Here is a 115343-nt window from a genome sequence, read left to right as displayed (position 1 = left end):
TCCCCGGGCCCGACCCGCCGCGTGCGCGACCTGCCCGCCGACGGCGAACGCCTCGTCGCCGACGCGCCCACGGGCATCGACCACATCCTCGTGGCCGGCGTCCCCATCCGGGAGCACGGCGCCCAGATCACCGACCGCCTGGACCGCCTGCCCGGCACCGTCCTCACCCCGTCCGGAACCCCGGAGGCCTCCCATGGCTGACCTGCTCGAACGCATCCTCGCCTACGCCGGCCCGAAGGGCGAGCTGGTGCTGCGCGGCGACGTCCTCACCGGCGCCAACCGGTTCCGCATCATCTCCGTCGACGACCACCTGATGGAGACCCCGCAGCTCTTCCGCGACCGCGTTCCCGCCCGCATGCGGGACGCCGCGCCGCACCTCGAACGCGACGAACTCGGCAACGACTGGTGGGTGTTCGGCGACGAACGTGTTCCCCTGCTGGGCTCCGACGCCATCCGCGGCTGGGAAGCCGGCAAGGGCTACCTCGGCCCCGTCAACTTCGACGAACTGCACCCCGCCACGTACGACGCGGGCGAACGCGTCCGCGTCATGGACGCCGCCGGCATCGCCGCCCAACTCAACTTCCCCTCCGCGCCGTTCGGCTTCGCGGGCCGTCGCTTCCTCGGCATGAAGGACCGCGATCTCGGCCTCGCCTCCGTGCGCGCCTACAACGACTGGCTGCTCGACGCCTGGATCACCCCCCACCCCGGCCGGTTCATCGCCTGCCAGATCCCCTGGCTCGGCGACCCCGAAGTCGCCGCCGCGGAGATCCGGCGCAACGCCGAACGCGGCTTCGTCGCCGTCTCGTTCAGCGAGAACCCCGAGCGCCTCGGGCTGCCGTCCCTGTACAGCGACGCATGGGACCCGTTCTTCCGCGCATGCGAGGAAACCGGCACGGTCGTGAACCTGCACGTCGGTTCGTCGTCCGAGACGATCGTCCCGTCCCGCGACTCCACGGCCGCGGTGCTCGGGGTCCTCTTCCCGATCAACTCGATGGCGGCGGCCGCCGACTGGCTCTTCGCCCGCATCCCACTGCGATTCCCGGACATCCGCATCGCGTTGTCCGAAGGCGGCATCGGATGGGTGCCGATGTTCATCGACCGGATCGAGTTCATGGGCCGCGACCTCGACTACAGCGCCGACTTCGGCCCGCATTCGCCCGTCGACTTCCTGCGCCGCAACTTCTACTTCACGGTGCTCTCCGACCCGGCGACGATGCGACTGCGGCACCTCATCGGCGTCGACCACATCATGGTCGAAACCGACTACCCGCACCCCGACTCCACCTGGCCGCACAGCCAGGAAGTCCTCGCGGAGCAGTTCGCCGGCGTCCCGGACGACGAGATCGAGCTGATGACGTCCGGCAACGCGGCGGCCCTGTACCGGCACCCCGTCGTCGCGCACTGAGCCCGGAACTCCTCGCCCCGGTCCCGCCCCGACCCCGTTGCCCGAACATTCCCCCGATCTCTCCGCGGAGGCCACGTTGTTCGCACAGTCCGCAGCACATCCCCGCCGAAGACTCGCCGCCCTCGCCGCCGGGCTGTCCGCGCTTGCCTTGGTCGCGACCGCCTGCGGCTCGGGCGGTTCGCGTTCCTCGTCCGACGGCGGCAGCCTCACGATGCTCGCGATCCAGGACTCGGCCTCGCTGGACCCCTTCCGCCGGGCCTACGTCGCCGTCACCGACGAGCCGCGCCTGGCCGCCCTGTACGACCCGATGCTCACCATCGACCCCAAGACCGGCAACGTCGTGCCGCACCTCGCGGAAAGCCTGCGGACCGCGGACGGCGGCGCGACGTGGCAGCTCAAACTGCGCCCCGGCGTGCTGTTCTCCGACGGCACCGCGTTCGACGCGGAGGCCGTCAAACGCAACTGGGAGACGCACGCCAAGCCGGAGACCAAGTCCGTGCACGCGGCCTATGCCGCGGGGTTCAAACTCACGGTCGCCGACGCGACGACGCTCGACATCGTCCCGTCCGCACCGAACCCCAACCTCGACCGGACGATCGCGACGCACCTCACGTACATCGAGGCGCCCTCCGCGTTGGACAAGGGCATCGACGCGGCCGGGTCCCAACCCGTCGGCGCAGGCCCGTTCATGCTCAAGTCCTGGACACGCGGCGCCGAGCAGGTGTTCGTCCGGAACCCGCACTACTGGCAGAAGGACAAGGGGCTGCCCAAGCTGGCTCAACTCACCGTCAAGACGTCCCCGGACGGCAAGCAGAACCTCAACGCCGTGCGGTCCGGCCGCGCCGACCTGTTCATGACCGCCGTCCGGAGATCCTGACGGACGCGGAGAAGGACCTCCAGACCTTCCACCAGAAGGATTTGGGCGGGCAGATGTTCCTGTTCAACACGACCCGGGCGCCGTTCGACGACCCGCGCGCCCGGCGGGCGATCGCCCTCGCGCTCGATCCGGCGGACATCCCGGCGACGCTGCACAACGGCTATGTGCCGGCGACCGGCTACTTCAACCCGGCCTCGCCGTTCTTCGACCCGGCGGCGCCCCAGCCGGCCCAGGACAAGGGCGAAGCGCAACGGCTCTTCGACGAACTCGCGGCCGAGGGCAGGCCGGTGAACTTCACCCACCTCATCCCGCAGAACGTCGACTCGCAGAAGGTCGCCGAGTACGTCCAGTCGCGGTTGCAGGAGTTCCGCAACGTCTCGATGAAGATCGAGTCCCTGGAGATCGGCGCGTACATCGTGAAGTACGCGATCAACAAGGACTTCCAGTCGCTGCTCTTCCAGCAGTGGCTCGTCGACCCGGAGCCCGAAGTGTTCAACATGCTCCAGTCGCAGAGCCCCATGAACTACGGAGGCTGGCGCAACCCCGAAGCCGACGCCGCCCTCCAGGCGGGACGCGCCGGCGTCGACCCCGGGGTCCGGAAGAAGGCCTACGCGGACCTTCAGCGGGTCCTGGCGGCGGAACTTCCGGTGTGGGTGTACTCCCAGTCGATGGCCGGACCGGTGGCTGCCAAGAAGGTGACGGGACTCGAGCAGTACACGACCGGCTGCTTGTTCATGGATCGTCTTGACGTGAGCTGAGGTCCCGACGGGGCAATCCGCGGGAACGCACGGGCGGCCATCCGAGCATGCAGGGTGGCCGCCCGGAGCGCTACAACTCCTTGGCGGCCTGACGGATCGTCTCGGCGGCGGGCTTCACGCCCGGGTCGGGGGCCGGCGCCGATCCCAGGGCCGGTCCGGACCGCGGGCCGCCACGCTCCTCGGGGGATCCGACGACGAGGGTCCGCACGTCATTCGCGGTCCGCAACCCCCGGCCGGCGGCAGCTGTCCGACCTGTGTGCGCGGACGGGACCGCGGCGGTTGTCGCCGGCTTCGACACCGTCGGTGCCTCACTCGCCCGGGCGGCCGCGGCGGCCGCGTCGAGTGCCGTGCCCAGCGCCACGGACGCTTCGTCCGGCAGGGCAGCCGGCAGCGCTTCCAGGGTGCGCTGCGCGGCGGCGCGTTCCGCCGACAGCAACGCGGTCAGGCTTTGGTCGCGGTTGCCCGCCGCGACGCCGGTGACGACCTGGTGCGCCGTGGTCATGTAGGCCGTCGCGGCGCGGCGGCGCTCGTCCGGCCGCAGGCGCGCCTCGATGTCCTCCCGCGCCGTTCGCCCCTTGGTCTGCTCGGCCTCGTACGCGGACACCATCGTGGCCCAGGTGGCGTCCACGACGTCCTGTGCCGCGGGGCCGCCGCGCCGTTCCGCGCGTTGCGCCTCCTGCAGCCACCCGCGTTCCCGGCCGGGGGCGAGATCGGTCGACGATGCAGCCAAGCGCGCGTACACGTTCTCGTGGGCCTCGGCCGCGGCCCAGTGCACTTTGGCCGCGGCGCTCGCGTGGAGTTCCCCATGGGCGGTGTCCACGAGACCGCGCGCGTACTCCAGCATGTCCAGGCCCGGGGCGTTGCGGTCGCGGGCGCCGTACCGGTCGATCATGGCGTCGAGGTAGTCCCGGACGATCGCCGCCTCGTCGGACGCGTAGAAGCCGCTCTGCGCCTGCGCCGCGGCTCGGCCGGCCGTCTCCCGCGCGGTGCTCGCCTCGGTCTGACGACGCAGGGAGCTCGTCGCCGCCGGCTTCCGGTGGCGCTTGTCGAAGGCGGCGGACAAGTCCTTGCCGGCGCGCCGCGCCAGCTTTCGCTGGAACGCCCGGTCCTCTTTCGTGGCCGCGAAGCGCTCGCCGAGCGCCTCCGCCCTTCCGGAGCCGAGGAATGATGCGGCCAGCGCCTCCGGCTTCTGGAACCGCTCCCACCGCCCCCACGATGCCCAACGGTTGTGGGTGTCGAGGGAAGACTGCCCGGGGGAGTCGGCAGAACTCCAGGTCATGTGGCCAGTCTTTGAATCCCGTGTCCAGCTTTCGCGGGTACCGGCATGCTGCTGTTCGCGTACCGGAGCTTCCGCACGGAACGGCGGGGCGTGCTCGTCGGGCGCCCGCGATTCCTCCCGCTTTCCCCACCGCGTCCACCATCCGCCCACGCATGCTCCACGTGCCTCGCCCGCCCGGTCGGTCCGTCGGCCCGCCGCGAACCTGGCAAGCCGAAACGAACATCCGGCGGGCGGCAGAACGCTACCCGCACCGTTGGTGTGTTGCCGCGAGGCCGCGGACAAGACGGGCGATGTCCGTCCGCGTGGCCGAAATCGTCCCTTCGGCCGCGCGGACTGGACACCCGCCGCGGTCGGTCGCAGCGGTGCCGCCCGGGGCTTTCCACCGGCTGGTCCGATTCCGTGGACATCGGCGGCCCTCGCCAAGTACCTTTGAGAACAAAGGCTTTGTTGTCAAAGGGAACGGGGTTCACCCATGCCTCATCTGACCGTCCACCTCACGGAGAACAGGCTGACCGGCAAGGAGTCCGGGCTCGTCGCCGCGCTGACCGACGCGGTCGTCGATGTCTACGGCGAATGGGCCCGCGACCTCGTGAGCGTCCGCCTTGCCGGCGTCCCCGCGGGCCGGTTCGCGCAGGGCGGCAAGACCGCGGACACCAACGCCTCGGTGACCATGGGCGTACGTGCCGGCGTCTTCGACCGGCCCGACGCGGCCGAGATCACCGCGCGCCTCGGTGCCGCGCTCACCGATGCGCTCACGCGTGTCGTCGGCGAGGACCTCCGCGCCGGCACGATGGTCGAACTCGTGGCGTCACCGCCGGAACGCACCTTCGTCGGCGGTGCACTCGCCGTGTGACCTCCCTCGGGGCCACGGACGCGGCCGGGCCCGGCATGGGCTGTCCGTCCGCCTGTGCCGGTTTGCCGTAGGTAGGGGCTCTGCCGCGCCGGTAACCGCCTTTTGGGGACGGGAAGTCGTGATCAGGCGGTGTGTGCGGCTTCGCCGCGGAGCCGATTGTGCCCTGCGAAACCCGCGCTCGGCGTCGTGCAGCGTTGCTCACCCGGTCCGGTTGCAGTGTGGTCTCGGGCATTCACAGTCGGAACTTCGGACTGCCAGGGTCGGTCCCTGTCCGGCGCGGTCCGCGGCGGGCGTCGTCGGCGGAGAGGGACGTTTGTGGACCTGAGGAAGCGTGTCGGGAGACTGGTGGCCGCCGGTGCTCTGCTGGCGGGGTCGCTCGTGGGCGTGAGCGCGACGAGCGCGAGTGCCGGCGAGTCCGGTGCGGAGGCGTTCTGCAACACCGTCGACCAGGTGCGGAACAGTTCGAGCGGGTTCGGCTTCTTCCTGGGCACGGTCCCGGTGCACACGCACCCGTACGGGGCTTGTGCCGCGACCAACTACCGTTCGGGAACCAAGTTCTACTACTGGTGCTACCGCTACAACGACTACGGGAACTTCTGGATCTTCGGGCGCGTCGCGGGCAGCGACTTCATCGGCTGGGTGTACTCGCCGAATGTCACATGGGAGACGGGTTCGCTGAACTCGTGCGACCCGAGTTGACCGATCCGGGCCGCAGGTGATCGTGGGGGGCGTCGGCGTTCCGCCGGCGCCCCCCGGGCGTGCGGCACCTCCTCAGGTGAATCACCCGCGGACCGGCGGCCGGTAGGCCGGGCCGGCGGCGGCTGCGAGGGTGGCGTGAAGGCGGGCGGCACGGGACGTGACGGCCTGGTCGTTCCAGGAGATGAGCAGGAACTCCGCCTCGCGGTCGTCGTCGGCGCCGGGACGGCGCAGCGGGGCGGGCACGGGCCGCTTGGCGTCGGAGTGCAGGACCACGACGAGGCGCAGCGTGTTGCCGGTGCGGCTGACGGACACGAGCGCGACGTCCTGCCAGGTGACGGTGAACGCCGTTCCGCCGAGCCGCATTTGCAGCACGCGGGCGTCGATGCGGAGCGAGCTGCGGACGAGGAGGGGGAGTGCGCCGACCAGGCGGGGCAGGAACCCCACCAGGATGGCGATGACGGACAGGAATACCCCGGCGAGGAGTTGCCCGATCAGCGCGGTCGACGTGCACAGGACTGCGGTGATCAGGGCGGTCCACAAGGCCGACTTCCGGATGCGTCGGCGGAACACGGCCGGGCCGCCGTCCTGTACGGCGAACTCGTGGACGGCGGACGGTGTGACGGGTATGCGTGGCGCGACCGCAGGCGGGGGCGGCGGCACGCGACGAGCGGGCGCGATGTACGTGCCTTGTGCGGGAGCCCCTGCGGCGCGAGGGTTGGGCGCAGTCGGCGCCGACTCGGGCGCCGGGGACGGTGCCCGTACATCAAACGGTATGCCGCCCGCGTCGACTTCCGCTGCCGGTCGTCCGGCCGCGGGCGCCGCCGTTTCGGTCAGCATGGCCCCGACCTCGTGCGCCGACGGGCGTCCCTCCGAGGCCTTCGACAGGCACTTGTCGAGCGTCGTGACAAGCCCCGGCGGAACCCCGTCGAGCCGTGGCGGCGCATGCACGACGCGGAACAGCAGTGCATGCGAGGCGCCGTGCCCGAACGGCGGTTCCCCCGTCGCGGCGAAGACCAGCACGGACGCCAGCGAGAAGATGTCCGATGCGGGGCCGACCGCCGCCCCGAGGGCTTGTTCGGGCGACATGAAGCCGGGTGTGCCGACCACCATGCCCGTCGAGGTCAGCGCCGAACCACCGCCGTCCTCCATGGCTTTGGAGATGCCGAAGTCGATGACGCGGGGCCCGTCGTCCAGTAGCAGGATGTTGGACGGCTTGAGGTCACGGTGCACCAGGCCGATGCGGTGGAAGGAGTCCAGCGCCTCGGCCAGGCCGGCGCCGAGCCGGCGTACCGCGGCTTCGTCCATCGGCCCCTGCGCGGCGATGTGTTCGTCGAGGGCGGGGCCAGGGACGTATTGGCTTGCCACCCAAGGGGATTCGGCGTCCGGGTCGGCGGCGACGACGGGTGCGGTCCAGAAGCCGCCGGCTTTCATCGCCAGGTCGACCTCGCGCCGGAACCGCTTGCGGAATCCCGGGTCCCGGGCGATCTCCGGCCGCACTTGCTTGACTGCCACCCGGCGGCCGGACGCGGACTCGCCGAGGAAGACCTGCCCCATGCCGCCCGCCCCGAGCCGCGCCGTCAGCCGGAACGGACCGATGGCCGCCGGATCCCCCGGCTGCAACGCCTCCGCCACACCCAACCCCCGTCCGCGGTGTCTTGATCTCGCCACCCTATGGGGCGGAGCCCGCTCGTCGGGTTCGGGCGGGTGCCGTCGTGGTGCCGCTGCGGTACCGCGGGGGCGTGTGCGGTGGACAACCGCGACGAAGTCCGCGAGTTCCCGACCCGCGGCGGGCCAAGATCACCCCGGCGCGGGCGGGCCTGCCCGCCGGCGGGTCGCCGGTCCGCGGAAGCCCCGAGGGCACCGAGCCGACGACGGGGATCACGGTTCGAAGGTGCAGGCGCCGGTCACGGGGGTGCCGGCAAGGCGGGCCTGGATCCAGGCGACGTCGTCGGCGACGGCCGACGCGCCCAGGGTGTGGGCCCCGTCCGGATAGGGCTTGAACTCGATCGCGGCCGCGCCTCGCGCGCACAGGTCCTGGGCGAGGGCGTTGTTCATGGCGCTGAGGATGTCCCGGCCGCCTTGGGTGAGCAGCACCGGGACGCGGAGCTTGACCTGCGAGGTGGCGTTGGCCGTGAGGTAGGCCTTGATCGGCCCCAGGTCGGCGTTCGGAAGGAGGACGTCGTCCGGGGCGGGCATCGGCCCGGTGTCGCCGAAGCATTCCTGCGGGTCGAACCGGACCTGGGCGAGCGCCGCAGGCGTGAGGAAGGCTTCGGGCTTGAAGTTCGGGTCGGTCAGGGAAGCGGCGCGGACGAGCGTGAGGAAGATGCCGATGTACGGTGCGGAGGTTTCGGACTGCTGGGCGACCAGCTCCGGCATCGCGTCGAAGCCGACGGCCGGAGCCTCGGCGATGATGCCCTTGACGTCCAACTCCGGCGCGTACTCGGGCGCATAGTGCCCGGACCACAGCGCGGCATGTCCGCCTTGCGAATTGCCCGTGAGAATCGTGGACTTGCCGATGTCGGGCGTCAGGTTCCGGGCGGCGCGGATCAGGTCGAGCGTGCTGTACGCGGCCGACTTGGCGTGCAGGTAGGCGTGCGGGGTGCCGGTCGCGCCGAGGCCGAGGTAGTCGGGTTGGACGACGGCGAAGCCCTGGGCGAGGAGGGTGTCCACCAGTCCGGGGCCGGCGTCGGGGTCGTTGTTGAGGAACGCCCACGTACCGCGTGAAGGACCGCACTTCGGAGCCGATCCGAGGGTGCCGTGATCCGTGGCGGCCACCGGCCATCCGCCGGCGGGGGCGGGGCCCGGCGGCAGGAAGACGAGCCCGGTCGTGGCCACGGGTTTGCCGTCGTAGCCGGTGGTCGCGTACATGACCAAGATCTGCTTGGCGGCGCCGGCGAAGCCCGCTTGGGGGACGTCGAAGGGGCGCTGGCGGATGACATCACCGGGCTTGACCGGCGGAAGCGGCAGCGGCGGGTCGAAGAAGGCGTCCCCGTCGGGCACCGGCGCCGAGGACGGCGGCGGGGTGGAGGCGGACGCCGAGGGGTTGTCCGGGACGTCGGCGTGCGGTGATGGTGCGCCGACCGCGGAGGGCCGCGCGCCGTCTTCCGCGGAACGGTGCGATCCCTCCCTGCTGCACCCGGCTGCGGCGAGGGCCGCGAGGCACGCGAGGACCGCGGCTCCTCGCCCGAACCGGCCCAATGCCGCGGTCGGCCTGTCGTGTACGGAACGCATATGCTCCACTCCCGAGACGATCCGTGGCGAAGAATCCGGTCATTGCCCGCAGGGTTGTGCGCGAACACGGAAACGGTGCGCGCGCACGGCGGAGTCGCCCGGCCGTTCGCCGTTCCGTGCCGTACGCGCCATGGAGCCGTTCCGACTGCGAGGGAAGCGTAGACGCAGAAAGTGAACTCGGCTAGCTTTTGGGCATGGATGCGGAGAGGGCGGCGCGGCTCGACAACATCCGTACGCCACGCGGCCGTTACGCGAAGGGGGTCCGCCGCCGCAACGAAATACTGGCGGTGGCACTGGAGGTCTTCGCGACCCTCGGTGACAAGGGCGCGCTCGTCAAGGAGATCGCGGACCGCATGGGCATGTCACAGGCCGGCGTCCTGCGCTACTTCGGTTCCCGCGAAGGCCTGTTGATCTGGACGCTCGCCGAACGGGACCGCCTCGCCAAGGAACAGGCCGCTGGGGAGTCCTACGGCGACCCTCTCGCGCCGATGGCCGCGACACTGCGCCGCAGCGCCGAAGTGGCAGGCCTGGTACGCCTCTACGTCAACATGGCCGCGGCATCCGGATTCCCCACGCACCCCGCGCGTGACTTCTTCGAGGTCCGCAACGGCGACATCATCGACGCCTTGCGCGACGGCCTCGCCGAGTTGCAGCGCGACGGCCGCATCCGCCCCGACGTCGACCCCGACGCCGTCGCCCGCCTCGCCCTCGCCGCATCGGACGGCATTCAGCACCAGTGGCTGCTCGACCCCACCGTGGACATGGGCACCGTCATCGACACCATCGTCGCGCTGGTCGTCGATGTGCCCCCGCCGCCCGTGCCGCGCTGACGTCGACCGTCGCGTGCACCCTGCCGACTCGTGGGCGCACCGAGGCTGGTCGCCCTGCGCCTACGGCCGTTCGAACAGTTGCAGGACGCCGCCGGCGGAGAAGCAGAGCGCGCCGACGAGGGTGCCCCAGTTGGCGATGTCGGCGTTGACCAGGCTGTCGGTGGCGGGGCGGGTGTACGCGGCGAGGGCCGAGACCATGAAGAGGGCGGAGCCGAACTGGTTCACGGCGACGATCCACCAGCCGAGGCTGCGCTGCCGGAGGCAGGGGCGCGACCGGTGGCAGATCTCCACGAAGGCGAGGTGGCCGGAGATCAGGAAGAGCAGGCAGCCGATCACGTCCGGCGTCCAGATCAGCCGGTTGACCTGCTGGACGCTCAGCCCCTGGAGGAAGGAGTCCAGCAGGTTGACGGCGAACACCAGCGTGCCGGTGAACAGGACGAACGTGCTGAGCCAGTCGACTCGCGTCGGCTCGTAGCTCCACCAGCGCCACGGGCGGGTAACCAGTCGGCCCTCGCCGCCGGGGAGATGGCGGGGGGCGTTGACGACCTGGAGCAGGGAGACATAGCCGCCGGTGTTGAAGAAGAGGCCCCCGGCGAAGTAGATCGAAGCGCAGGTGGTGGCATCGCCTGACCCGAACTGGGCAACGGCGGCCCCCGCCGCGAACAGCGCCCCGCCGACGACGAAGGCGGTGGCCGCGATCGCGTTGAGCCTCCGCAGACGGGCGCGGGCCTTGTCGTCGGCGACGGTGCGCCGCGCGGCGACCGCGCCGGGCGCGTGCACGGCCAGCACACCACGCCGCCGCGCCGGCCGCGACTCCCACACGGCTGTGCCGCCGCCGGGCGGATGCCAGGTGAGACGGGTCGTGAACGGTCCGGCGCCTTCGGCACGCTGGTCGGGGTGAGCGGGGTGAGCCACAGGGCCGAGACTAAACGCGCGGCGAAACACCGCCGGTGCGCAACGCCGACGGTGGGCTGGATGCCGCACGACTGCCGCGCCCAACACGGCGGTGAACTTCGCGTCCTGGGCAGACCGCATCACATCCGCCGCGGTCAGTACCCCTCCCGCCAAGGTCGCGCGGCCTTCGAGGAGATCGGACGCTTCCTCACCGCGTGAACCGCATGGTGCCGATCGAGGTACGGAGACGATCGCACGCACGTGAGGGCCGGACGACCGTTGCCGGGAATCGGCAACGGTGTCGGGGCGCATTCCCGGACGCTGTTGCGGGCGGGGGCGTGCGCCTGCCTTCACAGCTCCTTCGCCGGCCAGTCGAGGAGTTTGGCGCCGATGACCGCGGTGTGGAGGACGTAGCGGTGGAGGGGGTCCGCGGGGTCGGAGCCGGTGAGGGTCTTGATGCGGTCGAGGCGGTAGGTGACGGTGCGGACGCCCAGGCGCAGGCGGCGGGCGGTCTCGGCGGCGACGCAGCCGGAGTCGAAGTACGCCCACAGGGTGTCCAGGAGCGGCTGGGCGCCGCCGCGGGCGTCGCGCAGCGGGCCGAGGGCGGTGCGGACCAGGTCGGCCATGGCGTGGCGGTCGCGGGTGAGGACGGGGAAGACCAGCAGGTCCGCCGCGTACAGGACCGGCGTGGTGAGGGGCATGCGTTCGGCGAGGTCGAGGGCGTTGAGGGCCTCTTCGTACGAGTGGACGACGCCGCCGGGGCCCGGGTGGGCCCGGCCGATGGCCACCCGTCCGCCGTCGGTGGCGGCGCGTGCCTGCTCGGCGAAGTAGACGAGCATGTCGTCCTGGGAGCCGGGCGCCACGCAGATCAGCCGGCCTTCCTTGGTGGCCAGCAGGATGCGCCGGGCGCCGAAGCGGGTGACCAGGGCCTGTTCGACGCGGCGGGTGACCGGGTGGGTGTCGTCATATGGCTCCGGGCCGGTGGCGACGGCGGCGGCGTGTTCGTGGGCGAGGCGCAGTCCGAAGCGTTCGGCGCGTTCGGCGAGCCGGTTCAAGTCGCTGCGCCCGTAGAGCAGGTCGTCGACGAACTCGCGGCGTGCGGCCTCTTCCTGACGGACCGCCAGGCGCTGGGCGTGGTCGTATCCCTCGCCCGCGGCGTCGACGGCTTGGCGGACGGCCTCCAGCAAGCCCGCGGTGACGGCGCTCATCTCGCGGGCGGTCGCGGCGCTCGCGGCGCCGGGCAAGGTGGGCCAAGCGGCACACGCGGCGGACAGGTGCGCGGCGACCACCCGGCGGAGGCTGTACCCGTGTTCGGCGGCGCGTTCGCCGAGGGCGCGGCGGGCGTCGAGTTCGTCGCGGGTGAGGCGCCGTCCGGTCTGCGAGACCTCGGCGAGGGCTTCCGTGAAGCCGTCCACGTATTCCTCGGGTATCTCCACGGCTGCTCGTGCTCTCCTTCTCCCGCCTCGGGGGCCTGCGGGCCGAGTCTGGCATAAAGAAAGCGTAAAGATTGCCGGGGGTCGGCAATGTGCGCGGAGCCGTTGTGCACGCAGGATGTGGGGCACGGGGGGATCGCGGCCCCGCCGCCGCCTCCGGCAGGTACCCGAGGCGGCGGCGGGGCGCGCACCGGTCGCTGTCGGGCGTATGCGGACGAGGGGGTGGCGTCGATGGACGAATTTGCCGCCGTGGTGCTGGCGTTCCCGGCCGTGGTCTTCACGTTCGCCCTGGTCGTCGTCGTGGCGTTCTGGCTGTGCGTCCTCGTCGGCGCGGTCGAGCACGACTCCTTCGAAGACGGGTCCGCCGGGGACGTGTTGGGGCTCGGCGGGGTGCCGCCGACGGTGTCGGTGTCGCTGTGGGTCGCCATGGCGTGGGTGCTGAGCCTGGTCGGCGGAGTCCTGTTCGGGAGCGCCGCCCCTTCCGCCGGGATGCGCGCGGTCGTGGACGTGGGGGTGCTCGCCGCGGCCGTCTTCGCCGCTTGGCTCGCGACCCGCGTGGTGCTGCATCCGCTGCGGCACTTGTTCCCCGACGAACCCGGGCCGTCCCGCCACGACTTCATCGGTCTGACGTGCGTCATCCGGACCGGACGGGTCGACGGGCGCTTCGGTCAAGCCGAGGTGACCGCGCGGGACGGCGCCACGGCCGTCGTCCAGGTCCGTCAGACCGGCACCGACGTGTTCGCGGCCGGGGGAACCGGGCTGCTGTACGCCTACGACGAGCCGGGGGAGTTCTTCTGGGTCGCGCCCTTCGACGCGGCGCTGGACCCGGGGGCCCCGCTCGCCTGAGCTTCGTCGGCCGCTCTCGTGCGGGCCGACCGCTTCGCTAAGGATGTCTCATGAATGCCATTGGTGTGGGCCTGGCCGTGTTCGTCGCCGTGGTCCTGCTCATCGGTCTCGCCATGCTGCTGGTGGTCAGCCGCCTGTACCGCAAGGTCGAACAGGGCAAGGCGCTGATCGTCTCCAAGACCCGCCGGGTGGACGTCACCTTCACCGGCCAGGTGGTGCTGCCGATCCTGCACAAGGCCGAGGTCATGGACATCTCGGTCAAGACGATCGAGGTGCACCGCTCGGGCCGGGACGGCCTGATCTGCCGCGACAACATCCGCGCCGACATTCGCATCTCGTTCTTCCTGCGGGTGAACAAGACCGTCGAGGACGTCGTCAAGGTCGCCCAGGCCATCGGCAGCGCCCGGGCCAGCGACGCCAAGATCCTCCAGGAGTTCTTCAGCGCCAAGTTCTCCGAGGCGCTCAAGACCGTCGGCAAACAGCTCGACTTCACCGACCTCTATACGCACCGCGAGGAGTTCCGCGACCGGATCATCCAGGTCATCGGCACCGACCTCAACGGCTACAGCCTCGAGGACGCGGCGATCGACTACCTCGAGCAGACCCCGGTGACGAGCCTGGACTCCGCCAACATCCTCGACGCGCAAGGCATCCGCAAGATCACCGAGCTGACCGCGGTGGAGCACGTCCGCACCAACGAGTTCCGCCGGACCGAGGAGAAGGAGATCACCCGGCAGAACGTCGACGCGCGCGAAGCGATCCTGGAACTGGAACGCCGGCAGGCCGACGCGGAGATCAAGCAGGCCCGCGAGATCGCCACGGTGCGCGCCCGCGAGGAAGCCGAGACCGCCCGGGTCCAGGAAGAGGAGCGGCTGCGCGCGCAGACCGCGTACTACAAGACCGAGGAGCACCTCGGCGTGCAGCGCGAGAACGTGGCGCGCGAGGTCGTGGTCGCGGAGAAGAACCGCGAGCGGGTCATCGCGGTGGAGAACGAGCGCATCGAGAAGGACCGGCAGCTGGAGGTCATCGCCCGCGAACGCGAGACCGAGCTGACCCGGATCGCGGCGAACCGCGAAGTGGAGACCGAGCGGCGCGACATCGCCGAGGTGATCCGGGAACGCGTCGCGGTGGACCGGACCGTCGCCGAGCAGGAGGAGAGCATCAAGCGCCTGCGGGCCGTCGAGGAGGCCGAGCGGGAGCGCGCGGCCATCGTGATCCGGGCCGAGGCGGAAGCGCAGGAGAACCTGGTCAAGGGCATAAAGGCGGCCGAGGCCGCCGAGCAGGCCGCGGCGCACAAGGCGCGCGAGCAGCTGACGCTGGCCAAGGCTCGCCAGGACGCCGCGGAGCTGGAGGCCCGGGCGAAGGTGCGGCTGGCCGAGGGGACGCAAGCCGAGGCCGCCGCGGAGGGCTTGGCGGAGGTGCTGGTGCAGGAGCGGAGCGCCGCGGCACTGGAGAAGGTCGGGCAGGCCGAGGCGCTGGTCGCCGAGCGCAAGGCGGCCGTCGAGGCCGAGGCGATCGGGCTGAAGCTCAAGTCCGAGGCCGCGGGCCTGACCGAGAAGGCCGCCGCGATGGCCGCGTTGGACGAAGCGTCGCGCGGACACGAGGAGTACCGCCTGCGGCTCGCCGCGGAGAAGGAAGTCCGGCTCGCCGGGCTCGACGTGCAGCGGCAGGTCGCCGAAGCCCAGGCCACCGTTCTGGCGACCGGGCTGGAGAACGCCGACATCAGCATCGTCGGCGGCGAGAGCGTCTTCTTCGACCGCCTCGTCGGGGCGATCTCGCTCGGCAAGGGCGTCGACGGTTTCGTGCAGAACTCGGACACCGTCAAGGCCCTGGCCGGACCGTGGATGGACGGCAGCGCGGACTTCACCGCGGACCTGAAGCAGATCCTCGGCTCCCTCGGCACCGCGGACGTGCAGAACATGACCGTCTCGGCGGCGCTCATGCAGCTCATGCGGGACGGCCGCCTCGGCCCCGACACCGCGGGCGGGGCAGCCGGACTGCCCGGTGCCAACGGCGTCAAGAACTGAAAGGCGCGGCGCAGCGGTGACGGACGCATCGACGGACCCGACCACCTACCCCGGGGCCCCGGCCGGACCGGTCCGGGACGCCGGCGACGGCGGCGACTTCGAGGTGCTGCGCGCCCGGCTCGCCGAGCAGGCCGCGGAGCTGGCGCGCCGCGCCGACGAACTCAACGGCCGCCGGCTGGCGGCGTTCGGTTCGACGGGGCTCCGGCTCCTCGGCGGCGCCAGTCTGGGCACCGTGGGCGACGGCGTCCTGCGCGACCTGGCCTGGGTCGGCGGGACGCTGGTCGCCGGCGGCAATCCCGCCCCGGGGGCGCCCGAAGAACATGCGGTGGGCGGGACGTTCAGCCTGCATCGCGGCAATGCCGCGGACGACGCGCCCGGTTTCGCGCACGCCGACGACGACCCGGGCCTCTTCACGGCCGCGGAGACCCGCCGGGACGTCGCGGAGCTGTTCCGCTACTACCGCGAGACCCGGCTGACCCGGCTGAACCAGGCCGGCGGCCTGCTGCTGGCGGTCTTCCGCGCCGGGCCGCGGGCGACCGATGTACGGGTGCTGCGCTGGCGGTTGGCGTCCGACGGGTCCGCGACGTACGTCGACGCGCGCGGGGAGCGCGACCACGTGCTCCCCGCACCGCACGACTTCGCGTGGACCGCCGCGACCCGCGACGACCACCGGCCCGGCCGCCACCCGCACATCGCCGTCGGCGGCGGGCTGTTCGTCTCCACCGTCGGCGGGACGCTGAGCGTCCGCACGGTCGACGACACCGAGACGGTGCGGGGCGAGATCCACCGCGAACCGGTCGACGAGCCGCTCCAGGCCCTCGCCGACGCCGACATCGCGCACGCCCGCGTCGGCACCCTGGTCCTGCTTCGCGTCCGCCCCTACAAAGAGGACACGTGGCGGTACCTGGTCCACGCGACGACCACCGGCAGGGTGGTCCGCCTCGACGGCATCGGGCAGGCCGCGCGGCGCCTGCCCGGGGACGACGGCATCGTCTTCCCCGGCGGCTACCACCTCGGAACCGGCGTCCACAAGGAGTTCGACACCGGCACCGGCGGCCTGGCCTTCGAGCACCAGGTCCGGTCGCCCAACGGCGAGGACACGCTGTACGTGTTCCGCGATCCCGAGCAGGGCCGCAGCCTGCTCCTGTCCTACAACTCGATCCGCAAGGAGATCGCCACCCCGCTGACGGGCCGCGGATCCGCGCTGCGGGACGACGGCATGCTGGTTCTCCTGCGCGGCGACGGCGAGCCCAAGCGCGTCCACCCGGTGCAGGTGTGGGCGACGCCGTACCGCTCCGAGGCGTTCGCCGCCGCCCAGCCTCCGGTCGCCGGGCCGCTCGGCCGCGTCGGCAACGCCGACCTGGTGCACGGCATCGCCGACAGCCACGCCGTCGCGCGGCTGGTGGAGGAATCCGGCACCACCACCGCCGCCTTCGAAGCCGTGCTGGCCGCGTGCGCCCGCGTCGCCGACCGCTACCACTGGCTCGACGACACCGGCCTCGGCGGCTTGGCCGAGCCGCTGGGCCGGCTCCGCGCGACCGCCGAACAGGTGCTGGCGGAGTTCCGGACGGTCCGGGAACTGACCCGGGCCGCCGAGGAGACGCTCGACCGGGAAGCCGCCCGGATCGCCGCCCTGGTGCGGCGCGTTCGCACCGACAACCCGCGCGGCGCCGAGGCCTGGATCGGCCGGCTCACCGAACTGCGCCGGGCCCTGGGCGGCCTGGCCTCCCTGGACGAGCTGCGCTACGGCGATCCCGACCGTGTCGCGGCACTGCGGACGGACCTGGCACACGAGCTGGCCACGGCCGGCCGACGCGCGGTGGCCTTCCTCGGCGAGCCCGACGCGCTGGCGGACCAACGCGAGGCCGTCGCCGAACTCGTCGCACAGGCGCAGGAGATCGCCACCGCGGCGGAAGGCGCGCCGATCGCCGGCGTCCTGGCCGACCTCGCCGACGGGCTCGACGTCGTCGCGGAAACCGTCGTCGACCTGGACTTCGCGGACGCCGCGGTGCGCACCGCGATCCTGGCCGACGTCGCCGACCTCCAAGGCAGCCTCGCCCGCGCCCGCGCGCTGCTGGACGCACGCCGCCGCGCCCTGGCGGAGGACGAGGGCCGGGCCGAATCCGCCGCCCAGTTCGCCCTGCTCGTGCAGACCGTCGCCACCGCCGTGGCCGCCGCCGACACACCGGAAGCGTGCGACGAGAGCCTGGCCCGGATCCTCCTGCGCATCGAGGACCTGGAAGGACGGTTCCCCGAACTCGACGAATTCGGCGACCGGCTCGCCGCCAAGCGCGACGAAGTCGCCGACGTCTTCGCCGCCCGCCGCCAGCACCTCCTCGACGAACGCGCCCGGCACACCGCTCGCTTGACCGAGGCGGCCGGCCGGATGCTGGACGGCGTCCGACGCCGCGCCGACGGCTGCCGGACGCTCGACGAGGTCGACGCCTACTTCGCCGCCGACCCGACGGTCGCGCGCCTCCACCGCACCATCGCCGAACTGCAGGACCTGGGCGAACGGATCGCCGCGGAGGAACTCGAAGGCCGCCTCAAGGCCGCCCGGCAGCAGGCCGCCCGCGCGTTGCGCGACCGGACCGACCTCGCCGACGCCGACGGCGGCACCGTCCGCCTGGGCCGGCACCGCTTCGCCGTGGCCCGGCAGAGCGTCAACCTCACCCTCGTCCCGCACGACGGACACCTCGCCTTCGCGCTGACCGGCACCGACTACCGGCGCCCGGTCACCGATCCGCGTATCGACGCCGTCCGGGAACTCTGGGACCAGACCCTTCCCTCCGAGTCCCCGGACGTGTACCGCGGCGAGTACCTCGCCGCGCGCCTGCTCGCCGACCACGGTCCGGCCGCGCTGACCGCACCCGGCCTCGACGTGCTGGTCCGGGACGCCGCGCAAGCGGCACACGACGAAGGCTACGAACGCGGCGTCCACGACCACGACGCCACCGCGATCCTCGCCGCGCTGCTGCGCCTGCACACCGCGGCCGGCCTGCTCCGCTACCCGCCCGGCGACCGCGCCGTCGCCCAACTGCTGTGGGCGCACGGCACCGACGACGACCTCCGGGACGAATGGACGTGGCGCGCCCGCTCCCTGGGCCAAGCCCGGGACGCCTTCGGGCCGTCCGTCGGCATCGCCGCGCTGCGACGGGAAATCGCCTCGGCCGTCGAGGCGTTCGCCGCCGACGCCGGCTTGCCTTCCGTCGCGGTCCCGACCCGCACCGCCGAGTACCTGGTCGAGGAACTGGCGGCCGACACCGCAGGATTCGTCACCGCCACCGCGGCCACGGCCCTGATCGACAAGTTCCGGCACACCGCGGGGAACGCGTACGACGAAGCCCTCGTCAACGTCCGGCGCCTCCCGGCCCGATGGCAGCTCGTCGAGGCATGGCTGGGCTCCTACGCCACGGCTTCCGGGCAGCCGGCCGCAGCCGGAGACCTCGCCGAGGCGGTGGCCGTCGAACTGTCCCCGCGGCTGCCGCGGTACGAACGCCCCGGCCCGGCACACGAGACCGTCGGCGGCCTGCTCGGCACCCATCCGCGCGTCCGACGTGGCGCGATCACCTTGCGCTTCGACGAAATCCTGGCACGCGTAGGCGACTTCCACGATCACCGGCGGCCCGCGTTCCGGGCCTACCAGACCCTGCGCGGCGAACTCGTCGCGGCGGAACGCGCCCGGCTACGGGTCGACGAGCACCGGCCGGCCGTCGTCACGACGTTCGTCCGCAACCGCCTCGTCGACGAGGTCTACCTGCCCCTGGTCGGCGACAACCTGGCCAAACAGCTCGGCTCCGTCGGCAGCGGCAAACGCACCGACTCGCACGGCTTGCTTCTGCTGATCTCCCCGCCTGGCTACGGCAAGACCACCCTGGTCGAGTACGTGGCCGAACGCCTCGGCATGCTGCTGGTCAAGATCGACGGACCGGCGCTCGGCCGGACGGTCACCTCGCTCGACCCGGCCGAAGCCCCCAACGCCACCGCGCGCCGGGAGATCGAGAAGATCAACTTCGCGGTGGAGGCAGGCAACAACGTCCTGCTCTACCTCGACGACATCCAGCACACCTCGCCCGAACTGCTCCAGAAGTTCATCCCGCTGTGCGACGCGACCCGGCGCATCGCGGGCGTCCGCGACGGCCGGGCGCACACGCACGACCTGCGCGGCAAGCGCTTCGCCGTGGTGATGTCCGGTAACCCGTACACCGAGGAAGGCAGGCGGTTCCGGGTCCCCGACATGCTCGCGAACCGGGCCGACGTGTGGAACCTCGGCGACGTCGTCACCGGGCGCCGCGACGTCTTCGAGCTGAGCTTCGTCGAGAACGCGCTGACCGCCAACCCCGTCCTCGCTCCGCTCGCCGAACGCGGCCGCGCCGACCTCGACCTGCTGCTGCGCTGGGCCGCCCGGCCGGACGAGCCGATCCGGCCCGACCTCCTCGACCACGCCACGGCACCGGCCGAACTCGACCGCATGCTCGCCGTCCTGCGGCTCCTCCGCGCGGCCCGCGACACGGTCCTCACGGTCAACGCCGCCTACATGGCCTCCGCCGCCCAGTCCGACAGCGCGCGTACGGAGCCGCCGTTCCTGCTGCAGGGCTCCTACCGCAACATGAACCGCATCGCCGAACGCCTCGTCCCGGCCATGGACACCACCGAACTGGCGGCCCTGATCACCGGCCACTACACCGCCGAGGCCCAAACCCTGGCCGGGGACGCCGAAGCCAACCTCCTCAAACTCGCCGAACTCCGCGGCGTACTCACCGCGGAACAGCAGATCCGCTGGGAGCGGGTCAAGGAGGCGTACGGGGCGTCGGGGCCCGCATGACATTTCAAAAATTACGCAACTATGCAATAGTTTCGTCCTGATCTCTTGCCGCCGTGATCCGTCGGTCCAAGGCCGGGCCGCTCGTGCTGAAGGTCGACGCCCGCAACGAGGCGTTCGTCGACGCCGACGCGGTCGTCGCGTGGACGGTCGGCCTCAGCACCCGCATGGAGGCGCAGACCGTCGGCTCGCGGGTCTGGCGGCGCCGCGGCGGCACCGGCGAGGGCTGGAACATGTGCTTCATCGGCGAGGGCTACGTCGTGGTCCAGCCCCACGAGCCGGCCGACCCCGCGGAATACGCGGCCCGCGGGCTGCCGTACGGCATGGGGTCGAGCGGGTACCGCGGCAACCGGTGGGGAAGCTGACCGGGCCACCGCACGGCCCCCGCCCCGACGCGGAGCGCGCGTCGGACGCGACACACCGGCCCGGGTACTGTGCAGGGCCGTAACCGAAGCCGAAGAAGCCGCGGAGGCGCCATGACGGACAGCCGGCAGCAAGGGCCGCGCCGCGGCAAAGGCATGCTCGAGGCCGAGGTCCTGGCGCTGCTCTGGACGTCGACGACGCCGCGCACCGCGCACTGGGTTCAGGTCGAACTCGGCGGTCAGCTGGCGTACAGCACGGTGGTGACGATTCTGTCGCGGCTGTACGAGAAGGGTTCGCTGAGCCGGGTGCGGGAGGGGCGGGCGTACGCGTACCTTCCGGTGGCCGACGAGGCGGGTCTCGCGGCCCGCCGGATGTGCAAGGTGCTGGACCAGGAGAGCGACCGTACGGCCGTGCTGGCCAGCTTCGTCTCCGAGCTGTCCGCCGAAGACGAAGAGACGCTGCGGCTCCTGCTGGAGCGCATCGACGGCCCCGCCGAAGCGGGCCACCACGAGGGCTGAAACGTGCGCTTCGCGGTCTACCTGCCGATGATCCTGCCCCTGTCGGCGCTCCCCGTCGCCCGGCTGGCGGTCGATCACCTCCACCCGCGCACCGCCACGCGCCTGCTGACCGGCGTCGCGGCGGTGCTGGCGCTGTGCAGTACGTGGTGCGTCGCGCTGCTGGTGATCGTCGGCTCCGCCCAGGTGCCGGGGAACCCGCTGCCGGACGGCTGGGGGGATCCCGGCGTACGCGACGCCGTGCCGCACGTCCGGCTCTTCGGCAGCCTCGCGATGGTGGTGCTCAGCGTGGTGGTGACGGCGTCCGCGGCCATGCTGCTGCGCGACCGGCGGGTACGCCGCCGGGCCCGCGCCGCCATAGCCGCGCTGCCGGACGCGGGGGGCCTGGTCGTCATCCCGGACGAACGCCCGTATGCCTACGCCCTGCCCGGGCGCGAACCCCGCGTCGTGGCCACCACGGCGATGCTGGCCTGCCTCACGCGCGACGAACGACGTGCGCTGATCGCCCACGAGCACGCGCACCTCGCCGGACGCCATCACGTCTTCCTGACCGTGTCCCGCCTCGCCGCCGTGAGTCACCCGCTGCTGCGGCCGCTGCGCACCGCCATCGCGTACACCGTCGAACGCTGGGCCGACGAGGACGCGGCGGCTGCGGTCGGGGACCGCACGGTCACCGCGCGGGCGGTGGGCAAAGCCGCGCTGTCGGCGGCGAAGTCCGGGGCTCCCGCGGCGTCCGCGCTTCCGGCGTTCGCCGCCCGGGGCCCGGTCCCGCGCCGGGTCGCCGCACTGCTCGGCCCACCTCCGACGTCGGCATGGCCGGCCCCGGCGTCCCCGACGGGCTTCGCGGCCATCGTGGCCGCGGCAGGCACGACCGTGTCGGTGTGCGCGACGGCGAACGCGGCATTCGCGTTGTTCGTGATCCTCAAGGCGTCCACAGCGTTGTAGCCGTCTGCGGAACAGCCATGTGCCGCACCGCATGCGGGTTCCGAGCCCCGGGGACCGCTGACACCTTCGCCACGGGTCGACGCGCCCGCCCGGTCCCGCGTGTCCGGGGCGCGTTCGGGTCGTTAGCCCGACTGTCCGGGTCGGTTATCGAGGAGGGCGGGGGCCTGTGGTTTCCGAGACCGTGCGGACCGCGCGGCATTGGGGGTTCACGTACCGGGTGCGGGTGCGGGCGGGTGACGAGTCGGCGTTGGCGCCGATCCTCCTGCTGGGCGGGGCGTTTCAGGACATGTACTCGTGGCGGCGCCATGAGGAGCTGCTGGTCCGTCACGCGGATGTCGTCACCGTGGATCTGCCCGGCTGGGGTGCGGCGGATCACCTGCCGGCCGACGTCGGGATGGACTTCCTTGCCGAGACCGCGGCGCATGCGTTGGACCAAGTCGGGTTGCGGCGTGTCAACTTGGTCGGCTGTTCGTACGGGTCGCTGATCGCGCACCGGTTCGCCCAGCGGTACCCGGAGCGCGTGGTGCGCCTCGCTCTCAACGGAGTGGCGACCGGCCTGACATCGGAGGAGCAGCGCACCCTGGAGGGACTGGTGCGGCGCCTTCCGGACTGCGATGGACGGGAGTTCGCGGAAGCCGTCACGGAGCTCCTGTCGCCCGTGCTGCCCGGGCGTCCGGTCCGCCGGGGTGAGGTCATCCGGCAGGTGCTGACCGCCCGCCTGTCGGGGCTCACGGCGGATGCCCGGCGGAAGTTCGCCAGCAACACGATGCGGCTCTGCACCGACGTGCTGCTGGAGCCGCACCCGGCTCCGGCGGTTCCCACGGTCGTGGTCAGCGGGGCCCAGGACACCTTCACCACGCCGGAGCACGGGCACCGGCTCGCGCTCGTGTACCCGCATGCGGCGTGTCTCACCATCGGCGAAGCAGACCATCTGCTTCTGCTGCAACGCGACGTGGAGTTCTGCGAGTTGATCGTCGCGCATTTCCGCGGCGGACGAACGGACGAGCTGCCGTTCTGCGTTCCGTGCCCCCGAGGACACGAGGAAGACCGTTGAGCGGCGTACCCCGAGCGCCCCAGGCACACCGGTGGACCGCGGGAGCGGGCGCGTGTCTTCTCGCCGTGGTCGGACCCGCCGTACCCGAGGCGGCCGCCGAGACCGGGGTGCAAGGGGCGGTGTCCGCCGCGGTGTCCCCGGTGGCCGGGGCCGTGTCCGACACCGTGTTCCACGTGCCCGGCGCCCACCAGCGGATCGCGATGCCGGACGGCACGGTTCTCAGCGCCCGCGTCTACGCGCCGCACCGCGCCCCCGGGGAGACCGGCCGACCCCCGCTGCTGGTCATGCCGGCCGCGAGCTACCTCGGCGAGGACTGGTACACCTTCGAGGCACCGCGCTACGCGGCCGCCGGCTACCTGGTCGTCGCCTACGCCGAACGCGGCATCGGAGGATCGACGGGATACCTCGACTTCGCGGGCTCCCGCGACATCGACGACCTCAGCCGGATCGTCGACTGGGCGGTCGACTCCGCGCACGCCGACCCGGCGCGGGTCGGCGTCTACGGCTGCTCCTACGGGGCGTCCGTCGGCCTCCAAGCGGCAGCGGTCGACCCGCGGATCAAAGCGGTGGCCGCGTTCAACGGGTGGACCGACTTCTTCCGGGCCTTCTACACCCACGACACCGAGCACGAACTGAGCGCATGGTTCCACGTGCTGGCAGCGCGGGCCGTCGAGCGGCCCGCGCCCGACCTGGCCGCCGGATACCGGGAGTTCCTCCGCGGGAACAGCGCGGCGGCCCGCCAAACGCTGCAGACGGACGACCGCTCCGTGAACCGCCGGGTGGCCGGGCTCAACGCGAACGGCACCGCGGTGTTCATGGTGAACAACTGGTACGACACGGGCGTCGCCGCACCCGACCAGATCGCCGAGTTCTTCGACGCGCTGACGGTGCCCAAGTATCTGGAAATGCGGCCGGGCGAGCACGCCGAAGCCATGCCGTCCTGCCTGGCGGCGACGCTCGATGCCGTGTGCGACCGTGCCCGCGAATGGCTCGACCTCCACGTCCTCGGTCGGCCGACCGGCATGGCCGACGCGGCTCCGCTCGCCGTCCGGCCGCGCACGGCCGGGCCCGACGAGTCCTACCCGTCCTGGCAGGCGATGGCCGCCTCCACGGCAACTCCCGCTCCCACCCTGCCCGGTGGCAGCCGCACGATAGCGACCGGACGCGACTCGGGGGCCGACGCGGGCATCCCCGTGGTCTCGCCCGCGCTCGACAAACGCGGGCTGCCGCCGACCGTCGTCATGCCGCTGCTCTCGCCGACCGCCGCGGCGGTGTGGCAGTCCGAGCCCACGACCGTGCCGTGGCGGGTGCGCGGAACGCCCCGGGTCACGCTGAGCGTGACGCCGAGCGCCGCCACCGGCACGTTCTTCGCCTACCTCTACGACGTCGACGCGCTCGGTGTGGGGCGCTTGGTCACCCACACGCCCTACACCTTCCGGGACCGGACGCCCGGTGTGCCCTTCACCGTCGACACGGACTTCACCGCGACTGCCTACACCGTCCCCTCCGGCCACCGGGTCGCCTTGGTGATCGACAGCGCCGACCTCCTGTACCGGGCACACAACCCGTCCGGGGCGCGGATCGCCTTCGCCGATCCGCGCCTCGGCTGGTGACCGGCGGCTTCGCTCAGAGGGTGTGCTTCGTACGCACAACCACGGTGTCGTACGTGCGGGACACCGCGAGGTGGTGGCGGCGTCCGGTCCGGTCGAGGCCGGAGCGCAGGTCGTCGGCCACCGTGACCGTGGACGGGTGGGTGCCGGTCAGGCGGGCGATGTGCTCCTTGGCGGCGATGTGTTCGAGGTGGTCGGCGAGCCTGGATCCCGGCGGCAGACCCCACGCCGGTGCCAGCGCGCCGGGCAGCCAGTCGACCCGATCGGCGTCGGCGGCGGTCAGGTGTGTCGCGGTGCCTGCCGTCGTGGACAGGGACAGTTCAGGGACCGCGCACCGCCGGGTGAGGAAGTTCCGACGGTCGGTCGGGGAGACGCGGGAGAACGGCCCCGTCGGGAGCAGTACGCTGCCGAACCGCAGGGCCGCGAGCACCCGTTCGCCCACGCACAGCTGTACGTCGACGAGGAGCGGCGGTGCGCCGTCGGCGGCGTCGGGTGCGAAGGCGGCGAGGCGGGCTTCGACGTCGACGGGTCCGTGGTCCGGGAGTTCTCCGTGGACTTCGAGAGTGTGCAGGTGCAGCGGGTAGCCGACCGTGTCCGGCCCGATCTCGGGCACCCACCGCCACAGGCTCGCGTGCGGGACGGCCTGGACGGCGGCGTCCAGCAGCCCCTGGTGGAGGCGGCCTCGGGGGACGGTTCCGCGCCCGGCGTCGAGCACGGCCGACGATCCGGTGGAGCCGATGCGCAGGGAGGCCAGGTAGCGGAATGCGGGCCCGTGGAACAGCTCCCCGGACGCGTAGGGATCGGGCTGGGGTTCGGCGTCCGGCAGCGGGGCGAAGCGCTCCGGACCAGGACCGGTCCGCTCGCCGACGACCACGGTCGCGGTCGCCACGTCGTCGAAGCGGGAGAGGCCGGATGCGGCCGCCTTCCGCCAGACGGAGAGCGTCACGGCCGGGGTGTCCGCTCCCGAGGCGGTGCGGACGCGCAGGCGGACGGGACCGCCGGTCGGGATCCAGCGGCGCAGCCGGACGTCGCGCACGGCGACGACCTCCCGGCCGGTCCGGCGTGCGGCTCCCTCGGCGAGGAGGTCGACCACGGACATCAGGGGAAGCGCGGGCAGCGTGTACGTCGGGCAGTGGTCTGCCAGCCAGGTGTCGGCGGCCGGGTCCAACGTGATGTCGTCGGCTGCTTCGGGCACTTCGGCCGCCTCGCGTGCCTCGCGTGCCTCGCGTGCCTCGGACGCCCGAAGTGGCGCGGTGCCCGGCACGACCCGCATGCCGATGCCGTGTACTTCGTAGATGCAGGTGTCGTCGCCCCAGAGCCGGGCGTCGCCGACCGCGTACGGGCCGCGCTCGTCGGTGCCGACGTCCCGGATCTCCATCTCCACCCGGATGGTCCGGTTCTCCGGGGTGATCTGGCCGCGGTATTTCCAGGTCAGCTCGCGGCCGAGCATGACGGGCTCGAACCGGGGGTGGGGGATGCCCGCGGCGAGGCCCCGTTCGATCACGTAGAACTGGAGGAGCTGGCACATGGCTTCGACACCCAGCGAACCCGGTTGGACGGGGTCCTGGAAGAAGTGCGCCTTGAAGAACCACTCGGCGGGGTCGACGTCCTTCTCGGACCGGAGCCGCCCGAGTCCCGCTTCGCCCGCGTCCGGCCAGTAGCCGGTCACCCGGTCGAGCATGAGGAGCATCGGGTCCGGGAGCCGGGCGGGTCCGGCGAAGTAGCGGGCCGGGCGGGCGGTGAGGTCGACGGCGAAGTCGCAGGGCGCGTCCAGGTCCCCGCGCCGGGCGGCGGTGACCGGGAGCCCCGGCTGGCCGGCGAACGCGCTGGGCGGGAAGTACCCGAACCCGGTGGACATCGTGAAGACCTCGGTGTCGTCCGCGAAGCAGCGCACGGCGAACGCCACGATGGTCATTCCGCCGCTGCGGGAGATTCCGGTGAGTTCGGCTTCGGTGCGCACCGTGCGGGTGTCCGGGGTGATTTCCCCGGTGAGGGTGCCGGTGCCGTCGAGGTTGCGGAAGAGCAGTTCGGTGTCGGCGGTCAGCGGGCACCCGGCGTAGCAGGCCAGCCACCCGCACGGCTGGAGGGCGATTTCCATGAGCACCGCGAACGGCATCACCGCGGCACCGTTCTGCTCGAAGAACCACACCTCGTCCGGGACGTCGTACTCGGCGACGACACGGAGGCCCTCGCGCAGGGAGTTCTGCTCGCCGTGCGTCGCGAGGATGCGGGTCATGAAGTGGTAGGGCGGGCCGGGCAGCCGGGCGATGCGCTGCGTGCCGTCGTCGAAGCGGCGGAGACCCGGGCCGAAAGCGTCGCTCGGCTTGCCCCACGCGCACGCGAGGAGGGACGCGTAGTCGAAGGCGAACCCGTCGGACACGGCCACGGGCTTGGCCTCGCGGTGGGCGGCCAGTCCGCCGAGGGCGGTGAGCGGCACCGGGGTGCCACTGATCTGCTCCCGGCGCGCGCCGAGGCCGCGCCAGTGCTCCAGCGGCCAGTCGGGCACCAGGCGCAGGGCGATGTCCTCGCCGTGGAAGGCTTTGACGCCGTCGACGGTGCCGAGCACGTCGGCGTACAGCGTCGGGTACGGCCCCGCGGAGACGCCGCGGACGAAGACCTCGTAGGTGACGTTCCGGCTGTCCGGGGTGGCCTGGCCGCGGCAGCGGGCGGCGGAGGTGCGCCCGGGGACCACGTCGAAGCGCCAGCCGTCCTTGTCCGCGGTCAGCCCGAGTGCGGCCATGTGGAAGGCCATGGCCTGGATGCCGCCTTGCAGCATCAGGGTCCCGGGCATGCACGGGTCGTTCTTGAAGTGCCCGGCGAAGAACCAGTCGTCGGCGGAGACGGGGCTGGTGGCGCAGAGGTAGCCGCGTCCCCAGGGGCCGCCGGACGGGTCGAACTCCGCGATCTCGCGGAGGAAGAGCATGCGGCCGGCGTCGATGCGCGGTGAGCGGACGTGCGCGCGGGTGGCGTCCCAGGCGGGTCCGAAGCAGTCGGCGGGGCGGCCTTCGGCGAACGCGCGCACCTGGTCGGCCGTGAAACGCGATGAACCGGGCTTCAGTGCCGGCGGATCCAGCGGAAGGTCGAACACCGGGCGGGAGGCCCGCGGATCCCAGCGCACGCCGTCGGCGTCGGCGAGTTCGGCCTTCGTGAAGAAGCCGGCCTGGCCGTTCCGGACGCTCAGCCGCAGTTCGCCGTCGACGTGGCAGTCGTAGTGGAAGAAGAACAGCCGCACGTCGCCGTGCTGGGCGTGGCCGTCGATGTGGATGTCGTAGCGGAGGGTTTCCCCCGCCCGCGGGCGCTCACCGTGGTAGGTCAGGTCGCAGCCCAGGAGCCGGTAGGCGCGTTCGCCGCGGTTGAGCAGGTCGACGCCGAGCCAGCTGATCAGCAGGAGGTCGGCCTGCCCGGCCTCGATCATCAGGCCGGCGGGGATGCGGCCGGTGGCGTCGAGGTACCAGCTGTCGGGCCGGACGTCCGTCTCGGTCCGGATGGTGCCGGTGGCGTGCTCGGGGCCGAGTTCCGCGAGCGCGGCCGGTACGGCGTCGATGCCCGTGACGCGGTCGGCGAGGAGCATCGGCGGCTCCGGCATGCGGGTCTGCACGGCGTACCCGTCCTGCGGGGCGAACGCCGGTCCGAACAGGTCCGAGACGCGCCCCGACGCGAGGTGTTCCAGCTGCGCGCGGTCGAAGGCCGGTCCGGATCGGGCTTCCGGGTGTTGGTCCGCAACCAGGTCCCGGGGCGGGGAGGGCAGCGCCGTCTTCGGCGCGACGGCGGGCGGCGTCTGATGCGGCACGAGGGCCGCGGACGGCCCGCTCCGGCGGGCCAGCGCGGCGGCCATCCGCTGCCGGGATTCCAGGAACGCCGTGTGCACGGCGACTTGTTCGGCGAGTGCGGTGCGGTGCAGGGCGGTCACCTGGTGGCTGAGCCGCGCCACCAGGGTGCGCATGTCGGCGCCGACGGGCGGCATGTCGGGACGCGGAGTGCCGGTGGCCGCAGCGGTGGTGGCTGCGGTGGCGGGCGCCGCCGCTTGCACGGTGACCGGTGCGAGGACGGGTGCCCGCGGCAGCGTCACCGGGGGATGGTCGAGTGCGGGCAAGGTGACCTTCCAATGCGCGGGTACGTCGACGGTGGGGATCGCGGGGCCTGGTTCGGATGCGGATGCGGCAAGTGCGCCGAGGAGCGGGCTCGTTCGGACCGGCACACCGGCCACGGCCAACTCCGCCGCGGCGAAACGCAGTTGCCGCATCCCCGAGCCGTGCGGATTGTCGAGGGCGACCGCGACGTGCTCGCGGTCGCCGAGGATCCGTTTGATCCAGCCGGTGCACAGGCCGCGCGGTCCGTGTTCGACGAAGACGCGGACGCCGTCCCGCCAGGCCCGGTCGACGGTGGCCGCGAAGTCGATGGTGCCGAGCCCCTGTGCGGTGACCGCGTCGGCGGCGTGCTCGGCCGTGGCGTGGTACCAGGTCGCCGTCGCCGCGCTGTAGAACCGGACGTCGGGGACGGCGGCGGTCGGCCGGTGGTGCAGCGTCCACCACGCGTCGCGGACTTCGGCGAGTTCCGGTGCGTGCGCGGCCAAGTCGTAGTCGAGCGGTACCGCGCGGCCCGCGCCGAGGCGGTCGACGACGGCGGCGCACGCGCGTGCTTCGCCGCCGACGACGCACACGTCCGGTGCGTTGACGGCCATCAGGTGGACCGCGGGTTCGTGGGCGACGGCCGCGCGGACGTGGTCGGCGGGCAGGGCGACCAGGTAGCTTGCCCAGCGCTCGCCGGGGACGCCGAGCCGTTGCCAGGCGCGGCGGACCGCCCGGATTTCACCGGTGAGTTCGGTGGTGAACAGGCCGCCGCGGCAAGTGTCTTCGTACAGGGAAGCGGCGTCCGGCCATGCGCCGAGGGCGACGAGGGCCGCGGACTCGCCCGAGGAGTAGCCGATCGCGGCGTCCGGACGCAGGCCGAGGACGTTCCGGGAGATCGCGGTGTGGACGGCGGCGAGCCGCGCGGCGCCCCAGATCTGCCGCAGCACCCCTGTGGGGTCGTCGCCGGATGGTGGCGCAACTGCCGCGGCGTGCGCGGGGAAGGCCGCCGCCAGTTCGGTGCCCATGCCCGGGTAGGACGCCGAGCCGTTCGTGTAGACGAAAGCGGTCTCCCCGACCACGGGCTTGTCGCGGTACAGCACACCGGGCGGCGGGGGTCCGCCCTCGACGAGCCACCGTCGTGCCGCGGGCACGAGGACGGACGGATCTCCGTCGCCGACCAGGGCCAGCCGGGCGGGCCCGTCGTCCGATTCCCGGCCCGCGTCGAGTGCGGCGAGGACGTCCTGCCGGTCCCGGCCGGAGAACACGGCCGTCCGCGGGGTCGCCGCGACCGCGGGCGGCCGTGCGTCGGCGGCGCGCAGCCGCACCCGCACGGACGGTGCGCCGAGCGGGGACACCGTGACGTCGGCGGTGTCCAGCGCGGGGTCGGGCTCCGCGGGGCCGTCCGGGCGCGGCCGCGCCCGGTGCTCCAAGGCCGTCGCGGCGACGGCGACGCACAGCAGGCCGTGGCAGGCGTGGGCCCGGCCGAGGAGCTCGCCGGGGTCGAAGGCGGTGCCGTCGCCGATCCGGAGGTCCGCCTCGGCGGACGCGTCGGCATCGTCGAGGACGGCGATGACACGGTCGCCGTCCCGCCGCGCGTCGTCAAGGCGCTTGAGGACGGTCACGACGGCCGCGTCGCCGCAGGCGGCTTCCCGCCCCAACTCCCGCAGCGCGGCCTGGTGGACGGGTTCGCACGACAGGTCGACCGCGCCCACCACCGCGGCGTCCGCCTCGCCTGCCCGCAGCGCACGTGCGGCAAGCTCCAGCGCCACCAGACCGGACGCCTCCTCGGCCGAGACGGTGAAGCCGGGACCGGCCAGGTCCAGTTGGGTGTTGATGCGGTTCGCCACCAGGTTCGGCAGACTCCCGACGACCCGCTCCGCGACCATGGGCGGCGAGAAGGCGCCGCGTACCCGTTCGACGAGGTCCGGGTCCGTTCCGAGTCCGGCCTCCGCGAGCCAGGACGGCGAACGCCACCGGGCGGCGGCCCCGGCGATCTCCGGTTCGACGCCGCTTCCGATCACGACCACGGTGGTCTCCCGCGGCAGCGCGACGTCGCGGGCGGCCTCTCGCGCGGCTTCCAGGACGAGGAGCTGCCGGGGCATGGTCTGCGCGACGGCGACCGGCGGGAAGCACAGGCCGGGCAGGGCGACACCGACGGTGTCCGCGCCGCGGCGCCGGTCTCCGCCGAGGACGGCCCGGCGGAAGTCGTCGGTGTCGCGGCCGTCGCCGACCCGGGTGGCGACGGAGACGACGGCGATGGGGACGCGCGCGGGGAGATCCGCGGGAACGCGGGCGGGAACCGGCGCGAGGTCGGTCCGGTGTCCCGGAGCCGCCCGCCGGACCGGCGCGCCGGCGCGCCCGCCGTCCCAGGCGTCGACGATCAGGTGCGCGTTCGTGCCGCCGAAGCCGAAGGCGCTGACGGCCGCTCGGCGCGGCCCGTGCCACGGCTCCGTTTCCCGGACGAGCCGGAGCGGCGTCCCGTCCAGTGCGGCCGCCGGTTCGTCGGCGCCGAGTGTCGGCGGACGTACTCCGGCGTGCATCGCCCCCAGGACCTTGAGCAGTCCGCCCGCACCGGCCGGGGCCAGCAAGTGGCCGACGTTGGACTTGACCGAGCCGATCGGCACGTCGGCGCAGTCCGCGAAGACCCGTGCCATGCCGCGCGCTTCGACGGCGTCGCCGACGGGTGTCCCGGTCGCGTGGCACTCGACGAGCGACACCGTCGCGGGCGCGACCCCGGCCGCGGCGTACGCCAGGCGCATCGCCCGTTCCTGGCCTTCCTCGGCGGGGCTGAGGAGCCCGCCCGCGCGGCCGTCGTTGGACATGCCGATCCCGCGGATCACCCCGAGGACGGGCGCACCCGCCCCGACGGCGTCGCGCAGCCGCATGAGGGCCACGAATCCCGCGCCTTCGCCGGGCACCAGGCCGTCGGCGTCCCGGTGGAACGGCCGGCTGCGGCCGGTGCGGCTGACCGCGGACAACCCGCAGAAGCCGACGTGCAGGAACAGGTTGTCCACGCGGTTGACGGCGCCCGCCACCATGAGGTCCGCCGTGCCGTCGTGCAGCCGGTCGCAGGCCAGCTTGACCGCGTACAGCGACGACGCGCACGCGGCGTCGAGCGCGAACGCCCCGGCGCCCAGCCCGAGGGCCTCGGCCGCGAAGTGCGCAGGGAGCCCCGAGGAGAACCGGTTGCGCGCGTCCGGCCGGGCGCGCCGATCGGCCCGCAGCAGCGCCTCATGCGCCTCGGACAACCACACGTGCTCGGCGAAGGCCGACCCGGCGCCGGTGGGATACGACAGGTTCCCCAGCACGAGGCCGGCTCGCGGCATCGGCTCGTGGTATCCCGCCTCGCGCAGCGCCTGCCGTGCGCCGTGCAGCACCCAGAGGAAGGCGGGGTCGAGGCCGACGAAGCGTTCCGGGTCGACGAAGAAGCCGTCCGGGTCGAAGACTTCGTCGAATCCGGTGACGTAACCGCCGATGTCGTTCCAAGTGCGGTCGAGGTGGTCGTCGACCGTCCCCATGACCAGGTCGTGCGGCACCCGCCAACGCTCCCGCGGCACCGGGGCGAGACTGCACCGGCCCGCGGCGACGTTGTCCCAGAACGCGTCCGGGCCGAGGGCGCCGGGAAGGACGCACCCCCGCCCCACGACGGCGATCGGCTCGAATCCCACACCACTCTCTTTCCACGCGGGCACGGACGGGGCAGGACGGTCGCGCGCACCGCGCGAGCGGGTGACGACGACCGAACGCTCAGGAGGGCCGGATGACGAGTTCGACGCCGAGCAGTTCGACCCGGGCTGCGCCGTCCGCGTCGAGGAGCGCCACATCGCACCGGGCACCCGTGTCGTGCACCTTGCGTGCGCGCACCACACACCGCGCCGTGTCCCGCAGCGGACCCGGGCGGTGGACCCGGCATTCCGCGACACCCATCGGCAGCGTGGCCTTGCCCAGAGCCTCCTCGGCCCACAGCAAGGCGAGTTGCAGCGCGCCGTCGACCGCGGCGGGGTCGAGCCGCCAGGGGCCGTCCCCCCAGCCCAGGCGGGCGACACCGGCCACGGTGGCCTCGGCGCCGGTGTCGCCGAGGCCGTGGACGGCGTCGAGGGCGCGGAAGCGCGGGCCGTGGAACAGCACCCGGCCGTCGTACACGTCGTGTTCCACCGGAGCGAGGCCGCCCGGGACGTCCCACGCGGCCGGGGTCCCGGGGGCGAAGTCCACGACCGCGCCGTAGTGCGGGACGCCGTCGCCGCCGACCAGCTCGGCCTCCAGCGCGGCGGGGTCACCGGCCTCGGCGGGACGGCCGCGCACGCCGAACCGGTGGCCACTGCGGTCCAGATCGGGCAGCGTGACCTTGCCGAACACCCGCACGTCGCGGAGCGCCAGGCCGTCGGCCGCCGGCCGCCAGGCGGCCGCCGCACCGGCGAACACCTCCAGCGCCACGGCCACGGGGAGGACGGGGACGTCGGCGACGACATGGTCGGCCAGGTAGGGATGCGTGCGCGCGTGGACGCGCAACTCGCCGTCGCCCGGCTGTGAGACCGGCGCCATGGAGCCCAAGCCGGTGCCGGCGGCGAGGATCACCCGGGTGTCGGCGCCGTCCGCGTCGAGTTCCGCGGTGAACGCCGCCGCGCCCCGCGGCACGGGGATGAGCGGCACGCCGGCCTGCGCGAAGTGCTCCGCCAAGACGGGCGTCACCATGCCCCCTTGCCACGGGCCCCAGGCGATCGAGCGCACGACGCAGTCGGGCCGTGCGGCGCCTTGGGCGGACGCGAGGTGGTCGAGCACCGCGTTCGCCATCGCGTAGTCGCTCTGGCCCGGGTTGCCGAAGGCGGCAGCTACCGAGGAGAACAGCACGATCGTGTCGAGCGGATCGTTCGCGGTCGCGGCCAGCAGGCTCAGGAACCCGTCGACCTTGGTGGCGACGACGTGGTCGAACTGCGCGTCGGTCTTGTCTCCGATCAGCTTGTCGGCCAGGACACCGGCGCCGTGCACGATCCCGGTGACCGGGCCCCAGTCGCGCCGCACGTCCGCGAGCACGTCCGACACGGCGCGGCCGTCCCGCACGTCGACAGGCCGGTAGCGGGCCGGGGAGCCGGCTTCCTCCAGCGCGGCGAGGGTCGCCCGGACCTCCCGCGCGGCGAGAATGGCGCGGGCCTGCGCGGTGAGCGCGGCAGGGCCGGCGGACCGGTTCAGGTCGGCAAGCGCCCGCGTGAGCGCGGCCTCGTCCCCGGTGTGCGGCAGGTCCGCGGGCTCCTCGACGAGTTCCGTGCGGCCGAGGAGCACGATGCGGGGCCGGTGCGCCCGGGCGAGGTCCACCAGGCTTGCCGCGGTCACGCCGCGAGCGCCTCCGGTGGCCACGATCACCGAGTCCGGTCCGAGCGTCGCGCGGCGTCGGCGGCCTTCGCGGCCGGTCGACGACGGCTCCGCCGTGAGGGTGAGGCGCGTGCCGTCGGCTCGCAGCCCGACCTCAGGGGCCGGGCCTCCGTACAGCAGTTCGTGGGCGATGGCGTGTGCGACGGCGGCAGCGTCCCGTCCACCGCGCTCGCAGTCGATGGCCTTCACCCGGGCGTCCGGCCACTCCTTGGCGGCCGTCCTGGCCAGTGCGGCGATCCCGCCGAGCAACGCACGGTCGGCGGCGCGGCCGTCGAGCCCGAAGTCCCCTCCGGTGTCCTGCACCACGACGAACACGCCGCCGTCCGCGGTGAACCGCGGGGCGATCGACCGTGCCGTGCGGAACGCGTCGCGTTGGATTGCGTGCGCGCCGATGGCGGAGTCGAGGTCGGCGAGCGCCCCGAGGTGCACGACCGCCGCGGCGTGCGCGGGGACTTCGTCGACCACCGACGCCGTCAGTCCGTGGGTGCCCAGGAGGTCGGCCAGGAGCTCGGCGACGCCGTGTCCGTCGCGGGTGACCGCGATCGGCCCCGCCGCCAGGCCGGCCATGGCGAAGCCGGGCGCGGGGGTGATCCGGGTGCGGACCGCCAGCCTGGTGAGGACCACGTCGGCGGGCGGTGCGCCGCGCGTGGGCGGGATGGCGGGCACGTCGGGTGCGTGGCTTGTGCGGGTTCCGTGGTTGGGTGCCTCCGCTTCGCGGACGGGCATTTCGGGTGCGTCGGCGAGCACTTCGGGTGCCCCGGCGGATGCCTCCGGGGTGCGGGCGGGTGCCGGGCCCGGGGTGAGCGCGTCGACGATCTCGCGCAGCGTGCGAAGTTTGAGCAGGTCGGCGACATCGCCCTCGGCGAGGTGGTTCCCGGCGCGTTCGCGGACCGCGGAGAGGATCTCCACCCGCTTGATCGAGTCGACGCCCAGATCCGACTCCAACGCCATGTCGACGTTCAGCATCGCCACCGGGTAGCCGGTCCGCTCGGCGACCACGCCCAGCAGCAACTCCTCGACCTCCGCCGGCCCGGGGCCGGCGTCGGGCACCGCAACGGGCGGCGGCGGGACGACCGGGGCGGGGACCGTCGCCGGGCGGGAGGCGGGCACGGGCATCGGGGCGGGGGCCGGTGCTGCCACCGGTTGAGGCGCCGATGCCGGTACCGAAACCCGCGCGGGCATCGGCGCGGGTGCCGACACGGGCACCGGAACGTGCACCGGCACCGGCATCGGCTGCGGCACCGGTACAGATGCGACCGTCAACGGCGCCGGGATCACGGGCGCTTCCGGCAGGGACGAAGGAACGGCGCCGCTCTCCCACGGTGTTCCGAGCATCGCCGCGAACGTCGTCTCGGTCATCCGCAGGAAGGCCAGGTGGCTGTCGACGAGCATGCGGTGGCAGGCGGTGTGCGCCTCGGCCGTGGCGCGCTGGGCGCTTTCCAGCAGGGCGAGCAGGTCGCCCGCGACCGGTTGCGGGGGTGCCTGCTCCGGCGCCGCCGCCATGGGGATCCCGGGTACGGGAGTCCCCGGCACGTGAAGCTCCGGCACCGGAATCCCCGGCAGCGGAGTCCCCGGCACATGAAGCTCCGGCACCGGAATTCCCTGGACGGGAAGCGCCGGTACAGGAGTCTCCGGCTCCGGGATCCCCGGCAGGGGAGCCTCCGAGGTCACGGCCGCCGACATGGGCGCCGCCACCGCCGGACGCGGCACGTTCGGCTGCGGCAGCGCCGCCACTCCGCCCTCCGGCGGGTACGGCTTGCCGTAGTTGCCGCCGTTGATCTGCACGGTCATTCTGGGCCTCTTCTCGTTCTCCGCGACGGCGGGCTCGGGTGCTGCGTACGGCGTCCACTGCGCCTCGTGGCGGAGCCGCACTCCGCGCACGGCGAGCCGGCCGAGCGCGTCCTGGAGCGCGGTGACCCCGTCGCCGCCTTTGCGGTCGAGGCTCACCGCGAGGTGCTCGCGGTCGCCGAGGGTCTGCGCCACCAGACCGGTGAGCGTGCTGCCGGCCCCGACCTCGACGAAGGTGCGCACCCCGGCGCCGTACATCGCCTCGATCTCGTCGCCGAACAGCACGGGCGAGGCCACGTGCGCGGCGATCCGGTGCCGGATCTCGTCGGCCGCCTCCGGGTACACGGCGGCGTCGGCGTTCCCGAAGACCGCCACCTGCGGGGGGCCGACCGGGACCTCCCGGAGGAAGTCCCGGAGGGGAGCGGTCGCTGGCGCCACGATGGGGGTGTGGAAGGCGGTGGCCGCGTTCAGCCGCCGGGTCGTGACGCCGTCCGCGGCGAGCTTCCGCACGACGTCGTCCACCGCCTCGGCGGTGCCGGACAGCACCACCTGCCGCGGGGCGTTGTGGTTGGCCACCCACACGTCCGCGCCGCCGCAGGACGCGATGGCGTCCTCCGCCTGCGCCCGGCTCGTCGCCGCCGCGACCATCACGCCCGGAACCGCCGCGGCGTCGCGCATCAGCTCGCCGCGCCTGCGGGCGAGGGCCACGAGCGTGTCGGCGTCCAGCACTCCGGCGGCGTGTAGGCCCACGAGTTCCCCGAAGCTGTGCCCGGCCACGCAGTCCGGCCGGAGGCCCAGGCCGTGCAGCACGTCGAGGAGGGCAAGACTGTGCACCGCGAGTGCGGGCTGCGCCCACGCGGTGGAGGTCAGTTGCGCCTCCTGCGCGGCCCGCTCTCCGTCGTCGACGGCCGGGGGTGGAAACACGACCCGGTGCAGCGGGATGCCGTCGAAGGCCGCGGCACCCAGCCGGTCCCAGACCGCCAGCGCGGCGGGTGAGGCCATGGCGACGTCCGCGCCCATGCCCACGTACTGGGCGCCTTGGCCGGGGAACAGGAAGGCGATCCGGCCGACCGCGCACGGGCCGCAGGCGTAGTGGATCCCGTTCGGTGCGGAGAACGCCTCGTCGGGTGCGTGGGCGATCAGGTCGTGGGCCTGCCGCAGCTTGGCGATCAGGTCCGCGGTGTCGGACGCCACGACCGCGAGCCGCTTGGGTGCGCCCTCCCGGAACGCGGTCTGGCTCTCCCTCGCGAGGGACGCGAGCGGGCGGCCGGCGTCGATCGGCTGCCCGGTCAGCGCGTCGGGAGTGTTTCCGCTGAACAGCACCAGCTCGGTGGGGGCGGTGCGCATACGTGCCGTCGCAGGGACCTGGCCGTCCTGCGGCGGCACGTATTCCTCCAGCGCGACATGGAAGTTGCTGCCGCCGAAGCCGAAGCTGGACACCGAGGCCCGGCGCGGGTGATCGGCCGAACGCACCCAAGGGCGCGGGCGGGTGCTGAGGTAGAACGGGCTGTCCCCGATCCCCAGGGCCGGATTCGGGCGGTCCGCTTTGATCGTCGGGGGCAGCACCTTGTGGTGGAGGGCGAGGACGGCTTTGAGCAGCCCCGCCGCACCGGCCGCGCCCTTGGTGTGCCCGATCTGCGACTTCACCGATCCGAGCGCCGCCCACTGCCGGTCCGGGCGGCCGGACTCGTCGAACACCTCCCGCAGCGCCGCGAATTCCGCCGCGTCCCCGGCCTTGGTGCCGGTGCCGTGCGCCTCGACCAGCTCGACGGTGGCGGGGCCGTAGCCCGCCTCGTCGTACGCTCGGCGCAGGGCGCGGGACTGCCCGTCGGGCAGCGGTGCATAAATGGCCGTGTCCTTGCCGTCCGACGCGGTGCCGATCCCGCGGATGACCGCATAGACCCGGTCGCCGTCGCGTTCCGCGTCGGCCAGCCGCTTGAGGGCGTACATCACCAGGCCCTCGCCCAGCATGGTGCCGTCGGCGGCGTCCGAGAACGGGCGGCAGTCGCCGGTCGGCGACAGTGCGGGGGTCTTCGAGAAGCACATGAACGTGCCGATGTCGTTCAGCGTGTCCACGCCGCCGCTGATCATCAGGTCGCTGCGCCCCATCGCAAGCTCGGCGACCGCGTTGGTGAGCGCGGCGAGCGAGCCCGCGCAGGCGGCGTCGGTGGTGTGGTTGGTGCCGTGCAGGTCGAAGCGGTTGGCGATCCGGCCGGCCACGACGTTCGGGAGCAGGCCGGGGAACGTCGCTTCCTGCCACGGCACGTAGTGCCCGGCGATGCTGTCGCAGACGGCCTGCGCCTCGGCTTCGAGGATCCCGTTCTCGCGCAGGGCCTTGAGCCACACCGGCCGTTGCAGACGGGCGTTCATCTGGGCCAGGAGCTTGAGCGGACCCACGCCCAGGATGACGCCCGTACGCTCCCGGTCGGCCTCGCTCAGGCCGCCGACGTCCGCGACGACCTGCTCGGCCACCATGAGGGCGAGCATCTGCGCGGTGTCCGTCGCGGTCATCGTGGCGGGCGGGATGCCGAACGCCAGCGGGTCGAAGGGCACGTCGGGCAGGAAGGCGCCGCGACGGGCGTACGTCTTGTCGGGGGCCGCCGGGTCGGGATCGTAGTGGTCCTCGACGAGCCAGCGCGTCGCCGGGACGTCGGAGATCAGGTCGCGTCCCGCGACCACGGTGCGCCAGAAGTCGCCGGCGTTCCGCGAATCCGGGAGCAGCGCACCGATTCCGACCACGGCGACGGGAACCTGGGTGCGCTGTTCCTGGGGCATGCTTCCTCTTTCGTGCCGTGTGGTGTGCATGTGCGACGGTGCCAACGGTGCCGACGGCGGTGCGGGGGGTCAGGCGAGCCGGCGCGGCGTGAACGCGAACGCGGCGGCGGGCACCGCGACGCCGTACGTCCGGAGCTGGTGGGCACGGGTGTGCACGGCCGCGCCTTCGAGAAGGTTGAGGGCGATCTGCACCGCCGTGCGGTTCGCCGGGGCGGCCAGGAAGCCGCCCGCGGTCCAGCGGTTGAACGCCCCCATCGCCGGGCCGCACCAGATCTGGTAGTCGGTGCGCCGGGCGGAGTCCCCGGAGATCGCCCAGCGGCTGGAGTTCCCCAGGTACCAGCGGAAGACCAGCGCCATGCGGTGCTTGGGATCACGCTCGGCGCGGGTGATCTCCGCGGGGTCGCGGGCGGCCCAGAATCGGCGGGTCTCCGCCCAGACGTCGTCGATCGACGCGTGCAGCACGCCCTGTTCGAGCTTGGTGCGCACGGCCGGCGGGAGGGCTTCCAGCGAGGGATGGTCCCGGTAGGCGTCGTACAGCTGTCCGGCGCGGGACGCGAACATCGTTCCGCGGCGGAGCACTTGCAGGCGGACACCCATCTCGAACATGTCGGCCGCGGGCGCCATCGCGACGTCGGCGACATCGGCCTCGGACAGCATGGCTTTGGCGTCGTCGGAGATCCCCGCCTCGACGGCGACCTGGTTCACCGACCCGGTCACCACGTACTCGGCCCCCAGGGCGAACGCCGCGGCGACCGCACCCGGGGTCCCCAGTCCGCCGGCCGCCCCGACGCGGACGGGACGGGCGTACCCGAACCGCCGGACGACCTCGTCGCGCAGCATCAGCATGCGGGGGAGCAGCGCGCTCAGCGGCCGGTTGTCGGTGTGGCCGCCGCTGTCGGCTTCGACGGTGACGTCCTCGGCCACCGGAACCTCGGCGGCCAAGTCTGCTTCCCGCTGCGTCAGTTCGCCGCGATCCACGAGGGCGCGCAGCAGTTCCGCCGGGGCGGGCGACAGGAACTTCTCCGCGACCTCGGGGCGGGAGACCTTCGCGAACAGGCGGGTCGCGCGGACGATGCGCCCGTCCGCCGCCCGCGCCAGGCCGGAGGCCGAGCACAGCACCACCGCGGGCGTCAGGCCCAGGTATGCCGATGCCGAGACGCACGGCACCCGGTGGCGCGTCAGCAACGCGGCGACCCGGTACTCCAGTTCCGGCTCGTTCGGCGAATGGATGAGGTTCACACCCCAGTTCGCGACCCCGTCGAGCTGCGCCGCCAGCTCGTCGACCGCCCGCTCGACCGCGTCGAACGCAAGGCCACCCGCCCCGAAGAACCCCAGCATCTCCGCCCGGGCCATTGCGACGACCATGCGCGTCGTCGCAATGCCGTTGGCCATCTCGCCCGCGACGTACGGGAAACGCACCCCGTGGGCCTCGCAGAAGGTGCGCCCGCCGAGCCATTCCGGGTAGAGCGGCGGCAGCGTGCCGACGGAATGCTCGGCCGGCCGGGTCCCCATCACCAGGCCGAGCCTCCGGCCGGTGGGATCGGACACCACCTGCGCGTGCTCGCGGACCCGCGCCGCGCAGGCGGCGATCCCCTCGGGGGAGAACACCGGCTCCGCGGCGGCAACCGGGCCGGGGACGGCCAACAGGGACATCAACGTCTCCATCCGGCAGAGTCACGGTAACGACGCGCTACCGCCGGACAGCAGCGACGCCGGCTCCGGTTGTGGCGGCAGCACGCCGGAGAGCAGGTAAGGGAGATCGACGCGGTGCCGCGACGGCGACGCGCCCAGGGCGCAGCGCACGCGGGTGTCGTCGTAGCGCCGCCGGTGGTGCAAGTACGGCGTGAACCCCGGATACAGGTCGGTGGCCGCCTCCAGCGGAGACGCGTCGACGGGACGCTGCGCCACCACTTCGACGCGCACGGGCGCCAGACGTTCCATGACGGCGGTCAAGGTGCCGATCGGGACGTCGTGGCCGTGCACGACGTGGTAGGTCTCGACGCCGCCCGAGCGTTCCCGCGCACCCAACGCGACCATGACCCGCGCGGTGTCCTCGACCGGCATCAGGTTGAGGTGCGCGCGCGGATGCCCGGCGAGCCGCACCAGCAGCGGTGCGCCGTCCGCCTGGGGACGGCCGACGCCACGCAGCACCGTCTGCAGCATGTCGTCGATGAACTGGAGCGGATGCTCCGGGAGTTCCGGATGCGGCGGTACGTCCGAGACCAGGATGCTCGGCCGCAGGACCAGCGCGGGGCGCCGGTGTTCGCGGGCCCACGCGCGGACCAGCAGCTCGGCCTCGTACTTGGACCGCTCGTAGGTGTTCTCGAATCCGTGGCCGTCGTCCAACTCGTCTTCGTAGACGACGCCTTCGTGCCTCGCCCCGGCGACGAAGGCCGTGCTGACGTGGTGGACGACAGGCTCGCGGCACCCGGCCGCGGCCAGCGCCAAAACGTTTCGGGTGCCTTCGACGTTCACCCGTCGCAGCCGCGCGGGATCGTCGTCCAAGCGGATGTTGCCCGCGCTGTGCCAGACGACATCGACGCCGTCCGCCAGCTCCCGGTAGGCGGCCGCGGACAACCCGAGCTGCGGCTGCGTCAGATCGGTGTCCACGATCCGCAGGCGGTCGGCCAGCTCGGCAGTCAACTCCTGTGGTGCATCGGTAAGCTCGTAGAAGCGCATGATCCGGTGCAATGCCCCGCCCGACTCGGCGTGCGCGAGAACCGTCACCTTCCGATGCCGCGCCAGCAACTCCCGCACCAGCCTCAGCCCCAGGAACCCGGTGGCGCCGGTGAGAGCAACATGCACGAGCTGACGGCCCCAGACAGTCTGCGGAAGATGACGACGGGCGCCCGGCCGCGACCGACCGGGGCACGGCGAGCTTAGGCAGTCCGGGCGATCCGCCCGCGGCCGGATTCCCTCGAAAGGGTTGGGTGGGGCGGGGGTTTCACTCGTAGGGGGGAGGGCTGTAGTGGACTCGTAGCGAACGCGGCTGGGACTGCGGACGGGAGTCTGGGCTGGGGCACCCGGGTGAGCGGTCCGTGACTCGCGGCTCGCATGGCTGGCGCGTCGTGGTGCCCGTCGGGATACGGGAAGCGGAACTGTCGGAAGACACCGGCGCGTTCGGCGCTCCGGAACGGTATCCGGGGCAGACCAGGTCCGGGCGGCACCTCTCCTGACCTCTCCTGTCACACACCGATGCCAAGGGGTCACCGGTACAAGCCCGTTCCACTTGTGAATCTTGTGATCCGGCACGTGTCGGCAGTGGCCGACCGGTTGGAAACCCGTGGGCGGCGTGCCAAGCTCCCCGGCGGTACACGATCGGCACGCCACCGCTTCGCAACCGGAGGGATCAGCGATCATGGGCAAGCGCGTCATGACCAAGGCCTTGGCCGCGGCGGGAATCGCCGTCGGACTTGTGGCCGTCGGCCAGAACCCGGCAGGTGCGTCCCCGCAGACATGGAGCAGCACCGCGGCCAACCTGGGATCCGCCGTGTGCTCGGGTTCGTTCAATCCGACGCCGGACAGCGCGATCCTGGCTTGCCTGACCTACTCGGGCTCCTACGTCGTGCCGTACACCATCTTCGTCAACGCGTCGAACGAACTGCGCTTGAATCCGGAGACCTTGACGGCGATCCCCTTCGGCTCGGACAACAGCACGTGCCCGGCCGAAGCGCCGGGCACGGGGTGGCGCTACTGCAACGGGCCGGTCCAGAAGATCGGCGGAGGCTGCTACGACATCGTCGGCGTCGCCCAGTTCACGTGGTACACGGACCGGCAACTGGTGACGCCGCCGGTGCGCATCTGCGGCTGACGGCGACGTTCGCCCGGCGTTCGGACGACGACGGCGACGACGAAGCGGCGACGCCGAGTTCGGCCGCTCGTGATCCGTGCGGGAGAGCCCCGTCGATGCCCGGTGAAGCTCGCCACGGCACACGCCCGTCCGACCGGGCCTGTGCCGTGGTGCGTCGGCGCGGCAGCCCTGGGCGGTTCGCGTCGCCGACGACGCAGTCAGATGCCCGCACTCAGGCCTTGCGCGCCGACTCCCACGGCCACCCGGCGTCGCGCCCGCGCCCGAGCAGGTCCATCATCGTGAACAGCTTGTCGCTGAAGCCGCCGATCTCGTACCGGTTCGGCCGGCTGCTGTCGATACCGGTGGCCGCGTAGCCGCTCGTATTGATCCCGAACATCGGCACGCCCGCCGGGATCGCCTCGGAGACGCTCACGCCGCGCCCGCCATCCCCGCTGCCGGCCGCGCCGGGGTAGTGGAACGCCTGCATGTCGCTGATGAGCACGACGCGGTCGTGGCCCTCGTACGTGGCCTTGAGTGCGGCGACGGTTTCCGTGCCGTGCCCCACCTCGCCGATGCGCCGGTCGAACGCGTCGATGGCGCGGAGCACCGATCCGCCCGGGGTGAGCGGGTGGTGGAAGTACCCGTTGGCGTAGCCGACGAGGTCGACGGCGGCGCCGCGGTGCGCGAGGACGATGGCGAAGAGCGCGGCTATGTCGACGTGCCGGACCACCGACTTGGCGGAGATGCACGACTGCATGCTGCCCGACGTGTCGACGAGGACGAGCGTGCGCCCGGGCAGTGCCGGCACATTGGCGCACGACGCCGCGAGGGCCTTGTCGAGCGCGTGGCCCCAGCGCAGGCTGGGCGCGGCTCGGTACGCGGACAGGAACCGGTAGGGAAACAGCCGGGACTCGGCAATCGTCGCCGGTTCGCCGATGCGCCGCGCGATGGCCTCGGCCGCTTCGTCGGACACGCCGGCCTCGTCGAAGTTCCGCAGGTTGCGGATGAGCGCCATAACACCCATGGACGGTGCGACGGACTCCCACAGCCGGGCCTTGGGCAGCGCCGATCCGGCGAGGGACAGCACGTCCTCCCACGTCATGCCCGCCGCGCGGAGCCGGTCCGCGTCGAGGAGCACGCTGGGGTCCGCCGCCGCGTCGGCGCGCAGGGCGGTGTTCGCGGCGATGGTGCGCAGGCCGGCGGGGAGTTCGGTGTCGCGGTTGTGGCGCCGGTCGAGCGCGTGCCGGAACAGGTCGCCCTGCCACGGCTTGCCGTCCGCGGGGGAGGGGTGCACGAGGTCGATGACGTCGGCGAACCGGTACCCCTTGCTGCCGGTGTCGTACTTGAGCAGAGCGCGCTCGCTGTAGAGCCGCTGCACGGCGTCGGCGAGGCCGCGCTTGACCGGCTTGGGAATGCGGCGGCCGTGGCGCGCCGTCCAGTAGGCGAGGAACTCGCCCGGCTCGTCCGGGCGGTGGAGTGCGGCGTCGACGATCTGCCGGTTGTCGCCGTGGAGTCCGGCGGTCAACCGGGCGTCGACGGCCTCGGCGGCGGCCACGAGCGACGCGGAGCGCATGCCGGCGCCGGTACGGAGCCAGGCGACGAACCCGGCCGTCCAGGCGGGGTCGTCGACGGCAACGGCGCGCACCAACGTGGCGAAGCGGTCGTCGCGGTCCCCCGCGGACTCGTAGAAGGTGTCCTCGCCGACCATGTTGGTGACGGCGAGCAGCACCAGGTCGCTCTTGGTCTCGCGGGCGTATGCGGCGCCGCCCTCGTACGTCGTGGTGGTGCCGGTCGTGGTCACCGGCCCGCGGGCCGTCGGCCGGGCGGCACGGGTGTTGAACTTGGCCATGAAAAAGCCCCCGAGGGTTCCGGGGGAAGATCAGCGAAGGGGCGCCCGAGGTCAAGACGGCTGGGCGATCAGTGGTGCTCTGCCGATTGAGCTACCGGATCCCTGGGACCCGGACGGGACTCGAACCCGCAACCTCCCCATTAACAGTGGAAGAACTCCCGGCCTGCGCACCGGGCGCCCCCGACGCTGTTCCTCCCGAGATCAAGGTCGGCTGCGGTGTTCGTGACCAATGCTCTACCGATTGAGCTACAGCCCCAGCGTCGCTGGTGCCGAAGGGACTCGAACCCTCAACCCTTGGTTCCGTAGGAAGGAACCGCGGCCTTCGCACCGGGAGGTGCGTATCCAGTTGTGAGGTCCGCAGCCGACTGCGGCCGTTGGACCGGGCTCGACTGTAACCCGCGAAGCATTCGGGATCACAACGAATTTGCGTGCGTGCTGTGGGTGGGGGGAACCGATGACGCCGCAGCCCGGCGGGTCCCGAAGGACCGTCGCCGGGCTGCGGATGCCCAGGGTTGCGGGGTGACCGGGGTCAGACCCCCGCGGGTTCGCGGTAGCGGTCGTCGTCGCCGGACGGCGGGTTCGGTGCCGCGGCGGCGTTGCGGGCGTCGATGTGCTTGCGCAGGCTGTCGCCCTCGACGTCGACGTTCGGCAGGATGCGGTCCAGCCACTTGGGCAGCCACCACGCGGACTTGCCCAGGAGTGCGAGCACGGCCGGGACGAGTGCCATGCGGACGACGAACGCGTCGAGGAAGACCGCTGCGGCGAGGCCGAATCCGATCATCTTGATCATCGAATCGGTCGCCCCGATGAAGCCGGAGAAGACCGCGATCATGATGATCGCCGCGGCGGTGACGACGCGGGCGCCGTGCCGGAAGCCGTCGACCACGGCCTCGCGCGGTTTCGCCCCGTGGACGAACGCCTCGCGCATGCCGGTGACCAGGAACACCTCGTAGTCCATCGCCAGGCCGAACACCACGCCGACCAGGAAGATCGGCATCATGCTCATGATCGGGCCGGTCTGTTCGACGCCGAAGAGTCCGTTCAGCCAGCCCCACTGGAAGACCATGACCACCGCGCCGAGTGCCGCGGTGACCGACAGCAGGAAGCCGAGGGCCGCCTTGAGCGGTACCAGGATCGACCGGAACACCGCGATCAGCAGCAGGAACGCGAGCCCGACCACCAAGGCCAGGTAGGGCAGCAGCGCGTCGTTGAGTTTCTGCGAGAAGTCGATGTTCAGCGCAGGGGTGCCGCCGACGAGAGTGCGTGCACCGGTGTCCGAATCGGCCCGCTCGACCACGCTGCGGATGTCGTGGACCAGCGTCTCGGTCTTGGTGTCGCTCGGTCCGGTGGAGGGGGTCACCTGGAAGGTGGCGAGGTGGCCCGCACGGTTCTGCGCGGCCTCGCCGACGGACGCGACGCCGCGGCCCTTCAGGGTCTCGACCTCGTGGCGGACCGCCTGCACCGCGGCGTCCGGGTCACTGCTCTTGGCGGTGTCGACGACCAGCAGCAGCGGCCCGTTGAAGCCGGGGCCGAAGTTCTCCGCGAGGATGTCGTACGCCTGCCGCTGCGTCGTACTCGCCGGCTTCGCGCCGTCGTCCGGCAGGCCCAGGTTCATGCTCGCCGCGGGCACCGCGATCGCGCCGAGGCCGACGACGGTCGTCAGGAGCACCGCCACCGGGTGGCGGAGCACGAAGCGCGCCCAGCGCGAGCCCATGTTCGGCTTGTCGGCGGCCGGCCGCGTTCCGGCCTCGGCGTGCCGGGCGGCACGCTTGCGGTCCTTGCGTCCGAAGATCCGCTTGCCCGCGAAGCCGAGCAGCGCCGGGACGAACGTCAGCGCGACCAGGACCGCGATCACGACGGTCGACGCGGCGGCCAGGCCCATCTCGGTGAGCATGGGGATGTTCACGACGGCCAGGCCGGACAGCGCGATGACCACCGTCAGCCCGGCGAAGACCACCGCGGACCCGGCGGTGCCGACCGCCCGCCCGGCGGCTTCCTCCGGTTCCCGGCCCAGCCGCAGCTCGCTGCGGTACCGGGAGACGATGAACAGCGCGTAGTCGATGCCGACCGCGAGGCCGATCATCATCGCCAGCGTCGAGGTGCTCTCCGACAGGTCGAACACGCCGGCCAGCGCCGTGATCCCCGCGATGCCGACGCCGACGCCGAGGATGGCGGTCAGCAGCGGGAGGCCCGCGGCGATCATCGCGCCGAACGTGATCGCGAGGACGACGGCGGCAATCGCCACACCGATGATCTCGCCGTTGCCGACGCTCGACTCGGCGTGCAGCGCGTCTCCGCCGACCTCGACGGTCAGACCGGCGGCCTTGCCCTGCTGCACGGCGCCTTCGAGCACGTCGCGCGTCGAGTCCTTGAGCAGGTCCGAGCCGACCGTGTAGTCCACGGTGGCGTAGGCGGTGGAGCCGTTCTGGCTCACCGTCGCCGCGGAGAACGGGTCGGACATCCCGGCGACCTCAGGGGTGCCGCGCAGGGCGCCCATCGTCTTGTCCACACCGGCCCGGTTCTGCGGCGCGTCGATGCGCTGCCCGTCGGGGGCGCGGAACACGATCCGGGCGGTGGCACCGCCGCCGGCCGCGTCGGGGCTGCGCTCGTCCAGCAGGTCGATCGCCTTCTGCGCTTCGATCCCGGGTATCGAGAACGGTTTCGCGGCGGGCTTGGACGCGGACGCGGCACCTACGCCGACGGCGACCAGCACGGCCACCCAGAGCAGGAGGACCAGCCGCCTTCGGCGGAACGCCGCGCGTCCGATGCGGTACAGGAAAGTGGCCATGGAACGTGTCTCCGGGTGGTCGAAGGCGAAAGCCCTGGGCGAAGGCAGGCAAGGGGGAGCGCTCCGTGGCACGGCAGTGCCGCGCACCGGACGGACCGCGGGAATGCCGACGGGTACCGCGGCGGAGGCACGCGGTACGTCGGTGTCGACGGAGCGGAAGTGAAGGAAGGAAAGAGAAGAAGGAAGGGAGTCGAGGGGCGCGGGAACGGCAGCGCGTTCGGCGGACGCGGCCTACGGCCCGGGTCGGGCCGTCATCGACGGGTCAGGCGTTGCCGCGTCTGCCGCGGGTCCGGACGCGCGCGGTGGCCCGGCGGAAGGGCTGCGCGGTGTCGTCGTCGGACCGGCGGTGCGGGTCGTGCATGCGGGAAATCTCCAGGGTGGGCGAATCCGCGGTCGGCCGAGCGGCGACCCGCGGGATTCGTCGGGTGTCGAACTCTGACAAGTATTCCGGCGGATTCCCGCCCGCGGCTCGTCCCGAGGTTCCGAAAGGCACTACTCCCACGGGCGTAGGCCCTTCGGGCCGTACCCTGCCCGCGGTGCCGGGCGTGTACGCCGCGAGCCGACCGGGCAGTCGCGACTTCCACGCCACGGGCATCCGGGCCCGCGAACTGCTCATCACCGGCACGTTTCGTCGCGGAAGGGCGCCCGCGTCAGGGCGCCTGATCGGCGAGCGGTGTGTGCTCCCCGGAAGGCGCGCCATCGGGACGGGGTTCGGCCTTGGCCGGGGTGCGGTGGCGGTCGTTCCGCGGGATCACCAGGGCCAGGACCAGGCCCGCGACGCAGCCCGCCAGGCCGATGGACAGCACGGTGACGAACGCGGATTGCGTCGGCGCGCTGGGACCGCCCGGGAAGTCGCGGGTGCCGTTCGCCAGGACCGCGCCGGTGATGGCGGCGCCGATGGCGGTGCCGGTGGAGCGCATGAGGCTGTTGAGGCCGGTCGCGGCGGCGGTGTCCTCGGCCGGTACCGCGCCGATGACGAGCGCGGGCATGGCGGCGACGGCCAGGCCGATGGCGAAGGAGATCACGCAGGTGGCCGTCAGGACGTGCCACGGTCGGCCGAGCAGCCAGGGGGCGGCGGCGTAGGCGACGCAGAGCAGGCCCGCGCCCGCGACGAGCGAAGTCCGGGGGCCGTGCGCGCGGGACAGGCTGCTCGACAAGGACGCGGCGGTCATCGTGGCCACTCCGGCCGGCATGAGGACGAGGCCGGAGACGGCCAGGGAAAGGCCCATCCCGTAGCCGGTGGCCTCCGGCATCTGCAGGATCTGCGGCCACACCAGGCTCTGGACGTACATGCCGAAGCCGACCACCAGCGTGGCCGCGTTGATCGTCAGGAGGCGCCGTCCGGACGCCCGCCGCAGGTCCACCAAGGGTTCGTGGGTCCGCAGCTCCCAGGCCGCCCACAGCCCCAGCACCAGCACGCCCCCGGTGCCCAGGCCCGCCACCGTGGGGCTGGTCCATCCCCAGTCGCGGCCTTTGCTCACCACCAGCAGGAGCGACCCGAGTCCCGCGCACAGTCCCGCCGCGCCCAGTCCGTCGAAGCTGCCGTTGCGGCGGCCCGGCCGGGCCGGGACGACGCGGGTGACGGCCGCGGCGCACAGGAGCCCGAGTCCGGCGGTGACCCAGAACATCACGTGGTGGTTCGCGGTCTGGACGACGAATGCCGCGACCGGAAGCCCGAAGGCATAGCCCGCGCCGCTGGCCGCGCTGATCATGCCGACCGCGGAACCGAGCGCCGCGGCGGGAAGCTCCTCACGGGCGATGCCGATGGACAGCGACACCACGCCGAAGGCCGCGCCTTGCAGGGCGCGTCCGGCGATCATCGGCGCGAGCGAGTCGGCGAGGGCGCAGACGACCGATCCGCAGGAGAGCAGGAGGAGGGACGCCAGCAGGAGTCGGCGGTGGCCGTACATGTCGCCCAGACGTCCGGCGATGGGATTGGCCAGTGCGCCCGTCAGGAGGGTGACCGTGATCACCCAGGACGTGTCCGCGGGGGCTGCGTGGAGCAAGTGGGGGAGGTCGTGGAGCAACGGGACGACGAGGGTCTGCATGACCGAGACGACGACGGCGCACGCCACCAGAACGGGGACGAGGGCCCGGGGCCGGCCGACGGGTTCGTGCATCAGTCGCCTCCGGGCGCCGCCTGACGGTGCGTCAGGATTCGGTGGTGTCCCGGCAGTCCTACCGGCCCAGGGGCGCCGCATCAACCGCGCCATGTCCTGTCGCGCGGGCTCTGACCTGCGCATATATCGGCCGCGCCGATGAGTCGGGCTGTCTTGCCGCGGCTTCCGGCACGACCGGTCGGTGTGATCGATCGGCGTGATCGATCGGTGGGGACGATCAATCGGGGGGCGGGCGTGGTGAAGGTCACGCACCAACGGGCCGGAGGCCGTCCGTCTCCGCGAACAGCGCGGTGACCACGCGGACGAAGCCCGGCAGCGCCGGATGGCGTTCGTCCACGCGCCACACCAGGTGCCGGTCCAGGCCCGGTACGGCCTCGGCGATCGGCACGTACCGGACGCCGGGAACCGGCTCCCGGCGCGCCTGGTGCTCGAACACGATGCCGACGCCGAAGCCGGCCAGGACCCGCGCGGCGACGTTGTCCCCGCCGACCACGGTGCCGGCCGGGGCCAAGGGCCTGCCGGTCCGGCGCAGCGCCTCGGCGAAGCGGTCGTACAGCTTGGGGTTGATCTCCCGAGGCCAGCCGATCAGGGGTTCGTCGGCGATCGCGCCGAGCGGGACCTCGGCTTCCCGGCCGAGCGGGTGCCGGTCCGGCAGGACCGCCACCAGCCGTCCGTGCTGGACGACGGTGGACGCGAACGTGTCGTCGAGTTCCGGGGTCCAGCACAGCGCCGCGTGCAGGCGGCGGTCCCGCAGAAGCTCCATCTGGCGCAGTGTGGGCAGTTGTCGGAACGTCGGAACCGCGGTCGGCGAAAGCCGGCGCAGCGCGGGGACGGCGCGGGAGACCAGCATCTGCCCGAGCTCGGGGGGACAGCCGACGACGAGTTCCTCGGTCTGTTCGCGCGCGAGGGCCTGGGCCCGCTCGTAGGCCGCGGCCAGGGCGTCGTACGCCGCACGGGCCTCGGGCAGGAACGCCTGCCCGACCACGGTGAGCCGGACGCGCCGGGTGTGGCGCTCGAACAACGGCGCCCCCAGGTCGCGCTCCAGCCCGCGCACGGCCTGGCTGACCGTGGACTGGGCGAGCGACAGCGCGTCCGCCGCCCGGCCGAAGTGCAGGTGGTCGGCGACGGCGAGGAAACACTCCAGCCTGCGGATGTCCATGGGGTCCTCTCCGCTCTGTCCGGCGCAATCTACCCGGGGCGGAAAGGAAGGCCGCTGCGCCGGTGCCGGGTCACCGTGGCGACGCATCGAGACCGGCAGGCGGCGCGGATCGTCGGCGGGTGCCCGGTGAAGCGGTAGCAGGTGCGCCAGGGTGGGAAGTCTTGGGGGCAGGGCCCTCCATTTGCATCCCGTGTCGATGACGAACCGAATCGCGTTCACGATCTCGCGCCGCGGGTGCTTCTCCGGGCAAATCCAACCTCTTTTCGTGTCGCTACGGCTCAGGTGCGTTCGGGGACTATCCGAACTTGTCTCGCGGTCTTGCTTCGTCGTGCCAAGTGCGAGTGGATGAGATCCTCACGTGTTGCTGTGAACTCCCAGATCGCGAAGTGTCGGCCCCGTGTGTGCGGGGATTGCTCGCACAATCGCGAGCTGGTCGGCTGCTTGGGTGCGTCGGCCCCGCACGGGGATTGCTCGACTTTCGGGCGTGCCGTAACCATCAGCCCTGGGAATGCGGGAATGGCCGGAACCACGATTGGCCCAAACTCCTTGAAGAGGCTCGATGAACGATCGCAACCCCCGGGTCACCGCCGCCAGGGTGGTCGTGCAGGAGAAGGCCCTGCGTGAAGGTTTCCGATCGATCCTGGGACGCGAGGTCGCCGTGGACTTCGCGGGTGAGCGTCTGGGCGCAGAGTCCGCGCAAGACATCACCTCGGGCATGCTCCGCGTCGCGCAGTACTTTCGGCGCTCCAACATCCAGTCCGTGACCGCATGCGACTTCAGCGAGCACCCCCGGTTGTCGCGCAATCCGAACCGGACCGCCACCACCACACCTGACGGACACGTCTTCTTCAACCTGAGCCGGATGGGGGCACAGGTCCGCGAACAGCAGTTGGGAGCGCGGCACCGCATGGTGAGTGAGGGAACCGCACCCTTCCGGCTCCCCCATCTGGTGGGGTTCGACGTGGCGGCCGGCCACGAGTACGTGCACACCGCCCAACGGGCGTCGGTCTTCGCCGACGACCCGCTGATCTACAACGACATCCTCATCGGAGTCATTCGCGCACGGGCCGGACACTCCTCCGACGAACATGTCCGGCAGGAGATCTCCGACCACTACGGCAGCTATCCGCTGAGCGGAAAGCGGGAGCTGGGAGCAGTGCTCGTCACCGACACGATCTGGAACCCCGCCGAACCGCACCGGTTCAGCGGCATCGTCACCGGCGAACAGCTCTTCGCCAACGGATCACAACTCACTCCCGACGCGCTACGGCCCACCCCCCTGGCAGCACCCCGACCGACCCTCGCCGTCCGGACACTCCGACACGAGCCCGCCATGCCGTCCGCGTTCGCCCCGCCCCAAGGCCTGGCGCCCGTCCGGAAGCTGGAGATCAAAGCGGCCCTTCCCCGTGCCGCGGCCGACACCAATCACCGCCCGCTCGGTCCCTCTGCCGGCCCATCTATCCGGCAGGTCAAGGGGATTGCGCGCAAAATGTCCCATGGCCTCGGCGAACGCTGAAGGTACGGCAGCTCCCCATAAACGCACGACCGACGTTCGGGGGAACATCACCAGCCGCCGGGCCCGGTCCACCATCGCCGGCCGGCTCTGCAACGCGAAGGAGCCGATGACGCTCTTCGGACCGGTCGGGCTGAGCGGTCAGCGCCGGACAGGCAGCAACGCCGCGCCGATCAACCCCGCGTCCGGCCCGAGTTCGGCGCGGCGGAGCGGCGGCGGCCCCGGGCGGGCGGCGGTGAGCGCCGTGTAGGTGCGGGTGAGGGCCGTGGAGACCGGGCCGTCGGTGGTGCCGAGGCCGCCGCCGAGGACGACCGCACTGGGGTCGAGGAGGCGGACCGCGGCGGCGAGGACGGTGCCGAGGGCGCGGCCCGCGGTGTCGAGGACGGCCGCGGCGTCGGGGTCGCCGTCGGCGGCGAGGGCGGTGACTTCGCGGGCGCCGGGGGTGGGAGTGCGGCCCAGGGCGGTGTAGCGGTCGCCGATGCCGCGGCCGGAGGCGAACTGTTCGAGGTTGCCGGCGAAGTCGGGGGCGACCGAGGCGGGGACTTCGAACTCGCCGAGGGCGATGGCTTCGCCGCGGGCGCCGGGCCAGACCGTGCGGTCGACGACGAAGGCCGACGACAGGCCGGTGCCGAGGGAGACGTACAGGAAGTCGCCGAGGTCGCGGCCGGCGCCGTGCGCGGCTTCGCCGAGTGCGCCGCAGCGGACGTCCGAGCCGACGGCGCGGGGGATGTCCTCGAGGCCGGCGGCCTTGAGCGCGGTGTCCAGGGTGTCGAGGGGCTGGTCGTCCCAGGCGAGGACTTCGCGGCTGGTCACCAGGCCGTCGGCGGCGACGTACTCGGGCAGGCCGACGCCGAGGCCGGCGACGTCGAGGCCGCGGGCGGCGGCCTCGGCGAGCAGGTAGGCGATCGCGGCGGTGGTGCCGGCGAGGCCGGGGTCGCGGAGGCGGCCCGCGGTCGCGGTGGGGCTTTCGCGGCGCAGGACGATCGTGCCGTCGGCGGCGACCAGCCCGGCGGCGATCTTGGTGCCGCCGACGTCTATGCCCGCGGTGACGGTCGTGCTGTGCATGGTGGCTCTCCGGGCGGGTGGGTCCGGACCCCGCGGTCCGGCAGGCAGGCGGATCGGGCGGGGGTCAGGCGCCGCGCAGCAGCGTCGCCTCGAAGCGGTACGCGTCGCCGCGGTAGACCGCGCGGCCGAGGAGTACCGGGGTGTCGGTCTGGTCGTGCGTGATCTCGTCGCAGACCAGGACCGGGCTGCCGAGGGGGATGCCCAGCAGGTCGGCTATGCGGTGGTCGGCGGCCTCGGCGTGGGCGGTGTAGGCGCTGCGCATGACGTGTACGCCGCTGTCCTCAAGAAGGGAGAAAAGGGATATATCGGTCAAATCAGATGAGGCGACGGTGTCTTGTGCGCGCGCCAGCACCGTGGTGTCGACGCACACCGGCACGTTTTCGAGCCCGCGAACGCGCACGATCTCCACGACCGGGGAGGCGGGTGCCGCGCGCAGCCGCTGGGCTTCCTCGTAGGTCGCCGACCGCAGTTCGCAGGACAGTACCTGCGCGCTGGCGGTCAGGCCGCGGGCCCGGGCGACCTCGCTGAAGCTCTTGAGCACGCTGGGAGGTTCGCTGACCATGTCGGCGCGGACGAACCAGCCGCGCTGGGCCGACGCGTGGACGCGGCCCTCGGTCTCCAGGATCGCGAGGGCGAGGCGCAGGCTGCTGCGGCTGACCCCGACCCGCTTGGCCAGCGCCCGCTCGCCGGGCAGCTGGCTGCCGGGCATCCAGACGCGCTGGTCCAGCAGTCGGGAAAGCTGCTGGTGGGCGAGCTGCACAGCCGGGCCGGCCGAAGCCAGGGGCGGTGGTCCGGTCTGCGGCCCGGCGGCCTCGGCCGCCGGGCCGCCCGGAACGGGTCCGCCCGACGCCGCGTCGGCGGGTATCGCGGGTGCCGGCACCGCTGCCCCGGGCGCGCGGCTATCGCCGTGCCCCGGCGGGGAGTTCCGGTCGCCTTCCGAGTCCCCCATGCGCCGGCCGAGCGCCTCGTTGGTGGTCATGAGCGGGGACTGTACCAGGCTGACCAATCGTCAGACCAGATGCGAATGTGGTCCAATCTCTGGACTAACTGGTCTGAGGTGGTGCAGGATCACCGAGGCGCCAGGAAGCGGAACATCTGATTCCGGAAATCCCCCCGCCGCCCGCACCCGCGGCGCGGCCCCGGTGGACCGTCCTCCGGAAGAGGCCCGCTTCCCGGCGTCCGCGGCATCCCGCGCGGTGCCGCCACAGCAACGACACCCGCCGCGGCCGGACCGCCCGGGTCGTCCCGTAACGCAGGAGCCGAGGAAGCCTCTATGCCGGTACGTCAGCCCGTCCGTCTCGCCGTCGTCGGCGCCGGGACGATCTCGCAGTCGGTCCACCTGCCGGCCGTGCACCGTCTCGCGGCGCTGTTCGAGCTCGCCGCCGTCTGCGACCTGTCCCCGTCGCGCGCCGCCGCCGTCGCCGCGCGCAACGGCGTGGGGGTCCGCGGCACCAGCGACTACGCCGAGATCCTCGCCGCGCCCGACGTCGACGCCGTCCTGCTGGCCACCCCCGGCACGCACGCCCGCGACGCCCGCGCCGCCCTGGAGGCCGGCAAGCACGTCCTGGCCGAGAAGCCGCTGTGCCTGACCACCGCCGAGGCCGCCGAGCTGGGCGCGCTCGCCGAGTCCAAGGGCCTCGTGCTGCAGGTCGGCTACATGAAGATGTACGACCCGCTCACCGAGGTGGCCGCCGCCGAGCTGGCCGCGCTGGACACCCCGCGTACCGTCCGCGTCACCGTGCTGCACCCGGCGGACGAGCCGCAGGTCGAGCACCTGCGCATGGCGCCGCCCGCCGACGACGCCGACATGTCCGTCGTCGAGGCGGCCATGGCCTACGAAGCGGAGCGCACCGCCGAAGCCCTCGGCGACGTCCCCGCCGAGCTGGCCCGCTACTACCGCGACGTGCTCAACGGCTCGGTCATCCACGAGCTGTCCGTGCTCCGCGCCCTCGGCTTCACGCTTCCGGACACCTTCGAGACCGCCGAGCTATGGCCGTGGCCGGTCGACGGCGAGCCGCCGTGCCTGCTGGCGACGGCCCCGCTCGGCGCGGACGGCGGGGCGCGCCTGGTGCTGAACTGGAACTGGCTGCCCGACCACCCGGACTACGGCGAGGAGATCGCCGTCCTCGCCCGCGACGGGCGGCTGCACCTGGACATGGCCGCGCCGTACCTGACCGACGTGCGCAGCTCGCTGCGCGTCGAGCGGGCCGCGGACGGCGTGCGCCGCGACAGCGTGGTGCGCACCGGCTACGACACCGGTTTCGTCCGCCAGCTCGAGGAATTCGCGTACGCGGTACGCGACGGCGCCCCGGTGCGTTCCGGCGCGGCCGGCGCCGCCGAGGACATCCGCTGCCTGCAGGCCCTGCTCGCCGCCGTCGCGGCCCGCGCGGGCGTGACCGTCGGCGGCGAAGCCGGAGGTGCCGCATGAGCCCCGACCCGAAGCCCGTGGTCGACGCGCGCGCCAACCGGCCCGCGAACCTCCCCGAGGGCATCCGCCTCGGCAACGCCCCCGTCAGCTACGGCGTCTACGGCGAAGCCGCGGGCGGCGACGGCACCTCGCCCGAGGCGCTCCTGAAGTCGATGGCCGAAGCCGGCTACGAAGGCAGCGAACTGGGCCCGCCCGGATTCTTCGGCACCCCCGACGAGACCGCCGCGCTGTTCGCCACGTACGGCCTGGCCCCGGTCGGCGCCTACATCCCCGTGCATTACGCCCTCGGCGACGACGTCGTGGCGTACGACATGGCGCGCATGGAGCAGACCTGCCGCGAACTCGCCGCGTGCGCCGAGAAGTCCGGCGAGGAGCCGCTGGCCATCCTCGCCGACGAGGGCAGCGAGGCACTGCTGCACAACCCGGCCCGGCCGTGGGACGACCGCTCCCTCGCGCTCGACCCGGCCGGGTGGGACCGGCTCGCCGAACTCTCGGCCAAGGCCGTGGAGTTGGCGCGCCGCTACGGGCTGCGCCCGTCGTTCCACCCGCACATCAGCACCTTCATCGAGTCCCCGTGGGAGGTCGACCGCCTCCTCGAACTCACCGAAGTCGGGATCACCCTCGACATCGCCCACCTCCAGCTCGCCGGCGGCGACCCCGTCGCGTGCCTGGACAAGTGGCGCGACCGCATCAACCACGTGCACGTCAAGGACGTCGACACCGGCGTCCTGACCCGCGCGAAGGCCGCCGGACGCACCGACTTCGACGAGTGGTGGGCGGACGTGTGCGTGCCGTTCGGCCGCGGCGACGTCGACATCGACGCGTTCCTCGCCGACCTTCTGCGCGGCGGGTACCGGGGCTGGCTGCTGGTCGAACAGGACCGCGCCCCGACACCCGCCGACGAATACCCCGCGGTCGCCGCCGAGCAGGCCGCGAACCTCGCCTGGCTGGCGGACAAGGTCGCCGCCCACGCCTGACCCTCCCTCCCGGAGCCCGCCTCCGGAACAGTCTCCGAACGGAGCAACGACCATGAAGAAGCTGCGCTTGACCGGGGCCGCGGGGGTCGCCCTGGCCGGCCTGCTGGTGGCCGGCTGCGGCGTCCCCGGCGCCGGGACCACCGCGTCCTCCGGGTTCGACGGCCCGCGCATCACCGAGCGGGTCACCCCCGAGGACGTCGCCAAGCTCGGCGACACCACCCTCCGCGTGCTGGCCGACGCCGGCGAGGAGGACACCCTCAACGCCCTCGTGCCGCTGTACGAGAAGAAGTACCCGAACGTGAAGGTCAAGGTCACCACCAAGGGCTTCGACGACCTGATGAAGACGGTCGTCAACACCCTGTCCGGCGACGACGCCCCCGACCTCGCGCAGGGCAACCAGGGCTACGGCACCGACGGCCCGCTCGTCAAAGCCGGGCTGATCCGGCCGCTCGACGACGTGCTGCGCACGTACGGGTGGGAGAACTTCCTGACCGACGGCACGCTCAAGCAGTGGCGCTGGTCGGCCGGCGGCACGATCTTCGGCGCGGGCAGCCTGTACGGCATATCCCCGGTCACCGAGTACGTCGGCGTCTTCTACAACACCGACAAGCTCGCCAAGCTCGGCATCGAGCCGCCCAAGACCTACGCGGAGTTCACCGCCGCGCTGGACAAGGCCAAGGCGGCCGGCGAACAGCCCCTCATGCTCGGCAACGCCGAGAAGTACCCGGCGAGCCAGGTCATCGGCCTCGTCCAGGCGCAGAACACCCCCAGCCGCGACATCCGCAGCTGGCTGGCCGGGGTGCCCGGCTCGGCGATCACCGACGCCGGCACCGTCGACGCCGCCCGGACCGTGCAGGACTGGGCGGGGCGCGGTTACTTCGGACCCGGCTACAACGGCATCAGCGCCGACGACGCGGCCGCCAAGTTCGCCCAGGGCCAAGGCGTCTTCTACGTCGCCGGGTCCTGGAACGCGCCGAGCCTGCAGGAGAGCATGAACGGCCGCGTCGGCTTCACCCTGCCCACCCGCCCGGACGGCACCCGCGCCACGGTCGGCTCGATGGGCCTGGGCTGGCACATCGGCACCAAGACGAAGAACCTGACCGCCTCGGTCGCGTTCCTCGACATGCTGATGAGCGACGAGTTCGCGCAGAACCTCACCGACGTCGGCCGCACCCCGGTCACCGGACACGGCACCGTCAAGGCGGCCAGCCCGGTCGTCGAGCAGGTCAACGGCATCGGCACCAAACTGCTCGCGGACGACGGCCAGAACTTCTACCTGGACTGGGCGTCGACCACGATGTACGACACGGTCGGCGCGAAGACCCAGGACCTGCTGGACCGGCGCACCAGCCCGGAAGGCTTCGCCAACGGGCTCCAGGACGACTGGAAGGCGTTCCAGCAGAAGCAGCGCGAGGACGCCGCCGCCGGGGCCGGATCATGACCGCGGTCACCGAGGCCCGCACCGGCGCCTCCAGCCCGGAGGCGGAGGTGCCGGCCCGGCCCCGCAAGGGCGCGGTCGCCGCGTGGGCCTCGCGGCAGTACTGGCCCGCCTACCTCTACCTGCTGCCCGGCGCCGTGTTCTACGTGCTGTTCGTGCTGGGGCCGCTCGGCCAGACCGCGTGGATCTCGCTGTTCCGCTGGGACGGCCTCACCGAGGGCCGCTGGGCGGGGCTCGACAACTACCGCGACCTGTTCCACGACGGACGTATCCCGTCCGCGCTGGCGCACTCGCTCGTGTTCGTCGTCGCGTACGCGTTCCTGCCCGTCGCGCTCGGACTGGTGCTCGCGGGGCTGATGTCCCGCATCAAGGTGCGCGGCCTGACGTTCTTCCGCGCGGTGCTGTTCCTGCCGCAGATCCTCGCCACCGTCGTCGTCGCCGTGTCGTGGCGCTGGATCTACGACATCGACGGCCCGCTCAACGCGGCGCTGCGCGCGGTCGGCCTCGGCGGCCTCACCCGGGCCTGGCTCGGCGACTACGACACGGCGCTGCCCGCCGTGGCCGTGGTCGGCACGTGGGTCATGTACGGCCTGTGCATGGTCCTGTTCCTGGCCGGCGTGCAGAAGATCCCCACCGAGCGGTACGAGGCGGCCCGCCTCGACGGCGCCGGCCCGATCCGCGAGTTCTTCGCGGTGACGCTGCCCGCCCTGCGCGGCGAGATCGCCATCGCGCTGGTGCTCACCATCACGTACGCGCTGCGCAACTTCGACCTCGTCTGGAACACCACCGCGGGCGGCCCCGGCACGTCGACGACGGTGCCCAGCGTGTTCATCTACCAGGGCGCGTTCATCACGCGCGAGGTCGGCGGCGCCGCCGCGATCAGCGTGTGCCTGACCGCCGTCGTCCTCGTGGTGACCGGCGTCGTCATGCGCCTCGTCCGCGGAAAGGAGGACTGAGCCGTGCCCACCAACCGCCGTCACACCGTCATCGGTCACGCGATCCTCGTCATCGCGGCGATCGTCGCGCTCTACCCCTTCGTGTCCGTGCTGCTGCTGGCGTTCAGCGAACCGGGCACCAAGCGCAGCGGGTTCACCATCCCCAAGTCGCTCAGCTTCGACAACTTCAGCGAGGCGTGGCACCGCGGGCTGTTCTCGCACGCGCTCACGTCCAGCCTGATCGTCGCGGTCGCCGTCGTGGTGGGCACGATCGTGCTGGCCACGCTCGCCGGATACGCCTTCGCGTTCTTCCCGTTCCCGTTCAAGGGGCTGTTCCTGCTGCTGCTGTTGGTGGGGCTGGTCATGCCGTACGAGGCGACCGTCATCCCGCTGTACTACCAGCTCAAGGACTGGCACCTGACCAACACGTACTGGGCGCTGATCCTGCCGCAGATCGGGCTGTCGCTGCCGTTCGCGGTGTTCTGGATGCGCACCTTCTTCGTGTCGACGCCGACCGCGCTGCGCGAAGCCGCCTCGGTGGACGGCGCCTCGAAGTTCCGCGTGCTGCGCTCGATCCTGCTGCCGATGGCGGTCCCGGCGATCGGAACCCTGGCCACGCTGCTGTTCCTGTTCGCGTGGAACGAGTTCCTGCTCGCACTCGTCCTGGTGCCGGACAACCCCGACGTGCAGACCGCCCCGCTGTCCCTGTCCTTCTTCGCGGGCAACCGCCGGAACAGCGACCCGGGTGTCACCGCGGCCGCCGCGGTCCTGGTCGCCCTGCCGATCCTCATCAGCTACATCGCTCTCCAGCGCCGCATGATCAGCGGCATGCTCGCGGGCGCCGTCAAGGAGTAAGCACCATGCCAGCCTCCCTTCGCCCGCGCGTCTTCGCCGGCCCCGCCGACCTCGGCCGGGCGCTCGCCGAGGAGATCGCGGACGGAATCGCCAAGGCCGCGGCCGCCGGACACCGCTACGTGCTCGGCTGCCCGGGCGGCCGCAGCCCCAAGCCGGTCTACGACGCGCTCGCCGCGCTGACCGCCGAACGCCGCCTCGACCTGCGGCACGTGGTGATCGCCATGATGGACGAGTACGTGCTGCCGGTCGGCGACGGCTCGTCCGGCGTGTTCGTCGACGTCGACCACACCGCGCACAACTCGTGCCACCGCTTCGCCGCCGACGAGATCGTCGGCCCGCTGAACGCGGCCGTCGGCGAAGGCCGCGGCATCCCCGCGGCCTCGGTGTGGTTCCCCGACCCGGCCGACCCGGCGGCGTACGAGGCGCGGCTCGCGGAGAGCGGCATCGACCTGTTCATCCTCGCCTCCGGCGCGTCCGACGGGCACATCGCCTTCAACCCGCCCGGAGCGGCCGCCGACAGCATCAGCCGCGTGGTCGCACTCGCGGACACCACGCGCGAGGACAACCTGGGGACTTTCCCGGACTTCGCCTCGATCGACGAGGTGCCCCGGCACGGTGTGACGGTCGGCGTGGCCACGATCGTCCGGCACTCGCGGCGCGCGGTCATGGTCGTGCACGGCGCGCACAAGCGCGAGGCCGTGCGGCGCCTGGCGGCCGCGGGCGGCTACGACCCGGCATGGCCGGCGACGCTCGTCGCCGAATGCCGCGAGCCGGACCTGTACGTGGACGCGGCCGCGGCCGACGGGGAAACGGCGTGACCGCGCCCCGGTTCGACCTGGTCACGCTCGGCCGGGTCGGTGTCGACCTCTACCCCGAGCAGGTGGGCGTCGGGCTCGCCGAGGTGCGGACGTTCGCCAAGTACCTGGGCGGCAGCGCCACGAACGTCGCGGTGGCGGCGGCCCGGCACGGGCTGCGTTCCGCGGTGACCACCGGCGTCGGCGACGACCCGCTCGGCGGGTTCGTCCGCGCGGCGCTGCGCGGCTTCGGCGTCGACGACCGCTTCGTCGTGACGGTGCCGGGCGCGCAGACGCCGGTGGTGCTGTGCGAGATCTTCCCGCCGGACGACTTCCCGCTGTACTTCTACCGGCCCGACGCGCCGGACATGCGGATCCGGGCCGACGACCTGGACGCGGAAGCGCTGCGTGCCGCGCGCGTCGTGTGGGTGACCGGCAGCGGCCTGTCCGCCGAGCCGTCCCGGACCGCCACCCTCGCGGCGATCGCCGACCGGCCGCGCGACGAGGCCGGCAACGAGACCGTGTTCGACCTCGACTGGCGGCCGATGTTCTGGGCCCGCCCGGAGGACGCACCCGCCTGGTACGCCCGCGCCCTGACGCACGCGACCGTGGCCGTCGGCAACCGCGACGAGGTCGAGGTCGCCGTCGGCACCCGCGACCCGGACGAGGCCGCCGACCGGCTGCTCGCCCGTGGCCTGCGCCTGGCCGTGGTCAAGCAGGGCCCGCACGGTGTCCTCGCGCGCACCCCGTCCGAGGAAGTCCGGCTGCCGCCCATGCCCGTGGACGTCGTCAACGGCCTCGGCGCGGGCGACGCGTTCGGCGGCGCGCTGGTGTCCGGCCTGGTGGCCGGACTGCCGCTCGCCCGGACGCTGGAACTCGCCAACGCCGCGGGCGCCTTGGTCGCCTCCCGGCACTCCTGCGCGGACGCGATGCCGACGACCGGCGAACTCGACGAGTTCATCCGCACCGGCGCGGCCCCGCCCGAGGCACCTGCCGACCGGCCTGCTCAGGCGGCACCTGTTCCTGCGGCACCTGTTCTTACGGCACCTGTCCGTGCGGCGTCGGCCGGTATCCCGGCTGCCGCCGACTCCCGTACCGACAACGGAGGATCCCGTTGAGCACCGAGACCAGCAACGCCATCGCTTCCGTGGTCCGCACCCGGCTGACCGACCCGGCGGCGATCCGCCGGACGGCGGACGCCCGGCCCCGGTTCGCGCGCGAGGGCTTCGCCCGGCCGCTGTTCATCCTCGCCGCGGACCACCCGGCGCGCGGCGCTGTCGCCGCGGGCGGCAACCCGACCGCGATGGGCGACCGGCACGAACTCCTCGCCCGCTGCGCCGAGGCCCTCGCCCGGCCCGGCGTCGACGGCTTCCTCGGCACCCCGGACATCGTCGAAGACCTCATGCTGATGGGGGCGTTGGACGGCAAGCTGGTCCTCGGGTCGATGAACCGCGGCGGCATTCCGGGTGCGACGTTCGAACTCGACGACCGCTTCACCGGCTACGACGCGCGCGGCATCGCCGAGGGCGGCCTGGACGGCGGCAAGGTCCTGCTGCGCGTCGACCCCGCCGAACAGGGCACCGCCGAGACGCTCCTCGGCACCGCGAACGCGGTCAACGACCTCGCCGAGCGCGAACTCCTGGCACTGATCGAGCCGTTCAAGTCGGTGCGGGAGAACGGCAAGGTCCGCAACATCCTCACCGCGGACGCGCAGATCTGGGTCAACAACATCGCCGCGGGCCTCGGCCGCACCTCGGCGTACACCTGGCTCAAGGTGCCGGTCGTGGACGAGATGGAGCGCATGATGGCCTCCACCACCATGCCGACGCTGCTGCTCGGCGGCGAGGGCGGCGGCGACGTGGACGCGATGTACGCGTCGTGGCAGAAGGCGCTGGAGATCGAGCACGTGCGCGGCCTGATCATCGGCCGCACGATGCTGTTCCCGCACGACGGCGACGTCGCCAAGGCCGTCGACACCGCGGTGTCGCTGCTGGGGCGGGACGACGCATGAGCCTGCACCTGCGCTACGGCGCCACGGGGTCGGACGGCTTCACGGTGGAGGTGACGCCGGAGGCCGCGGGCTGGGCGTACAGCTCGCTGCGGGTGCTGGAGCTGGCCCCGGGCGGGTCGGCGACGTTCGGGACCGGGGACAGCGAGGCGATCGTGCTGCCGCTGTCCGGCGCGTGCTCGGTGGCGGTCGACGGCAAGGCCTTCGAACTGGCCGGTCGTGCCGACGTGTTCGCGCGGGTGACGGACTTCGCGTACGTGCCGCGCGATGCCGAGGTGACCGTCACGTCCGAGGCCGGCGGCCGGTTCGCGCTGCCCGCCGCCCGATGCGACCGGCGCCTGGAAGCCGCTTACGGGGCCGCGGAGGACGTATCCGTGGAGATCCGCGGCGCCGGCAGCGCGACCCGCCAGGTGAACAACTTCGCTTCGCCCGACGGCTTTCCCTGCGACCGGCTGGTCGCGGTGGAGGTCCTGACGCCGGACGGCAACTGGTCGTCCTACCCGCCGCACAAGCACGACGAGGCACGCGACGGCGAAGCCGTTCTCGAGGAGATCTACTACTTCGAGATCGGCGGCAGCCCCGCGGCCGCCCCCGGCTTCGGCTACCAGCGCGTCTACGGCTCCGGTACCGACGCGCTGGCGGAGGTCCGGCAGGGCGACGTCGTCCTGGTGCCGCGCGGCTACCACGGGCCGTCGATGGCCGCCCCCGGCTACCCGATGTACTACCTCAACGTGCTCGCCGGGCCGCACGCCGAGCGGACCATGGCCTGCTGCGACGACCCCGACCACCACTGGGTGCGGGAGTCGTGGGAGTCCCAGGAGACCGACGCGCGAGTGCCGATCTGCGACGCGTGGGGTGCGCGGTGAGCCGCGGCACGCGGCGGCTGACGACCGCCCAGGCGCTCGTGGCCTTCCTCGCCCGGCAGTACACCGAGCGCGACGGCGTCCGGCAGCGGCTGATCGAGGGCTGCTTCGGGATCTTCGGGCACGGCAACGTGGCCGGGATCGGGCAGGCACTGCTCCAGCAGCCGGGCGATCTGGCGTACCACCAGTCGCGCAACGAACAAGCGATGGTGCACGCCGCCGTCGCGTACGCCCGCACCAAGCGCCGGCTCTCGACGCTGGCGTGCACGACGTCGGTGGGCCCGGGCGCCACCAACATGGTCACCGGCGCGGCGCTGGCGACCGTCAACCGGCTGCCGGTCCTGCTGCTCCCGGGCGACACGTTCGCCACCCGGGCAGCCTCACCGGTCCTGCAGGAACTCGAACTCCCCTACGCCGCCGACATCTCCGTCAACGACGTCTTCCGCCCCGTATCGCGGTTCTTCGACCGCGTCTGGCGGCCGGAGCAGTTGCTGTCGTCGGCGACGCAGGCGATGCGCGCCCTCACCGACCAGGCCGAGACCGGCGCCGTCACGCTGGCGCTGCCGCAGGACGTCCAGGCCGAAGCATGGGACTTCCCCGAGGAGTTCTTCGCGGATCGGGTGTGGCATATCCGCCGTCCGGCACCGGACGACGCGTCCCTGGGCGCGGCGCTGCGGCTGCTGCGGGGCGCCGCGCGTCCGCTGATCGTGGCGGGCGGCGGGGTCGTGCACTCCGACGCGTCGGACGCGCTGGCCGTGTTCACGGCCCGCACCGGCATCCCGGTCGCGGTCACCCAGGCGGGCAAGGCGGCGCTCCCGCACGGCCACCCGGCCGCGGTCGGAGCGGTCGGCCACACCGGCACGACCGCCGCGAACGCGCTGGCCCGCGACGCGGACGTGGTCATCGGCATCGGCACGCGCTGGCAGGACTTCACCACCGCGTCGCGCACCCTGTTCGCCGACCCCGAGGTACGGTTCGTCAACATCAACATCGCCGCCTTCGACGCCGCCAAGCAAGCCGGCGTCTCGGTGGTCGCCGACGCGCGTGCCGCGATCGAGGCCTTCGACCGGGAACTCGCCGATTGGCAGGTCCCACACGTACACCGTTCGCGAGCCGCCGAACTCGCCGCGGGCTGGGACCGGGTCGCCCAGGCCGCCGTCGACCGCGCGCACACGCCCCTGCCCAGCCAGAGCGAAATCGTCGGCGCGGCCAACGCGCTGATGGGCCCGCGCGACGTGGTCGTGGGCGCGGCGGGATCGCTTCCCGGCGACCTGCACAAGCTGTGGCGCCCGGCCGACCCGCTGGGCTACCACGTCGAGTACGGATTCTCGTGCATGGGCTACGAGGTCGCGGGCGGCCTCGGCGTCAAGATGGCCGCACCGGACCGCGAGGTCGTGGTGATGGTCGGCGACGGCTCCTACCTGATGATGGCGCAGGAGATCGCGACCGCGGTCGCCGACGGCATCAAACTGGTGATCGTGCTCGTCGAGAACCACGGCTACGCCTCGATCGGCGCCCTGTCCGAATCCCTCGGCTCCGCGCGCTTCGGCACCAACTACCGCTATCGCGACGCCGAAACCGACCGCCACGAAGGCGGCATGCTTCCGGTCGACCTGGCGGCGAACGCCGCCAGCCTCGGCGCCCGCGTCCTGCGGGCGACGACCCTGCCCGAGTTCCGCTCGGCCTTCGCCGAGGCCCTGGCCTCGACGGAAACGACGGTGGTCCACGTCGAGACGGACCCGGGCGTGCCGTCGCCGTCGTCGGACGCATGGTGGGACGTCCCGGTGGCGGAGGTGTCGGAGCTGGAGTCGACGCGGGCGGCGCGGGTGACTTACGAGGAGGCCAAGCGGGGGCAGCGGCCGCTTTTGTGAGGGGGCTGGGCGGGGGTGTGGGGGCTCTGCGGGGGCTGTGAGGGGCGGTGCCCGGTCGGTTGTGAGGGTGATCGACCGGGCGCACGGCCCAGGGTGTTGCCGAGATCAGGGGGCGTGTGCCGGAAGCACGGTGAGCGTTCCGTCGCTGTGCTTTTCGATCTCGATGACGACGTCGGCGGTTGCGTTGCCCGCGGCGATTGCGTCCCCGAGGGCGCGGAGCCGGTAGGAGGCTTCGAGAAGGCCGTCGACCTGCTTTCGGGTCATGAGCTTGTCGATCATCCTTTTCGGAGACCGCAGTTCGAGGGCCGACAGCCGCAGCAGAACGTTGCCGATGCGCGCTTCCAGATCGTCGATCCGCTGCTGGTCGGTCTTTAGGCTCCGAACAAAATTCTCGAACGGGTTGTCCGGGTCGTTTTGCCCCGCCTCCACGCCCTGCAGGACGACGACTCGACGCTTCAGCGCGATGGCGAGAGCCGCCAGTTCGAGATGCGTACGGAACTCGCCGCCGTCTTCGGTGATGCCGGGGAACGCGGCCTCGAGGTCGGCGAGATCGACAGGGTCGTCGCCGATGGCGGCGAGGGCGTTCTCCCACTTCACCACTCGGCGGGCGGCATTCTCCGTGGCGATGCTGATCGCGTGCACGGCGGAGTCGAGACCGAGCGACGCACCGACCTTTCCGCGGTCCAGCAAAAGCCCGGTGGCCTTGTCGATGGCATCGCGGCAGCCGTCGAGATCGTTGCGCTCCTGCGCCAACTTCTCGTCGTGCAGCTTCTCCAGCAACTCGGCTATGTGCGCGATGGCCTTCTGCCGCTGCTGGTCGGCGTAGGCGCTTACGCCGACGGCCACGGCCATCAGGACCAGGGGCGCGGCAACGGTCATCGCCACGCCTGCGGCGGCCGTGCCGGCGGCGGCCCCGCCCGCGGCACCGGCGGCCGCCGTTTCGACGGGAACGAAGACGGCACCGGCGACGATCTTCTTGGTCGCTGCATCGATCACGGGGCTGCGCAGGGCGTTCGTTGTTCCTTGGGCCACCATCGGCTTCACGAGGCCCTTGCCGACCTGCGCGGCAACCTTCGCCGGCACCACCATGCGGTAGAGCACCTCACCGGACTTCGCGACGTTCGCGACCGCGGGCACGGCGTTCGCTTGGGCCGCCACCAGCCGCGAAAGCTCCTGCGCGAGCGGGCTCAACGCGTCCAGCGGCAGGCCCCCCGCCCGGTCGCGCTGCTTCGGCAGCGGATGAGCCTCCAGCGTCACCAGCGGGGCCGACGAGAACGCGGCCAGCGCGGTACGCAGTTCGGTCAAGCGGTCGGGTGTGAGCGCGCTTCCGTCGGCCACCGCCGGAAGGGTGGGGTCATCGGACGTGGCCAGCGTCCACACAGGCACAGCCGAAGGCTCTTCGACGCTCATGCATCTCCCTTGGTGATGAGCCAAACGATAGGCTGGCAGCAGTAGTTGCGTCGCGGCCCTCCGGAACCCACGCCGTGGCATGCATGCTCCGTCACCCGAGAGACGTCAACGTACGACTTCGGTCCCGCAGGCGGCCCAGATGTTGGTTGATGTCCTCGAAGAGGTGCGTGAGAGCGTCGACGGACGAGGTGGGAGCGGAGCCGTCGTCGGGGCCGTCGGGGAGTCGGTCCCAGGGCACCGGGGGAGCGGAGTCGGCGTCGTCGATCCAGGCCAACAGTTCCGCGTCGTCAGGGAGTTCGTCGGGCCCGATCATTTCGTACATCAGCGTGCTGCCGGCGATGCCGATGGCCTTGCAGAGCGCGTTCACCTGGTCGCCGAGTCGGGGAGCGCCGGCCGCGGCCAGGTTTTCCACGACCCGGAGCACGGCGAGCGTGGTCGGACGGTGGTCCATGATGTCCAGGCGCAGGGCGGTATTGAGGAAGTCCTGGTGGGCGCAGGCCGCCTCGACGGGCGCGTAGTCGGCGCCGTCTCGGCACATCTCGGCCGCCCACCAGAGCCTTGCGAACGCCTGCACCGAGGTGCCACCGACGAATCGGGAAGCCTGGACCGCGGGAGTCCGTCGGCTGTTCTCACCGCTCGTCGGGAGGTGTCGCCACAGGACGTAGTCGGGAGCGACGACCATGGCGAGGTACGCCCACAGATCCTTGTCGGCAGCTTCACTCCTGGTCAGCCGCAGGGTCGCGTGCAAGCGCGGCGCGAGCCAGGCATCGGCGGCGGCACGGTCGCCCGCGAAGCGGGTCGTGGCCTGCTCCGTAAGCTCCCGGATCGGAGTGGTGTTCCACCGCGCCGAGGGGTCGGCGATCACGGTCGCGGCGCGGAGCAGAGCGACTTGAGCAGGCGGTTCGGAGCCGGACAGCACGGCCTGGTCGAGGTGACGGGTGGCCACCCCAACCGGCAGTAGGGCGAGGCGATCCCGGGTGGCGTGTTCGAACTTCACCGGTGGTCTCCCTGGGGCGGGCGGGCGGTGAGACGCAGTGTCGCGGCGAGCTGTTTGGGCAGCTGGGCGCGCAGCGCGGCCGCGTACTGGATGCGGGACTGCAGCTCGGTCCAGCCGTAGCCCTCCTCGCGTCGCGCCCGCAATTCGACTATCGCGTCCGCGGGGGAGAGCCCGGGCAGGACGTCCGGCAGCATTGCTTCGAGGACGGACTCGCGCCAACCGCCGGGCATCCGCGGCCGACCTTCCTCGTCGGAGTCGATGTCGCTCACGGCTGAGTGGAACATCGTTTCCCACACGTCGCTGACGATCTGGGCGTTGAGGAGAGCGGCGGTGGCCCTCTCGACGGTGCCGCTACCCCGCAGGAGAGCGGTCAGCCCCTCGACTCCCCGGTTCAGGTAGACGGTGGGTAGGTCACCGGAGACATCGACCATCCAGGGTGCGTCCTTGAGCCGACGCAGCCAGACGTAAGGGCCATCGCGGAAATCGGTCTCGACGATGCGGATTTCCTTGTCGCGGACGGGGATTTCGGCGCGGAGATCGATCACCCAGTCGGTTTCGCTCCACCCGACGATGCGCCCTCGTACGCCGTCCACCGCCGCTACGACGCGAATGCCGAGGGTGGCACGGGATCGATGTCGCGATCGGCGCAGTCGTACGGCGCCTTGCCAGGTTCCGGAAGCGCGGTCTCGGGCCAGTCGTTGGACGGTTCTGGTGTTGGTCGACGGCTCTTCCAGGACGGCCACGCAGGCGAGTTCGGACCAGGGGCCGTAAGCGATCTCCTCTTCCGGAAGCACCGCCCGGACGTCGCACACCGCCTCTTGCCAGCCGTCACGGTCGGCGTCGAGGGCTACGGTGCGCAGCGAGGGCGAGATCTTGGCGTAATCGAGGGGACGACCGTCGACCCGGACACGAGTGATCTCGGCCTCGACCTGCCCACTCAATATGGCGTAGGGGTAGACCATTCGGCTCATCGACGTGCTGCTCCCTCGACCGCCTTGCGCAGGCTCACGGTGATGTTGGTGCGTTCGGCCGCCACCGGGTGGCTGTCGACGTCCGTGACGCCGCCGAACATGGCATACCGGACGCCCGGAGCCACGACCAGGACGTCGCCGGCGAAGGAACAGTTCTCCGTGGCGGTCAATTCCGCCCAGCGGACGGGGATTCCGGAGCCGAAACACGCGATCGGTGTCAGGTGCCAAGAGTCTTCCTGCTGCGGAACCGCGACGCGGACGCGCAGCGACCATGCCCCGGTGGTGTCGACCTCGCCGTCGATGTCGTCGACGGTGGGGTAGCCGCGGCTGCGACGGGCGCTCGTCCGCCCACCCCCGGTTGCCGGAACGAGTTTCAGCAGACTTCGCAGGAGTTCGGGGCCGCCGTCGTCGGCGGGCGCGGTGGCCCGCACGCCGACGACCGCCCGCACGGCGTCGTCGACCGCCACCCGGAACTCGTCGAGACGCTTCTTCGCGCCGCGCACGTACGTGTCGGACAGCTCGTCCGTCCATTCCCAGCGGTTGTGCTCAGGCGGTTCCGAGGTGCGAAGGAAGACCTCGGCGCGAACGACGTCGTCTCCGTCGCGGGCGGTGGCGAAGCCGGCGAGCAGAACCGCTTGGAAGGGCTCCACGCCGAGGCCGAGATCCCGCGGTTTGCGGCTGGTGACGGTCATGCGGTTACCTCGCATGGACACCACCCGACTGTGCGTCCGGTCGTTGTCGTCCGCGGGGGTGAGCAGGAGGACCGCGTCGTGGGTGACAGCCGTGGCTCCCTTGCCGTCGGCGCGCCGCGGTGGCACCGTCAGCCGCACCGCCCGCTCGACCACATCGGTTCGGCCGGAGAGCGTGGCGACGGTCTCACCGGTGAGGTAGGCACGCAGAGCGCGCGCCAACGCGGGGCGGCGTTGCTCCGGGCTGACGCGTGTCTCGGGAATCAACTCGGCCCCGTTGCGCAGAGTTCGCACCGACGCCTCGAGCAGCGGTGGCGCCGTGTCGGTTCCGGTCATCGCGGCCCAGAAGTTCTCGGCCAACGAGTCGCAAAGCTTGTCGTGCATCGCTTGGAGACCCTCGTCGCCTGCCGCGACGGCGGCGGCGTCGTGGGCACCGACCACCAGGAACGAGGTTCCGGGGTCTTCGCCCTCGCGCTCCAGATGGAGGCTTGTGGCCTCCTGTTCGGTGCCCCACCAGGAGCGGGACACGTTCTCGAAAGCCGGGTCGCTGTCCGGTTCGCCGAACCAGGCGGGTCCGGCGAACGCCTCGTCGTCGACCTCGCGCCAGGGCAGGTCCAGGCGACCTATCAACCGCCTTGCCGTACGGCCCTCGTGGGGGACCGAGAGGGTGCTGTTCATGAGGACGAGGCCGAGCCGACTGGCCGCCCACAGGGTGGCTTTGCCCAGGCCGTACGAGCCGCCGGCGCGGCGATTGTCGCCCTTGTGACTGTCGAGTTGACGTCGGACGACAGCCGAGAAGCGGCCGTCGTCGTACTCGGGGCCGGTGAGTCCGTTGGCGTTGTGGTCGTCGATCCGCAGCAGCAGGAGTGAGCCGGAGGCTTCCATCTCCCGGAGCCCCTCGGCGAGCGCCCGTCCGACTTTCTGATCGGTGGCCATGGCGGCGGCGTAGTGCGGCTTGAGCGATTCCCACTGCAGGGCGCTCAGAAAACTGCCAAGATGCTCACCGGTGAGTTCGTGGAGGATGTAGCGGACGCGGACCGATCGCGTGGGGTCGCGCCGTTCGTCGAGCGAGTTCTGTGTGGCCTCGCGGGCGAGCACGCCGAGATCCGCGTCGAAAGCGAAGGCGGCCGCGTTGCCGAACTCCCGTCCCCCGTCGGCGTGTGCGGGACGGTGGTACCACGTCACCGGCCGTCCGGCGACGACGTCGGTGGTGCGCTCGTACACGGTGGCGAGATCGGTGGCGAACGCGGCGGCGATCAGGCGCACGGTCTCCGGGCGGGGGTGTGCCCGGCCGGTGATCCATGCGGACACCGCAGCCCTGGTGACCTGGAGCGTGGCCGCGAGTTCGGACTGGGTCATGCCATGGCGTCGGAGTTGCCTCGCGAGCCAGGGGCCGAAGTCTTCCGTTTCGTCGACCACCGGGGCTGTTTCCCTCCGTCGAGCCGTAGCCCCTTGGGGCACAAGCTTGTTCGTGCTGGTCAGGCGCATGCTAGCAGTCGATTTTGACACGCGGCAGTCCGTCAAAGGGATTTGTCGTGGAGCTGTATCGGTGTGCGCCAGCAGGTGTGGCTCGAGGATGGCCAGACTCATCCGACTATCGGGTAACTCCCTTTGGGTGCGGTGTGATTGGAGTGCGGTTGGCGGGAGTCGCCCTCGCAGAAAGTGGGTTGGACGCGGCGCGACGTCTCCTGCTACAACTTGATGTGCCAGCAACTACCTGAGACTGTCGGCCAGTTGAGGTACTTGTGGGTTTAATTCGGCGTGCTCTGTACGGCAACTGCACATGGATCGTGTGTCCCCTCCGGCTGCATGACGTGCCACCGTCCGGTGGACGGGCTCGCGGCGACACCAGCGCACCGCTCACCAATGCACCGCTCTCGACCTCGCCATGCCCAGGAGGCTGTCGTGACCCCGAGTTCCCCGTCCGGCGACGACGACTTCGCGTCGCTGATCCGGGCGTACAACTCCATGGAAGACCCCCAGTTGCAGTCCGACCTCCTCGCGGCGCTCGGGCTGACGCTGCAGGGGTGGAAGGCGAAGGTCGCCGCCCACGAGTGGATGCGGCGGTCGTCGACCGACGCATCGCAGGAAGCGGCGAATGCGACGGCGGAGCGCGAGTCCGTCGTCGTCGTCCGTGTCGAGATCCGTGGGCGGCGAGGGCACCGGTCCGCCCCGCCGTCGCGGGGGCCTGCCGCTTCCGGGCCGGGGCGTCCGGGTGCGCGCCGTGTCCGGATCGTCATCACCGCCTTCGAGGAGTAGCGCCGGCATGGGACGGCGGTGCGGAGGACCCGATCCGATCGGGTTCTCCGCACCGCCGTCCGGTCCACGGCGTTTCCGTTGTCCGTCGAGCTTCGTCATGACAGGTGGTCCGGGGGCATGCCCGGGCAGGAGGTAGGGGGATCGTGAGCGATCGGACGTTTTCGCAGGACGCGGATGCCGCGGTGATTCGGATGATTCTGGAGCAATCGACACGCACGCTGGAGACGTATCGGATCGACCCCGGCCTGGTGCAGGAACACGCCAACAGCGAGCTGCGCATCACGCAAGGCGGTTACGGCGAGCGCCAGTTGTTCGAGCTGGTGCAGAACGGCGCGGACGAGGTCGCCGCCGAACCCGGCGGCCGGCTGGCCGTGGTCCTGACCGACGACACCCTCTACTGCGCCAACCAGGGCACCCCCGTCACCCCTCAGGGTGCAGACACGATTCTGCGCATGAGCGTCTCCCGCAAGCGCGGTGGCCAGATCGGACGCTTCGGGGTTGGTGTGAAGTCGGTGTTGTCGGTGACGGACGCTCCTCAGTTCTTCAGCAGCAGCGGCTGCTTCGGTTTCGACCGGGCCTGGTCGGCCGACCGGATCGCCGAGGCGCTCGGGAGTCGACAGCCTCTCGACATGGACACCCCGGTGCTGCGGATGGCTCGTCCCTTGGACCGCGAGGAGGAACTCGACCGGGACGACGTCCTGCGGGAACTCCTGGCCTGGGCGACGACCGTGGTCAAGCTTCCCCTGCTGCCGGGGGCGGCCGACCGCCTGGGATACGACATAAGCGGCCACCGGCATGGCGATGGCCGCGTGACCGACCCCTTCCCCGCCGGCTTCCAAATCTTCTCCTCGCACGTCGGAGAGGTACTGCTCGAAGACCGCCGGGTGCGTCCCATCCGTCGCCGCAAGTTGACGGTGCAGGTCTCCGGCGAGCGGCGGATCATCCGCGAGGTCGGCACCGGGATCAAGGAAGCGGTCAGCGAATGGAACGTTTTCTCGGTCGCCCACGTACCCACCAAGGAAGCCAGGGGCAGCGCCGGTGAACTACACGACCGCAGCATCATCGATGTCTCGTGGGCGGTTCCCGCGTACGTCGAGAAGGACGGGCTGCTGACGGTGCCCACGGGGCGCGGCCAGTTCTGGTCCTACTTCCCCACCAAGTACCCGGTGTCCGTGACGGGATATCTGAACGCGGCGTGGAAGACCAACGAGGACCGCCAGAACCTCCTCGACGGCAGCTCCTTCAACCGGGAACTACTCCAGGTCGCGGCGCGTGTGGTGGTCACCTCCCTGCCCCGGCTGTCCCGCAAGGAGGATCCCGCCGCCTACTTGCCACTGCTGCCCGGCCGGGCCAAGGAAGCCGTCAACTGGGCCGAGGAGTACTTCATCCGTCACGTCTGGGACGCGGCTGCGCAGTTGCCCTCCCTGCCGGACCAGGACGGGCTCCTCCGCGTACCTCGGGACCTGCACGTCCACCCGGAGAAGCTGAAGCCGGAATGGCTGGACATCTGGGCCGAGTATCCCGGGCGCCCACGCGACTGGGTGCACCCGTCGGTCGAGGCGAATCCGCTGCGCCACGGCAAGATGCAGCACATCCTCTTGGCAGCCAGGAAGTCGACGGAAACCGTGCGCACCTGGCTGGAGGCCTTGGTCGCGGACCGCACCGCCGAGTCTTCCTGCCATGCCATCCGCATCCTCGCGGCGATGGTGGAACAGGGCTGTGACCGGGACACGCTGGAAGCCGCACGCAGTTCCCGCATCGTGCTCACCGAAGCCCATGGGATGGTGGCTCCTGTGGCGGGGAAGGTCTTCCACCGCACGGGCGAGGACGAACTGCGCGACGACATGGTCTACGTGCACACGTCCATCTCCGACCGGATGGAGATGCAGCGCCACCTGCACACCCTCGGCATTCGCATCGCCGATGCCCACGGCCGTTTCCAGGGCGTTCTCGACCAGGGTTTCGACAATTACACCCCGGAACTCTGGAGCCAGTTCTGGATGTTGCTGCGCAGCGCCGGCGGCAACGCCCAGGTGGACCGCATCCGCTCCCGCTACCCGGACGCCGCGGCCACGCTCCACGTCCGCACGATCGACGGACGCTTCCGCCGCATGGATTTGTGCCTGCTGCCGGGCGTCGTCGTGCCCGGGGACGGGAGCAGGGACGCCTCGATCGCCGTCGACATGGATTTCCACGGTGCCGACGTCGCGATCTTTCGCGACCTCTCGCTGAGCGACCGGCCTCGCGTCGCGCACGACCCGAAGCGCCAGTGGTGGTTCGAGGAGTACCGCCAAGCGGTGCACGACCAGTACCTGCGCCGGCTCGCCGCGGACGCCCCCCGGACGAACATCAACCGGCTCGTCGTGGAGGGGACCGCGCCGGCCGGCCCCTTGGATCTCCTGCCGCGCCTGTCGGAGGAGGGGCGCGCCGCGTTCGTCGCGGCAATCCCGGATGCCGGCGTCGTCGAGAGCTGGACGCGCGCGTACGGTGCCTCCGTCAACAGCCGCGCCGAAGTGATCTCCCCGCTGCGCTGGATGCTGGCCAAGTATGGCTTGGTGCGTACGTCGCTGGGCTTGACCTCGGTGCGCGAGGCGGTCGGCCCGCAGCTCAAGTCCTACGCGCAGGTCCTGCCCGTCGTCACCGATATTTCGGAGTCGAAGGCTCTGAAGCTCCGCATGCCGTCCACCCCCGAGGAGGTGCCCGCGAACCGCTGGCACGCTCTGTTGGATCGCGTGCTGGTCAGCGAGGACGACGTGTTCATCGGTCGCGCCTACGCCCTGATGCTGCGGGTCGGCATGGAGTTCCCCGAGGCGGCCCTGACCCGCTGCCGCGTGGGGGCATCCTGGGAGGTCCGTTCCGACGCGGAGATCGTCGTGGCGACGTCCGAGGCCGACTTCGGCGAACTCGTCCGCGAGCAGCTTCCCGCACTGCTGGTCGCGGACAAGGCCGACGCCGCGGCCGCGGCACAGATGATCGAGCAGTGGGGGATGCTCAAGGTCGCGGACGTCATCAGCAAGCAGCTCCGCAAGGCCGGGACAACCCGGCCGACGTTGCTGGTCGACGAATTCCCGCCACTGCGACAGCGCCTCGGCAAAGCCGTGGAGAATCGTAAAGTCCAGCGCTGCGGCGAGCTGGAGCAGGAGATCCGCACACCGCGTGGCGTCGACCTGAAGCCGTTGTCCTCGGCCCGCAACGGGTCGACGCTGCTGGTGCTCGACTCGCTTTCCCCGATCGACGTCCTGATGGCCGCCGACCGGGAGTTCGACTGGAAGCTCGACGCCCACGGCTGCAAGGGGGTGCTGGACCTCCAGACACGGCAGGAGCAGGACCGGGAGACCCGGGCGCGGCTCCGGAAGATCGTCGAGGCCGAGAGCGTCATCGACAAGATCGCCTTGTTGATCGGCGAGGAGGAATTGCGCACCGAGCTGCCGCCGGGTCTTCTCGACAGTGAGATCGCGGAGCGCGGCGGCGAACAACCCGATGCCCGGCGCATCGCCGAACTGGCCTTCAACTCCCACGGTGAGGAGATCCTCCGCGTTCACAGCCGGGACCTGGCGCTCGCGTTCCCCGGCAACGCGCCGAGCAGCTTCACCGGCGATGCCAAGGCGCTGAAGTTCGTCACCGATCTGGGGTTCCCCGACTCGTTCGCCGGTTCCCGGGTGCCGCCGCTGGAGGCGCGCATTCAGGTGGAGGGCCCGTCCGAGTTTCCCGGCCTCCACGACTACCAGGAACAGCTGGCACAAGCACTCCAGCGGCTGTTGGACAACCCGGCGCCGCAGCGCGGCATGATGTCCATCCCGACCGGAGCCGGCAAGACGCGCGTCACCTCCGAGGCGGTGATCCGGTGGATCCGGAAACGCGGCGAGCTTCCCGGGCCGGTGCTGTGGATCGCGGAGAGCGACGAATTGTGTGAACAGGCCGTGCAGAGCTGGCGGTTCGTTTGGTCGAAGGTGGGCGCCGAGATGCCGCTGGTCATCAGCCGCCTCTGGTCGTCCAACGAGTCCTCGCCGGTGACGGGCGAGCCGCATCTGGTCGTGGCCACCGACGCCAAACTGGAGAGTGTGCTCGGTCAGGACGACTACGCCTGGCTGCGGGACGCCGCCTTGGTCATCGTCGACGAGGCGCATCGGGCCACTTCGCGCCGGTACTCGCGGATCTTCGAGCACCTGGGCGTCGACGCGCCGACGACGCGTCGCCACCTGGTCGGTCTCACCGCAACCCCCTACCGGAACAACGAGGACCTGACCCGGCGTTTGGTGCGCCAGTTCGGGACCCGTCTCGACGTCGACGTCTTCGGTGGCGACCAGAATGAAGCCATTCGACGGCTTCAGGACCTCGGCGTCCTGGCTCGTGTGAGGCACCGGGAACTCTTGGGCGCCGAGATCCGGCTCAGTTCCGACGAGATCTCCAGTTCCCAGCAATTCGGTGTGCTGCCCAAGCGCGCCGAGCAGCGCCTCGCCGAGGACCGGGACCGCAACCTGCGCATCATCGACGAGATCGAGAACCTGCCCAAGGACTGGCCGATCCTGGTCTTCGCCACGTCGGTCGCCCATGCCAAGTTCCTGGCCGCCAAGCTGAACGACCGGCAGATTCGCGCGGCGGCGATCGACTCGGCCACGCCCGTGGCCGAGCGCCGCAAGCGGATCGAGGACTTCCGCAAGGGCCGCACTCAGGTGCTCACGAATTACGGGGTCCTGGCCCAGGGCTTCGACGCCCCCGCCACGTGTGCGGTCGTCGTCGCCCGGCCCACGTACAGTCCGAACGTGTATCAGCAGATGATCGGCCGCGGTCTGCGAGGACCAAAGAACAACGGGACGCCGACTTGCCTGATCCTCAACGTCCGCGACAACGTGGTCAATTTCCAGGGTGATCTGGCCTTCACTCAGTTCGACTACCTGTGGAACGAGGCAAGGTGACGGACCTGCAGCATCCGCTCACCGCTGCGCAGCGGTCCGTCGTCGACCAGCCGTGGGACGCCCGCACGCTGGTCACGGCGGGCGCGGGCGCCGGAAAGACACACACGCTCGTTCGCCGCTTGGAGGCGTTGGTCGAACGGGAGGAACTGGAGGCGCACGAGATCCTCGTCCTCAGCTTCTCCCGAGCCGCGGTGCGCGAGCTGCGCGAGCGGATCGACAACCACGCCGACGCCGCCCGTCGCGTGCGGGCCCAGACCTTCGACTCGTGGGCGGCAGCCCTGCTGCGCCGGGCGTATCCGGAACGCGACTGGTCGAAGAGCACCTTCGATCAGCGCATCACGGCGGCCACCGAGGCCGTTGAACAAGGGGCTCTGGAGGAGGGCGAGTTCGGTGCTCCCGCCCACGTGTTGATCGACGAGGTCCAGGATCTCGTCGGGGTGCGGCGGGAGATGGTCGAGGTGATCCTCGACCGCTTCCGGGAACAGAGTGGATTCACGGTGGTCGGGGACGGCGCCCAAGCCGTCTACGGCTTCCAGGTCGCCGACCCGGACGCACGGGCGCAGGAGACGAACTACTTCTTCGATTGGATCCGGGGCTCGTTCGCCGAGGACTTGGTCGAGATCCGCCTCGACGACAACTTCCGCGCCCGGACTCCGCAGGCCCGGGTCGCCCTCCCGTACGGTCCACGTCTGCAGCGGTTGGCCGCCGACCGTGACCCGGCGGAGGTACAGGCCGAGGAGATCCACCGGGAGTTGCGACTCCTGCTCGACGAGGCCCCCCACTTCGGCACACTGGACAATACCTTCGTCCTGGACTCGCTCCGGTACTTCGACGGGACGACGGCGATCCTGTGCCGGGACAACGGCCAAGCGCTCTCCATAAGCGACACCTTGCACAAGGCCGGGGTGAGCCACCGGCTCCGACGCTCCGTCCGTGATCGTCCCGCACCTCCCTGGATCGCCGGGCTGCTCGCGGCCACCGACGCGGCCGACATCTCCGAGGCACGCTTCGCCGACCTGGTAGCCGAACTGGACCCGCGGCCGGACCTGGACCCGACGGTGCTCGCCCGAGCGATACGGCGGGTCACCGGCCACCGACGCGGCCGCGTCGAGCTTGCCGCGTTGCGCCTGGCCGTGTCGGAGCGGCGGCTACCCGACGAACTCACGGCGGCCGAGCTGGCGTCGCTGGTCGTCTCGTCGGTGCACCGGGCCAAGGGTCTGGAGTTCGATCGCGTCCTGGTGCCGGAGCCGGTGGAGCTGCGGCGACCCAAGGCTGTGGCCAAGAAGAAGATCGAGTACGACCCGTCTGCCGAAGCCCGCCTTCTCTACGTCGCCATGACCAGGCCTCGCGACGACCTCTACCGCCTCGACCGTCCCAACACCTGGCTGATCCGCAAGGACAAGCGTCTGGACCGGTGGTACATCGGGGGCGGCCGATCGTGGGCCCGCAACGGCATCGAGGCACTCGGCCATGACGTCTGCCACGAGCATCCGCCGGGGGTACGCAACATCGCGGTCGACCCCGTCGAGGTGCGGCGTCGTCTCGCCCACGAGGTCCGCGACGGCGATGCCGTCGAGCTGGCATTGCTGCACCGGATGCCCGAAGGCGCGGAGCAGACTCCTCCGTATGCGGTCCTCCACGACGGGCGCCCGGTCGGTGAGGTATCGGAGACTTTCCGTCGCGCCCTGCATCTCATGCTCGGCAACGGCGGCAAGTGGTCCGACTACGGCCTCCCCGGCCGGATCACCGGCCTCCACATCGACTGCGTCGAAACCGTCGCGGGCAGCGACGCCGCGTCCGAGCGTGCCGGGCTGGGCAGTTCGGGAGCCTGGCTGGCACCCCGCATCGGCGGCCTCGGGCGTTTCGACTGGACCGACCCGTCGGACGACTCGGACACGGAGCGAAGGCCCTCATGAGCACCTCCATCCACGACTACTACGTCCTGCGCGATCGGCTCGCCGCTGCTCTCCGCCTGGACCTTCTGGGGCCGGCCGGCGGCGAGGAGGAGATCCTCAAGGACGACGCACCGGTGACGATGTATCCGGTCGGCGTCCTGTTCCCCCAGGAGACGCCGGAGGGAGTTCGCGACAGCCGGGAGGGCTACGAGACCGACGGAGACGACACTCTCGCGCTCGTGCGCGGCGGCGACGGCGAGGAGGACGCGGTCGAGCGCAGCATTTCGCTTGCCAACGTTCGGCGGCCGTCCTCGATGGGGCTCACCTTTGCCGTAGACCCGGCGGTGGCGGAGCGGATCGTGGTGCGGACCACAGCCGCCGTCTACCGGCCCGAGGACGCCGACGGCAACCCCGTCGTCGCGTCGCGCATAGAGGCCCGCAGCACCCGGGAGCAACGCGAGCGCTGGCGTCGGGTGCCGCTCGACCTACCCGATGTCGCGGTGGACGTGACAAGGCCGGACACGGTCGGACACCCGCTCGCCGAGGGACTCGAACTGCGCGTCCTGGTGCGTCCCCGAGGCGAGCACGGGACCGTCACGGTCACCGTCACGCTGATCAACACCCACACGGTCGGCGCCGGAGCGCTGAAGGACGCCGTCTGCTTCTACCAACTGGTTCTCCGGGTTCGTGCACTCACCATCGGTGTCGAGCCGTTCGTGGAACGTCGTACCTCTTCCGGAAGTCGGGACCGGGAGTTGATGCTGAGCCGGTTGCTCCATCGGCACGCTCCCGGGTTCGCCACCGGTCATGGTTGCGCGGCTGCTTGGGACTGGACGCCTCCGCCGATCGGTGCCGCAACCGCGGTGCGTGCCGCCGTCGCGGAGGTCCGAACCGAATTCGTGCCCGTGCACGAGGTGCTGCAGACCGACTCGAATCGCTCCATCGTCGTGGACGCGCTCTCCATGCAGGGTCTCGGCACTGCCGATCCGCATGTGGTGGTGCACGCTCTCGGTGTACTTCTCGACGGCTATCGGGCCTGGATCGACGAACGCAAGGCAGAGGCGGCGACCCTGGCCGGCACCGAGTACCACGCCGCTGCGCAGGAACAGATCGACGCGTGCGAGATCGCGCTCACGCGCATGAGTTCGGGCCTTGCCTTGCTTTCCGATCCCGCGCACCCCCACGTGATGAGGGCGTTCCGACTCGCCAACCGCGCCATGGTCGAACAACGCGCACGAACATCCTGGGTCAAGGCGGGCAAGCCGCCGGGCGGAGCGGACGAAAGCAAAGAGTACTGGCGCCCCTTCCAAATCTGCTTCCTGCTGCTGTGCCTGCCGGGCATCGTCGAGGACGACCATCCCGACCGCGGAATCGCCGACCTGCTCTGGTTCCCCACCGGCGGTGGCAAGACGGAGGCCTACCTCGGCCTGATCGCGTTCACCACCTTCCTGCGTCGCCTCGAAGATCCCCTGCACGGCGGTGGGGTCACCGTGCTGATGCGCTACACACTGAGACTGCTGACGCTCCAGCAGTTCGAACGCGCCACCGCACTGATCTGCGCCATGGAGCTGATCCGCTCCCGCCATGAGGCCGAGCTGGGACGGGACAGCATCTCCATCGGCATGTGGGTGGGGAAGTCGGCAACTCCGAACGACCTGGCGACGGCCGCCGCGAAGTTGGACGTGCTGCGCACCGGCGGACGCTCGCTCGACAAGGAGAATCCGGTCCAGCTCCAGGCGTGCCCCTGGTGCGGCACCCGCCTCGACGCCTCGAACTACGCAGCGGTCCCGGACCATGGCCGCATGTACGTCCACTGTCCGGATGCGGACTGTGCGTTCCACCGCGGCGACGGACTCCCGGTGCATCTGGTCGACGACTCGATCTACGCCGCCCATCCGACGCTGATCATCGCCACCGTCGACAAGTTCGCGTCCATGCCGTGGCGGGAGCGGACCGCCGCGCTGTTCAACCGCGATCTGGCGGAGACCAAACCACCGGAGCTGATCGTCCAGGACGAACTCCACCTCATCTCCGGCCCGCTCGGCACCCTCACCGGGCTGTACGAGACCGCGGTGGACATCCTGGCGAACCGACCCAAGGTGATCGCCTCCACGGCGACCATCCGGCGCGCCGAGGACCAGGGCCTGCACCTGTTCGACCGCGAAGTCCGTCAGTTCCCGCCGGCCGGACTCGACTCCCGCGACTCCTGGTTCGCGGTCGAGTCCCCCCGCGAGGACAAAGCCACCCGTCGGTACATCGGCCTGTTGACCTCGAGCACCAGCCAGGCGACGTTGCTGATCCGTACCTATGCCGCGCTGCTGCACCAGATCCACATCGGCGACGCCGACGACGAGGTCAAGGACGCCTACTGGACGTTGGTCGGCTACTTCAACAGCCTGCGACTGTTGTCCGCCGCCGAACTCCAGGTCCTCGACGACGTGCAGGACCGTATGGAGCAACTCGCCGTTCGCGACGGCGTCGAGAAGCCGCGTCGTCCCGAGGCGGTGACGGAGCTGAGCAGTCGGGCCGGCGCGAGCGACATCCCCAAGCGTCTCAAGGACGTCGAACGCAGGTTCCCGTCCCCGGACGCCACCGACGTGCTGCTCGCCACGAACATGATCTCCGTCGGTGTCGACATCGATCGTCTCGGCCTGATGGCGGTCATGGGACAGCCGCAGACCACCGCCGAATACATCCAGGCCACCAGCCGGGTCGGTCGACGTCATCCGGGACTGGTTGCCGTGATGCTCAACTCCACTCGCTCCCGGGACCGTTCGCACTACGAGAGCTTCCAGCACTTCCACTCGGCCCTCTACCGCGAGGTCGAGTCCAGCAGTGTTACGCCCTTCTCGGCGCGTGCCCGCGATCGCGGTCTGCACGCCGTGATCGTCGCATTGACGCGGTTGACGATCCCGGGCGCGGGCGAGAATGCCGCGGCGGCCCGCATAGAACAGTTCGTCGACCGGGTCGACGGTGCCGTTCGCGATGCGCTGCTGGCACGGGTTGCCAACGTTGCGCCCGACGAACATGCGGCCACCGCGGCCGCCTTCGACGAGTTCGTCGACTGGTGGCGGTCGGCTGCGGCCGACGATCCGAATCTGCTCTACGAGGCCCACCCCAAGAGTGGCAGGACCGGTCTTCTCGTCTCGTACGACAACGACGTCCCGGAAGGACGCGCGGGCTGGCCCACGTTGTGGAGCCTGCGCGACGTGGATGCCTCTTCGACCTTCTTCCTGGAGAAGCGATGACCCCTCCGCCCCCGCGCAAGCGCGGAACCGCCCGACCCGGCGCGCCGCTCACGACCCTGCGCAGGCTCGGCGAGATCCGCCGTGCCCAGGTCGTCACCACCTACGGTGTCGGTTCGATGATCGCGGTCGACAACGAGTCCTTCGTGATCGCCGGACTCGACACCTGGGACGTCAGCCGGTCCCGAACACTCTGGGAGCCGCGCCTCACCAGGGCGACAGGTGTTCACGAGTTCAAATTGCCGCCTGCCGTCGACCCGGACGAGGCCCGCGACGGGGTGCGCGCCCGTCGGTTCCCGCAGCTGTACTCGTGCCCCGAATGCCGCGAGCTGCAGTACTACTCGAAGTTCAACCCGCCGCGGGACAAGGCGATTTGCGGTGCATGCGAACGGGATCTCGTCCCGTCCCGCTTCGTGATGGCCTGCGTCAACGGCCACCTCGACGACTTCCCGTACTGGAAGTGGGTCCACCGCTCTTCTTCTCAGGCACCGCGCGACGCCGGATCGGCGGGCCCCTGTGGAGGAAAACTGCGACTGCGCGCGGAAGGCTCCACGGCGTCCCTCCGCGGTGTCGTCGTCGGCTGTACCTGCGGGGTCAAGGAGGTGTCCATGGAGGGGGCCTTCCGCAGTCAGGCGCTGCGCGACCTGGGCATTCGGTGCACCGGACGTCGCCCCTGGCTCAAGGACGCTCCCGCGCAGGAGTGCGGCGAACCGCCGCGCACCCTTCAGCGTGGTTCCTCCACGGTGTGGTACCCGGTGGTCCACTCGGCCCTGTCCATTCCGCCGTGGAGCGACGGCGTGCTCAAGGCACTCGGTCCCCATTGGGGCAACATCCAGGACGAGCCCGAGGAAGCCATCCGCACCTTCCTGAGGATCTCGAAGTTCGAGGAGAAGAACCGAGGCCTGACCGTCGACGATGCCATCGCCGCCGTGCGGCGCGTCCGTGAGGCCGAAGCGGAACAGCCGACCGGTGATCACACCGCGCCGTCACCGCGCGATGTCCTCTACCAGGAGGAATATCGGACCCTCCAGCACGAGCGTTCGGAGGGCGGGCGCGAGGAAGTCCAGGACTTCGTCTGCGAGCGGCCGGGGGGTGCGGGAACACCGGACGGCATCGGCCAGGTCATGCTCGTCAAGCGGGTCCGTGAGATCCGCGCCTTGCATTCCTTCACCCGGGTCGAGGAGCCGGCCGTCGGTGATCCCGCGAGCAGCTCGCGCCGGGCCGCGCTCGCTCTCGGGAAGCCGGGCTGGCTACCTGCCATCGAGGTCAGCGGGGAGGGCGTCTTCGTCCGCCTCGATTCGGAACGTCTCGACGCATGGGAGCGGCAGCCCCAGCCGCGGGCTCGTGCGGAACGCATCCGACGCAATCACGAAGCGTTGCTCCGAGAGCGCTATGCCAACACCGACCGGCCCGTACCACCCTCCCCGGTTTCCCCTCGCTATCTGGCCGTGCACACTCTGGCGCATCTGCTCGTCAACGAGTGGAGCCTCGACGGCGGTTACCCGGCCGCGTCCCTGCGCGAGCGCCTGTACGTCGGCGACGACATGGCGGGCTTCCTCATCTACACGGCGACCAGCGACTCGGCGGGGAGCCTCGGCGGAATCGTCGCCCAGGGCGAACCCGAGCGTCTTGCCGCCTCGTTGGAATCCGCGCTGCTTCGCGCCTCATGGTGCTCCAACGATCCCCTGTGTTCCGAGGCGGCGGTGAGCGGCGCCGAAAGTGTCAATCTCGCGGCCTGCCACGCGTGCGTCCTGCTTCCGGAGACCAGCTGCGAGACGAACAACGCCTTCCTCGACCGGGTCGCGCTCGTCGGCACGCCGGACGGGGCGGTGCCGGGCCTTTTTTGACGTGCCGAACGTCCGGTCGGTGCGGACGTCGGGCCCGCACCGAGCAGACTCGACGATCGACGCGGTCAGTACGCGTAGTGCTTCCGGATCGCCGCCTCGAGGTCCTCCCGGGGGATGTCCAGGGCGGCCGCGAGGATGTGCATGCCGAGGCGTGGCGGTACAGCGTTTCCGATTTGCTGAGAAATGTCCTTACCTGCCCACTTCCAGTCAGGTGCGGCAGGGAATGTCTGCAATTGCCCCATCTCGGATGTGCTGAACCGATCCGTGCTGGTCCCGTCGGGCGCCTCCACCCGGTTCCGGGACACCTTGCCGGTGACGGTCGCCGACGGCTCGTGGGAGTAGCGACGCCCACGGGCCTTCGGGTCGCCGCCGGTTCCGTAGTTGGAGATCACCACGAATGGGGCCGGTCGCTCCGGGAGCGCGGTGGCCATCGACACGGGGGCCGTCGGGCTGACCAGACGGGCGGCCCGAGCTTTCTTCAGGGGGTTGAAGACGTCGTGCGTGGGCTGGGGCATGCGCGGAACGCCGGGCAGGTGGGTCGAGTTGCGTAGGCGGGCAATGAAGATCGCGCGACGGCGGGTTTGCGGGACACCGTATTCCTCCGTGCGCAGGACCTTGGGGACCGCGCACGTGTAGCCCTCGTCCTCGAGCAACTCGGCGTACCTCTCCCACACCGGGCGGACCGCGGGGACCTGCTCGAGGACGATCGCCTCGAAGGGGCGGCCTGCGTCGCGGGCCTCCAAGGCCCAGCGCAGCGGCTCCAGAACGAGGCCGGTGCGTTCGTCGCCCAGCTCTTCGAGATCGTCGCGGATCGTCTTCAGCGCTTCACGGGCCACGAGGCGCTTGGCAAACGCGTAGACTTGGTCCAAGGCTTTTCGCCCGCTGCCGTTCCCGGCCACCGTGAATGTTTGGCACGGGGGCCCGCCCGCAAGGACATTCGCTTGTGTGAACAGCGCGGGCCCGGACTCGCGGACATCGCCCGATTTCGTGGCCAGGCCGTTCGCCTTGCGGGTCTCGCAGGCACCGGGGTCCCACTCGATGCCTACCGCGGGAATGCCCAGTTGCCGCGCCGCAAGATCGAGTCCGCCGGGCCCGGCGAACAGATCGACAATCGAGAACGGCGTGGACATGTGGCTTCCTTGCTGTGCGGATGGCGGATCGTGGAACGGGGAGCGTCCCGGCCCGGATCGCGGGGTCGCGACGGGCCATGCTATTCGGCCTGTGGCGGCGACGTGAAAGAGATCCGCTCAGCTGTGGACGGAAGGTGTGACACCGCACAGCGCACGCGCGATCGATCGCCCCACGGCTTCCGCGACCGGCGGGGGCAACGCATTTCCGATCTGTCGGTAAGCACGTGTTTTCCGACCGTAGATCTGCCAGTTCGTCGGTATTGCCTGGACGATTGCCGTTTGCCGCAAGCTGAGTCGGGGCGTGCCGTCGACCGGGAACTCGGCCGACGGGACCGCGTCGCTCAGGCCGGCGCCGTCCACACCGATCGCCGCCCATGCCCGTTTGCTGCCGGTCGGTCCCAGATCCCCGCCACCGCGGTTGTCCGAGCCTCCGACGAGGGCGGGCGCGGGTCGATCCGCTCGCGCAGCCCACTGCTCCGCGCCGGGCCATCCGTTGGCGGCCATCGACGGGCCGAGTGCCTGGCCCACCGTCGGCGTCGGCGCGGCGATCGGCTCGGGCCAGGCGAATCGGTGCCCGTAGTCGTCCGCGAGGGCCACCAGGAATCCGCTCCGTCGGTGCTGTGGCACGCCGAAGTCCGCGGCGTCCAGGACCTCCCAGAAGGGGCGATACCCAAGGTGCTCCAGCTCCGCTTCCACCCAGGACCGATCCTCCGCGTAGCCGTCGCTCCGGACCAGCCCCTCCAGGTTCTCCAGCATCAGCGCCTTCGGCCGGACCGCCATCACCACACTGACCGCGGCCCTGAAGAGCGCCCGCTCGTGGTCGTCTCCCCCGCGGCGGGCCACCGCGGCCGCGGCCTTGATCCGTGGCATGCCTCCGCTGACGAGGTCGACGTCGAGCACCTTGCGCAGGTCCGGCTCGTCCTCGTCCAACGGGTCGAAGCTCATCAGATCCCGACACCGAACATCCCACTCGCGTCGGTTCAGCCCGATGGTGCGGCATGCGAACTCGTTGTTGTCGATCAACATGACGGGGTCGAACCCGGCGCGTTCCAGGCCGAGTGCCTGCGCGCCCGATCCGGCGCACAGCTCCAGTGATGTGAACCTGGTCATTGCTCCCCCGTCGTCGGCCTTTGCCGGAGTGGTGCGGCACGGGTAGTCCGCGGGACCGGGATTCGGTGACGAGGATATCTTCGAGGCCGAGCGTGCCGGCGGGCCCGCGTGGCCGACTCCCCGCCTCGACGTTGTCGGCGGCGAGACGGACGCGTACGTCCCGGTGTCAGGCCCCCGTCATCCTCCGCAACTTCCCGATCCCGCCCCACGACACCCGCTGGTACGGCGGCAGCGGGTCGGTGATCGGGGTGGCGGGGCGCCAGGCCACCAGGGGGACGACGCCGGGCTCGACCAGGTCGAAGCCGGTGAAGAAGGCCTCGATTTCGGCGGAGGTGCGGAAGCGGCCGCTGCCGAGGCTGCGGAGCATCAGCTTCTCCATCTCGGCCGCCTCGGGGCCACTGGCGCAGAAGTGGGTGAGGTAGAGGTAGCTGCCGGGGGCGACGGCGTCGCGGTAGGCGGCGACGACGCCGTTGGGGTCTTCGGCGTCGCCGACGTGGTGGATGACGCCGAGCATCAGCAGGGCGATCGGGCGGGAGAAGTCGAGGAGGCCGGCGACTTCGGGGCGAGACAGAACGTCGGCGGGATCGCGGAGGTCCGCGGTGGCGACCTTGGTGTACGGGTTGTTCGCGAGCAGCGCGCGCCCGTGGGCGAGGACGATCGGGTCGTTGTCGATGTACGCGACACGGGCCTCGGGGTTGACCGACTGGGCGATCTCGTGGGTGTTTTCGCCGCTCGGCAGCCCGGAGCCCAGGTCGAGGAACTGGTCGATGCCCTGCTCGGCGAGGAACCGCACGCCGCGCCCCATCATCGCGCGGTGCGCCTGCGCACCGATGCGGGCACCCGGGAGAACCCGTAGTGTCTCGTCGGCTATCGCCCGGTCGACCTCGAAGTTGTCCTTGCCGCCGAGGATCGCGTCGTACACCCGCGCGACGCTCGGTACGGACACGTCGATCCCGGTGGGGTCCCAGTCGCGCATGGGATCGCTCGAGCTTGCCGCCGCGGTTGTCCGCGCCGCCGTGTCCGGTGTCTCCAACGCCGTTCCCCCGTCTGCTTGTTGATGGCGCGACAGCGCCACGCCGGGGGCAGACTAACCGAACGGTCGCGGCGGCTCCAGGAGCCGAGCGACAGCTGCGCGGACTCGCCGACGCACGAGATGACGCAACCGCTCCCCATCGCCGCGCGCGGTACCTGGGGTTTGCTTGTGGACGAGCGTTTCAGCGCCCGGCATCGGCGATGTCCGGCTTGGCGGCGCGCAGCATGGCTCCGGGAATGACCACGAGCCGTTCGTCCGCGGCGACGGTGACGTCGTCGGGTAGACGTTGCGCATACTCCGAGGTGAGGTCCCGGCCGATCACCGCGATGTCGCCGTTGTCGAGTTCCCAGATGTCAGGGCAGCCGTCTCGGCCGCCGGTCTGCCCCAGTTCGGCGGCGGACTTGCCGAGTCGGCGTACGAGACGGGCGGAGGGATCGGCTTCCCATGCTCGGCCCGGCGGCTCGTTCGTCTCGAGTGGCTGCATGGCTACTCAGTGTAGATGCGGCCGTGGATCGAGGGCCGGTACTTGCCGGCCAATTCCGGGTGGGCACTGACCTTTTGCTGCGGTCGGCAGGTAGCCGCAATGCGGTCTCTCCGCTCGGAAGCAGGTGGGCGATTCCGGCGGGCGTCGAGTGCTCGCGCCCCGCGCTCGGCGCTCCGCGTGTCGGCGGCAACGCCTACGAACCCCCCGTCCCGGCGAACGCCCACGTCAGCAGCTGTGTCAAATGCGAGGTGATCACCGCGGGCTCCGCCCGGTCCAGGAGCAAGTGCATCGTGATGGCGCCGGTGACGGTCTCCGTGGTGAGGACCGGGTCGATGTCCGGGTGGGCTTCGCCGCGGGCTTGGGCGGCGGTGAGCAGGGCGTCGAGGGAGTGGCGGATCGGGGTGATGAGGTGCTTGGACAGGCCGGGCAGGGTGTCGGAGGTGCCGATTTCGGCGAGGAGGCCGCGGACGCCGGCGCGGACGTCCGGGCGGGCGGCGTGGGTGACCATGGCGTCGACCCAGGTGCGGACGTCGTGGTCGAGGGGGCCGGGGAAGGTGCTCGGCCAAGTCGTCGCCTCGGCGGCGAACATGGCTTCGGAGACGAGGGCCGCCTTGGTCGGCCACCACCGGTAGACGAGTTGCCGGGTCACGCCCGCGCTGCGGGCGACTTCGGCGAAGGTGACGCCGGGGTAGCCGTCCGCGACGAGGATCGCGCGGGTGGACGTGAGGACCGCGCGGTGGCGTTCGAGGTCGCGGGGCCGGCCGGCGGGGCGCGGGCCGCGCGCGGTGCTGTGTTCCTGGGTCACCACGATCTCCCGAGTGTGCGCGCGGAAGGGCCCGGATCGCCCCCGGGCGACGCTACTTGATGCCGGTCGGCGGCCGGAGATTCGGCGTCTCCGGCCCTTCACCTATTTCCATACACCTTGTATGTTAACGCGGCCGGTGGGACACGGCGTGCAACTCGGCGTGCCACGAACAGGAGACGACGATGAGCGAGACGACGGCCTACGAAGCTCTGGAGAGCGTCCGCGCGCTGCGCGAACTGCACGCGGCGATCGGCACCCGGCTCGACGGGGTCCTCGCCGACGCCCGTACCGAGGACGAGGCGGCGCAGGCCGCGCTCATGCTGCTCCGGGTGCTGGCGATGTCCGTCGAGGTGTCCGCGGACGGCCACCCGCGCGCCCCGCACTTCACCCGGATGGACACCCCGGGCCGCAAGGTCGGCGGCGACAACCCGGACGCGGAGTACGACTCGCTCCGGCTGAACGGCGCACACCGCTACCGGATCCGGGGCAACGCCGGGACTGTCGCCCACCTGAGCATGACGTTCACCGCGGCGGCGGGGGAACGGCGCAGCACCTTCGACTACCGCAACCGGAGTTCGCTCGGGCTGGACGGAAGCGGGGACTTCACGCTGGTGCTCGCGCCGACCGAGCCGAGTGAGGCGGGGACGTGGATCAAGACGCCCGAGGGGCCGTACTCGATCCTCATCCGCCAGTTCATCGGCGACCGCAGCGTGGAGAGCCTGGCCACGTACGCCGTCGAGGTCTTGGACGATGCCGAGCAGCTCGCGCTGGTCCCGCACCGCGACGGCGAGATCGCCGCCGGGATCCGCGGCGCCACCGGCGCGTTCCGGTTCATGACGTCGCTGAACCGTATGGTGCATCCGGAACTTTTCGACACCCCGCACCAGTTCGTCATCACGAACTCCGACGCCCTCGGCGCCGACGTGAGCGGCATGGACAACCTCTACATGCTCGCCACGTACGACCTCGGCGAGGACGAGGCGCTCGTCGTCGATCTCCAGCCACTCGACGCCGTCTACTGGAACATCGCCGTGATGACGCGGTTCCACGAGACCCTGAACCACCGCAGCAGGCCCACCAGCCGCACCAACGCCGAGGTCACGCCCGAGTCCGACGGCTCGATCCGCCTGGTGCTCACGCACGGCCGCCCCGTCCACCCGAACTGGCTCGACACCGCCGGGCACCGCTACGGCGTGCTCATCCTGCGCTGGGTCGGCCCCCGGGACGCGGTCGTCGACCCGCCGTCGGCCCGCGTGGTGGCGGCCGGGGACCTCGACGCGGTCCTCGACGCCGGACGCTGACACACCCTCCAACGCCGGACACCCCCCAAACGCCACGGCGGACGCACGAACGACCGAACGACCGAACGACCGAACGACAGGAGCAGACGATGGCAGACGGCGGGCGGTTCGAGCTGTATCCGCGCCCCGAATGGGTCCGGCACTTCAACGCGATGGGCGATGCGGCGGGCGGGGCGGAGCGGCTGGTCCCGCTGGACGTCGACGCGATGTGCCAGTCCGCCGTCGACTCGACGGGGCTGAGCGACTTCGGCGACCTCGACGGCGACTGGCTGACCCGGCTCAAGGCGCTGACGGCCGCCATCGACGACAGCGCGAACATGCACGCGCTGGGCCGGCTCATGACCCGTGCCGAGATGATCCGATGTCTGCGCACGCGGCTGTGGGTCACCGAGGACCGGCGCAGGCGGCCGGGCGTCGCCGACGAAACCATCGCCGCCCCGGTGCTGGTCACCGGCCCGGCCCGGTCCGGCACCTCGCTCCTGCTCGAACTCCTGGATCTCGACCCGGCGTTGCGCGGTCCGAACGGCTGGGAGATCGCCGACCCCGGTGCGGTCGGCGGCGGTTCCCGCGAGGAGCGGATCGACCGGGCCGCGGGCGAGTACGAGTTGTGGGGCGACGTACAGCCCGAGTTCCTTGCCATCCACGACTTCAAGGCCGTCTACCCGCAAGAGTGCATCCACGTGCAGACGCCGTCGTTCGCCGGCATGTACTGGCGGATGGCCGCGGACATCCCGACCTGGGCCCCGGACCCGATGGCGGCGATGAAGTTCCACCGAGCGGTGCTGCAAGCCCTCCAGCACGGGCAGGACCCGGCCACGTGGGTCCTCAAGACACCCGTCTACCTGGGCACCCTGGACCTGGTCTTCGCTCTCTACCCCGACGCCTGGGTGATCCACAATCACCGCGACCCGGTGAAGACCACCGTCTCGGGCGCGAGCACCCTCGCGACCGTGCGCTGGATCCGCAGCGACGACGTCGACCCGGCCGCGGTCGGCAGCGACGACGGTATGTGCCCGATCATGCTGAACGTGATGCGCCGGCGCGTCGCGGGCGAACTCCCGGACCGCATCATCGACGTGCACTTCGCCGACCTGCTGGCCGATCCGGCGGGCGCCGTCGAGCGCGCGTACGCCACGATGGGCCGCGCGTTCACCGGCGCCCATGCCGACGCCATCCGCCACTACGTCGCCAACCGCCCGCAGGGCGCGCTCGGCACGCACAGCTACACGGCCGAGCAGTTCGGCATCGACAAGGCCGCCTTGCGGGAGCGGATGCGGCCGTACACGGACCACTACGGGATCCGGTTGGAGTGACGCCGCAGCCCCCGCGCGGAGGACGAACGCGCGAGGGCTGGAGGCGTGGGACGCGGGGGCTGGTGCGTGCGGGGCTACCCGATCAGCTCCGTCGGCGGCGCGTCACGACCAGCAGTGCCGTGCCCAGCGCGCACGCTGCCGCACCGGCCGCGGCCGGCCACGCCAGAGGCATGGATGCACCGGTGCCGGCCAGGTGACTGCCGCCGCCCGCCGCGGGAGGCGCGGGAGGTGCCGGAGGTGCGGGCCGTGCGGCCGGCCCCGGGGGCGCGGGAGACGACCCCGGCGACCACGGCGCGGGCGGGGCAGCTGTATGCGTCGACGCCGTCGGGCGCGGGGTATGCGCCGGACCGGTCGGGCGCGGCGAATCGGCCGGATCGGTCGGACGCGGGGAATGGGTCGGCTGCGTCGGCGTCCAAGTCGGCGTCCAGGTCGGCTTCCCGGTCGGCTTCGACGTCGGCTTCCCGGTCGGCGTCCAGGTGGGTTTCGGCGAAGGCGTCCCCGTCGGCCGCCACGTCGGCTTCCACGTCGGCTTCCACGTCGGCTTGGCCGTGTGCGTAGGTGTCGATGTAGGGGTCGGTGTCGACGTCGGAGTGGTCTGCTCCGGCCGGTTGTACACCGTGCAGCTGACGGCCTGGCCGGCGTCCAAGCCGACCGAGAAGCCGGTCGTGCCGGTGTTGGCCACGTCGACCGGGCGGCCCGTGCCGAGGTCGGTGCACACCGCGTTGCGCCCGTCCACGGTGACGAGTTCGTGGTCGGTGTGCTGGGTCTCGGCGATGGTGAAGACGCCGTGGTCCACGGTGGTGAAGGACGGTTGGAACGCCACCGAGCCGGTGCCGTCGTCCGTCGTGGTCGCGGTGGCCGGCATGCCGCCGATGCCCGCGGTCGCGGTGGACGCGTCGAAGGTCCAGCCCGCCCCGGCGTTCACGGCGCCGGTGAGGCCGTCGTCGGACGCGCCCGCCGGGAGGATCTGCTTGACGACCGAGATGCTGCCCTTGCACTGCACCATCGCCAGGTCGCGCAACTGCTGTCCCGCGGCGGCGAAGTCGGCCGTCTGGTAGTAGTCGGCGCGGCCCGGGTTCGTGCCGTCGTAGGCGGTCGGGCCGGACAGGGCACGCAAGTTCAGGGCCGACACGCCTTCGACGCCTTTGCCGACGCCGAGCGCCACGACGCGGGAGCCGGTGGCCTTGACGGCGTTGGCGGAGAAGATGCCGTTCTCGACGTCCCGGAAGTGGGTTCGGGAGCCGTCGCCTTGGGCGTCGTCGGCGAAGCGGGTGGGGTTGCCGTCGGTCAGGACGACGACGGCCTCGTAGTGCTCGGGCGACTGGGCGACGGCCCACAGGCCTTGGTCCCAGTTGGTGCCCTTGCCGAGCGTCCAGTCCGCGTACTGCCGTTTGAAGGCGGTGGCCCCGGTTTTCGTCGACACCGGCCGAAGCTCGGGGTGGTTGGCGGACACGCTGGTGGCCGGGGACGCCTGGTCGAACGAGAACACGGCCATCCGCGAGGGGGTGCCGGTCAGCGCGTCGGCGAAGGTGTTCGCGGCGTCCTTGAGCTGGGGGAGCGCGGAGCCGACCGAGGCCGAGAGGTCGAGGACGAGGGCGACGTCGACGCCGCAGTGCGCGGGGAGGCGCGGGTTGTTCCGCGAGTTCTGCCAGACGCCGCCGGAGGCCTTGTAGTTCGTGCCGTACGTCGAACTCAGCATGAAGCCCGGCACCGTCGAGGCGTACGTCGTGCCGCCCGTCATCCCCGGCGTCTCGAAGAAGTAGCCCGGGTGCTCGGAGTCGGAACCGCTGCCGGGGCCGACCCGCAGTTCCGGGTTCGTGTACCAGCCGTCGGGCACCCCGTTTGGGACCTGCGCCACGAGGAACGTGCGGCCCGCGTTGGCCTGCCCGCTGCCGGTTTGCGGGATGGTGAAGGAGCAGTCCCCGTCGGCGTCCGACGTGCACTCGCCCCAGGCGATGTCGACCGGCGGGCCGTTGTCGGGCTGGGTGAACAGGGCGAGCCGCACGCCGGGCAGCCCGCGCACGGTCTGCGCCCCGGTGCGGTCGCCGCCGGTCCGGACGGTGATCACGGACGAGTCGGCCGACGGCGTCGGCACCGACTTCGGCGCCTCGGGCATCGGCCGCGGCGCTGCCCGCCCCGCCGAGGCCGTCTGCGGAGTGATCAGCGCCGCGGTGGTGAGACCCGCCGCGGCGAGGGCGCACCAGCGGGAGCGGCGGGAGGACGGCGGCATGGGTCTCGGCATGCCCTCCATGATTCGTGAGGAAATATGACAAATAAGAGACTCTCGCGGCGACGCGCCGGAACGCCACCCGGCTGCCGGACGGCGGGCGCGACAGCCGCGCCGCCTGCCCGGGACTGCCTGCCCGGGACTGCCTGCCCGGGACTGCCTGCCCGGGACTGCCTGCGCGCGGGGCCGCCCCGACGGTTGTCCTGCCCGCGTGAAGTCCTCCTCTGTCTGCCCTGGATCGCCTGCACGGCGTCCCGTCCCGACGGCCCGGCCTGTCAGGGTGGAGCCCCCGCCCCGCCTGCCCGCGCGGGTTCTCCGCTCGGTGGGTTGCCCGCGCGGCCTCCCGCTCCGACGGCCCGTCCGCAGCCATGCCGTATGCTCGACGATACCCGGGGGGGTATTTTTCGAACATCGTGGCCGGGCACCGCGCCCGCGGCTGAGGAGTGAGCATGCGCCGATTCGTTGTCTTCATGGGTGGCCGGAAGGGCCGGGTCGTCCGCTCGGGGATGGGGCTGGCCATGATCGCCGCCGGTGCGAGCGCCGGCGGCGGCTGGTGGGCGCTGGCCGCGTTCGGTGTCCTTCCGCTCGCGACCGGCGTCCTGGACCTCTGCCCGATCGCCCCGCTGATGCGGCTGCCGGTGGCGGGCAAGGCGTTCCGCGCGTGCACGGTGACGGAGGGACGCGCGCGTCGGTAACCCCGGCGGAGCCCTGCGTCGGGGGCTGGACGACTATCCCGCGTGGTCGAGCCACCGGACCGTGAACAGTTCCTGGGGCAGCCCGTCCCGCCAGCCGCCGGTCGCGGCGAGGTCTGCGGTCAGGCGGCCGATCTCGTCGGCGGCCATGACCCCACGTTCGCCTTCGGTCGCGACCACGAGCCCGTCGTCCACCACGTCGATGTACGGGTGCAGGCTGTGGTTGGCGGACACCGGCCCGCCCGGACGCCTTCCGCGCGACCGCGGCGGTCACCGGTGGGAAACTGGAGTCACTGATCGTGGTGCGCGAACGCACCGGACTTCGGCCGGGCGATGGGCATGGTTCGACCTGGGCATGGCTGCTTCTTCCGCGGTTTCCGGCGATGGCCGGTGATCGCCGGGCTGCTGGCGGTGCTGGGCCTGTTGGCGGCAGGCTCCACCGGCTACGTCGCCGCCGCACCCGGCGTGAGCGCCCCGGCATCCGATCCGGGCGCGCCCACGGCGGCCGAGATGCAGGCGGCGCTTCTGACGGCTGCGGATTTGGGCCCGCCGTTCACGCCCGCGACGTCCACCGGCGGCACCGCCGCGACGACGGTGACCGGTTGCGAACCCCTGGCGGGCATGCTGAATGCTCCCTCCGGCCCCGAGGGGACCCAGGTCGAGGCGGCGTTCACCGCAGGCGACCAGGGGCCCTACCTCGCGGAGACCTTGGCCACCACCGCGGACCAGGCCGCGTTGGCCAATGGATACGAGCAACTGCGGGCCGCGGTGGCCCAGTGCCGCTCGCTGACGTTCCGCAGCGAGGGAACCGCCGCGCTGACCTTCGACGGCACCCCGATGAACTTCGGCGGACCCGGGTCGGCCGCACTGCGGCTGGACGGCACCTATCAGGGTGTCCAAATCAACGGCTACGTGGCCGTCGAGAAGCTCGGCCCGGTGATCCTCGGCTACGTCTATTTCCAGGTCGGAAGCGGTTCCTCGCAGCTTGCCGTCGCCTATTACACGCAGGCGGCGGCGAAGGCCCGTCCCTTGGCGACCGGATGAGGGCTCACGCCTCCTCGAGCACCGACTTCAGGAAGCGCCGGGTCCGTTCGTGCCGCGGGTCGCCGAAGAGCTGCTCGGGTGAACCGGATTCGACGATTTTGCCGTCGCAGAACATCAGGACGCGGTTGGAGACGTCGCGGGCGAAGCGCATGGCGTGCGTGACGCAGAGCATGGTGACGTCGGTGGTGCGGGCCACCTCGCGGAGGACGTCGAGGACTTCGGCTGCGATCTCCGGGTCGAGCGCCGAGGTGACCTCGTCCAGCAGCAGGATGTCCGGCTGTACGGCCAACGCGCGGGCGATGGCCACACGTTGCTGCTGGCCGCCGGAGAGCTGCGCCGGGTAGGCGTCGAGTTTGTCGCGCAGGCCCACGAGTTCGAGGAGGGACGCGGCGCGTTCCTCGGCCTCGGCCTTGGGGACGCCGTGGGCCCGGACCGGGGCCTCGGTGACGTTGCGCAGCACCTTCATGTTCGGAAAGAGGTTGAACTGCTGGAACACCATGGTAATCCGGCTGCGCAGGGCCCGGACGTGCTTGTCCGACGCGGGAACGAGCCGGTCGCCGCGCTGTTCGTGGAACAGGGGCTCGCCGTCGATCCGGACGATGCCGTTGTCCGGGCGCGTCAGGGTCATCAGCATGCGCAGGATGGTGGTCTTGCCCGAGCCGCTGGGGCCGATGAGCGTGACGCGTTCGCCCGGTGCCACGTCGAAGCACAGGTTGTCGAGCACGGTCTGGTCGCCGAAGCGCTTTTCGACGTTCTCGAACGCGACGATGGCGGTCGACGGCTGCTTGCTCTCGTCTGCCGCTTCGGCGGCTGCGGTCTCCGTCATCGGGAGTCCTCCTGTTCCGGGGCGTGCGGGTCGTCTGTCCGTTCCGGGTGCGGGGGCTCGTGCTCCCGGACGCGGCTCATGTCTGCCTCACCAGGCCGAAGCGGCGTTCGACGAGCTTCGCCAGGCCGGACATCACGAGCGTGACGACGAGGTAGAAGAGGCCCGCCATCGTGAACGGCTCCAGCGTGCGGAAGGTCTCCGCGTTCAGCTCGCGGGCGGTGGAGAACACCTCCAGCACGGTGATGGCGATGAGCTGCGGGGTGTCCTTGAACATCGCGATCAGGTAGTTCGCGAGGGCCGGGATCACCCGCGGCACGGCCTGCGGCAGGATCACCGAGGTCCACACGCGCCGCCGCGGCAGGTTCAGCGCGGTTGCCGCCTCCCACTGGCCGGCGGGCACGTTGTCGATGCCGGAGCGGAACACCTCGGAGGTGTACGTCGCGTAGTGGATGCCCAGCGTCACCGCACCGACCGTGAGCGGCTCCCAGTCGAGGCCGATCGTCGGCAGGACCGAGAACATGAAGAACAGCTGGACGAGGAGCGGCGTCGAGCGGACGAACTCCGAGACCAGCGCGATCGGCACCGCCACCAGGCGGTGGCGCGAGCGCCGCAGGAGCGCGAGGCCGAGGCCGAGGGCGAGCGCGATCAGGTAGCCGTATGCGGTCGCCTCAAGCGCGACCTTCATGCCGTCCCACAGGTCGGGGACGATGTCCCAGGCGTAGTCCCAGTCCCAGCTCATGCCGTCGCCTCCGCCCGTCGCAGCATCCGTCGCAGCATCCCCGGCTCGGGGACGCGGCCCAGCGAGCGCACGGCGCGTCGCTCCAGCAGGCGCATGAGTGCGGTGAGCACCAGCGCGATCACCGCGTAGCCGAAGAGCAGGCCGGTGAAGACCAGCGTGGTCTCACCGGAAGACATGCGGATGAGCTGGCCGTTGAAGGTCAGGTCGGGGATCGACACGATCGACACCGCGGCGGACGCCTTCAGCAGTTCGATGAGGTTGTTGCCGAGGGGCGGCAGCATCGCGACGTAGGCCTGCGGGACCTCGACGTAGCGGATGCGCTGCCACCGCGACAGGTTGAGGGCGATCCCGGCCTCGGTCTGCCCGGGCGGCACCGCCTGGATCGCGCCGCGGACGACTTCCGCGGCATAGGCGCCCATGTTGAGGCCGAGTGCGAGCATGCCCGCCCACAGCGGCGCGAGCTGCCAGCCGAGCGCGGGCAGGGCGAACACGAACCAGAACGCCAGGACCAGCACCGGCAGGCCGCGGAAGACCTCGATGTAGCAGCCGGCCAGGAAGCGGACCGGGCGATTGCCGTGCGTACGGGCGATGCCCGCGACCAGGGCGAGCACCAGCATGATCCCGGTGCCGCCGAGGGTCAGGTAGATGGTGTTGAGGGCGCCTTCGAGCAGGAGCCTGAGCTGTCCGGAGGTCATATGCGTGCCTCCCCGCTTCGTCGGGTCATCCCTGGCACACCTTCTCCGCGGTCAGGTCCGGAGCCGGCACGTCGTCCTTGGTGAAGCCGAACGGCTGCTGGATGCGCAGCAGTTCGCCGCTGTCGCGGAGCACGTGCAGTTCGCGGTTGAACGCTTCGACGAACCCGGTCTGGTCCGGCCGCACCGCGAACGCTCCTGCCGCGGCCAGGAATTCCTGGCCGTCGACGATCGGCCGGTAGGGCGGGGTGACCTCCAGGTTCAGGCCGGACCGCTGCTTCAGCCCCCAGCGCAGCGAGATCGAGGTCAGCGCCACGGCGTCCACGCGTCCGCCCGCCACGCCGTCGAAGGCGCTCGGCTGGTCGGCGAACCGCACGATCTTCCCGTCGGGGACGCCGCTCTTCTCGGCGATGTCCGCTTCCACCGCGCCCAGCAGGACGCCGACGGTGGCCCCCGACGCCGCGGCGTCGGCCATCGTCTTCAGGCCTTTGGGGTTGCCGCGGGGCACCAGGAACGCCTCGGACGCGTTGAACTCCGGGTCGGTGAACGCCACGGCCTCGCAGCGCTTGGGCGTGACCGACATCCCGGCGCCGATGATGTCGAACAGGCCGGAGCGCAGGCCCGCGATCAGCGCGCCGAAGTCGGCGGGCACCGGGTCGACCTTCGGAACGCCCAGGCGCTCGAAGATCACCTTCGCCAACTCGGCCGCCTCGCCGGTGAGATCGGCGTTCTTGTCAAGGAAGCTGTAGGGGGCTTCGTTGGCGAAGCCGACGCGTACCGATCCGCGGTCGCGCAAACGTTTGAGCAGCGTGCCGCCGCCGGGTTCGTCGGTGAGGTCGACGCGGGCGCATCCGCTGGTCGCGACCGCGGTGCCGGCGGCGGCGACCGCCAGCCCGGCTCCTGCTGTGCCGCGCAGGAAGCGGCGCCGGGATATTCCGGCGGTGAACGGGTGGAACGGAGGTCTGGCGTTGCGGACAGCCAAGCCGCGCATCTCCTTGCTTGTGGCGAGCGGGCACTGCCGTCGGACGAGCAGGCATTCCGGCCGGGAGCGGCGGGTGCCGCGGCCGGAACGAGGTGCGACGTTAGGGGCTGTCAGGCGGGGTGCCAAAGGCCGCGAATAAACCTCATTCCGGCGAGTCGTGGCCGGTTCGTTGCCAATCGCGGCCGCTCGGCCACCCGATATTTCCTTTTTTGGACGTTAGGTAACTTTTGTTCCCCGGCTAAGTGTTCGACCTCGTGGTTCGGTCCCGTTATCGGGACGTGATCAAAAGAAGTGGTCCGGCGTCCTGATGGCGCGTGGGCCCCCTGTGCCGGGCGCCGGAAGCGGCGCACCGCCGCCCCGGTGTCACAGGACCGGCGCCGGGACCGGTGCGAACGACGCCACCGCGAACTCCACCCGGCGGTTCTGCCGGCGATCGTCGTCGGAGACGGGATTGGTCACCACCAGGTGCGCCGCGCCGGCGGCGACCCGGAAGATGTTGACGGACTGCAGGTCGTCCTGCGTCTGCGGGACCGGTGCCCCGGCCGCCTCCAGGAGTCCCTGGATCTTCTCGAAGAGCCAGGTGACCGCGTTGTCGCCGCGCTGGACGCTGATGTCCAGCTCGTCCGCGCGCGCTTCGTCGGCCGAGGCCGCGTTGTCCACCCGGTCCGAGTGGGCGATGATCGTGACCGCGCAGAACTTGCCTTGCTCCTCGATGATTTCCGCGCCGACGGCGGCGGCGACCACCTGCTCGTGGATCTTCTGCTGCTCGTCTTCCGAGCTGTTGTCGAACGCCGCACCGACATCGGTGTCGTGGTCGCCGAACCCGTCGATGATCAGGCTGTGAAGGTCTGGGGGCAGCGTGACAGGCATGACTGTCACTCCTCAAAATGCTTGGCGTGTCGAGGGGCAAGTCCGCACCCCCCGCCCGGGATTGCCCGCACGGACCGGTCATCGTCCCTCACTGCCACGGTAAAACCGGCGCAGGGTCGTCGCACGTCGGAAGTCGGGGTAGGGCGACAAATATGACCACAACAATGAATGTCACCCGATACACCGTGAAGTCCGGCGACACGCTCTTCGCGATCGCCGGCAGGTTCGGCACCACCGTCGAGGAACTCGTGAAATGGAACAAAATTCCAGATCCGGACCTCATCAACATCGGCCAGGTGCTCATCGTCGACGAATCCGACGCCCCGCACGAGACGATCTACACGGTGAAGTCCGGCGACACGCTGTCGGCCATCGCCCTGCGGTTCGGCACCACGGTCCCGCAGCTCGTCACCTGGAACAAGATTCCCAACAAGGACCTCATCAACATCGGCCAGAAGCTGATCGTCGCCAAGTCCATGCCGGCCAAGGTCTGACCTCGCCGAGGTCCGACCGTGCCGGGACACCGAGTTCAGGTCCGCGCACGCCGCGCGGACCTGGCCGTGTCGGCGGCCTTGGTGTGCTTGCGCCAGTCCGGGTAGGCCTTGCCGAACTCCTGGTGGACCTTGCCCTGGCGGCTGGTGACGACGTAGCCGCCCTTGGTCATGTGGAACGGCGCGGTGACGTTGCCCAGCCAGTCGTGCTGGACGTGCTTGCCCGCGAGGGAAAGGCTGTCACGCGACCCGGCCGCACCCCAAGCGCCCATTCGAAGGACACCACGCAACAACAGGAGCCCCGGTGCACGACTTCGACCCCGGCTACGGCCGCGAGCCCTACGCTTCGCTGGTCCGCCGCCACCCCGGCGACGAGACCTACCCCAGCGGCGACTTCCGCACCGAGTGGGGGCCGGTCTTCCACCGCGGGCGGCTCGACGGCACCGCGAAGGTGCTGGTGATCGGCCAGGATCCCGCGGCCCACGAGGCCATCGCCCGGCGGATCCTCGTCGGCACCGCCGGACGGCGCATCCAGGGGTTCCTGGCCAAGCTCGGGGTGACCGCCGGCTACACGATGGTCAACACGTACCTCTACAGCGTGTACGGCCAGCACGGCGGCAACGCGCACGCCCACGACCAGGCCATTGCCGACTACCGCAACGCCTGGCTCGACGCCGTCATGGCCGACAACGACATCCACGTGGTCGTCGCGCTGGGGTCCCTCGCCGACACGGCCTACCAGGCCTGGAAGTCGACTTCGCCGCACGGTACTTCCTACACCGGTGCGTACCGGCACATCATCCACCCGACCTACCCGGACAGCGCCGCCGCCTCCGGCACCGACCGCGCCCAGGCGATGGCCAAGATGCTCGCGGACTGGAACGCCGCCCTCGACGCCCTCGCCGGTGCCGTCCCGAACCCGGACACCCCCACCCCGCTCGTCCGCTACGGCAGCGACCTGACCCCGGCCGACCTCGCCGTCATCCCCGAAGCCGACCTGCCGCCCGGCCTGCCCGCCTGGATGCGCTCCGACGAACCGTGGGCTTCCCGGCAGGGCGCCACACCGGCCGAGAAGCGCGCGACGATCCTCGTGCGGATCCCGGAGGACGAACGGCCCGCGTGACCGGCGGCCTCGAACTAGGCCGGGCCGGAAGACGGCGGAGCCGGAGGTGCGGTCGGTGGGGCCGGCGGAGGCGCGGTCGGGGGTCGTGGCGGCCCTGCGGGCCCGGCCGTGCCGGGCGGGGACGCGTCGGGTGGCGGGAGCAGCGGCACGCCGGACCTCAGCCGCAGGCGGCCGGGGAGGTCCACGGCGCACCGGCGGCTGGCGACGACCGCCTCTTCCATCGCCAGCGTCCCGGTGGTCGTGCACGTCCCGCATTGCAGCGACATCAAGCGGGCGTCGCGGACGACCGCGACCATGCCGCGGATGTCGAAGGCGACGGTGAGGCAGAGTTCCACGGTGCCGACCCGGGCGCCGTCGACGGTCAGGTCGACGCTGGGGCGGTGCGTGGAGGTGACCTTGTGGGTCGCCAGCGCGACGACTTCCTCGGCGCCCGGGTCCTGGCGAGTGCGCCGGGCGGCCTCGGCCAGCGAGCGGTGCTTGCGCCATCCGGCCACCGCGAGGTCGAGCAGGTCCAGGCTCAGGAAGCCGTCGACCACCGAGGCGACTTCCTGCTCGACGACGTGGCCCGCGGAATCCGTCAGCGTGCCGGCGCCGTGGGTGAGCATGGCGGCGACTTCGTGCTCGCGTGCCGCGTCGGCCAAGGCCTGCGCGGCCGACGCGCCGTCGTCGCCGAACAGCAGGTCGCGCACGGACGCGGGCTGCGGGGGAGCGGTGGTCATCGGTCCTTCTCCTCGATGGTGTGGTCGCCGGGGTCCGGACGGGGTTCCAGCCGTACCGTCCGGCTCCGGCCGGGCGGGTCGTCGACGTCCTGGACGCCGTCCGGCGCGAAGCCCGGGCGCATGACGGCGTGGACGTGGGTGCGGGCCCACCGCGGTCCGCGCCGGAGGCGGAAGAAGCCCAGGTACGCGACCAGCGCGGCGGCCAGGAGTCCGGCGGCGCCCAGCCCCCCGATCAGCAAGCCGGTGCCCCCGCCGCCGGTGCCGACCACGCCCGGTGCCGAGGCGGCGGTCGAGCTCTCCGCGGTCACCTCGAAGGCGGCGGCAGCGTAGGCCTTTTGGCCGCACTGCACGCGTAGCGAGTGACTGCCTTTTGCGGCGCTCCGGGGTACGGTCAGCCGGGTGTGGAAGCCGCCGTTCGCGGCAACGGCCACCCGGAAGGGATCGATTCCGGCACCGTCCCACAGGAAGTCGACCCGGTTTTCGGGGGCGCACGCCACGAAGGCCGAGCCGGTGACCGTCACCGAGGTTCCGGGACGTCCGCTCCGGGGCTCCAGAACGAGCACCGCGCGCCCGCCGGCACCCGGGGCGGTTGGCACGCCGCTGCGTGAGGGAGCCTGCGAACGCGGCGGGCGCGTGGGCGGCCGGGTCGCGCGCGGGGTGGTGTAGGCCGGGTTCGTCGGCGCGGTCGTCGGGGCGGGGGTGTAGCAGCAGGACGTCGCCCCCGGCGCCGGGGGATACGTCGGCGCGATGACATCGTCGGCGAAGGCCGCGGGCAGCAGCCCTCCCCACGCGAGGAGCGTCAGTGCCACCAGGACGCCGGTGCGCGAGACCGGTCCCGGATGCCGCCTGGGTTTCTCGTCCATGGCGTCAGCCCTGCGTCGGGGCGGGCGGGTTGTGGGGCGTCTTGCCGGGGTTGGCGGTCGGGCCGCCCACCGAGTTGAGGACGACCTGGGCCTGGTTGTCCACGAAGCGGGTGAACAACTGCTGGGCATAGCCGAAGATGACCGCCCACGCGATGATCTGCGCCGACGAGTCCAGGGCGCTCAGACCCGGGATGAACTCGCCGCGCATGAGCAGCAGTCCGAGGACGGCGGTGAGCGCGCCGGTCGGGAGCTTCAGCAGGGCCAGCGCGACGGGCACGTTGTAGGGGGTCGACGTGCCGCGGATGCGCCGCAGCGACGCGGCCGCGGCCACCGCGGCCGCTACCAGGCCGACGAGTTCCACCACCGGGTAGTCCCACTGCGACGCGACGGCGGCGTACATCTCGTCGAGGCTCTTGGTGTTCTCCGGGCCCTGCGGGGCGGCGGGGGCGCTGGCCGTGGCACAGATGATGCCGGTGGCGGGGTTGAAGCACAGCGGCACCGTGCCGGGCGAGGACGCGCCCGCGACCGCGATCAGACCCGCGATGACGGCGAGTACCGCGGCGACGCCGAACACGATCTGCGCGAAGCTGCGGACCCGCAGCTTCTCCTTCAGGTGCACTTGGTGCGCCACGGTCGAGGCGTCGAGGAGGACTTCGCGCTGCCCCTCGTCCAGCGGCGTCCCGGAGCGGACGGACAGGAGGATCTCGTCCACGTGTGTCCGGCGTTCGTCGCCCAGCGGCAGGTGCTCCTTGACGAACGCCGCGATGCCGGGGAGCTGCACCTCGACCTCGTCCAGCTCGGACAGCCGGAGCAGCAGGACGTTCGCCACGTCCATCTGGGTCTGCGCGACCGCGATGTGCGCGGCGGGGCGACGGTGCTGGTGCCGGAGCGCGCTCTTCGCCTCCTCGAGGGACGCGAAGGCCTGATCGGCCATGACCTGGTGGGCTTGCGAGAGCCGGCGTCCCGTCGTCTTGGCGGCGAGGAGCGCTTCGAGTTCGATGATGCGGGAGCGGATCGCTTCGCGAAGCTCCCACTGGCCGCGCTCGCGGCGGCGCTGTTCGCGGGCGCTCGGCGGGTCGGCGGGGGGCTGAGGGTCCGGCCGGTACTCCGTGTGCTTGTCCGGTGTCCCCGGAGTTCCCGGAGTTCCCGGAGTTCCCGGCTCGTTCGGCTGCTCGGGTTGTCCGGGTTGTGGAGGCTGGTCAGGCGGTGTCGCGTTCGGCGGCATAAGCCGACTATGCGGTTGTTCGCAACGAAGGTCCACTACTGCTGCGCCGGTCCGGGGCCGATCGTGGGCCGAACGGCCTAAACGAACTTGTGCGCGGCCTGCTTCGGGAGTTCCGGCACCGCCGTCCACGTGGTCGGCCTTCGGGTGCGGGGCGCGGCGCACGGGGTATTCGATCAGGGAAGGCAACAAGTGCCGCCTGCCCGCTCGGTCCCGGGAGGGGTGCCGGTCATGACATTGAAGGACTACGGGGTGCTCGCCGCCCGCGCGGTGGCGCGCGTGCGCGAGGGCGCCGTGGGGACGCCGCACTACCAGATCCATCTCGCCGACGACGCGGGCACGGCCTACCGGGCCGCGGTCAACGTGCTGTCCCAAGAGAGTCCGTCCGAACTCCTGTTCGTGGTGGACGAGGACTTCCGGCACCCGCTGACCGCGTCGCTCCCGGCGGCGGGCAGCGGGTGGACGGCGCTGGACTCGCAGGCAGGCGGGGCCGCGCTCGACTACATCCGCGCGAACCTGTTCGACCCGGCGGCCGCGCGGCCGCTGCCCCCGGATGTGCCGGGGGAGGACAACGACTTGGCCGACCTGCTGGACCACTACGTCCAGCGCGCGATCGGCGACGCCGGCGCCGCGGTGTACGTGTTCGGCCAGCGCTTCGGACCGGAACCGCAGAAGCCCGACAAGGTGTTCGGCTTCCTGCCCGGCAACGGCGTCCACGACGTCCACATGAACCAGGGCAACAGCGCGGACTTCCGCGACGACGACGGCGTGTGGCAGGACGGCGGCCTGCTCATCCGCCTGCCCGACGCCCGCTGGGTGGCCGTCTTCCTGGCCTTCCAGTCGCAGGCATGGCACACCGACGACACCACCGGCCACTCCCTCGACGCGCCTCCGGTGCCCGGGGCGGGCCTGGAGCCGATGCGGATCGTCGCGGCGCTCGCCAACCCGGTCGGCCCGGCACCGGAGGCGGAGTCCGTCACGCTGGTCAACGCCTCACCGGATCCGGTCGACCTCGGCGGCTGGCTGCTGGCGGACCGCAACAAGACCACGCTGCCGCTGCCGGCGACGACCCTCACACCCGGCGCGACGCTCGCCGTGCCCGGGACTCCGTCGTTCCAACTGGGCAACCGGGGCGGCGCGATCACCCTCCTCGACCCGTCCGGACTCAAGGTGCACGGCGTCACGTACACGGAGGACCAGGCGCGGCGGGAGGGGTGGACGATCGTGTTCTGAGGCGGTCGGGCCGCGCGTTCCCGGGGAGTTCCCGGGGAGTCTTCTCGGGAACCTCGCGGGATCATCTCGGGGGATCTGCTCGGGGGCCTTCTCGGGGAGAGGGGCGGTTGAGCCATGGCCGACTTCACCTCGGTCGAGTACGGCGTCGAGTGGAACAGCGTCGCCCCGGTCCCGGGCACCGAATGCGGTTTCGCGGCGCTGCCCGCCACCAAGCGCGTGGCGGTCGCGTTCGCGGACCGGATGGCGAAGTCCGGGCACGCGGAGGCGTTCCGCTGGGGGAACGCCAACGCCTGGGCCAGCGACTTCGAGCACCCCGCGGTGAACCCCTCGGGGAACTCGCTCGTCGCCGTCGACGGCGTGCACCTCGTGTACTTCGCGGGGCACGGTGCGCAGGAGGAGGCCGCGTCGTTCGCGTCCGATCACTTCGGCTGCCGGGCGTATTACGCCAACATGCGGCTGGGTGTGAACAAGCTGCGCTGGCTGGTGCTGGACCTCTGCGGTGCGGTGACCTCCCCGGTTCCCGAGAGCGTGGTCCGGGTCTGGTCCACGCCGACCAGCGGCGATCCCGCGCACCCGAACCAGGGGCCGTGCATGGTGTGCGCGTTCGTCGACCACGGCTTCCCGGGCATCAACACCGAGCGCGGCGCGGACTTCGCCGTCGCCGTATCGCGGGGGACGCCGGTGGGCACGGCCTGGCTGGACTCGGCGTTCGCGCGCTCGGGATCCGACGTCAACCGGCCCGTCGCAATCGCCTGCGGCGGGACCCTGGACGAAGCCCGGTTCCGGCGCGACCGCGGGACGTTGGCGGAACGCGATGCCGGGCCGGTGTCCTCCCGTTTCCTCGCGTCGAAGTGGCGCAGGTAGCGGCGACAGGGGGAGATCTGGCGACGGTGGGGGGAGAAGATCGGAGGTCGACCGCGATGCTGGACTTGGTGGCGCTTCAGCAGCTGTGGCTGTCGTTCGGGGCCGAGGCGAACATCTACGACGTGGACACGTCGGTCGAACCGCTCGACGACATCGTGGAGTTGGTCCGGCAGGCCGGGATGTCGGAAGCGGATCCCGCGGCGTTCGCCGAGGACGGACCGCTGTTCGAGATGGAGCAGGAGCCGTTTCTCTGCACCGTCTTCCAACCCTCCCGCGCCGTGCGCTTCGTCGACACCGCCCGCTGGTTGGTGGACGACGGTACGGCGAACATGGACACGGGCGACGACGACGCGATCAACGCCGCCGTGCAGCAGGCGGGCTTCCTCGGGCTGTTCGGCGAGGACCAGTTCGCTCCGTTCCGGGTGACCCGGTTGTGCGTGTCCGCCGCCGAAAGCGGTCAGCCGCCCGAGGACGAGCGGGTCGTCGACCTCGGCGTGGTCCTCACGCGGCAGCTCGACGGGCTGAGCTTCGTCGGACAAGGCGGCAACGTGGTGATGTACCTCGGACCGGACCTGGTCCCCACCGGCTTCGAGCGCACCGCCCGGCGCATCTCCGGCGTCCGCGAGCCGGTGAGCGGCTGGCGAGGCCTGGACGACGTGCTGGGCGAGCTGGACACCTTTTGGGGACCGTTCTTCGGCGGCACCTACACCGTCGAGGACGTCCGGCTCGGCTACCTGGAGCTGGGCCGCCTGGAGGAGCAGGACGTCATCCAGCCCGTGTATGCCATCGACCTGAACCTGTCGGGCGGCGGGGGCGGCGCAGACGACCCGACACCCGACTCGGCGCGCCTGGTCCAGCACGTCACCCCGGCGGCGGTGAACGGCATCGGACCACTGATGCCGAGCCCGGAGCCGGCGGAGGCGTTGACGCGGGAGGAGTAGGGCGGGGTGGGTCTGACAGCGGTCTCGGTGGGGGTCTGTGCGGGGCGCGTAGCGGGGCTCGGGGCCGGGCGAGTCGGGGTCGGGCGGGCCGGGGCCGGGGCTCAGCCTTCAGCCTTCGGGCTTGTGGGCGATGCGACACGGCTGTGACGCGAGGGTCGACTGGTGCACGATGGATGAAATTATTCATTCAAACTCTTGATGCATGTTCAGATCCATGCCAGATTCGGCGGGTCAGACCCGATCCCGGCGTGACCGCCGCTCTGCCTGGGGAGTTCAATGCCGACCGAACCGGAAGCCCCCGGGGGCCGTCTCGCGCTGGAACACCGGACCATCGAGGTGATCCCGGACGACGAGCGGCACGGCACGCCGCGCAGCCAGTTCACCCTGTGGTTCGGCGCCAACATGCAGATCACCGCCATCGTCGACGGCGCCCTCGCGGTGGTCTTCGGCGCGGACGCGCTGTGGGCGATCATCGCGCTGCTCATCGGCAACGTGCTCGGCGGCGTCGTCATGGCGCTGCACTCGGCCCAGGGGCCGCGGCTCGGCGTCCCGCAGATGATCTCCAGCCGAGCCCAGTTCGGCGTGTACGGGGCGGCCCTGCCGCTGCTCATGGTGATCCTGATGTACCTCGGGTTCGCCGCGACCGGCACGGTCCTGGCCGGGCAGACGGTGTGCGAAATGCTGCACATCGACAACACGAAGGTCGGCATCCTCATCTTCGGCGCCCTGACCGCGGTGGTGGCGGTGCTCGGCTACCGGCTCATCCACCTCGCGGGGCGCGTTGCGACCGTCGTCGGCATCCTCGGCCTCGGCTACCTGCTGATCCGCCTGTTCACGCAGTACGACGTGAGCGCACACGTCGGCGAGAAGGGCTTCGACGCCGCGACCTTCCTGCTCGCGGTCGGCCTCGGCGCCGGCTGGCAGCTCACCTTCGGCCCGTACGTCGCCGACTACTCCCGCTACCTGCCGCGCGAGACGAGCGACCGCGCGACCTTCTGGTCCACGTTCTCCGGCTCGGTGATCGGATCGCAGATCGCCATGACCCTCGGCGCCCTCACCGCGGCCGTCGCAGGAGATGCGTTCCTCCCCGACCAGGTCGGCTTCCTGGGCGACCTGGCCGGCCCGGCGTTCCTCGCGTTCCTCATCTACCTGGTCATCGTGGTCGGCAAGCTGACCGTCAACTGCCTGAACGCCTACGGCGGCTTCATGTCCGTACTCACGATCGTGACCGCCGTCAACGGCCGTTCGCGGATCACCCAAGCCGCCCGCGTCGCCTACATCCTCGGCTTCACCGCGGTCTCCGTCGTCATCGCCATGGCCGCGAGCGCGGACTTCCTCAGCAACTTCAAGAACTTCGTCCTGCTGCTCCTGACGGTCTTCACCCCGTGGAGCGCCATCAACCTCGTCGACTACTACGTCATCTCCCGCGAACGCGTCGACATCCCCGCCCTGTACGACCCCGACGGCCGCTACGGCAAGTGGAACGTCACCGCCCTGACCTGCTACGTCCTCGGCGTCGCCGTCCAGATCCCGTTCCTGGCCACCAAGCTCTACACCGGCGCCATCACCAAGAAACTGGACGGCGCGGACATCTCCTGGATCGTCGGCCTGCTGTTCACCGCGGCGCTCTACTACTTGTGGGCCCGCCGCACGGCGAACCCGCCGGCGGAGACGATCCGGCCGGGCGGCACGGCGGCCCCGGAGGTGCGTGTGGAGGCGATGAGCGGCTGACGCCGTTCGGGGCGCTGTTGGTGGTGGCTTCGGTCATGAGGGGCGTGCGCTGACGTCGGCGGCGGGCGGATGTGAGGAACTCGTCACCGCACTATTAGTTGCGTCAGTGTCGCAACTGTGATTGCGTGCGGCCGGACGGCCCGCGTCCGGCCGGCGAGCAGACCGGCGTCTTCCGTCCGAGGGGGAGCCTTGGCAGAGCAACCGCGCACCGTCGGCGGTGCCAGCCGCCCGCATCCGCGCATCACCGGCGCGGCGACGCTGTGGGACCTCGTGGAGAGGCGGGCCGCGGCGTCGCCGGACGTGCCGATGCTGCTCGATCCGGACGACCGGGTGTTCACGTTCCGGCAGATCCGCGACTGGGCGGAGCGGGTGGCGGCCGGCTACCACGCGCTCGGGATCGGCGCCGGGACGCGCGTGACGTGGCAGCTGCCGACGCGTATCGAATCGGTCGTCGTGTCGCTGGCGTTGGCGCGGCTCGGGGCCGTGCAGAACCCGGTCATCCCGTTCTACCGGGAGAAGGAAGTCGGCTTCTGCCTGCGGCAGACGCGCGCGGAGGTGTTCCTGACGCCGGGGACGTGGCGCGGCTTCGACTTCGGCGCGATGGGTGCGGCCCTGGCCGCCGAGATGGCCGAACCGCCGCGTGTCATGGCCGCGTACGACACCCTCCCCGACGGCGCCCCCGCAGCGCTTCCGCCCGCGCCGGTCGACGGTGGCGACGTGCGGTGGCTGTACTACACGTCGGGGACCACGTCGGACCCGAAGGGTGTCCGGCACACCGACGGCACGCTGCTGGCCGGAGGCGAAGCGCTCGCAGCCGCGTTGGCCATGACGCCTTCGGACGTCGGCTCGATGGCCTTCCCCTACGCCCACATCGCCGGGCCGAACTACCTCAACACCGTGCTCATGACCGGATTCCCGGCCGTGGTCGTGGAGTTCTTCGACCCGGCCACCGCCATCCCGGTCTACCGTCGGCTCGGCGTCACCATGGTCGGCGGGTCCACTGCCTTCTACCTGGCTTTCCTCGCCGAACAGCGCAAGCAGCCGGGCGAACGCATCATCCCGTCGCTGCGGATCGTCTCCGGCGGGGGCGCGCCCAAGCCGCCCGAGCTGTTCCGCGAAGTACGCGAGGAACTGGGCGCGGTGCTGTGCCATGGCTACGGCATGACCGAAGTGCCGCAGATTTGCCAGGGCGCGCCGACCGACACCGAAGACCAGCTCACGCACAGCGAAGGCGCCCCGGCACCCGGGCTGGACGTGCGGATCGTCCGCGCCGACGGCAGCCTCGCCGCGCCCGGCGAGGAAGGCGAAGTGCGGCTGCGCGGACCGATCGTCTTCCGCGGCTACACCGACCCGGCACTCAACGCCGAGGCGTTCGACGCCGACGGGTTCTACCGCACCGGAGACCTGGGCATGCTGCGGCCCGACGGGCATCTGGCGCTGACCGGGCGGCTCAAGGACATCATCATCCGGAAGGGCGAGAACATCTCGGCCCGCGAGATCGAGGACCTGCTGTTCACGCACCCCGCGGTCGCGGACGTGGCGGTGATCGGCCTTCCTGATCCGGAACGCGGGGAGCGGGTGTGCGCAGTCGTCGAACGGGCCGCAGGCGAAGCCGATCTCGAACTCGACGGCATGGTCGCCCATTTGCGCGCCGCCGGGCTGATGCTCCAGAAGATCCCCGAGCAGCTGGAGGTCGTGGACGCCCTGCCCCGCAACGACACGCTGCGGAAGGTGCTGAAGTACCGGCTGCGGGAGACGTATGCGGGGGCGGCGTGGGGGCCGGGCGTCTGACGTCGTGACGGGCCGGCCGCACCCCGCGGCTGCCGCGGTTCGGCCAGGCACCCGTCGGCTGTCCGCGAGTGACCCGTGGACCCCTGCGGTGGGCCGCGGCTCGCTGCCTGATCGCTACGTCCGTGGGGGTGTGACAGCGGTTTCGACGGCGGCCTCCCGCAGCGCCGCCAGGGTCGCCCCGCCGCCCGGGTCCGCGTCCGTCGACGCCGGGACCGCCACGAACTCGTCCGCGCCCGCGGCCGCGTAGTCCGCGAGGCGGCGTGCCGGGTCGGTGGTGACGGCCACGACGTCGACGAGTTCGCGCGGTACGGCGGCCAGCAGGTCGCGCGGGTGCGGTGCGGTGCGGGCGTAGGCCACCACGTCGCCGAAGCCGGCCCGGGTGAACATGTCCGCGTAGCCGGGTGCCGCGAGGTAGGGGACGACGCCGCGGCGCAGCTGCTCGACGCCCGCCGGGTCACCGGCGAGGGCCGTGCAGACCCAGACCGCGACGTCGGGGCGGGGGCGCCCGGCCTTGTCGGCGGCCTTCCGCAGGTCGGCGATCAGGTCCGCGGCGGTGTCCGCGGTGACGAGGTTGAGGACGAGCCGGTCGGCGTACCGGGCCGCGGTGCGCAGCGCCGCGGGACCGAACGCGGCGACGGTCAGCGGGCCGGTGGTGGCGGGCAGGCGCAGCCGGAAGCCGCGGCAGCGCAGCACTTCGCCGTCCAGGTCGGCGCGGCCGCCGGAGAGCAGCGTGCTGACGGCGTCGGCAGACTCGGCCAGCGCTCGGGCGGCGCGGGCGCGGGAGCGGCCGTGCCAGTCCTCGACCACGACGGTGGACGACGTGCCGAGCGCGACGCCGACCGGCCGTCCGGTGAGGTCGGCCACCGACGCCGCGCCCATGGCGATCGTCGCGGGGTCGCGCACGGTCACCGCGAGCGGTCCCACGGTCAGCGGGATGCGGGTCGTACGCGCGGCAGCGGCCATGGCGAGGGCGAAGGCGTCGTAGGTCGCCATCTCGCCGATCCACAGTTCGCCGTAGCCGTGGCGCTCGGCGGCTTCCGCGGTGGCCAGGGACTCGCCGGCCGGGCGGTCCTGCCACAGGCCGAGGGAAACCGACAGCTTCACGACGCCACCGCCTCGAGGACGACCGCGCTGCCGAGCCCGGCCGCGCCGCTGACCGCGGCGGTGCCGAAGCGGCCTCCGGAGCGGGCCAGTTCGTCGGCGCACGCGCCGACGAGGATGGCGCCGGTGGCGCCGAAGGCGTGGCCCATCGCGATGGTGCCGCCGTTGACGTTGAACCGGTCGTCGCCGAAGTCCAGGTCGTCCTGGATGCGCAGGCACAGCGCGGCGAAGGCCTCGGCGTACTCGACGACGTCGAGGTCGCCCGGGTGCAGCCCGGCGCGTTGCAGCGCGCGCACCACGGCGGTCTGGCCGGCCAGCAGCATGCGCACCGGGTCGGTGGCGGCGGACGCCGAGGCGGCGATCCGGGCGCGCGGGGTGAGCCCGAGGCGCTCGGCGGACTGCCGGTTGCCGATGAGCGTGAGGCAGGCGGCGTCGGCGACGGAGGGCGAGGTGCCGCGGGTGTGCAAGTGGCGGATCTCCTTGAGGTGCGGCAGGTGACGTTGGGCGAGGGCGTCCTGGCCGGTGGCGCCCAGTTCGGCGAATGCCGGTTCGAGCGCGGCCAGTTGCTCGTAGGTGGCGCTCGGCCGCACGTGTTCGTCGTGGTCGAGCAGGATCGTGCCGTCCGGTGCCGCGACGGGCATGACGCCCGCCGAGAAGCGGCCTTCGGCCCAGGCGCGGGCGGCGCGCTGCTGGGTGCGGACGCCGTAGGCGTCGAGTTCGGCGCGTTCGCGCCCGTCCTCGGTGGCGACGACGTCCGCGGCGATGCCCATGTGCACGCTGCCGACGCCGTCGATCACCGCGGCGTCCGTCCACAGCGGGCCCCGGTCGGCGAACATCGGCACGCGCGAACTGGATTCGACCCCGCCCGCGACCACCAGATCGGCCTGCCCGGACCGCACGAGAGCGGCCGCGGTGGCCACCGCGTCGATGCCGGACGCGCAGAAGCGGTTGACGGTCTGCCCGGGGATGCCGTGCGGCCAGCCGGCCAGGAGCACCGCGGTGCGGGCGAGGTTGGCGCCCTGTTCGTCGACTTGGCCCGCGCTGCCCAGGATCACGTCGTCGACCCGCGCGGGGTCGAGCCCGGTGCGGGCCGCGAGCGCGTCGAGGAGGCCGCGGACCAGGTCCAGCGGAGTCACGGAGGCAAGTCCGCCGCGGGGGGAGGCCTTGCCGCGCGGCGTACGGACGTAGCTCAGCAGGTAGGCGTCGTCCGGCCCGGATCGGTCGGTCACGCGTCTCCTCCTCGGGTGACCACGGTGGCGACCGCGGTGGTGAACGACCCGCCCACGTTGAGCGTGAGCGCGGTGCGCGCCCCGTCGACCTGGGCGGTACCGGCGGTGCCGGCGACCTGCCGGGACGCGTCCAGGAGCATGCGCACCCCGGTGGCGCCGACCGGGTGGCCGAGGGCGAGCAGCCCGCCGCCGGGGTTGACGGGGAACGCGCCGCCGGGCGCGAACACGCCGTCCTCGACCAGGCGGCCGCCTTCGCCGGGCCCGGCCAGGCCGAGGTGCTCGTACGCGACCAGCGCGGTGATGGTGAAGCAGTCGTGCAGCTCGGCGACGTCGATGTCCGCGGGGCCGCGCAGCCCGGCCCGCACGTAGGCGTCGGACACCGCGCCGGCCAGGTGCGGGAACATCACGCCGCCGGGGTTGCGGCGGGCGAGCTTGTCGGCGAGCAGGAGGCTGTCGGTGCGGTGTCCGAAGCCGGTGAGGCAGGGCAGGTCGGCGAGGCTGCGGCCGCGGTCGGCCGCCCACGCGGCGGCGTGCCGCGGCGACGCGAGCAGCACGGCCGCGGCGCCGTCGGTGATGCGCCCGCAGTCGGTACGCCGCAGGCGGCCTTCGACGAGCGGGTTCGCGGCGTCGTCGGCGGTGAACGCGGCGGGCTCGAACCGCCAGTCGCGGGCCTGCGCGAGCGGGTTGCGCTCGGCGTTGGCGAACGCGGTACGGGCGATGGCACCCAAGTGGGCGGCATCGAGGCCCCAGCGTTCGTCGTACGCTTCCGCCACCTCGGCGAACAGTGCGGGCCACGGGAACGTCGCACCGACGGCCTCGCGGCCCGCCCAGGCCGCGCTGCCCAGGTTGGCGGCGGCCCGATCCGCGGGGACGTTGCGCATGATCTCGACGCCGACGACGAGCGCCAGGTCGTAGCGGCCCGCGGCGATCTCGGCGTCCGCGGCGAGCACGGCGATGCTGCCGGACGCGCACGCCGCCTCGTGCCGGCTCGCCGGCAGACCCGCCAGCGCCGGGACCGCCGACGCGGTCAGGCCGCCCAACTGCGACTGCCCGGCGAAGAGTTCGCCCGCGTGGTTGCCGACGTGCACGACATCGACGTCGGCGGGGTCCACGTCCGCGTCTGCCAACGCGCCCTCGGCGGCCTCGCGGATCAGGTCGACCAGGCCCAGGCCTTCCTTGGCCCAGTTGCGGGCGAAGTCGGTCTGGGCGCCGCCCAGGATGTACGCCGTCACGATCCCTCCTCGGGGCGGCCCGCCGCGGCGGGGGCGTCCGGTGACGGCGACGCCGGTTGTCCGGCCGAGTCGCGCAACCGGTCGCGCAGTTCGGCTTTGCGCACCTTCCCGACCGGGTTGCGCGGCAGCGCGTCCACGGTGGCGAGGCGTTCGGGGAGCTTGTACGTCGCGATGTGCCGGTCGCGCAGGAACCGCACGAGGTCGTCCAAGACGATGTCCGTGCCCGGCTTGGGCACCACGACCGCGCAGGCGCGTTCGCCGAGCACCGGGTCGGGGACGGCGACCACGGCGGCCTCCGCGACGGCCGGGTGGGCCTGGATGTGGCCTTCGAGTTCGGCCGCGGAGATGTTCATGCCGCCGCGGACCACGATGTCCTTGGCACGGTCGACGTACCGCAGGTACCGCGGGGCACCGGACGCGTCGGCGGCGTACGCGAAGATGTCGCCGGTCCGGAACCAGCCTTCGTCGTCGAACGCCTCGGGTGCGTCCCGCCCGAGGTAGCCCGCGAAGACGCCGGGCCCGCGCAGCCGCAGTTCGCCGGGCTCGTCGGTGGCGGTGATCTCCTTGCCGGTGGCCAGGTCGACCAGGCGGCTGCGCATGCCCCGGGCGGCACGGTTCTCCCACGTGCGGTCCGGGTCGCCGAAACGCGGGAAGTACCGGGCCCGGTCCCTGCGGTCGGGCACCGTGGTCGGCCCGGACACCAGGCTCGCGCCCTCGTTGGAGCCGAAGAAGTTCAGGACCTCGATGCCGTAGCGGTCCGCCCAGCCGGTGGTCATCGCCTCGGTGAGCGGCGCGGAGCCCGAGCCGACCACCCGCAGCGACGCCAGCGCGGCGACCGGCGGCCCGGCCTCGCCGAGGGCGAGCGCCAGCAGCGCGGGCGGCACCACCGTGTACGTGGCCTGCTCGGCGGCGATCTGCCCGAAGAACACCCCCGGGTCGAACGGATGGTGCTGCACCAGCACCGCACCGGTCATCAGCCACGGCACGAACATGCCGCCGATGCCCGCCATGTTGACCATCGGGAACGGGTTGAGCAGCACGTCGTCCCCGGTCAGCGCGGCCTCGTCGACGCTGCCCAGGGCCATCGGATGCCAGTCGTCGGCGCACCGGGGCACGCCCTTGGGCACGGCTTCGGTGCCCGACGTCCAGCAGACCGTGACGCAGTCGCCGGGGTGCGCGGTGAACGACGCGAGGTGCGCACCGAGCGCGCCGTCGCCGGGCTCGGCGGCGGCCGACGCGGCGTCCAGGCCGACCACGCCGACCGGGAAAGGGCCCGCCTCGTCGGCTCCGGTTCCCTCGCCGGAAGCCTCGGCGTGGGCGTCGCCGAAGGCCAGCACGGCGACCGTGTCCGGGTAGGTCGCGCGGGCCGCCCGTGCGGCGGGGCGCGCACCGATCCGGCGGGAGGTCACGAAGGCGCCGACATCGGCGATACCGCCGAGCAGGCCCAGTTCGTGCTCCCGGTGCTGCACCGGGAACGGCGTGACGATGGCGCCCAGCCGGCTCACCGCGAGGTAGACGGCGGCGAGTTCGACGCAGTTCGGCAGTTGGACGCCGACCGTCGTGTCGCGGCCGACCCCGTGCGCGAGGAGCACGGAGGCCAGCCGGTCGACGTACGCGTCGAGTTCCGCCCACGTGAGGCGGCGCGCGGGCCCGTCGAGGTGCGCGGCGCGGTTCGGCGGGTCGACCACGGCCACGGCGTCCGGGCGTTCCGCGACGCGGGCGCGGAACAGCGCGTCCCACGTCGGCACGCCCCACCAGCCGGCGTCCGTGTAGGCGGCGGTCCGGGCCTCGGGATGCAGTCTCATCGGCCCTGGCCCAGTTGGTCGGCGCGCACCCAGCACGAGTGGAATCCGGTGGGCACGCGTTGCGGGAGGAGAATGCGGCAGACGGGTCCGGCGGCCAGGTCGGCAGCGTCCAGGATCACCACCTCGGAGCGGTTCTCGCGCTCGTCGTGCACGAAGCTGACCAGGTAGCCGTCGTCTTCCGCGGTGCCGCCGTCGCGCGGCGCGAACGGCGCTTCGGAGCCCCAGCGGCCGGGGCCGAAGCGGTGGTCCTGGCGGGCGCCGGTGTGCAGGTCGTAGCGCACGAGGCCGTCGAACAGCAGGGTGTCCTCGCGGGCGATGTGCACCGCGTACCCGAACTGGTTGCGGCGCCCCACGACACGCGAGTCGACCATCGGGAACTCGGTGTTGTCGTCGTCCCGCGGGCCCTCCTGGGTGGCACCGGTCCGCAAGTCGAAGCGGTAGCGCCACAGTTGGGCGTCCAGCCGCAGGTAGGCCAGCATCCGGGCGAGCGGGTGGCCGATCCGCGGCTGGTGCTGCGGATCCTTGACCCGGCAGACGTCCATGACGATGGCGTCGCCTTCCTCCCACGCGTTGACGACGTGGTAGATGTAGCCCGGTGCGGCCTCGAACCAGCGCACCTGCGTCCCG

General features: G+C 71.8%; 83 protein-coding genes and 1 pseudogene (2 of these 84 cut by a window edge). 43 read left to right on the top strand and 41 right to left on the bottom strand.

Features of this window, described 5'->3' with window-relative positions:
* From ABEA93_RS09160 to ABEA93_RS09145, 4 genes are all read left to right on the top strand, one after another.
* A protein-coding gene (locus ABEA93_RS09160) for an N-acyl-D-amino-acid deacylase family protein (RefSeq protein WP_345674857.1) crosses the window boundary here: on the top strand, positions 1–201 show its 3' portion. Its footprint begins 1494 nt before the window's first position; only the last 201 of its 1695 coding nucleotides appear in the window; its start codon lies off the left edge, out of view; it ends in the stop codon at positions 199–201.
* Entirely contained in the window at positions 194–1405 is a 1212-nt protein-coding gene (locus ABEA93_RS09155) for an amidohydrolase family protein (RefSeq protein WP_345674856.1), read from the top strand. The genes ABEA93_RS09160 and ABEA93_RS09155 overlap by 8 nt, the downstream gene beginning before the upstream one ends.
* A gap of 76 nt (positions 1406–1481) precedes the next feature.
* Positions 1482–2282 (top strand): ABC transporter substrate-binding protein, encoded by an 801-nt coding sequence (locus ABEA93_RS09150; protein ID WP_345674855.1) that lies wholly within the window; start codon positions 1482–1484, stop codon positions 2280–2282.
* Entirely contained in the window at positions 2276–3040 is a 765-nt protein-coding gene (locus ABEA93_RS09145; protein WP_345674943.1) for an ABC transporter substrate-binding protein, read from the top strand. Before ABEA93_RS09150 ends, ABEA93_RS09145 begins: the two co-directional genes overlap by 7 nt.
* A gap of 70 nt (positions 3041–3110) precedes the next feature.
* On the opposite strand, the gene ABEA93_RS09140 is transcribed toward ABEA93_RS09145, so the two are convergent.
* A complete protein-coding gene (locus ABEA93_RS09140) occupies positions 3111–4319 on the bottom strand; it encodes a hypothetical protein (RefSeq protein WP_345674854.1) in 1209 nt (402 codons plus the stop codon).
* A gap of 472 nt (positions 4320–4791) precedes the next feature.
* Between ABEA93_RS09140 and ABEA93_RS09135 the strand changes: the two genes are divergently transcribed.
* Positions 4792–5172: a tautomerase family protein gene (locus ABEA93_RS09135; RefSeq protein ID WP_345674853.1), complete on the top strand. Its 381-nt coding sequence runs from the start codon at positions 4792–4794 to the stop codon at positions 5170–5172.
* Positions 5173–5517: 345 nt separating this feature from the next.
* Positions 5518–5871, top strand: a complete 354-nt coding sequence (locus ABEA93_RS09130; protein WP_345674852.1) for a hypothetical protein — start codon at positions 5518–5520, stop codon at positions 5869–5871.
* A gap of 81 nt (positions 5872–5952) precedes the next feature.
* Here the strand turns inward: ABEA93_RS09130 and ABEA93_RS09125 are convergent, their stop codons facing one another.
* Together ABEA93_RS09125 and ABEA93_RS09120 are read right to left on the bottom strand one after the other, a co-directional pair.
* Positions 5953–7503: a serine/threonine-protein kinase gene (locus ABEA93_RS09125; protein WP_345674851.1), complete on the bottom strand. Its 1551-nt coding sequence runs from the start codon at positions 7501–7503 to the stop codon at positions 5953–5955.
* Positions 7504–7749: 246 nt separating this feature from the next.
* Complete coding sequence (locus tag ABEA93_RS09120; protein WP_345674850.1) at positions 7750–9102, bottom strand: lipase family protein; 1353 nt, start codon at positions 9100–9102, stop codon at positions 7750–7752.
* A gap of 194 nt (positions 9103–9296) precedes the next feature.
* Here ABEA93_RS09120 and ABEA93_RS09115 point away from each other — a divergent pair, with 194 nt between their 5' ends.
* The gene (locus ABEA93_RS09115; protein WP_345674849.1) at positions 9297–9932 is read left to right on the top strand and encodes a TetR/AcrR family transcriptional regulator; all 636 of its coding nucleotides are present in this window, start codon (positions 9297–9299) and stop codon (positions 9930–9932) included.
* Between the two features lie 60 nt (positions 9933–9992).
* Here ABEA93_RS09115 and ABEA93_RS09110 read toward each other — a convergent pair whose 3' ends face one another.
* Together ABEA93_RS09110 and ABEA93_RS09105 are read right to left on the bottom strand one after the other, a co-directional pair.
* A complete protein-coding gene (locus ABEA93_RS09110; RefSeq protein ID WP_345674848.1) occupies positions 9993–10847 on the bottom strand; it encodes a hypothetical protein in 855 nt (284 codons plus the stop codon).
* Positions 10848–11176: 329 nt separating this feature from the next.
* Positions 11177–12262 (bottom strand): PucR family transcriptional regulator, encoded by a 1086-nt coding sequence (locus ABEA93_RS09105; RefSeq protein WP_345674847.1) that lies wholly within the window; start codon positions 12260–12262, stop codon positions 11177–11179.
* 228 nt (positions 12263–12490) lie between these two features.
* On the opposite strand from ABEA93_RS09105, the gene ABEA93_RS09100 reads away from it, so the two are divergent.
* The 8 genes from ABEA93_RS09100 (at position 12491) to ABEA93_RS09065 (ending at position 24444) form a co-directional block, all read left to right on the top strand.
* Positions 12491–13105, top strand: coding sequence for a hypothetical protein (locus ABEA93_RS09100; RefSeq protein WP_345674846.1), 615 nt, complete (start codon positions 12491–12493; stop codon positions 13103–13105).
* A gap of 50 nt (positions 13106–13155) precedes the next feature.
* The gene (locus ABEA93_RS09095; RefSeq protein WP_345674845.1) at positions 13156–15132 is read left to right on the top strand and encodes a flotillin family protein; all 1977 of its coding nucleotides are present in this window, start codon (positions 13156–13158) and stop codon (positions 15130–15132) included.
* Between the two features lie 16 nt (positions 15133–15148).
* Positions 15149–19957, top strand: coding sequence for a DNA repair ATPase (locus ABEA93_RS09090; RefSeq protein WP_425584879.1), 4809 nt, complete (start codon positions 15149–15151; stop codon positions 19955–19957).
* Positions 19958–20010: 53 nt separating this feature from the next.
* Positions 20011–20319 (top strand): AIM24 family protein, encoded by a 309-nt coding sequence (locus ABEA93_RS09085; RefSeq protein ID WP_345674844.1) that lies wholly within the window; start codon positions 20011–20013, stop codon positions 20317–20319.
* Positions 20320–20430: 111 nt separating this feature from the next.
* A complete protein-coding gene (locus ABEA93_RS09080) occupies positions 20431–20835 on the top strand; it encodes a BlaI/MecI/CopY family transcriptional regulator (RefSeq protein WP_345674843.1) in 405 nt (134 codons plus the stop codon).
* Positions 20836–20862: 27 nt separating this feature from the next.
* Entirely contained in the window at positions 20863–21777 is a 915-nt protein-coding gene (locus ABEA93_RS09075) for a M56 family metallopeptidase (protein ID WP_425584884.1), read from the top strand.
* Positions 21778–21943: 166 nt separating this feature from the next.
* A complete protein-coding gene (locus ABEA93_RS09070; protein ID WP_345674841.1) occupies positions 21944–22831 on the top strand; it encodes an alpha/beta fold hydrolase in 888 nt (295 codons plus the stop codon).
* Complete coding sequence (locus ABEA93_RS09065) at positions 22828–24444, top strand: CocE/NonD family hydrolase (RefSeq protein ID WP_345674840.1); 1617 nt, start codon at positions 22828–22830, stop codon at positions 24442–24444. Before ABEA93_RS09070 ends, ABEA93_RS09065 begins: the two co-directional genes overlap by 4 nt.
* Positions 24445–24457: 13 nt before the next feature.
* Here ABEA93_RS09065 and ABEA93_RS09060 read toward each other — a convergent pair whose 3' ends face one another.
* The 4 genes from ABEA93_RS09060 to ABEA93_RS09045 all read right to left on the bottom strand — a co-directional run bounded on the left by ABEA93_RS09060 (position 24458) and on the right by ABEA93_RS09045 (position 41246).
* The gene (locus tag ABEA93_RS09060; protein WP_345674839.1) at positions 24458–32179 is read right to left on the bottom strand and encodes a beta-ketoacyl synthase N-terminal-like domain-containing protein; all 7722 of its coding nucleotides are present in this window, start codon (positions 32177–32179) and stop codon (positions 24458–24460) included.
* 79 nt (positions 32180–32258) lie between these two features.
* A complete protein-coding gene (locus ABEA93_RS09055; RefSeq protein WP_345674838.1) occupies positions 32259–38441 on the bottom strand; it encodes an SDR family NAD(P)-dependent oxidoreductase in 6183 nt (2060 codons plus the stop codon).
* A gap of 69 nt (positions 38442–38510) precedes the next feature.
* Complete coding sequence (locus ABEA93_RS09050) at positions 38511–40094, bottom strand: PfaD family polyunsaturated fatty acid/polyketide biosynthesis protein (protein ID WP_345674837.1); 1584 nt, start codon at positions 40092–40094, stop codon at positions 38511–38513.
* A gap of 21 nt (positions 40095–40115) precedes the next feature.
* A complete protein-coding gene (locus ABEA93_RS09045; RefSeq protein ID WP_345674836.1) occupies positions 40116–41246 on the bottom strand; it encodes an SDR family oxidoreductase in 1131 nt (376 codons plus the stop codon).
* Positions 41247–41799: 553 nt separating this feature from the next.
* Between ABEA93_RS09045 and ABEA93_RS09040 the strand changes: the two genes are divergently transcribed.
* Entirely contained in the window at positions 41800–42252 is a 453-nt protein-coding gene (locus ABEA93_RS09040) for a hypothetical protein (RefSeq protein ID WP_345674835.1), read from the top strand.
* 211 nt (positions 42253–42463) lie between these two features.
* Here ABEA93_RS09040 and ABEA93_RS09035 read toward each other — a convergent pair whose 3' ends face one another.
* The 5 genes and pseudogenes from ABEA93_RS09035 to ABEA93_RS09015 all read right to left on the bottom strand — a co-directional run.
* Positions 42464–44080, bottom strand: coding sequence for a TROVE domain-containing protein (locus ABEA93_RS09035; RefSeq protein WP_345674834.1), 1617 nt, complete (start codon positions 44078–44080; stop codon positions 42464–42466).
* Positions 44081–44609: 529 nt separating this feature from the next.
* Complete coding sequence (locus ABEA93_RS09030) at positions 44610–46868, bottom strand: MMPL family transporter (RefSeq protein WP_345674833.1); 2259 nt, start codon at positions 46866–46868, stop codon at positions 44610–44612.
* Positions 46869–47518: 650 nt separating this feature from the next.
* On the bottom strand, positions 47519–48988 hold the full coding sequence (locus ABEA93_RS09025; RefSeq protein WP_345674832.1) for an MFS transporter: 1470 nt from the start codon (positions 48986–48988) through the stop codon (positions 47519–47521).
* 244 nt (positions 48989–49232) lie between these two features.
* Positions 49233–50147, bottom strand: a complete 915-nt coding sequence (locus ABEA93_RS09020; RefSeq protein ID WP_345674831.1) for a LysR family transcriptional regulator — start codon at positions 50145–50147, stop codon at positions 49233–49235.
* Positions 50148–50275: 128 nt separating this feature from the next.
* Positions 50276–50390 (bottom strand): annotated as a pseudogene (locus ABEA93_RS09015) (transposase); the annotation flags it as partial.
* Between the two features lie 316 nt (positions 50391–50706).
* On the opposite strand from ABEA93_RS09015, the gene ABEA93_RS09010 reads away from it, so the two are divergent.
* On the top strand, positions 50707–51663 hold the full coding sequence (locus ABEA93_RS09010) for a hypothetical protein (protein ID WP_345674830.1): 957 nt from the start codon (positions 50707–50709) through the stop codon (positions 51661–51663).
* Positions 51664–51801: 138 nt separating this feature from the next.
* Here the strand turns inward: ABEA93_RS09010 and ABEA93_RS09005 are convergent, their stop codons facing one another.
* Positions 51802–52725 (bottom strand): ROK family protein, encoded by a 924-nt coding sequence (locus tag ABEA93_RS09005; RefSeq protein ID WP_345674829.1) that lies wholly within the window; start codon positions 52723–52725, stop codon positions 51802–51804.
* A gap of 64 nt (positions 52726–52789) precedes the next feature.
* Positions 52790–53704: a GntR family transcriptional regulator gene (locus ABEA93_RS09000; RefSeq protein WP_345674828.1), complete on the bottom strand. Its 915-nt coding sequence runs from the start codon at positions 53702–53704 to the stop codon at positions 52790–52792.
* A gap of 294 nt (positions 53705–53998) precedes the next feature.
* Between ABEA93_RS09000 and ABEA93_RS08995 the strand changes: the two genes are divergently transcribed.
* Genes ABEA93_RS08995 through iolD form a run of 10 tightly spaced genes read left to right on the top strand, consistent with a single transcriptional unit; the run spans position 53999 to position 64894 of the window.
* Positions 53999–55153, top strand: coding sequence for a Gfo/Idh/MocA family protein (locus ABEA93_RS08995; RefSeq protein ID WP_345674827.1), 1155 nt, complete (start codon positions 53999–54001; stop codon positions 55151–55153).
* The gene (locus ABEA93_RS08990) at positions 55150–56130 is read left to right on the top strand and encodes a sugar phosphate isomerase/epimerase family protein (RefSeq protein ID WP_345674826.1); all 981 of its coding nucleotides are present in this window, start codon (positions 55150–55152) and stop codon (positions 56128–56130) included. Before ABEA93_RS08995 ends, ABEA93_RS08990 begins: the two co-directional genes overlap by 4 nt.
* A gap of 52 nt (positions 56131–56182) precedes the next feature.
* The gene (locus ABEA93_RS08985; protein ID WP_345674825.1) at positions 56183–57571 is read left to right on the top strand and encodes an ABC transporter substrate-binding protein; all 1389 of its coding nucleotides are present in this window, start codon (positions 56183–56185) and stop codon (positions 57569–57571) included.
* Positions 57568–58524 (top strand): carbohydrate ABC transporter permease, encoded by a 957-nt coding sequence (locus ABEA93_RS08980; RefSeq protein ID WP_345674824.1) that lies wholly within the window; start codon positions 57568–57570, stop codon positions 58522–58524. The genes ABEA93_RS08985 and ABEA93_RS08980 overlap by 4 nt, the downstream gene beginning before the upstream one ends.
* A 3-nt stretch (positions 58525–58527) precedes the next feature.
* Positions 58528–59358 carry a carbohydrate ABC transporter permease gene (locus ABEA93_RS08975; protein ID WP_345674823.1) on the top strand — a complete coding sequence of 277 codons (831 nt, stop codon included), beginning with the start codon at positions 58528–58530 and terminating at the stop codon, positions 59356–59358.
* A gap of 5 nt (positions 59359–59363) precedes the next feature.
* The gene (locus tag ABEA93_RS08970) at positions 59364–60176 is read left to right on the top strand and encodes a 6-phosphogluconolactonase (RefSeq protein WP_345674822.1); all 813 of its coding nucleotides are present in this window, start codon (positions 59364–59366) and stop codon (positions 60174–60176) included.
* Positions 60119–61270, top strand: coding sequence for a 5-dehydro-2-deoxygluconokinase (gene iolC / locus ABEA93_RS08965; protein WP_425584877.1), 1152 nt, complete (start codon positions 60119–60121; stop codon positions 61268–61270). Before ABEA93_RS08970 ends, iolC begins: the two co-directional genes overlap by 58 nt.
* Entirely contained in the window at positions 61267–62163 is an 897-nt protein-coding gene (locus ABEA93_RS08960; RefSeq protein ID WP_345674820.1) for a Cgl0159 family (beta/alpha)8-fold protein, read from the top strand. Before iolC ends, ABEA93_RS08960 begins: the two co-directional genes overlap by 4 nt.
* Positions 62160–63026 (top strand): 5-deoxy-glucuronate isomerase, encoded by an 867-nt coding sequence (gene iolB / locus ABEA93_RS08955; RefSeq protein ID WP_345674819.1) that lies wholly within the window; start codon positions 62160–62162, stop codon positions 63024–63026. The genes ABEA93_RS08960 and iolB overlap by 4 nt, the downstream gene beginning before the upstream one ends.
* Positions 63023–64894, top strand: a complete 1872-nt coding sequence (gene iolD / locus ABEA93_RS08950; RefSeq protein ID WP_345674818.1) for a 3D-(3,5/4)-trihydroxycyclohexane-1,2-dione acylhydrolase (decyclizing) — start codon at positions 63023–63025, stop codon at positions 64892–64894. Before iolB ends, iolD begins: the two co-directional genes overlap by 4 nt.
* A gap of 105 nt (positions 64895–64999) precedes the next feature.
* On the opposite strand, the gene ABEA93_RS08945 is transcribed toward iolD, so the two are convergent.
* The 4 genes from ABEA93_RS08945 to ABEA93_RS08930 form a co-directional block, all read right to left on the bottom strand.
* Positions 65000–66304 (bottom strand): hypothetical protein, encoded by a 1305-nt coding sequence (locus ABEA93_RS08945; RefSeq protein ID WP_345674817.1) that lies wholly within the window; start codon positions 66302–66304, stop codon positions 65000–65002.
* A 91-nt stretch (positions 66305–66395) separates the two neighbouring features.
* A complete protein-coding gene (locus tag ABEA93_RS08940) occupies positions 66396–67301 on the bottom strand; it encodes a DUF6339 family protein (protein ID WP_345674816.1) in 906 nt (301 codons plus the stop codon).
* Positions 67298–68263, bottom strand: coding sequence for a hypothetical protein (locus tag ABEA93_RS08935; RefSeq protein ID WP_345674815.1), 966 nt, complete (start codon positions 68261–68263; stop codon positions 67298–67300). The genes ABEA93_RS08940 and ABEA93_RS08935 overlap by 4 nt, the downstream gene beginning before the upstream one ends.
* Before the next feature lie 5 nt (positions 68264–68268).
* A complete protein-coding gene (locus ABEA93_RS08930; protein ID WP_345674814.1) occupies positions 68269–70380 on the bottom strand; it encodes a helix-turn-helix domain-containing protein in 2112 nt (703 codons plus the stop codon).
* Between the two features lie 486 nt (positions 70381–70866).
* Here ABEA93_RS08930 and ABEA93_RS08925 point away from each other — a divergent pair, with 486 nt between their 5' ends.
* The 5 genes from ABEA93_RS08925 to drmB all read left to right on the top strand — a co-directional run bounded on the left by ABEA93_RS08925 (position 70867) and on the right by drmB (position 83123).
* Positions 70867–71220, top strand: coding sequence for a hypothetical protein (locus tag ABEA93_RS08925; protein WP_345674813.1), 354 nt, complete (start codon positions 70867–70869; stop codon positions 71218–71220).
* A gap of 191 nt (positions 71221–71411) precedes the next feature.
* Entirely contained in the window at positions 71412–76136 is a 4725-nt protein-coding gene (locus tag ABEA93_RS08920; RefSeq protein ID WP_345674812.1) for a DEAD/DEAH box helicase, read from the top strand.
* Complete coding sequence (locus ABEA93_RS08915) at positions 76133–78052, top strand: UvrD-helicase domain-containing protein (RefSeq protein ID WP_345674811.1); 1920 nt, start codon at positions 76133–76135, stop codon at positions 78050–78052. The genes ABEA93_RS08920 and ABEA93_RS08915 overlap by 4 nt, the downstream gene beginning before the upstream one ends.
* Positions 78049–81279, top strand: a complete 3231-nt coding sequence (locus ABEA93_RS08910) for a helicase-related protein (protein WP_345674810.1) — start codon at positions 78049–78051, stop codon at positions 81277–81279. The genes ABEA93_RS08915 and ABEA93_RS08910 overlap by 4 nt, the downstream gene beginning before the upstream one ends.
* Positions 81276–83123 carry a DrmB family protein gene (gene drmB, locus ABEA93_RS08905; RefSeq protein WP_345674809.1) on the top strand — a complete coding sequence of 616 codons (1848 nt, stop codon included), beginning with the start codon at positions 81276–81278 and terminating at the stop codon, positions 83121–83123. The genes ABEA93_RS08910 and drmB overlap by 4 nt, the downstream gene beginning before the upstream one ends.
* A gap of 65 nt (positions 83124–83188) precedes the next feature.
* Here drmB and ABEA93_RS08900 read toward each other — a convergent pair whose 3' ends face one another.
* The 5 genes from ABEA93_RS08900 to ABEA93_RS08880 all read right to left on the bottom strand — a co-directional run bounded on the left by ABEA93_RS08900 (position 83189) and on the right by ABEA93_RS08880 (position 87685).
* On the bottom strand, positions 83189–84253 hold the full coding sequence (locus ABEA93_RS08900; protein ID WP_345674808.1) for a DNA cytosine methyltransferase: 1065 nt from the start codon (positions 84251–84253) through the stop codon (positions 83189–83191).
* 117 nt (positions 84254–84370) lie between these two features.
* On the bottom strand, positions 84371–85363 hold the full coding sequence (locus ABEA93_RS08895; protein ID WP_345674807.1) for a DNA cytosine methyltransferase: 993 nt from the start codon (positions 85361–85363) through the stop codon (positions 84371–84373).
* A gap of 166 nt (positions 85364–85529) precedes the next feature.
* Positions 85530–86339 carry an SAM-dependent methyltransferase gene (locus ABEA93_RS08890; protein WP_345674806.1) on the bottom strand — a complete coding sequence of 270 codons (810 nt, stop codon included), beginning with the start codon at positions 86337–86339 and terminating at the stop codon, positions 85530–85532.
* Positions 86340–86577: 238 nt separating this feature from the next.
* Complete coding sequence (locus ABEA93_RS08885) at positions 86578–86880, bottom strand: hypothetical protein (protein WP_345674805.1); 303 nt, start codon at positions 86878–86880, stop codon at positions 86578–86580.
* Between the two features lie 193 nt (positions 86881–87073).
* On the bottom strand, positions 87074–87685 hold the full coding sequence (locus ABEA93_RS08880) for a TetR/AcrR family transcriptional regulator (protein WP_345674804.1): 612 nt from the start codon (positions 87683–87685) through the stop codon (positions 87074–87076).
* A gap of 182 nt (positions 87686–87867) precedes the next feature.
* On the opposite strand from ABEA93_RS08880, the gene ABEA93_RS08875 reads away from it, so the two are divergent.
* Both ABEA93_RS08875 and ABEA93_RS08870 read left to right on the top strand, forming a co-directional pair.
* Positions 87868–88986 (top strand): DUF1214 domain-containing protein, encoded by a 1119-nt coding sequence (locus ABEA93_RS08875; RefSeq protein WP_345674803.1) that lies wholly within the window; start codon positions 87868–87870, stop codon positions 88984–88986.
* A gap of 89 nt (positions 88987–89075) precedes the next feature.
* Entirely contained in the window at positions 89076–90299 is a 1224-nt protein-coding gene (locus ABEA93_RS08870; protein WP_345674802.1) for a sulfotransferase family protein, read from the top strand.
* 82 nt (positions 90300–90381) lie between these two features.
* Here the strand turns inward: ABEA93_RS08870 and ABEA93_RS08865 are convergent, their stop codons facing one another.
* Positions 90382–92541: a hypothetical protein gene (locus tag ABEA93_RS08865; protein WP_345674801.1), complete on the bottom strand. Its 2160-nt coding sequence runs from the start codon at positions 92539–92541 to the stop codon at positions 90382–90384.
* 434 nt (positions 92542–92975) lie between these two features.
* Between ABEA93_RS08865 and ABEA93_RS08860 the strand changes: the two genes are divergently transcribed.
* Positions 92976–93221: a YgaP-like transmembrane domain gene (locus ABEA93_RS08860; protein WP_345674800.1), complete on the top strand. Its 246-nt coding sequence runs from the start codon at positions 92976–92978 to the stop codon at positions 93219–93221.
* Between the two features lie 33 nt (positions 93222–93254).
* On the opposite strand, the gene ABEA93_RS08855 is transcribed toward ABEA93_RS08860, so the two are convergent.
* Complete coding sequence (locus tag ABEA93_RS08855; RefSeq protein ID WP_345674799.1) at positions 93255–93452, bottom strand: hypothetical protein; 198 nt, start codon at positions 93450–93452, stop codon at positions 93255–93257.
* 105 nt (positions 93453–93557) lie between these two features.
* On the opposite strand from ABEA93_RS08855, the gene ABEA93_RS08850 reads away from it, so the two are divergent.
* Positions 93558–94262, top strand: a complete 705-nt coding sequence (locus ABEA93_RS08850) for a hypothetical protein (protein ID WP_345674798.1) — start codon at positions 93558–93560, stop codon at positions 94260–94262.
* 4 nt (positions 94263–94266) lie between these two features.
* On the opposite strand, the gene ehuA is transcribed toward ABEA93_RS08850, so the two are convergent.
* The 5 genes from ehuA to ABEA93_RS08825 all read right to left on the bottom strand — a co-directional run bounded on the left by ehuA (position 94267) and on the right by ABEA93_RS08825 (position 98371).
* Complete coding sequence (gene ehuA / locus ABEA93_RS08845) at positions 94267–95088, bottom strand: ectoine/hydroxyectoine ABC transporter ATP-binding protein EhuA (RefSeq protein WP_345674797.1); 822 nt, start codon at positions 95086–95088, stop codon at positions 94267–94269.
* Between the two features lie 76 nt (positions 95089–95164).
* Complete coding sequence (gene ehuD / locus ABEA93_RS08840; RefSeq protein ID WP_345674796.1) at positions 95165–95827, bottom strand: ectoine/hydroxyectoine ABC transporter permease subunit EhuD; 663 nt, start codon at positions 95825–95827, stop codon at positions 95165–95167.
* Positions 95824–96522 (bottom strand): ectoine/hydroxyectoine ABC transporter permease subunit EhuC, encoded by a 699-nt coding sequence (ehuC, locus tag ABEA93_RS08835; RefSeq protein ID WP_345674795.1) that lies wholly within the window; start codon positions 96520–96522, stop codon positions 95824–95826. Before ehuC ends, ehuD begins: the two co-directional genes overlap by 4 nt.
* Positions 96523–96547: 25 nt before the next feature.
* On the bottom strand, positions 96548–97501 hold the full coding sequence (gene ehuB / locus ABEA93_RS08830) for an ectoine/hydroxyectoine ABC transporter substrate-binding protein EhuB (protein ID WP_345674794.1): 954 nt from the start codon (positions 97499–97501) through the stop codon (positions 96548–96550).
* Positions 97502–97864: 363 nt separating this feature from the next.
* Positions 97865–98371 carry an OmpA family protein gene (locus ABEA93_RS08825; RefSeq protein ID WP_345674793.1) on the bottom strand — a complete coding sequence of 169 codons (507 nt, stop codon included), beginning with the start codon at positions 98369–98371 and terminating at the stop codon, positions 97865–97867.
* A gap of 164 nt (positions 98372–98535) precedes the next feature.
* On the opposite strand from ABEA93_RS08825, the gene ABEA93_RS08820 reads away from it, so the two are divergent.
* Positions 98536–98865, top strand: coding sequence for a LysM peptidoglycan-binding domain-containing protein (locus tag ABEA93_RS08820; protein ID WP_345674792.1), 330 nt, complete (start codon positions 98536–98538; stop codon positions 98863–98865).
* Positions 98866–98900: 35 nt separating this feature from the next.
* On the opposite strand, the gene ABEA93_RS08815 is transcribed toward ABEA93_RS08820, so the two are convergent.
* Positions 98901–99134, bottom strand: coding sequence for a hypothetical protein (locus tag ABEA93_RS08815; protein WP_345674791.1), 234 nt, complete (start codon positions 99132–99134; stop codon positions 98901–98903).
* Between the two features lie 32 nt (positions 99135–99166).
* Between ABEA93_RS08815 and ABEA93_RS08810 the strand changes: the two genes are divergently transcribed.
* Positions 99167–99985 carry a uracil-DNA glycosylase family protein gene (locus ABEA93_RS08810; RefSeq protein ID WP_345674790.1) on the top strand — a complete coding sequence of 273 codons (819 nt, stop codon included), beginning with the start codon at positions 99167–99169 and terminating at the stop codon, positions 99983–99985.
* A gap of 14 nt (positions 99986–99999) precedes the next feature.
* Here the strand turns inward: ABEA93_RS08810 and ABEA93_RS08805 are convergent, their stop codons facing one another.
* The 3 genes from ABEA93_RS08805 to ABEA93_RS08795 are packed head-to-tail and all read right to left on the bottom strand — an operon-like array spanning position 100000 to position 102792.
* A complete protein-coding gene (locus ABEA93_RS08805) occupies positions 100000–100704 on the bottom strand; it encodes a hypothetical protein (protein ID WP_345674789.1) in 705 nt (234 codons plus the stop codon).
* On the bottom strand, positions 100701–101567 hold the full coding sequence (locus tag ABEA93_RS08800; RefSeq protein WP_345674788.1) for a hypothetical protein: 867 nt from the start codon (positions 101565–101567) through the stop codon (positions 100701–100703). Before ABEA93_RS08800 ends, ABEA93_RS08805 begins: the two co-directional genes overlap by 4 nt.
* Before the next feature lie 4 nt (positions 101568–101571).
* The gene (locus ABEA93_RS08795) at positions 101572–102792 is read right to left on the bottom strand and encodes a hypothetical protein (protein ID WP_345674787.1); all 1221 of its coding nucleotides are present in this window, start codon (positions 102790–102792) and stop codon (positions 101572–101574) included.
* A 228-nt stretch (positions 102793–103020) separates the two neighbouring features.
* Here ABEA93_RS08795 and ABEA93_RS08790 point away from each other — a divergent pair, with 228 nt between their 5' ends.
* The 5 genes from ABEA93_RS08790 to ABEA93_RS08770 all read left to right on the top strand — a co-directional run bounded on the left by ABEA93_RS08790 (position 103021) and on the right by ABEA93_RS08770 (position 109349).
* The gene (locus ABEA93_RS08790; protein ID WP_345674786.1) at positions 103021–104022 is read left to right on the top strand and encodes a DUF2278 family protein; all 1002 of its coding nucleotides are present in this window, start codon (positions 103021–103023) and stop codon (positions 104020–104022) included.
* A 114-nt stretch (positions 104023–104136) separates the two neighbouring features.
* Complete coding sequence (locus ABEA93_RS08785; RefSeq protein WP_345674785.1) at positions 104137–104886, top strand: DUF6345 domain-containing protein; 750 nt, start codon at positions 104137–104139, stop codon at positions 104884–104886.
* Between the two features lie 56 nt (positions 104887–104942).
* Complete coding sequence (locus ABEA93_RS08780) at positions 104943–105827, top strand: hypothetical protein (protein ID WP_345674784.1); 885 nt, start codon at positions 104943–104945, stop codon at positions 105825–105827.
* A 276-nt stretch (positions 105828–106103) separates the two neighbouring features.
* The gene (locus tag ABEA93_RS08775; protein WP_345674783.1) at positions 106104–107558 is read left to right on the top strand and encodes a purine-cytosine permease family protein; all 1455 of its coding nucleotides are present in this window, start codon (positions 106104–106106) and stop codon (positions 107556–107558) included.
* Positions 107559–107798: 240 nt separating this feature from the next.
* Positions 107799–109349: an AMP-binding protein gene (locus ABEA93_RS08770; protein ID WP_425584883.1), complete on the top strand. Its 1551-nt coding sequence runs from the start codon at positions 107799–107801 to the stop codon at positions 109347–109349.
* Between the two features lie 114 nt (positions 109350–109463).
* Here ABEA93_RS08770 and ABEA93_RS08765 read toward each other — a convergent pair whose 3' ends face one another.
* The 5 genes in view from ABEA93_RS08765 to ABEA93_RS08745 are tightly spaced (each overlapping or abutting the next) and all read right to left on the bottom strand, a layout consistent with a single transcriptional unit that may run on beyond the window.
* The gene (locus ABEA93_RS08765; RefSeq protein WP_345674781.1) at positions 109464–110453 is read right to left on the bottom strand and encodes an LLM class F420-dependent oxidoreductase; all 990 of its coding nucleotides are present in this window, start codon (positions 110451–110453) and stop codon (positions 109464–109466) included.
* Entirely contained in the window at positions 110450–111679 is a 1230-nt protein-coding gene (locus tag ABEA93_RS08760) for an acetyl-CoA C-acyltransferase (protein ID WP_345674780.1), read from the bottom strand. The genes ABEA93_RS08765 and ABEA93_RS08760 overlap by 4 nt, the downstream gene beginning before the upstream one ends.
* Positions 111676–112911: an acetyl-CoA acetyltransferase gene (locus ABEA93_RS08755; protein ID WP_345674779.1), complete on the bottom strand. Its 1236-nt coding sequence runs from the start codon at positions 112909–112911 to the stop codon at positions 111676–111678. Before ABEA93_RS08755 ends, ABEA93_RS08760 begins: the two co-directional genes overlap by 4 nt.
* Positions 112908–114716 carry a class I adenylate-forming enzyme family protein gene (locus tag ABEA93_RS08750; protein WP_345674778.1) on the bottom strand — a complete coding sequence of 603 codons (1809 nt, stop codon included), beginning with the start codon at positions 114714–114716 and terminating at the stop codon, positions 112908–112910. The genes ABEA93_RS08755 and ABEA93_RS08750 overlap by 4 nt, the downstream gene beginning before the upstream one ends.
* Positions 114713–115343, bottom strand: partial view of a carotenoid oxygenase family protein gene (locus ABEA93_RS08745; protein WP_345674777.1) — the end only. It continues 833 nt past the right edge of the window; only the last 631 of its 1464 coding nucleotides appear in the window; the start codon falls outside the window, past its right edge — the gene reads right to left on this strand; the stop codon is at positions 114713–114715. Before ABEA93_RS08745 ends, ABEA93_RS08750 begins: the two co-directional genes overlap by 4 nt.

This window comes from Yinghuangia aomiensis (assembly GCF_039542225.1).
In the GTDB taxonomy this organism is placed as follows: Bacteria; Actinomycetota; Actinomycetes; order Streptomycetales; family Streptomycetaceae; genus Yinghuangia; species Yinghuangia aomiensis.
This window is presented reverse-complemented; position numbering and strand designations above follow the sequence as displayed.

What these genes read in the sequence shown, in the direction of transcription:
- ABEA93_RS09155 (WP_345674856.1), top strand. Translation starts at nt 194, where the DNA reads ATGGCTGACCTGCTCGAACGCATCCTCGCCTACGCCGGCCCGAAGGGC.
- ABEA93_RS09140 (WP_345674854.1), bottom strand. Translation starts at nt 4,319, where the DNA reads ATGACCTGGAGTTCTGCCGACTCCCCCGGGCAGTCTTCCCTCGACACC.
- ABEA93_RS09135 (WP_345674853.1), top strand. Translation starts at nt 4,792, where the DNA reads ATGCCTCATCTGACCGTCCACCTCACGGAGAACAGGCTGACCGGCAAG.
- ABEA93_RS09120 (WP_345674850.1), bottom strand. Translation starts at nt 9,102, where the DNA reads ATGCGTTCCGTACACGACAGGCCGACCGCGGCATTGGGCCGGTTCGGG.
- ABEA93_RS09115 (WP_345674849.1), top strand. Translation starts at nt 9,297, where the DNA reads ATGGATGCGGAGAGGGCGGCGCGGCTCGACAACATCCGTACGCCACGC.
- ABEA93_RS09100 (WP_345674846.1), top strand. Translation starts at nt 12,491, where the DNA reads ATGGACGAATTTGCCGCCGTGGTGCTGGCGTTCCCGGCCGTGGTCTTC.
- ABEA93_RS09095 (WP_345674845.1), top strand. Translation starts at nt 13,156, where the DNA reads ATGAATGCCATTGGTGTGGGCCTGGCCGTGTTCGTCGCCGTGGTCCTG.
- ABEA93_RS09080 (WP_345674843.1), top strand. Translation starts at nt 20,431, where the DNA reads ATGACGGACAGCCGGCAGCAAGGGCCGCGCCGCGGCAAAGGCATGCTC.
- ABEA93_RS09075 (WP_425584884.1), top strand. Translation starts at nt 20,863, where the DNA reads ATGATCCTGCCCCTGTCGGCGCTCCCCGTCGCCCGGCTGGCGGTCGAT.
- ABEA93_RS09055 (WP_345674838.1), bottom strand. Translation starts at nt 38,441, where the DNA reads ATGCCCCAGGAACAGCGCACCCAGGTTCCCGTCGCCGTGGTCGGAATC.
- ABEA93_RS09050 (WP_345674837.1), bottom strand. Translation starts at nt 40,094, where the DNA reads ATGTCCCTGTTGGCCGTCCCCGGCCCGGTTGCCGCCGCGGAGCCGGTG.
- ABEA93_RS09040 (WP_345674835.1), top strand. Translation starts at nt 41,800, where the DNA reads ATGGGCAAGCGCGTCATGACCAAGGCCTTGGCCGCGGCGGGAATCGCC.
- ABEA93_RS09035 (WP_345674834.1), bottom strand. Translation starts at nt 44,080, where the DNA reads ATGGCCAAGTTCAACACCCGTGCCGCCCGGCCGACGGCCCGCGGGCCG.
- ABEA93_RS09030 (WP_345674833.1), bottom strand. Translation starts at nt 46,868, where the DNA reads ATGGCCACTTTCCTGTACCGCATCGGACGCGCGGCGTTCCGCCGAAGG.
- ABEA93_RS09025 (WP_345674832.1), bottom strand. Translation starts at nt 48,988, where the DNA reads ATGCACGAACCCGTCGGCCGGCCCCGGGCCCTCGTCCCCGTTCTGGTG.
- ABEA93_RS09020 (WP_345674831.1), bottom strand. Translation starts at nt 50,147, where the DNA reads ATGGACATCCGCAGGCTGGAGTGTTTCCTCGCCGTCGCCGACCACCTG.
- ABEA93_RS09010 (WP_345674830.1), top strand. Translation starts at nt 50,707, where the DNA reads ATGAACGATCGCAACCCCCGGGTCACCGCCGCCAGGGTGGTCGTGCAG.
- ABEA93_RS09005 (WP_345674829.1), bottom strand. Translation starts at nt 52,725, where the DNA reads ATGCACAGCACGACCGTCACCGCGGGCATAGACGTCGGCGGCACCAAG.
- ABEA93_RS09000 (WP_345674828.1), bottom strand. Translation starts at nt 53,704, where the DNA reads ATGACCACCAACGAGGCGCTCGGCCGGCGCATGGGGGACTCGGAAGGC.
- ABEA93_RS08995 (WP_345674827.1), top strand. Translation starts at nt 53,999, where the DNA reads ATGCCGGTACGTCAGCCCGTCCGTCTCGCCGTCGTCGGCGCCGGGACG.
- ABEA93_RS08990 (WP_345674826.1), top strand. Translation starts at nt 55,150, where the DNA reads ATGAGCCCCGACCCGAAGCCCGTGGTCGACGCGCGCGCCAACCGGCCC.
- ABEA93_RS08985 (WP_345674825.1), top strand. Translation starts at nt 56,183, where the DNA reads ATGAAGAAGCTGCGCTTGACCGGGGCCGCGGGGGTCGCCCTGGCCGGC.
- ABEA93_RS08980 (WP_345674824.1), top strand. Translation starts at nt 57,568, where the DNA reads ATGACCGCGGTCACCGAGGCCCGCACCGGCGCCTCCAGCCCGGAGGCG.
- ABEA93_RS08970 (WP_345674822.1), top strand. Translation starts at nt 59,364, where the DNA reads ATGCCAGCCTCCCTTCGCCCGCGCGTCTTCGCCGGCCCCGCCGACCTC.
- iolC (WP_425584877.1), top strand. Translation starts at nt 60,119, where the DNA reads ATGCCGCGAGCCGGACCTGTACGTGGACGCGGCCGCGGCCGACGGGGA.
- iolB (WP_345674819.1), top strand. Translation starts at nt 62,160, where the DNA reads ATGAGCCTGCACCTGCGCTACGGCGCCACGGGGTCGGACGGCTTCACG.
- ABEA93_RS08945 (WP_345674817.1), bottom strand. Translation starts at nt 66,304, where the DNA reads ATGAGCGTCGAAGAGCCTTCGGCTGTGCCTGTGTGGACGCTGGCCACG.
- ABEA93_RS08935 (WP_345674815.1), bottom strand. Translation starts at nt 68,263, where the DNA reads ATGGTCTACCCCTACGCCATATTGAGTGGGCAGGTCGAGGCCGAGATC.
- ABEA93_RS08920 (WP_345674812.1), top strand. Translation starts at nt 71,412, where the DNA reads ATGATTCTGGAGCAATCGACACGCACGCTGGAGACGTATCGGATCGAC.
- ABEA93_RS08910 (WP_345674810.1), top strand. Translation starts at nt 78,049, where the DNA reads ATGAGCACCTCCATCCACGACTACTACGTCCTGCGCGATCGGCTCGCC.
- drmB (WP_345674809.1), top strand. Translation starts at nt 81,276, where the DNA reads ATGACCCCTCCGCCCCCGCGCAAGCGCGGAACCGCCCGACCCGGCGCG.
- ABEA93_RS08900 (WP_345674808.1), bottom strand. Translation starts at nt 84,253, where the DNA reads ATGTCCACGCCGTTCTCGATTGTCGATCTGTTCGCCGGGCCCGGCGGA.
- ABEA93_RS08895 (WP_345674807.1), bottom strand. Translation starts at nt 85,363, where the DNA reads ATGACCAGGTTCACATCACTGGAGCTGTGCGCCGGATCGGGCGCGCAG.
- ABEA93_RS08890 (WP_345674806.1), bottom strand. Translation starts at nt 86,339, where the DNA reads ATGCGCGACTGGGACCCCACCGGGATCGACGTGTCCGTACCGAGCGTC.
- ABEA93_RS08885 (WP_345674805.1), bottom strand. Translation starts at nt 86,880, where the DNA reads ATGCAGCCACTCGAGACGAACGAGCCGCCGGGCCGAGCATGGGAAGCC.
- ABEA93_RS08875 (WP_345674803.1), top strand. Translation starts at nt 87,868, where the DNA reads ATGAGCGAGACGACGGCCTACGAAGCTCTGGAGAGCGTCCGCGCGCTG.
- ABEA93_RS08870 (WP_345674802.1), top strand. Translation starts at nt 89,076, where the DNA reads ATGGCAGACGGCGGGCGGTTCGAGCTGTATCCGCGCCCCGAATGGGTC.
- ABEA93_RS08865 (WP_345674801.1), bottom strand. Translation starts at nt 92,541, where the DNA reads ATGCCGAGACCCATGCCGCCGTCCTCCCGCCGCTCCCGCTGGTGCGCC.
- ABEA93_RS08860 (WP_345674800.1), top strand. Translation starts at nt 92,976, where the DNA reads ATGCGCCGATTCGTTGTCTTCATGGGTGGCCGGAAGGGCCGGGTCGTC.
- ABEA93_RS08850 (WP_345674798.1), top strand. Translation starts at nt 93,558, where the DNA reads ATGGTTCGACCTGGGCATGGCTGCTTCTTCCGCGGTTTCCGGCGATGG.
- ehuA (WP_345674797.1), bottom strand. Translation starts at nt 95,088, where the DNA reads ATGACGGAGACCGCAGCCGCCGAAGCGGCAGACGAGAGCAAGCAGCCG.
- ehuD (WP_345674796.1), bottom strand. Translation starts at nt 95,827, where the DNA reads ATGAGCTGGGACTGGGACTACGCCTGGGACATCGTCCCCGACCTGTGG.
- ehuC (WP_345674795.1), bottom strand. Translation starts at nt 96,522, where the DNA reads ATGACCTCCGGACAGCTCAGGCTCCTGCTCGAAGGCGCCCTCAACACC.
- ABEA93_RS08825 (WP_345674793.1), bottom strand. Translation starts at nt 98,371, where the DNA reads ATGCCTGTCACGCTGCCCCCAGACCTTCACAGCCTGATCATCGACGGG.
- ABEA93_RS08820 (WP_345674792.1), top strand. Translation starts at nt 98,536, where the DNA reads ATGAATGTCACCCGATACACCGTGAAGTCCGGCGACACGCTCTTCGCG.
- ABEA93_RS08815 (WP_345674791.1), bottom strand. Translation starts at nt 99,134, where the DNA reads ATGGGCGCTTGGGGTGCGGCCGGGTCGCGTGACAGCCTTTCCCTCGCG.
- ABEA93_RS08805 (WP_345674789.1), bottom strand. Translation starts at nt 100,704, where the DNA reads ATGACCACCGCTCCCCCGCAGCCCGCGTCCGTGCGCGACCTGCTGTTC.
- ABEA93_RS08800 (WP_345674788.1), bottom strand. Translation starts at nt 101,567, where the DNA reads ATGGACGAGAAACCCAGGCGGCATCCGGGACCGGTCTCGCGCACCGGC.
- ABEA93_RS08795 (WP_345674787.1), bottom strand. Translation starts at nt 102,792, where the DNA reads ATGCCGCCGAACGCGACACCGCCTGACCAGCCTCCACAACCCGGACAA.
- ABEA93_RS08790 (WP_345674786.1), top strand. Translation starts at nt 103,021, where the DNA reads ATGACATTGAAGGACTACGGGGTGCTCGCCGCCCGCGCGGTGGCGCGC.
- ABEA93_RS08785 (WP_345674785.1), top strand. Translation starts at nt 104,137, where the DNA reads ATGGCCGACTTCACCTCGGTCGAGTACGGCGTCGAGTGGAACAGCGTC.
- ABEA93_RS08780 (WP_345674784.1), top strand. Translation starts at nt 104,943, where the DNA reads ATGCTGGACTTGGTGGCGCTTCAGCAGCTGTGGCTGTCGTTCGGGGCC.
- ABEA93_RS08775 (WP_345674783.1), top strand. Translation starts at nt 106,104, where the DNA reads ATGCCGACCGAACCGGAAGCCCCCGGGGGCCGTCTCGCGCTGGAACAC.
- ABEA93_RS08750 (WP_345674778.1), bottom strand. Translation starts at nt 114,716, where the DNA reads ATGAGACTGCATCCCGAGGCCCGGACCGCCGCCTACACGGACGCCGGC.